The 115,343-nt window shown below is 64.7% G+C and carries 92 protein-coding genes and 3 tRNA genes (1 of these 95 only partly in view); 40 read left to right on the top strand and 55 right to left on the bottom strand.

The genetic code is table 11. The annotated features are described in order from the left end of the window. From AC1PQG_RS04085 to AC1PQG_RS04060, 6 genes are all read right to left on the bottom strand, one after another. A protein-coding gene (locus AC1PQG_RS04085) for a methyl-accepting chemotaxis protein (RefSeq protein ID WP_481121383.1) crosses the window boundary here: on the bottom strand, positions 1-1,136 show its 5' portion. 478 nt of this gene lie to the left of the window's left edge; only the first 1,136 of its 1,614 coding nucleotides appear in the window; the start codon lies at positions 1,134-1,136; its stop codon lies beyond the left edge, outside the window. Positions 1,137-1,237: 101 nt separating this feature from the next. Next, entirely contained in the window at positions 1,238-2,665 is a 1,428-nt protein-coding gene (locus AC1PQG_RS04080) for an MFS transporter (protein WP_481121382.1), read from the bottom strand. Between the two features lie 238 nt (positions 2,666-2,903). Then, positions 2,904-3,719: a sugar phosphate isomerase/epimerase family protein gene (locus AC1PQG_RS04075; protein ID WP_481121381.1), complete on the bottom strand. Its 816-nt coding sequence runs from the start codon at positions 3,717-3,719 to the stop codon at positions 2,904-2,906. An 8-nt stretch (positions 3,720-3,727) separates the two neighbouring features. Further along, positions 3,728-4,354: an NIPSNAP family protein gene (locus AC1PQG_RS04070; RefSeq protein ID WP_481121380.1), complete on the bottom strand. Its 627-nt coding sequence runs from the start codon at positions 4,352-4,354 to the stop codon at positions 3,728-3,730. Between the two features lie 20 nt (positions 4,355-4,374). Continuing rightward, positions 4,375-6,120, bottom strand: coding sequence for an FAD-dependent oxidoreductase (locus AC1PQG_RS04065; RefSeq protein ID WP_481121379.1), 1,746 nt, complete (start codon positions 6,118-6,120; stop codon positions 4,375-4,377). Beyond that, on the bottom strand, positions 6,117-6,929 hold the full coding sequence (locus AC1PQG_RS04060) for an IclR family transcriptional regulator (protein ID WP_481121378.1): 813 nt from the start codon (positions 6,927-6,929) through the stop codon (positions 6,117-6,119). The genes AC1PQG_RS04065 and AC1PQG_RS04060 overlap by 4 nt, the downstream gene beginning before the upstream one ends. Before the next feature lie 211 nt (positions 6,930-7,140). Here AC1PQG_RS04060 and AC1PQG_RS04055 point away from each other — a divergent pair, with 211 nt between their 5' ends. The 3 genes from AC1PQG_RS04055 to AC1PQG_RS04045 all read left to right on the top strand — a co-directional run bounded on the left by AC1PQG_RS04055 (position 7,141) and on the right by AC1PQG_RS04045 (position 11,185). After that, positions 7,141-7,935 carry a shikimate dehydrogenase family protein gene (locus AC1PQG_RS04055; RefSeq protein WP_481121377.1) on the top strand — a complete coding sequence of 265 codons (795 nt, stop codon included), beginning with the start codon at positions 7,141-7,143 and terminating at the stop codon, positions 7,933-7,935. Position 7,936: 1 nt separating this feature from the next. After that, positions 7,937-9,673 carry an FAD-dependent oxidoreductase gene (locus AC1PQG_RS04050; RefSeq protein WP_481121376.1) on the top strand — a complete coding sequence of 579 codons (1,737 nt, stop codon included), beginning with the start codon at positions 7,937-7,939 and terminating at the stop codon, positions 9,671-9,673. Between the two features lie 108 nt (positions 9,674-9,781). After that, the gene (locus AC1PQG_RS04045) at positions 9,782-11,185 is read left to right on the top strand and encodes a porin (RefSeq protein WP_481121375.1); all 1,404 of its coding nucleotides are present in this window, start codon (positions 9,782-9,784) and stop codon (positions 11,183-11,185) included. A gap of 121 nt (positions 11,186-11,306) precedes the next feature. On the opposite strand, the gene AC1PQG_RS04040 is transcribed toward AC1PQG_RS04045, so the two are convergent. The 28 genes from AC1PQG_RS04040 to AC1PQG_RS03905 form a co-directional block, all read right to left on the bottom strand. Next, a tRNA-Met gene (locus AC1PQG_RS04040) sits at positions 11,307-11,383 on the bottom strand. Positions 11,384-11,513: 130 nt separating this feature from the next. Next, positions 11,514-12,824, bottom strand: a complete 1,311-nt coding sequence (locus AC1PQG_RS04035) for a DUF1329 domain-containing protein (RefSeq protein ID WP_481121374.1) — start codon at positions 12,822-12,824, stop codon at positions 11,514-11,516. 22 nt (positions 12,825-12,846) lie between these two features. Continuing rightward, positions 12,847-14,397, bottom strand: a complete 1,551-nt coding sequence (locus tag AC1PQG_RS04030) for a DUF1302 family protein (RefSeq protein WP_481121373.1) — start codon at positions 14,395-14,397, stop codon at positions 12,847-12,849. Between the two features lie 91 nt (positions 14,398-14,488). Beyond that, positions 14,489-16,873: an efflux RND transporter permease subunit gene (locus tag AC1PQG_RS04025; protein WP_481121372.1), complete on the bottom strand. Its 2,385-nt coding sequence runs from the start codon at positions 16,871-16,873 to the stop codon at positions 14,489-14,491. A gap of 30 nt (positions 16,874-16,903) precedes the next feature. Then, a complete protein-coding gene (locus AC1PQG_RS04020; RefSeq protein WP_481121371.1) occupies positions 16,904-17,920 on the bottom strand; it encodes a WD40/YVTN/BNR-like repeat-containing protein in 1,017 nt (338 codons plus the stop codon). Between the two features lie 477 nt (positions 17,921-18,397). After that, positions 18,398-19,192 (bottom strand): ZIP family metal transporter, encoded by a 795-nt coding sequence (locus tag AC1PQG_RS04015; RefSeq protein ID WP_481121370.1) that lies wholly within the window; start codon positions 19,190-19,192, stop codon positions 18,398-18,400. Positions 19,193-19,262: 70 nt separating this feature from the next. Then, a complete protein-coding gene (locus AC1PQG_RS04010; RefSeq protein ID WP_481121369.1) occupies positions 19,263-20,126 on the bottom strand; it encodes a hypothetical protein in 864 nt (287 codons plus the stop codon). Continuing rightward, positions 20,123-22,399 (bottom strand): hydantoinase B/oxoprolinase family protein, encoded by a 2,277-nt coding sequence (locus AC1PQG_RS04005; protein ID WP_481121368.1) that lies wholly within the window; start codon positions 22,397-22,399, stop codon positions 20,123-20,125. Before AC1PQG_RS04005 ends, AC1PQG_RS04010 begins: the two co-directional genes overlap by 4 nt. Positions 22,400-22,445: 46 nt before the next feature. Next, on the bottom strand, positions 22,446-24,581 hold the full coding sequence (locus AC1PQG_RS04000; RefSeq protein ID WP_481121367.1) for a hydantoinase/oxoprolinase family protein: 2,136 nt from the start codon (positions 24,579-24,581) through the stop codon (positions 22,446-22,448). An 87-nt stretch (positions 24,582-24,668) separates the two neighbouring features. Beyond that, positions 24,669-25,055, bottom strand: coding sequence for an acetone carboxylase subunit gamma (locus AC1PQG_RS03995; RefSeq protein ID WP_079436260.1), 387 nt, complete (start codon positions 25,053-25,055; stop codon positions 24,669-24,671). Positions 25,056-25,072: 17 nt separating this feature from the next. Next, positions 25,073-27,010 carry a hydantoinase/oxoprolinase family protein gene (locus AC1PQG_RS03990; RefSeq protein ID WP_481121366.1) on the bottom strand — a complete coding sequence of 646 codons (1,938 nt, stop codon included), beginning with the start codon at positions 27,008-27,010 and terminating at the stop codon, positions 25,073-25,075. A 452-nt stretch (positions 27,011-27,462) separates the two neighbouring features. After that, the gene (locus AC1PQG_RS03985) at positions 27,463-30,072 is read right to left on the bottom strand and encodes an efflux RND transporter permease subunit (RefSeq protein ID WP_481121365.1); all 2,610 of its coding nucleotides are present in this window, start codon (positions 30,070-30,072) and stop codon (positions 27,463-27,465) included. Continuing rightward, the gene (locus AC1PQG_RS03980) at positions 30,047-30,874 is read right to left on the bottom strand and encodes an outer membrane lipoprotein-sorting protein (protein WP_481121364.1); all 828 of its coding nucleotides are present in this window, start codon (positions 30,872-30,874) and stop codon (positions 30,047-30,049) included. The genes AC1PQG_RS03985 and AC1PQG_RS03980 overlap by 26 nt, the downstream gene beginning before the upstream one ends. 36 nt (positions 30,875-30,910) lie before the next feature. Then, the gene (locus AC1PQG_RS03975; protein WP_481121363.1) at positions 30,911-32,164 is read right to left on the bottom strand and encodes a DUF1302 family protein; all 1,254 of its coding nucleotides are present in this window, start codon (positions 32,162-32,164) and stop codon (positions 30,911-30,913) included. Further along, complete coding sequence (locus AC1PQG_RS03970; RefSeq protein WP_481121362.1) at positions 32,152-32,919, bottom strand: SDR family NAD(P)-dependent oxidoreductase; 768 nt, start codon at positions 32,917-32,919, stop codon at positions 32,152-32,154. The genes AC1PQG_RS03975 and AC1PQG_RS03970 overlap by 13 nt, the downstream gene beginning before the upstream one ends. A gap of 3 nt (positions 32,920-32,922) precedes the next feature. Continuing rightward, on the bottom strand, positions 32,923-33,726 hold the full coding sequence (locus tag AC1PQG_RS03965) for an SDR family NAD(P)-dependent oxidoreductase (RefSeq protein ID WP_481121361.1): 804 nt from the start codon (positions 33,724-33,726) through the stop codon (positions 32,923-32,925). A gap of 29 nt (positions 33,727-33,755) precedes the next feature. Further along, positions 33,756-36,635, bottom strand: coding sequence for an aminotransferase class III-fold pyridoxal phosphate-dependent enzyme (locus AC1PQG_RS03960; RefSeq protein ID WP_481121360.1), 2,880 nt, complete (start codon positions 36,633-36,635; stop codon positions 33,756-33,758). 19 nt (positions 36,636-36,654) lie between these two features. Continuing rightward, a complete protein-coding gene (locus tag AC1PQG_RS03955; protein ID WP_481121359.1) occupies positions 36,655-37,941 on the bottom strand; it encodes a beta-ketoacyl synthase N-terminal-like domain-containing protein in 1,287 nt (428 codons plus the stop codon). Further along, a complete protein-coding gene (locus tag AC1PQG_RS03950; RefSeq protein WP_481121358.1) occupies positions 37,934-39,211 on the bottom strand; it encodes a beta-ketoacyl-[acyl-carrier-protein] synthase family protein in 1,278 nt (425 codons plus the stop codon). The genes AC1PQG_RS03955 and AC1PQG_RS03950 overlap by 8 nt, the downstream gene beginning before the upstream one ends. Further along, entirely contained in the window at positions 39,208-40,353 is a 1,146-nt protein-coding gene (locus AC1PQG_RS03945) for a beta-ketoacyl synthase N-terminal-like domain-containing protein (protein ID WP_481121357.1), read from the bottom strand. The genes AC1PQG_RS03950 and AC1PQG_RS03945 overlap by 4 nt, the downstream gene beginning before the upstream one ends. Continuing rightward, positions 40,350-41,630, bottom strand: a complete 1,281-nt coding sequence (locus AC1PQG_RS03940) for a beta-ketoacyl-[acyl-carrier-protein] synthase family protein (RefSeq protein WP_481122963.1) — start codon at positions 41,628-41,630, stop codon at positions 40,350-40,352. Before AC1PQG_RS03940 ends, AC1PQG_RS03945 begins: the two co-directional genes overlap by 4 nt. 2 nt (positions 41,631-41,632) lie before the next feature. Further along, entirely contained in the window at positions 41,633-42,208 is a 576-nt protein-coding gene (locus tag AC1PQG_RS03935; RefSeq protein WP_481121356.1) for an acyl carrier protein, read from the bottom strand. A gap of 232 nt (positions 42,209-42,440) precedes the next feature. Then, positions 42,441-42,884 (bottom strand): ArsR/SmtB family transcription factor, encoded by a 444-nt coding sequence (locus AC1PQG_RS03930; protein ID WP_481121355.1) that lies wholly within the window; start codon positions 42,882-42,884, stop codon positions 42,441-42,443. A gap of 204 nt (positions 42,885-43,088) precedes the next feature. Continuing rightward, positions 43,089-45,128: a sigma-54-dependent Fis family transcriptional regulator gene (locus AC1PQG_RS03925; RefSeq protein ID WP_481121354.1), complete on the bottom strand. Its 2,040-nt coding sequence runs from the start codon at positions 45,126-45,128 to the stop codon at positions 43,089-43,091. Between the two features lie 616 nt (positions 45,129-45,744). Then, positions 45,745-46,380, bottom strand: coding sequence for a CoA transferase subunit B (locus AC1PQG_RS03920; RefSeq protein ID WP_481121353.1), 636 nt, complete (start codon positions 46,378-46,380; stop codon positions 45,745-45,747). 3 nt (positions 46,381-46,383) lie between these two features. Further along, entirely contained in the window at positions 46,384-47,106 is a 723-nt protein-coding gene (locus AC1PQG_RS03915) for a CoA transferase subunit A (protein WP_481121352.1), read from the bottom strand. Positions 47,107-47,442: 336 nt separating this feature from the next. Then, positions 47,443-48,984: an AMP-binding protein gene (locus tag AC1PQG_RS03910; RefSeq protein ID WP_481121351.1), complete on the bottom strand. Its 1,542-nt coding sequence runs from the start codon at positions 48,982-48,984 to the stop codon at positions 47,443-47,445. Beyond that, a complete protein-coding gene (locus AC1PQG_RS03905) occupies positions 48,981-50,147 on the bottom strand; it encodes an acetyl-CoA acetyltransferase (RefSeq protein WP_481121350.1) in 1,167 nt (388 codons plus the stop codon). Before AC1PQG_RS03905 ends, AC1PQG_RS03910 begins: the two co-directional genes overlap by 4 nt. A 375-nt stretch (positions 50,148-50,522) precedes the next feature. Between AC1PQG_RS03905 and AC1PQG_RS03900 the strand changes: the two genes are divergently transcribed. From AC1PQG_RS03900 to AC1PQG_RS03890, 3 genes are all read left to right on the top strand, one after another. Then, positions 50,523-51,764, top strand: coding sequence for a CobW family GTP-binding protein (locus AC1PQG_RS03900; protein ID WP_481121349.1), 1,242 nt, complete (start codon positions 50,523-50,525; stop codon positions 51,762-51,764). 203 nt (positions 51,765-51,967) lie between these two features. After that, positions 51,968-53,005: a zinc-dependent alcohol dehydrogenase family protein gene (locus AC1PQG_RS03895; RefSeq protein ID WP_481121348.1), complete on the top strand. Its 1,038-nt coding sequence runs from the start codon at positions 51,968-51,970 to the stop codon at positions 53,003-53,005. Between the two features lie 96 nt (positions 53,006-53,101). Beyond that, positions 53,102-54,421 (top strand): methyl-accepting chemotaxis protein, encoded by a 1,320-nt coding sequence (locus tag AC1PQG_RS03890; protein WP_481121347.1) that lies wholly within the window; start codon positions 53,102-53,104, stop codon positions 54,419-54,421. Between the two features lie 46 nt (positions 54,422-54,467). Here the strand turns inward: AC1PQG_RS03890 and AC1PQG_RS03885 are convergent, their stop codons facing one another. The 3 genes from AC1PQG_RS03885 to leuA form a co-directional block, all read right to left on the bottom strand. Then, positions 54,468-55,649 carry a porin gene (locus tag AC1PQG_RS03885; protein WP_481121346.1) on the bottom strand — a complete coding sequence of 394 codons (1,182 nt, stop codon included), beginning with the start codon at positions 55,647-55,649 and terminating at the stop codon, positions 54,468-54,470. A gap of 61 nt (positions 55,650-55,710) precedes the next feature. Then, positions 55,711-56,775, bottom strand: coding sequence for an NAD(P)-dependent alcohol dehydrogenase (locus AC1PQG_RS03880; RefSeq protein WP_481121345.1), 1,065 nt, complete (start codon positions 56,773-56,775; stop codon positions 55,711-55,713). A gap of 321 nt (positions 56,776-57,096) precedes the next feature. Continuing rightward, positions 57,097-58,797 (bottom strand): 2-isopropylmalate synthase, encoded by a 1,701-nt coding sequence (gene leuA / locus AC1PQG_RS03875; RefSeq protein ID WP_481121344.1) that lies wholly within the window; start codon positions 58,795-58,797, stop codon positions 57,097-57,099. A gap of 134 nt (positions 58,798-58,931) precedes the next feature. Here leuA and AC1PQG_RS03870 point away from each other — a divergent pair, with 134 nt between their 5' ends. Both AC1PQG_RS03870 and AC1PQG_RS03865 read left to right on the top strand, forming a co-directional pair. Then, positions 58,932-59,408: an Lrp/AsnC family transcriptional regulator gene (locus AC1PQG_RS03870; RefSeq protein ID WP_481121343.1), complete on the top strand. Its 477-nt coding sequence runs from the start codon at positions 58,932-58,934 to the stop codon at positions 59,406-59,408. A gap of 96 nt (positions 59,409-59,504) precedes the next feature. After that, positions 59,505-60,203: a hypothetical protein gene (locus tag AC1PQG_RS03865; RefSeq protein ID WP_481121342.1), complete on the top strand. Its 699-nt coding sequence runs from the start codon at positions 59,505-59,507 to the stop codon at positions 60,201-60,203. Here the strand turns inward: AC1PQG_RS03865 and AC1PQG_RS03860 are convergent. Then, positions 60,130-60,819 carry a hypothetical protein gene (locus tag AC1PQG_RS03860; RefSeq protein ID WP_481123064.1) on the bottom strand — a complete coding sequence of 230 codons (690 nt, stop codon included), beginning with the start codon at positions 60,817-60,819 and terminating at the stop codon, positions 60,130-60,132. The genes AC1PQG_RS03865 and AC1PQG_RS03860 overlap by 74 nt on opposite strands. On the opposite strand from AC1PQG_RS03860, the gene AC1PQG_RS03855 reads away from it, so the two are divergent. Beyond that, the gene (locus AC1PQG_RS03855; RefSeq protein WP_481122962.1) at positions 60,712-61,395 is read left to right on the top strand and encodes a hypothetical protein; all 684 of its coding nucleotides are present in this window, start codon (positions 60,712-60,714) and stop codon (positions 61,393-61,395) included. The genes AC1PQG_RS03860 and AC1PQG_RS03855 overlap by 108 nt on opposite strands. 64 nt (positions 61,396-61,459) lie before the next feature. On the opposite strand, the gene AC1PQG_RS03850 is transcribed toward AC1PQG_RS03855, so the two are convergent. From AC1PQG_RS03850 to AC1PQG_RS03835, 4 genes are all read right to left on the bottom strand, one after another. Then, entirely contained in the window at positions 61,460-62,854 is a 1,395-nt protein-coding gene (locus AC1PQG_RS03850; protein ID WP_481121341.1) for a porin, read from the bottom strand. A gap of 172 nt (positions 62,855-63,026) precedes the next feature. Then, entirely contained in the window at positions 63,027-64,580 is a 1,554-nt protein-coding gene (locus tag AC1PQG_RS03845; RefSeq protein WP_481121340.1) for an acyl-CoA synthetase, read from the bottom strand. A 43-nt stretch (positions 64,581-64,623) separates the two neighbouring features. Continuing rightward, positions 64,624-65,814 (bottom strand): thiolase family protein, encoded by a 1,191-nt coding sequence (locus tag AC1PQG_RS03840; RefSeq protein ID WP_481121339.1) that lies wholly within the window; start codon positions 65,812-65,814, stop codon positions 64,624-64,626. A 33-nt stretch (positions 65,815-65,847) separates the two neighbouring features. Next, complete coding sequence (locus AC1PQG_RS03835; protein ID WP_481121338.1) at positions 65,848-66,987, bottom strand: acyl-CoA dehydrogenase family protein; 1,140 nt, start codon at positions 66,985-66,987, stop codon at positions 65,848-65,850. 370 nt (positions 66,988-67,357) lie between these two features. Between AC1PQG_RS03835 and AC1PQG_RS03830 the strand changes: the two genes are divergently transcribed. Next, positions 67,358-68,404: an AraC family transcriptional regulator gene (locus AC1PQG_RS03830; protein WP_481121337.1), complete on the top strand. Its 1,047-nt coding sequence runs from the start codon at positions 67,358-67,360 to the stop codon at positions 68,402-68,404. Between the two features lie 65 nt (positions 68,405-68,469). Here AC1PQG_RS03830 and AC1PQG_RS03825 read toward each other — a convergent pair whose 3' ends face one another. Both AC1PQG_RS03825 and AC1PQG_RS03820 read right to left on the bottom strand, forming a co-directional pair. After that, positions 68,470-71,817 (bottom strand): PAS domain S-box protein, encoded by a 3,348-nt coding sequence (locus AC1PQG_RS03825; RefSeq protein ID WP_481121336.1) that lies wholly within the window; start codon positions 71,815-71,817, stop codon positions 68,470-68,472. A 407-nt stretch (positions 71,818-72,224) separates the two neighbouring features. Beyond that, positions 72,225-72,301: transfer RNA gene (locus AC1PQG_RS03820), tRNA-Met, on the bottom strand. Between the two features lie 326 nt (positions 72,302-72,627). Here AC1PQG_RS03820 and AC1PQG_RS03815 point away from each other — a divergent pair. Beyond that, positions 72,628-73,419, top strand: a complete 792-nt coding sequence (locus tag AC1PQG_RS03815) for a hypothetical protein (RefSeq protein ID WP_481121335.1) — start codon at positions 72,628-72,630, stop codon at positions 73,417-73,419. Position 73,420: 1 nt separating this feature from the next. Here AC1PQG_RS03815 and AC1PQG_RS03810 read toward each other — a convergent pair whose 3' ends face one another. Next, a complete protein-coding gene (locus tag AC1PQG_RS03810) occupies positions 73,421-74,047 on the bottom strand; it encodes an SOS response-associated peptidase (RefSeq protein ID WP_481121334.1) in 627 nt (208 codons plus the stop codon). A 261-nt stretch (positions 74,048-74,308) separates the two neighbouring features. Next, a tRNA-Thr gene (locus AC1PQG_RS03805) sits at positions 74,309-74,384 on the bottom strand. A gap of 140 nt (positions 74,385-74,524) precedes the next feature. On the opposite strand from AC1PQG_RS03805, the gene AC1PQG_RS03800 reads away from it, so the two are divergent. The 7 genes from AC1PQG_RS03800 (at position 74,525) to AC1PQG_RS03770 (ending at position 81,758) form a co-directional block, all read left to right on the top strand. Beyond that, positions 74,525-76,087, top strand: a complete 1,563-nt coding sequence (locus AC1PQG_RS03800) for a PAS domain-containing sensor histidine kinase (protein WP_481121333.1) — start codon at positions 74,525-74,527, stop codon at positions 76,085-76,087. Next, complete coding sequence (locus AC1PQG_RS03795) at positions 76,084-76,725, top strand: response regulator (protein ID WP_481115581.1); 642 nt, start codon at positions 76,084-76,086, stop codon at positions 76,723-76,725. Before AC1PQG_RS03800 ends, AC1PQG_RS03795 begins: the two co-directional genes overlap by 4 nt. 190 nt (positions 76,726-76,915) lie before the next feature. Then, complete coding sequence (locus AC1PQG_RS03790) at positions 76,916-78,685, top strand: GGDEF domain-containing protein (protein ID WP_481121332.1); 1,770 nt, start codon at positions 76,916-76,918, stop codon at positions 78,683-78,685. A gap of 68 nt (positions 78,686-78,753) precedes the next feature. After that, on the top strand, positions 78,754-79,092 hold the full coding sequence (locus tag AC1PQG_RS03785; RefSeq protein ID WP_481121331.1) for a hypothetical protein: 339 nt from the start codon (positions 78,754-78,756) through the stop codon (positions 79,090-79,092). Next, positions 79,089-80,282 (top strand): hypothetical protein, encoded by a 1,194-nt coding sequence (locus tag AC1PQG_RS03780; protein ID WP_481121330.1) that lies wholly within the window; start codon positions 79,089-79,091, stop codon positions 80,280-80,282. Before AC1PQG_RS03785 ends, AC1PQG_RS03780 begins: the two co-directional genes overlap by 4 nt. Then, positions 80,279-80,992 carry a type II secretion system protein gene (locus AC1PQG_RS03775; RefSeq protein ID WP_481121329.1) on the top strand — a complete coding sequence of 238 codons (714 nt, stop codon included), beginning with the start codon at positions 80,279-80,281 and terminating at the stop codon, positions 80,990-80,992. The genes AC1PQG_RS03780 and AC1PQG_RS03775 overlap by 4 nt, the downstream gene beginning before the upstream one ends. A 109-nt stretch (positions 80,993-81,101) precedes the next feature. Then, entirely contained in the window at positions 81,102-81,758 is a 657-nt protein-coding gene (locus AC1PQG_RS03770) for a prepilin-type N-terminal cleavage/methylation domain-containing protein (RefSeq protein WP_481121328.1), read from the top strand. Positions 81,759-81,777: 19 nt separating this feature from the next. Here the strand turns inward: AC1PQG_RS03770 and AC1PQG_RS03765 are convergent, their stop codons facing one another. Next, complete coding sequence (locus AC1PQG_RS03765; RefSeq protein ID WP_481121327.1) at positions 81,778-83,754, bottom strand: monovalent cation:proton antiporter-2 (CPA2) family protein; 1,977 nt, start codon at positions 83,752-83,754, stop codon at positions 81,778-81,780. Positions 83,755-83,833: 79 nt separating this feature from the next. Here AC1PQG_RS03765 and AC1PQG_RS03760 point away from each other — a divergent pair, with 79 nt between their 5' ends. The 5 genes from AC1PQG_RS03760 (at position 83,834) to AC1PQG_RS03740 (ending at position 89,310) form a co-directional block, all read left to right on the top strand. After that, the gene (locus AC1PQG_RS03760; protein WP_481121326.1) at positions 83,834-84,826 is read left to right on the top strand and encodes a KpsF/GutQ family sugar-phosphate isomerase; all 993 of its coding nucleotides are present in this window, start codon (positions 83,834-83,836) and stop codon (positions 84,824-84,826) included. Between the two features lie 37 nt (positions 84,827-84,863). Continuing rightward, a complete protein-coding gene (gene lptC / locus AC1PQG_RS03755; RefSeq protein ID WP_481121325.1) occupies positions 84,864-85,448 on the top strand; it encodes an LPS export ABC transporter periplasmic protein LptC in 585 nt (194 codons plus the stop codon). Beyond that, entirely contained in the window at positions 85,445-85,993 is a 549-nt protein-coding gene (gene lptA, locus AC1PQG_RS03750) for a lipopolysaccharide transport periplasmic protein LptA (RefSeq protein ID WP_481121324.1), read from the top strand. The genes lptC and lptA overlap by 4 nt, the downstream gene beginning before the upstream one ends. Positions 85,994-86,254: 261 nt before the next feature. After that, positions 86,255-86,818, top strand: a complete 564-nt coding sequence (locus AC1PQG_RS03745) for a phasin family protein (RefSeq protein WP_481121323.1) — start codon at positions 86,255-86,257, stop codon at positions 86,816-86,818. 254 nt (positions 86,819-87,072) lie between these two features. Next, complete coding sequence (locus AC1PQG_RS03740; RefSeq protein WP_481121322.1) at positions 87,073-89,310, top strand: NADP-dependent isocitrate dehydrogenase; 2,238 nt, start codon at positions 87,073-87,075, stop codon at positions 89,308-89,310. Between the two features lie 115 nt (positions 89,311-89,425). On the opposite strand, the gene icd is transcribed toward AC1PQG_RS03740, so the two are convergent. Beyond that, complete coding sequence (gene icd / locus AC1PQG_RS03735; RefSeq protein WP_481121321.1) at positions 89,426-90,670, bottom strand: NADP-dependent isocitrate dehydrogenase; 1,245 nt, start codon at positions 90,668-90,670, stop codon at positions 89,426-89,428. Between the two features lie 358 nt (positions 90,671-91,028). On the opposite strand from icd, the gene aceK reads away from it, so the two are divergent. Continuing rightward, positions 91,029-92,804 carry a bifunctional isocitrate dehydrogenase kinase/phosphatase gene (aceK, locus tag AC1PQG_RS03730; protein ID WP_481121320.1) on the top strand — a complete coding sequence of 592 codons (1,776 nt, stop codon included), beginning with the start codon at positions 91,029-91,031 and terminating at the stop codon, positions 92,802-92,804. 119 nt (positions 92,805-92,923) lie between these two features. Then, positions 92,924-95,611 (top strand): D-(-)-3-hydroxybutyrate oligomer hydrolase, encoded by a 2,688-nt coding sequence (locus AC1PQG_RS03725; protein WP_481121319.1) that lies wholly within the window; start codon positions 92,924-92,926, stop codon positions 95,609-95,611. 51 nt (positions 95,612-95,662) lie between these two features. On the opposite strand, the gene AC1PQG_RS03720 is transcribed toward AC1PQG_RS03725, so the two are convergent. The 3 genes from AC1PQG_RS03720 to coaBC are packed head-to-tail and all read right to left on the bottom strand — an operon-like array spanning position 95,663 to position 97,763. Further along, positions 95,663-96,091 (bottom strand): NUDIX hydrolase, encoded by a 429-nt coding sequence (locus tag AC1PQG_RS03720; RefSeq protein ID WP_481121318.1) that lies wholly within the window; start codon positions 96,089-96,091, stop codon positions 95,663-95,665. Further along, positions 96,091-96,540, bottom strand: coding sequence for a dUTP diphosphatase (gene dut, locus AC1PQG_RS03715; RefSeq protein WP_481115596.1), 450 nt, complete (start codon positions 96,538-96,540; stop codon positions 96,091-96,093). Before dut ends, AC1PQG_RS03720 begins: the two co-directional genes overlap by 1 nt. A 32-nt stretch (positions 96,541-96,572) precedes the next feature. Further along, positions 96,573-97,763, bottom strand: a complete 1,191-nt coding sequence (gene coaBC / locus AC1PQG_RS03710; protein WP_481121317.1) for a bifunctional phosphopantothenoylcysteine decarboxylase/phosphopantothenate--cysteine ligase CoaBC — start codon at positions 97,761-97,763, stop codon at positions 96,573-96,575. 47 nt (positions 97,764-97,810) lie between these two features. Between coaBC and radC the strand changes: the two genes are divergently transcribed. From radC to rpmG, 3 genes are all read left to right on the top strand, one after another. Continuing rightward, positions 97,811-98,494, top strand: a complete 684-nt coding sequence (radC, locus tag AC1PQG_RS03705) for a RadC family protein (protein WP_481121316.1) — start codon at positions 97,811-97,813, stop codon at positions 98,492-98,494. Between the two features lie 110 nt (positions 98,495-98,604). Further along, entirely contained in the window at positions 98,605-98,841 is a 237-nt protein-coding gene (gene rpmB / locus AC1PQG_RS03700) for a 50S ribosomal protein L28 (protein WP_079433361.1), read from the top strand. A 27-nt stretch (positions 98,842-98,868) separates the two neighbouring features. Beyond that, positions 98,869-99,036: a 50S ribosomal protein L33 gene (rpmG, locus tag AC1PQG_RS03695; RefSeq protein ID WP_015434855.1), complete on the top strand. Its 168-nt coding sequence runs from the start codon at positions 98,869-98,871 to the stop codon at positions 99,034-99,036. A gap of 388 nt (positions 99,037-99,424) precedes the next feature. Here the strand turns inward: rpmG and AC1PQG_RS03690 are convergent, their stop codons facing one another. Then, complete coding sequence (locus AC1PQG_RS03690; RefSeq protein ID WP_079433360.1) at positions 99,425-99,628, bottom strand: cold-shock protein; 204 nt, start codon at positions 99,626-99,628, stop codon at positions 99,425-99,427. Positions 99,629-100,019: 391 nt separating this feature from the next. On the opposite strand from AC1PQG_RS03690, the gene clpS reads away from it, so the two are divergent. From clpS to AC1PQG_RS03640, 10 genes are all read left to right on the top strand, one after another. Beyond that, positions 100,020-100,328: an ATP-dependent Clp protease adapter ClpS gene (clpS, locus tag AC1PQG_RS03685; protein ID WP_374485506.1), complete on the top strand. Its 309-nt coding sequence runs from the start codon at positions 100,020-100,022 to the stop codon at positions 100,326-100,328. Between the two features lies 1 nt (position 100,329). Next, entirely contained in the window at positions 100,330-102,606 is a 2,277-nt protein-coding gene (clpA, locus tag AC1PQG_RS03680; RefSeq protein ID WP_481121315.1) for an ATP-dependent Clp protease ATP-binding subunit ClpA, read from the top strand. Positions 102,607-102,686: 80 nt separating this feature from the next. Continuing rightward, positions 102,687-103,166: a ribonuclease E activity regulator RraA gene (gene rraA, locus AC1PQG_RS03675; protein WP_374485502.1), complete on the top strand. Its 480-nt coding sequence runs from the start codon at positions 102,687-102,689 to the stop codon at positions 103,164-103,166. Between the two features lie 308 nt (positions 103,167-103,474). Continuing rightward, entirely contained in the window at positions 103,475-104,788 is a 1,314-nt protein-coding gene (gene aceA, locus AC1PQG_RS03670) for an isocitrate lyase (protein ID WP_481121314.1), read from the top strand. A 144-nt stretch (positions 104,789-104,932) separates the two neighbouring features. Continuing rightward, complete coding sequence (locus AC1PQG_RS03665) at positions 104,933-105,796, top strand: DMT family transporter (RefSeq protein ID WP_481121313.1); 864 nt, start codon at positions 104,933-104,935, stop codon at positions 105,794-105,796. 61 nt (positions 105,797-105,857) lie between these two features. Beyond that, positions 105,858-106,223, top strand: a complete 366-nt coding sequence (locus AC1PQG_RS03660; protein ID WP_481121312.1) for a SpoIIAA family protein — start codon at positions 105,858-105,860, stop codon at positions 106,221-106,223. Positions 106,224-106,245: 22 nt separating this feature from the next. Beyond that, the gene (locus tag AC1PQG_RS03655; protein WP_481121311.1) at positions 106,246-107,103 is read left to right on the top strand and encodes a sulfurtransferase; all 858 of its coding nucleotides are present in this window, start codon (positions 106,246-106,248) and stop codon (positions 107,101-107,103) included. A gap of 61 nt (positions 107,104-107,164) precedes the next feature. Further along, complete coding sequence (gene rpiA / locus AC1PQG_RS03650) at positions 107,165-107,827, top strand: ribose-5-phosphate isomerase RpiA (protein WP_481121310.1); 663 nt, start codon at positions 107,165-107,167, stop codon at positions 107,825-107,827. A 71-nt stretch (positions 107,828-107,898) separates the two neighbouring features. Next, a complete protein-coding gene (gene phoU, locus AC1PQG_RS03645) occupies positions 107,899-108,597 on the top strand; it encodes a phosphate signaling complex protein PhoU (protein ID WP_481115606.1) in 699 nt (232 codons plus the stop codon). Between the two features lie 141 nt (positions 108,598-108,738). Further along, entirely contained in the window at positions 108,739-109,506 is a 768-nt protein-coding gene (locus AC1PQG_RS03640; RefSeq protein WP_481121309.1) for a flagellar brake protein, read from the top strand. Positions 109,507-109,574: 68 nt separating this feature from the next. Here the strand turns inward: AC1PQG_RS03640 and fliE are convergent, their stop codons facing one another. From fliE to AC1PQG_RS03625, 3 genes are all read right to left on the bottom strand, one after another. After that, the gene (fliE, locus tag AC1PQG_RS03635; protein ID WP_481121308.1) at positions 109,575-109,895 is read right to left on the bottom strand and encodes a flagellar hook-basal body complex protein FliE; all 321 of its coding nucleotides are present in this window, start codon (positions 109,893-109,895) and stop codon (positions 109,575-109,577) included. Positions 109,896-109,958: 63 nt separating this feature from the next. Next, positions 109,959-111,356, bottom strand: coding sequence for a sigma-54-dependent transcriptional regulator (locus AC1PQG_RS03630; protein WP_481121307.1), 1,398 nt, complete (start codon positions 111,354-111,356; stop codon positions 109,959-109,961). Between the two features lie 35 nt (positions 111,357-111,391). Further along, complete coding sequence (locus AC1PQG_RS03625) at positions 111,392-112,495, bottom strand: sensor histidine kinase (RefSeq protein WP_481121306.1); 1,104 nt, start codon at positions 112,493-112,495, stop codon at positions 111,392-111,394. A 153-nt stretch (positions 112,496-112,648) separates the two neighbouring features. On the opposite strand from AC1PQG_RS03625, the gene fliF reads away from it, so the two are divergent. Together fliF and fliG are read left to right on the top strand one after the other, a co-directional pair. Beyond that, complete coding sequence (fliF, locus tag AC1PQG_RS03620; protein ID WP_481121305.1) at positions 112,649-114,358, top strand: flagellar basal-body MS-ring/collar protein FliF; 1,710 nt, start codon at positions 112,649-112,651, stop codon at positions 114,356-114,358. Then, positions 114,342-115,343, top strand: a complete 1,002-nt coding sequence (gene fliG / locus AC1PQG_RS03615) for a flagellar motor switch protein FliG (RefSeq protein ID WP_481115612.1) — start codon at positions 114,342-114,344, stop codon at positions 115,341-115,343. The genes fliF and fliG overlap by 17 nt, the downstream gene beginning before the upstream one ends.

Below are 115,343 nucleotides of genomic sequence, written 5' to 3'. Positions count from 1 at the left end.
TCGGCGATCTCCTTGATGACGCTGGCGATGCCGCCGATCTGCGAGGAGCGGTCGAGCAGGCCTTCGATGAGGCGGGCCGCCTGGCTGACCTGCTGGGACACGCCCTGGATGGTGTCGGCGGCGCGCTGGACCATCTGCTCGCCGTCCCTGGCCACCTGGCTGGAGTGCACGGAGTTGTCTTCGGTCTCCCGCGCGCTGCCGGAGATGTGATCGATGCTGACCGACAGCTCCTCGATGGCGGCGGCGGTGGATGAGGTGGCGTCGGACGACAGCTGGCTGGCTTCGTCGATGCGCGTCATCTGGCGGCTGAGGGTGGAGGAGATGTGGCCGAGCACGGTGGCGCCGCGCTGGATGCCGTCGATCATCTCGCGCAGGCTGGCCTGCATGTGGGCGACGGAGGCGAGCAGGCTGTCGCTGCCTTTGGGCACGTCGAGGTGCTGGCCGAGGTTGCCGGCGGCGATCTCCCGCGCGACCTGGGCGGCGTAGTCGGGTTCGCCGCCGATGCGCCGGTAGATGCTGCGTGCCATGAGGCCGGCGAGCACGGCGACGACGATCAGCACCACCACGCCGAGGCCGATGAAGCGCCAGGCGAGGCGCCAGAAGGCATTGTCGATGTCGTCCACCCAGGCGCCGTAGCCGAGGACCCAGTTCCAGCCCTGGACTTTGGTGACGCCGTTGATCTTGGGCAGTTCCACGTCGGTGCCGGGCTTCTTGACGAGGATTTCCGCGTAGCCGAACTCGTTGCCCTTGAGGGCGTCGAGGTAGCGCTCGAAGTCGTGGCGGCCGTCGGGCAGCATCTTGCCGAGGTCGATCCTGCCGGTGTCCTTCATGTTGGGCAGCACCAGGCCGAAGCCGTCGGTGGTGCGTGCCCACACGTACTTGGTCTTGCCGTCGCGCATGGCGGCCAAGGCCTCAATGGCGCGGGCCTGGGCGTCGGCGTGGCTCAACGTGCCGGCCTGCTCCAGCGCCTGATAGCGGGCCACGGTCTGGGTGGCGAGGATGAGGACGGTGCGCAGTTCGTTGCGCCGTTCGTCGAGCATGGTGGTGCGCAGCGTGGTCAGCGCCACGCCGGCCACCACGATCAGCCCCAGGATCGCGCTGGCGACAATGAGGCCGAGGCGTCGTGAAAGCTTCATGGTTGGGTTCCCTCCTACTGTTTTGCGGCTCTAATGGAAAACGGCCACCGGAGACATGTCCGGTGGCCGTTTTGCGGCCTTGCCTGGGTGATTCGCGCGGCTTAGTGCTTCATGGAGAACGCGGAGGCCCAGGAGGTCTTGCGGGCTTCGGCAAAGGCCTGCTCGCGCAGTGCGTCGTACTCGGCCTTCGGCACCGGGCTGGCATCCCGGTTGCCCAGGTCGTGCATGCGGACACGGTAGGTCTCACGGGCCGTCCAGACCGCGATGGCGGCGATGACGGTGACACCGAAGGCGATGGCGCCGACGGTCATCGGGATGTTGCTGGAGCCCGGGGGGGCCACGGTGGCGAACAGGGCCGGCAGCATGGCGGTGATCATGGTGCCGATGTTCTGGGAGATGGCCATCGCCGAGACGCGGGTGCGGGTCGGGAACATTTCCGGGTAGAAGCTCGGGAAGATCGCGTTGTAGCCCTGGTACACCAGGCCCCACATCAGCAGGGACATGACGATGGCGAGCGGCACGCTATGGATGCTGATGGCGTACAGGTAGCCGAAGGACAGCAGGCCGGCGCCAAGCGAGCCGCCGATGATCAGCGGACGGCGGCCGATCTTGTCGGACAGGTTGCCGACGATGGGGATGACCAGCACGGCAAGACAGTTGCCGAGGACCGGAATCCACAGGTAGACGTCCTTGCTGAAGCCGATGCCGTAGCCGGGCTGGACGGCGTAGGCGGCGCCGAAGATGGTGGCGACGACCGGGATGACATTCATCAGGGAGGCGCACATCACGCGCAGCATGTCGGGCCAGCATTCGCGGATGGCCTCGATGACGGGGGCCTTGGGCACGTCACCCTTCTTGTTCTCCTGGGCGAAGGCCGGGGTTTCTTCCACTTCGCGGCGGATGATGTAGCCGGCGATGATGACGACGAAGCTCATCAGGAAGGGAATGCGCCAGCCCCAGCTGTTGAAGGCTTCGGTCGGCATGAAGTAGGCGAGCGGCAGGAACACGGCGGCGGCGAGGATCTGGCCGGCCTGCACGCCCTGCAGCGTGAAGCTGGCGTAGAAGCCGCGACGGCCGAAGGGTGCGTGTTCGAGGATCATCGAGCTGGCGCCGGAGATTTCACCCGCCACTGCGAAGCCCTGGATCAGGCGCAGGACGACGAGGAGGATCGGAGCGAGCAGGCCGACCTGGTCATAGGTGGGCAGCAGGCCGACGGCCATGGTGGAGATACCCATCAGGAACATGCAGATCAGCAGCACCTGCTTGCGGCCGTGGGTATCGCCCCAGTGACCGAGGACGAAAGCACCGATGGGACGGGCCACGTAGCCGACGCCGTAGGTGGCGAGGGACGCGACGATGGCGATCTGGGGGTCGCCCTGGGGGAAGAAGACTTGCGGGAAGATCAGCGACGCGGCGGTCGCGTAGATGAAGAAGTCGTAATACTCCAGCACGGAACCGATCCAGCCACTGGCGGTGGCTTTCTTGGTCTGCTGGGTCCCGTGAGGCTTTTGTTCGCTAGGACTACGCATGGTTGTCTCCACTATTTTTTGTGTGTTGCAGCAATTCGGATCGTTCGGGCGGTGCTGCCTTTGCAGCCTTTGAAGTGAGGCTAGATTAACGATAGCGATGTCCGAATTAACTGGGTCGATGCGGGTGATGCGCGATTGCCGTCACAACTTGTTCGATAATCGCGCACCACGTTGGGCTCAATGAGCCTTTCCTCCTCTTCGTTCTCCGGCGTCCTCGGTGCTGCGCTGCAGCATCCGTTCAGGGCCGGGGATCGATCACCTGACGCGCCGCGGCGAGGGCCTGACGCGCCCAGTCCACCTGCCCGACCTCGGCCATCCGGAGCATGTGCGGCACCTCCACGCTGACCGGCAGATCGGCGGGCAAGGCCGCGAACATGCCGCGCAGATCGATGCCGCCCTCCCCCGGCAGCAGGCGTTCGCAGCGCGCCGCGTGGATCATTTCCTCCACCGTCAGCGTGAGCCCGGTGGGGGCGTCGCAGATCTGCGCGTAATGCAGCAACTCCCGCGGCAGCGCGCGCAGATCGTCTGCCGTGGTGTCCGAGCGGGCGAAGTGCAGCGCGTCGGCGAGGATGCCGGCGCCGGCCGGCCGTCCCGCCGCATCGACGACCCGCAGCGCGGCCTTTGCGTCGGGCACCGCCGTCCAGGGCATGAACTCCAGATCGGCGGTCATGCCGTGCTGGTGGGCCACTTCGCACAGCTGCGCGTAGTTGGCGGCGAGGCGGCCGGGCTCGGTATCGTCGCCGGCCACCAGCAGGGCTTTGGCCCCGAGTTCCGCCCCGATCTCGATCAAGGGTAGGCAACGCCCGAGCTCGAAGTCGTCCGTCAGGCGGATGATTTCCAGGTCGAACACGCCGACGCCGGTTTCCTTCGTCGCGGCGAGGGTTTCGCGCAGCACGTCGGGCAGGCCAATCATGAACTGCTGCGGCGCGCCGGCCATGTTGGGGAGCAGGCGCAGGCCGACGAAGCCGTAACCCAGCTCCGCGGCGAGGCGGATGGCCTCGGGCGGCGCCAGGGTGTTGGACGTCAGGTAGGCAAGGGAAAAGGGACGCTCCATGGCGGGCATCACTGCAGCGGCGAGACGGAGGTCGGCAGCGCGATGGTGGAGGTCATCGCGGTGGTCAGGTGCGCCGGGCCGCCCTTCGGCGGCCAGATGCCCTTGGCGACGGCGTCGGCGCGGGCCTTGCCGCGGGCGTCGACGGTCGGGTAGGCCCAGATGTTGGTGAAGCGCAGCGGGCCGTCGAGGGCCACCATCGCCACCACGCAGGGGGAGATTTCCTCGCGGGCCGGCACGGCCTGTTCCCACAGGTCGATGGTGGCCTGCACGCCGCCCGGCTTGATGCCGTAGGTGCGGATCTCATACACCGGGCCGCGGATGCCGGACTCGGCCGACGGGCGCACCGGCTTCATCCACGGGAAGCCCTGGTAGCTGTGCTGCTCGAGGCTCTGAAAGATCTCGCCGCAGCCGAAGGGGCTGGCGCTGAGCTGGGTGCGCGCACGCTCGGCCTGCAGCGTGGCGAGGTCGTCGAAGCCGCGCAGCACGATCATCTGGTTGAGTGTGCCGATGTCGGTGAACCAGCAGGCGAGCAGTTCGCCGCGGGCGTCGGGGGCGGTGGCGAAGGCCTGCACATTGGCGGACGCCTGGGCGGCGGTGCCAAACGGCAGGGTCATGGTGGACAGTTCGTAGAACATGGGGTCTTCCTTTGGGGGCTTCAAACGTAGCTGGGTTGAATCCGGGATGCCGGTGCGGGGTCGGTATCAGCAGACAGCAGGGGCTGGTCGGCGGCGTGGTGGGCGGCGAGGTAGCCGAAAGTCATGGCCGGGCCGAGGGTGATGCCGCCGCTCGGGTAGTGGCCGCCCATCATGCTGGCCATGTCGTTGCCGCCGGCGTAGAGGCCGGCAATCGGCTGGCCGTGGCCGTCGAGCACGCGCGCCTGGGCATCGACGCACAGGCCGTCGAAGGTGCCGAGGCTGCCGGGGACGATCTTCACCGCGTAGAACGGGCCCTGCTCCAGCGGCGCCATGCAGGGGTTGGGCAGGCCGGAGGCGGCGTCGCCCTGCACGCGGTTGTAGGGCGTCTCGCCTTTGGCGAAATCCTCGTCGCGGCCGGCGCGGGCCATCTGCCCGTAGCGCTGCAGCGTCTGCACCAGCGCGTCGGGGGCGATGCCGCACTGGCGAGCCAGCTCGGCCGGCGTGGCGCCGCGCTTCAGGTAGCCGGTGTCGAGCATGCGGCGGAGCGGCATCGGCGCCGGCTTGACGGCTCCCAGTCCATAGCGGCGGATGAAGGTGTGGTCGCAGACCAGCCAGGCTTCGACGGGTCGGCCGGCCGGCACGGCGGCGAGCATGCCGCGCACGAAGTCGTGATAGGAGTCGGCCTCGTTGGTGAAGCGCTTGCCCTCCGCCGTCACCGCGATGAGGCCCGGCTTGGCCCGCTCGATGAGGTGCGGGAAGTGCGCAACACTGCCGTCGGCGCGGGGCACTAGCGACACTGGCGCGAGGGCGGCGGCCTGGGCCAGCTGGCCGTTCAGCGCGGCGCCGATGGCCTCGCCCATGCGCAGGCCGTCGCCGGTGTTGCCACGGGAGGCCGCCGACCAGTGCTCGTGGCCGCTGGGTGCGTGGGGCAGCCAGGCTTTCTTGCGCTCCACATCGAAGGGGAAGCCGCCACAGGCCAGCACCACGCCACGGCTGGCGCGCACCTCCACGTCCCCGTCCGGTCCGCCGAGCACCGCGCCGACGACGCGCCCCTCCTCCACCAACAGGCGACGGGCCGGGCTGTCGGTGCGGATCTCCACACCGCGCTCGAAGGCCGACGCGGCGAGGCCGGCGACCAGCGCGTTGCCATTGACGAGGCGCATGCCGCGGCCGTGCTGCAGTTGGTCGCGCCAGTAGGCGAACACCTTGCCGGCCACGTAGCGGAAGGACGCCGCGCTGCGCATGGCGTTCATGAAATGCCGGAGTTCAGCCCCCGACGCGATGCCCATGCCCCATAGGGTGGTTTCGCGCAAAGGCGGTTTGAGTCGGTCGATCTGCCGGCCGAGGCGGCGGCCGTCGAAGGGCGCCGCGCACAGGGAACGTCCACCGAGCGCCGCATCGGGCGTGTTGCCGTGGAAGTCCGGGATGGCATTGCCGTCGATGAACTGCAGCGCGGTGTGGCGGCGGAAGAAGTCCACCATGCGCGGGCCGTGTTCCAGGTAGGTCCGCGCCCGCGCTTCGTCAAACTGGTCGCCCAGCTCGTGGCGCAGGTAGGACAGCGGCGTCTCGATGTCTTCGACGATGCCCGCCTCGACGGCCAGTGGATTGCGCGGAATCCACATCCAGCCGCCGGACCAGGCGGTGGTGCCGCCGTATTGGGCGTCCTTCTCGGCGACCAGCACACGCAGCCCCAGGTGGGCGGCGGTGACGGCAGCGGACAGGCCGCCGGCGCCGGAGCCTATGACCAGCAGATCGGTTTGGATCATGGTGCGTATATGGGTTGCGCACCGGATCGGCGCGCCATGTTGAAGAAAGGCGAGGCGCCGCTGGCGGCGGCCATCTGCTCGGTGGTGGCGATCAGCTCGCCGGCCAGCGCGTGCATCTTGTCCTCGCTGAAGCGCACCGTCGGCCCGGCGATGGAGATCACGCCGATCGCCGCCTGATCACGCAGGCGCACCGGCGCGGCCATCGAGTTGAGGCCAGGCGTGTAGGTTTCCAGCGTCACGCTGTAGCCACGCCGGCGCGTCTCGTTGATGCCGTCGAGCACCGCCTGCACGGTGGCCGGCGCGTTGGGGCCGAATTCGGTCGGCTGGCCGATGCCCTGCTGGGACACCAGCGCCAGCGCCTGCTCGTCGCTGAGCGTGGACAGCCACGCGAGGCCCGACGCGGAACAGCTCAGGCGCGCGTCACTGCCCATCTCCGGGTCATAGCGCAGGCCCTGGCGGGCGCCCTGGGCACGGGCCACCCAGGTCAGGCGGTCGCCGTCCACCACGGACAGGCGGACCAGCTCACCCGACACGCCGGCCAACTGATCGAGCAGCGGCTGAGCGATATCGACAATGCCGGAGTGGCCGAGATAGCTCAGACCAAGGGACACCAGCTTGGTGGTAAGGACGTAGTCGCCCTGCTCGCGCACCTGGCGCACATAGCCGCAGCGGGCGAGGTCGGTGAGCAGGCGGTGGGCGCCGCTGCGCGGAATGTTGAGCTGGTCGGCGATGGTGGCCAGTTCGAGGCCGTGTGCGTGACGGGCCAGCAGCTCAAGGATGCCCAGGGTTCGTTCGAGTACTCCGCTCATGATTGCTCCAGTTCTAGTAACAGCGCCGCACGACGCGGCGCGATGAGGTTGGGTTTGCCAGGCTCTTACCTGCCGGATTTATCCGGGACCTGCAACCCCATGGCGGGCGGACGATCGAATTATAGATAAAACGGAACTAGATTCAATAGTGGAATCTTGTTCCGTTTTTTGTAGAATGGAATCTCCTGACACCCACAACGGAGACAAAACCATGTCGCAGCCCCTCAACGGAGCCACCCGCGTTCACTTCATCGTCGGCGACCCGATCGCCCAGGTGAAGTCGCCAGCCGGCGTTACCCAGGCCTTCCACGCCCATGACCGCAACGCCTACGTGATGCCCGCCCACGTGGCGCCCGCCAAGCTGGCCGCCTGGCTGGACGGCGTGTCCCTGGCCCAGAACGTGGACGGGATCATCGTCACCGTGCCGCACAAGTTCGCCTGCTTCGATCTGTGCGCGACGACCTCCGAGCGGGCCGCCTTCCTGCACACGGTCAATGTGATGCGCCGCAACCCGGACGGCAGCTGGCATGGCGACATGTTCGACGGCCTCGGCTACGTGTCCGCGCTGCGCGACCGGGGCTGCGAGCCGAAGGGCAAGAAGGCGCTGCTGGTCGGCGCCGGCGGCGCAGGTTCGGCGATTGCCCACGCACTGGTGGTGGCCGGCGTCAGCGCGCTGGCGATCCATGACGAAGACACCGCCCGCCGCACCACGCTGGTGGACCGCCTAGCCAGCCTAGGCCAATGCCCGGTCAGCCACGGCAGCCCCGATCCCAGCGGCTTCGACATCGTGATCAACGCGACCCCGGTCGGCATGAAGGACGGCGACCCCTACCCCCTCGACGTCAGCAAGCTGACGCCGCAGACCTTCGTCGGCTGCGTGATCACCGCCCCGGCGATCACCCCGCTGATCGCCGCCGCCCGGGCCCTCGGCTGCGGCACCTCCACCGGCGCCGACATGTTCGGCCGGGTCTGCGACCTGATGGTCGACTTCCTGCTGGGTGAGTGACATGCAAGTCATCACACGGCTCGCCGACCTGGCCGAGCCGCAAAGTTACGACGTGGTGGTGATCGGCGCCGGCGGCGCTGGCCTGTCGGCGGCGCTGGTCGCCGCCATCGAGGGTGCCCGCGTGCTGCTGGTGGAACACACCGCCTACGTCGGCGGCACCACCGCGCTGTCCGCCGGCACCACCTGGGTGCCCGGCACCCACCATTCCGCCAAGGTCAATCCGACCGATACGCTGGCCGACGCCGCCCACTACCTGGACAACGCCGTCGGCGAACGCAGCCCCGCCGCACTGCGCCAGGCCTTCCTGGAAACCGGCCCGGAGGCGGTGCGCTATATAGAGACGCAGTCGGAGGTCAAATACCGCCCCTACGCCAAGCACCCGGACTACATCTCCGACCTGGCCGGCTCGACGCTGACCGGCCGGGCGCTGGAGCCGATGCCCTTCGACGGGCGCCTGCTCGGTGAACTGTTCGCGCTGATCCGCCCGCCGATCCCGGAATTCACGGTACTCGGCGGCATGATGGTGGACCGCAACGACATCAACCACCTGCTCGGCATGACCCAGTCGCTGGCGTCCTTCCGGCACTCGCTGAAGATCATCCTGCGCCACGCCCGCGACCGCCTCGGCCACTCCCGCGGCACGCGCCTGGTGATGGGCAACGCGCTGGTGGCCCGCCTGCTGTATTCCCTCGCGCAACACGACAAGGTGAGCCTGGCGCTCAATACCGCGGTGACCGACATCGAACGCGGTGCCGATGGCGTGGAGGCGATCACCCTGTCCCAACAGGGGCAGCAGCGCCGCGTGCAGGTGAAGGGCGGCGTGATCCTCGCCAGCGGCGGCTTCAACCGCAGCCCGGCACTGCGCAAGGCAATGCTCGGCGAGGTGGACATGAGCTGGTGCCCGGCCGCCCCCGGCCACACCGGCCAGGCCCAGGAACTGGCCCGCGGGCTCGGTGCCCACTACGGCCCGAGCCACGACACCAATGCCTTCTGGGCGCCGGTGTCGCTGCGCAAGCGGGCGGACGGCAGCACCGCGGCCTTCCCGCACTTCGTGATGGACCGGGCCAAGCCGGGCATGCTGACGGTCAACCAGGCCGGCGACCGCTTCGTCAATGAGAGCACGTCCTACCACCTGTTCGCGCTGCGCATGCAGCAGAGCCTGGCGGACGGCAACACGGCCGCCGACGTGCCGGCCTACCTGATCTGCGATGCCCGCGCGCTACGCAAGTACGGCCTCGGCATGGTGCGGCCCGGCGGCAGCGGGCTCGGTCCCTTCATTGCCGACGGCTACCTGACCGAGGCCGACAGCATCGCGGAACTTGCCCGCAAGCTGGACATCGATCCGGCACGGCTGCAGGCCAGCGTCGCCAAGATCAAGGCCTATGCGGAGAGCGGCGTCGATCCGGATTTCCGACGTGGCGAAACGGCCTACCAGCAGAACATCGGCGACGCCACCTGGCCCGGCCGCAACCCCAACCTGGGCGCACTGAGCGAAGCCCCGTTCTACGCGGTACGCCTCTACCCCGGCGACATCGGCGCCTCCACCGGCCTCGCGGCGGATGTGGACGCCCGCGTGCTGGACGGCACGGAGCAGCCCATCGGCGGGCTGTACGCGGTCGGCAACGACATGCACTCGATCATGGGCGGGGTGTATACGGCGCCGGGCATCACCATCGGCCCCGGCCTGGTGTTCGGCTACCGCGCCGCCAAGCATGCGGTGGCGCGAGCTCGTAGCTAAGCCGGAAAGGCCCGAGTACCCGCAGCCGGCCCGGGAGACAAGCGCCGGCAGCAATCCCACACAAGCCAGGCCCCGCGAGCTGGCACAACAAAGACAGAGGAGACATCCATGATCCGACAAAAGACCCTGCCCGCCCTGCTGGTGCTCGCCGGCATCACCACCCTTGCCGGCCCCCGCATCGCAGTCGCCGGTGAGCTCGAAGAGCTCAAGGCCCAGCTGCAGGCCCTGCAGTCCCGCATCGAGAAGATGGAGGACAACCAGAAGCAGGCCGCGACCGTGAAGGCGGTCGTCCCGGCGGGTGCGTCGGCGGCCTCCGGCGTCACCGTAGGCACCGCGCAAAGCCCGCTGAGCCTCAACGTCGGTGGTGGCACCGTCACGCTGTACGGCAACCTCGACGAATACCTCAACTACATGAAGAGCAGCTCGGGCGCCACCATCGCCTCCGCCCAGGACGGCGCGGCCCTGCGCAGCCGCATCGGCTTCAAGGGTGAGCGGGCGATCGCCCCCGACTACATCGCCAAGTTCCAGCTCGAGCAGGGCTTCAACCTCACCAACGGCAGCGCCGCCGACACCGCCAACGCCAGCAGCACCGGCCTCACCACCAGCGGCCGCCTGTTCGACCGCCAGGCCTGGGCCGGCGTGCAGACCCCCTACGGCGATTTCCGCCTCGGCCGCCAGAACACCGCGATCTTCGCCCGCGGCGACTACTTCGATCTGACCTCGCGCACCCTGGGCTCGATGGTCAACAACTTCGGCGTGCCGTCGCGCTACGACGGCGACCTGTCATGGATCTCGCCGCGCTGGAACGGCCTGCTGGCCGAGGCCCACTATGCCTTCGCCGGTGCCAATCCGGTGGCCGGCACGGCGACCACCACCAGCAACATCAGCCCCAGCAACATGGCGGTCTACCAGTTCGCGCTGGACTACCTCTACGGTCCGTTCCGCATCGGCTACGCCGGCATCGAGGGCCGCCCCGACTACAAGGGCACGGTGAAGAAGAACGCCGAGTACCACAGCTTTTACGCCAACTACGACTACGGCCGCGGCAAGCTCTACGCCGCCTTCGTGCGCTCCAACAACGGCGGCGCCAACGGCAACGGCAGCGGCGCGCTGAGCAACGTCGGCGGCAACATCGTCGGCAACAACCCGACCGGCAGCGCCAGCGGCTCCCTCAACGCGGGCCTGCCCGGCACCGGCCTGGACATCTTCTACGAGATCTACCAGCTCTCCGCCGACTACCGCGTCACGCCCCAGTGGCGCGTCGGCGGCCTGTGGGGCACCATCAAGGACACCACCGGCCAGTCCAAGGGTTCCAAGGGCTGGGCCTTGGCCAGCTACTACGACCTCAACAGCAACGTGATGCTCTACGCGCTGCTCGATTCCATCGACAACCAGCAGAACGGCAACTGGGGCCCGGCAGGCTCCGCCGGCCTGACCAAGACCTTCTCCGGCACCGACCGCACCGGACAGCGCATCGACGGCATCCAGACCGGGTTCGTCTTCAAGTTCTGAGCCTCATCCCGGCCCGCTGCGGCGGGCCGATCATTCATGGCGCACATGAATCCTCCACGACGGACAGGCACGCGCAAAAGCAAAAAGCCCAAGCACGAATGCTTGGGCTTTTTGTTGAATCTGGTTGCGGGGGCAGGATTTGAACCTGCGACCTTCGGGTTATGAGCCCGACGAGCTGCCAGACTGCTCCACCCCGCGTCTGGAGAGGCCGAATAATAGACAAGTAATCTAAGTACGTCAAACTTTATTTTGCAGTGCGCCAAAAAAAGCCCCCACAGAGCCGGACAAGAGGCCGGCTCTGTGGGGGCTGACGAGGGCGGATGGGTGCTTACTTGCCGCCGGTCGCCACTTCCTCGAGCTTGCTGAGGGAGACGTCGTTCTCCTTCACGCCCTTCGGGTTGGCCTTCATGTTGGAAGACCAGGTGGTGGAGTGGTTGCGCTTCACGTCGATGACGTGGCCGACCACCGGCATCACCGCCTTGTAGCCGTCATCGCCGATATCCGGGCGGTTCTGGAAGATCATGAACTTCCAGAACTCGCCCTTCTGGTCATACATCTCGCCGAGGTAGGGACGCGGGAAGTTCACTTCCATGTACACCACCTTCTTGCTGTAGGGGTGCTCCGGCGGCGGCGTGCCTTCCACCACATACACCTCGCGGGGCTCCCATTCGATGTGCTTGGCCGGGAAGTAGTACGGCGCCTCGGTCAGGCCGACGGACGGGAACTCCTCCGGCGTGTCACGCTTCTTGGCGTCCACGCTGACCAGCGGACTGTGGGCGACGGCCAGCACCCAGCGCTTGCCGATCAGCTTGTTGGCCCGGTACTTGGTCGGGAAGGCATCCCAGATGTCCCAGTCGTCGTAGAGCTGGTCCGTGCCGCCGATCGGGTCCATCCATGCCCCGCCGGACAGACGGCGGGTACGCCGCACCGACTTCAGGTAGGCCCAGGTGTCGTCGGGCTTGGCGGAGGTCGGGTCGTTGTAGCGGACCGAGAAGGTGCCGAGGCCACGGATGTCCTGCGGGCTGGTGGCGAACAGGTAGGTCTTCTGCGCGATGCTGCCGTCGCCTTCACTGACCGGGCCGCCGTCCAGGCGGCCTTCCATGTAGTAGCGGCGGGACTGCCAGCGCTGCACACGCTCGACGCCGGTGGCGCCGCTGATGAACACGAAGGAGATGTCGCGCAGGTCCATCGTCGCGCCGTAGGTCGCGGCACGCAGGTTCCAGATCACCTTGTCGCCGGCGGTCGGATCGTCGAGCTTGATGGTTTCCGGCGGGAAGGGCATGCCCGACTTCCAGCCGCTCATGGTGCGGGTGGCCGGGTCGAACTTGACGTTCTTCACGTTCTCCTTGGTGGCGCTGACGTATTTCGGGTCCATCTCGATCTTCTTCGAGTTGGCCAGCTTGATGGTCAGGCCGTGCTTCTTGATCATCGTTTCGAGCTTGTCGGGCACCATGCTGGCGATGGTCTTGCCTTCGAAGGTCTCGTTCTTGATCTTGTCGTAGTTGTCTTTGGTGATGACGAAGCCGGCCTGCAGCTCACCAGCCTGGGCCAGGCCGACGAAGCTGGCGCCGAGGCCGATGGCGAGGGCCTGACAGGCGAACCTGCGGCGGGCCGGATTAACTTTTGTTGTTGCGTTCATCGTGTTGTCTCCTCTGTGGAATTTAGAACTGACGGGTCAAACGGAAGGTGAGCTGGCTGTTGTTGGCGAAGTAACCGAACAACTGCACGCCGGGATTGGGGTCGAACAAAGCCTTGCTGGTGTGGCCGGACGTCCAGAAGATGTCGGCCTCGGCCTTGGCGCGCCATTTGTCGCCGAGGACCAGGTCGATGCTGGGAATCACGAAACCGCCGCCATGGCTGACGTCGACGCCGACCGCGATACCCGGATTGATGGTGTCGCCCTTGTAGTTGAGCACCGTGAAAGCGGTCAGGATGGTGTTGTGCTCGGTGAGCGGCGCACCGTAGGCGAACAGGCGGACCAGGTCTTCCGAAGACTTGTGGTCACGGATCCAGGTGTCGAAGACCTGCACGGACGAGAAGGACGGCCGGTTGGTACCGAGCAGGCTCTCGAAGTGCAGGTTCTTGTCGGCCCGCAGCATCGTCGTCACGGTGTCCTTCAGCTTGATCCCGCCCAGGCCCAGGCCCGCCGCCGCGCCGAGGGTCGGATCGGTGAGCCCGCCGGTCCCCACGTTGAAGGGCTGGTCCTTGGTGTAGGCGACTTCGGCACTGAAGACCGTGTCGAAGGTCGCCGAGTAGCCGCTGACGGTAGCGCCGAAGACGTCGATCTTGGGATGGATCAGGTCGAACAGCGGGCCGCTCGGCACCTTCTTCCACGGCGCATAGACGGAGTTGGCCACCGGGTCGGCGGCGAAGGTCTTCACGTAGGCCAGCGAGTAGTTGAGGGAACCCGCCTCGCCGGACCAGCGGATGCCGCCGGTCCAGTCGTCCTTGTTGCCTTCCGGGTGCTTGCAGTCGTTGGTGGTCACCGCCGACAGGTCGAAGCCCCGGTAGGGCTGGAAGAACCAGCGTCCGCCGCGGATATCGTAGGTGTTGCCGATGTCCTTGCAGCGGTCCAGACCCGGTCGCACGTAGGCGTGGATCTGGCCAGCGGCTTCCGGCACGTCGAGCTTCACGCTGGCCAGCCACAGGGGTTTGCGCCACTCCTCGTTCTCCCCTTCGAAGAACAGGCGCCAGCTCATGTCATAGCCGTGCACCACGTCCATCGCGTGGAAGAAGTCCGACTCGCCCCACACGATCTGCTGCTTGCCGATGCGGAAGGTGGCCCGCTCGCCGGCCTTGAACTCGCCCCAGAACTCGCGCAGGTCACCGTTGTTGTAGTTGTCGAGGATGCTCGAATGGTCGCCACCGGTGGTGCCGTTGATCTTGCGCAGTTCCTCCAGGTCGCGCAGGTAGGGCGTCATCGCTTCGCGATCCACGCGCGCCACCGCTTTCCATTTGATCGGGCCGGTGGCCGCGTCCGCGTCGAGCAGCAGCGAGCCGCGCAGCATCGACAGCTTGCCCTTGTCGTTGCCCTTGGTTTCCGGGATGTCCTGCAGGTTGAACGCCGCCCAGCCGCGCACATAACCGCCGATGTGGAAATAGTTGCCGTCCTGGTCGGCCGCCGCCGCGTCCTCGGCATGGGCCGGCAGATAGGCCGATCCCAGGCCGAGGGCCGCGCTGACGGCGAGCGCCAGCCTTCTGTTTGCCTTCATGTGTCACCTCCGCTTCTGTTGTTGTGGACAAGACTTGCCCCGCCCCCTGGCGCGGCTGCGCCGGGGGATGGAGACGGGTACGACGGGAAAATCAGACGGCCTGGATCGGTTCGGCCGCGACGGCCTGCTCGATGGGATGGCGCTTGGAGCCGACGATGAACTCCGGCCGGAAGACGTAAACCATCGCCGGCATCAGGAACAGCGCGGAGGCCGCCGAGATGAACAGCCAGATGGCGATCAGCACACCCATGTCGGCCTGCAGGCGCAGGGACGAGAAGCTCCACAGCACGACGCTGGTGACCAGGGTCAGCGCGGTGATCAGCACGCCCTTGCCGGAGGTGGCGATGGACTTGACGATGGCACGGCCCACGTCCTTGTGGTGGAGCAGCTCCTCGCGGATGCCATCGACGATGTAGAAGCTGTAATCGACGCCGAGGCCGATGCCCAGGGCCACCACCGGCAGGGTGTTGATGTTCATGCCGATGCCTTTCCAGGCCATGTAGCTGAAGGTCAGCGTGTTGGACAGCAGCACCGGCACCATGAAGAACATGCCGGCCACCGTGGAGCGGTAGGTGAACATGCAGCAGGCAACCAGCACCAGCAGGGCAAAAGCGATGGATTCAATCTGCCCGGCGAGGATCACCTCATTGACCGCCGCCAGCACCCCGACCAGGCCGCCGGCGAGCAGGAACTCCGCGTCCTGCAGCTTGTGGGCCGCCACGTACTCCTTCACGCGGGCGATGGCGGTACGGATCGTCTCGCCCTGGTGGTCGCGGAAGAACAGGGTCACCGCGCCGTTTTTGGCCTGCGGGTCGGCGAAGCGGTCCATGTCGCCGGGGTCGGCGCCGGAGACGAACATGTAGACCAGCTCGCCGTTCTCGTCGGCGCTGCCGCCGAGCTCCTGGTAGCGCGCATTGCCTTCACGCACGACCCGCTTCACCGCCGGCAGGATGTCGGCCAGCGAGATGCTGCCGCCGACCTCGGGCTGGGCCTCCATGTACTTCTGGAAGCGCTCCATGCCCTCCAGCACGCTCGGCTCCTTCAGCGCACCCTCCTTCTTGCCCTCCACTACCACAAACATGCGGTCGGAGCCCTGGAACTTCTGGTTGATCGCCGTCGCATCCTTGTTGTAGGTGGAATCCGGCCACAGGATCGGCGAGCCCGGATTGGCGTCGCCGACCTTCAGCTTGAAGGCGTACAGGCCGGACACCACGAAGGCCAGCGTCGCACCGATCACCACCGCGAAGCGCAGCTTCGAGGTGACGATGGCCGCACACAGGCCGAGGACCTTCTGCAGCAGCGGATAGACATTGATCGGATGGGCGTAGCGCTTGCGTACCCCGCACCAGGACAACAGCACCGGCGTCAGCACCATCGCGCTGAGCATGATGGACAGGATCCACACCGTGCCGATGTAGGAGATCTTCTCCAGCATCGGGATCGGCGTCAGCGCCACCACCAGCACGCAGCCGGCATCGGCGACGATGGCCAGCATGCCCGGCTTGAACAGGTTGAGCAGCGCGGCCCGCGCCGCCGCCCCCGCCGAGGTGGCACCGGCCGCGACTTCATCATCGAAGCGCGACACCAGCTGCACCGAGTTGGAGATGGCCTGCGCGGTGATCAGGAAAGCCACCACGATGACCAGCGGGTCCAGGTGGAAATGCATCAGCTTGGCCGCCCCCAACGCCCAGATCGCACTGACCAGGCCGGTGGTCAGCGGCAGGAAGGTGCCGTGCCAGGTGCGCGTGATGAGCAGCAGCAAGACCACCAGCGCGCCGACGGTGACCATGAAGATCTGCAGCGTCTCGCCCAGGTAGTGATTGACGAGGCCGTACAGGATCGGCTCGCCGACCACCCGCACCAGCACCCCGTCGCCGCGCGCCGCGTCGGCGATCTCCTCGATCTGCTTGTAGGCCTTCACATAATCCACCGCGCCATCGGTGAAATCGGCGGTGATCAGCGTGGCCCGCATGTCGATGGACACGTAGGGTCCATACACCAGCGGGTTGTTGAGCACCGCCTCGCGCAGCGTGGCGATCTCGCCGGCGTCCTTGGGCAGGCCGGGCCACATCAGCGGCCGCGACTCGATGCCCTCGGTGGAGGCGCGGACCTCCTTCATCTTCTTGGAGGCCAGCGAGGCGATCTGGTAGGTATCCACGCCCTCCACCTTCTGCAGCGCCTGGGTGATCTGCTGGACCTTCTTCAGCACGGTCATGTTGAACACATCGCCCTGCTCCACCTCCAGCATGATGCTGACCATGTTGGAGCCGCCGAAGGTCTGCTTGAAGCGGTTGTTCACCTCCACGTAGGGATGGTTGCGGGGCAGCAGGTCGCTGAAGACCGTCTTCACCTCGATCTGCGCGGCCAGGTAGGCCATCACGCAGGTGAAGCCGATGATGGCCGACACCACCATCACCCGGTACTGCAGGATCAGATCGATCAGGCGCGCCAGCGCCCTGAACGTCGCGTTTTTCATTCCTGTTTCCTTGTCTTGGGTTTGGAAGCGTCAGTCGCGGCCGAGGATGCGCAACTCGTCCTTGTGCAGCAGCGCCAGGTTGGCGCCCGCCAGCACGTAGTCGTCGGCGACCTTGACGATCTGGGTGTGCCAGGACAGGTCCTGGTCGGAGATGCGACCGGCCTTCCAGTTGTCGGCCTCGGAGCCGGCGCTCACGCGGATGCCCTTGTCACCCACCGCCACCCAGCCGGAACCATCCCAGATCACGCAGTTGAGGTGCTCGCGGGTCAGGGGTGGCACGTCCTTCCAGCTCTCGCCGCCGTCATTGCTGACCAACACCGTGCCGGCCAGCCCCACCGCGACGCCATGCAGGGCGTCGCGGAAGCTCACCGACATCAGGCTGGTCTTCACCGGGCTCTGCACCGACGCCCACGTCTGCCCGCCATCGGTAGTCCGCTGGATCTGGCCGAACTCGCCGACCAGCCAGCCCGCCTGACCGATGAAGGCGATATCGTTCCAGGCCTGGTCCTTCTCCTCCAACGCGCGGGTCCAGGTGGCGCCGTAATCAGCGGTCTTCAGCACCGCCCCCAGCTCACCGACCGCCCACGCCACCCCATCCGCGTAGGTGTGCACCTGCAGCAGCTTGTTGGCGACCTCCGAGTGAGGCACCTTGACCTCCTTCCAGGTCTTGCCGCCGTCCTCCGTCACCACCACCAGGCCGCGGTTGCCGACCGCCACCGCGCGCTGCGCATCCCACGCGGAGATCGACTGCAGGTGGGACACCACCGGGCTGTCCTGCACCCCCCAGGTCTTGCCGCCATCCTCGCTGCGCACGATCTTGCCGTTGGAGCCGGCCGCCCACAGGGTCGCCGCGCCGGGAGCCACCACACCGTAGAAGGCATCACGCCGCTCCAGCGGACGGACCTTCAGTTCGCCGGTGGTGGGCTCAGCCTTCACGAAGAAGGCCGCGTAGAGCAGACCACCGATGATCACCACCGGCAGGGACGAAGTCCCCACCGCCCCGACCATCCGCGCCCCCTTGCCGAGTTTGTTGATGGCCTTAAGCATGCCCGTCCCCCGAGCCCGGAAGCCCGCAAGCAACACGACAGGAAAAATATGTCTCCATGGTGTCTCCATTCCCATTCATTGGATTTGTGGATTTGAATTCGGAGAACGCCCCGCATGCCGCCGCGGAGGCGCGTTTATTGTCGGAATTGACTTCCTGCGATGGCCGCAAGCGCCGTCTTATATCCGTCCGATTGGTATCCAGATTTGACCAACCAATCGAACGCCTCCTTGGAATGGAATTAGCAACTAGGATGCCAATAAGAAAATTAATAATTAATTCATTAAATTCATTAGCTTAAAATCACAACCCAGCAACGACCCAATTTGCGGCGTAGCAGCAATCCGATTGACAGCGTCCGAGAATGCGTCGGACCATCGAACGACGTTCGGACGCTTCCGTCCGAAGGCAAATAAAAGAGGGGCCACAAAGGCCCCTGCTGCATGAAATACGACAAATGAGAACTGGCGATTTGCGAATCAGGAAATACCGGCGTATTCAACGAGGAAATGCGCACCACCAATGGACAGCGCCCCCGCCATGATCAGCACGCTCTGCTCCAGGGTCGCAGCCAGGCGGGTACGGCGGTGCAGACCGGGCATCAGCCCTGCGCCAGCCACATAGAGCATGCTGGCGCAGGCCAGTGCCAGCAGCACCGGCACGGCGCCACGCACCGCGGGCAAGGCGACGTGGGCGAGCAGTGCCCCAGCCGCCATCGCAAGGCTGGAGAACAGGTTGAAGGCCAGCGCCCGACGGCGGCTGAAACCCGCATGGAGCAGGACTACGAAATCGCCGAGTTCCTGCGGAATCTCGTGGGCGATGATGGCTGCGGCGGTGATCAGGCCGAGCGGCACACTTTCGGTGAAGGCCGCAGCGATCACCAGTCCATCGACAAAGTTGTGGAAGCTGTCGCCAAGCATCACCAGCATGCCACTGCGCTGATGTCCGCCCGCACCGTGACCGACCTCCCCGTGGGGCACGGTCTCGTGGGATCTGTAATGCCCTAGATGCCACAGGGTGGCGAACTTCTCCAGCAGGAAGAACAGCAGCACACCGGCGAGGATCAGGGCACTGGTTTGCCGCGGATCGCCGGACGCTTCCAGCGCATGGGGCAGGATCTCGAGGAAGGCCGCGCCGAGCAGCGCCCCCACCGCGTAGCTCACCAGGCGCGCCAGCTGCAGCGGGCCAAAGTGCGCCGCCACTGCGGCGGCGGCCAGCACGGACAACAGGCCGCCAACCGTGCAGGTCAGCATGCTCAGGGCAAAAGGCGTCATGGAGATCGGAAGGTGGAAACCCAAAAAAAAGCGGGGGATGGACCGCCGGACGCTCCATCCCCCGTCAAGGCTAGGCCCGGAGGCGGGCCAAGCTTTCCAGGACAAACTCGGGTCGCTGGCTCTCAGGGATCTCGACGAAGTAGAACTCACCCGCGCCCAGGGCCGGCAGCGCCGCCCCCTCCCACAGGGGCTGGCTGGCATCCACGCCGGTGGACACCGGCATAGCGGCCTGGAAGGCCGACGACAGCACCGCGTCGAACTCCGCCAGCACCGGCGATTCGGCCACCGCCGCCCCCTGCGGACGCAGGGCCAGGGACCAGCGGTAGTGGTGGGCGACGTTGATCAGCGGACGGTAGCGCTCCAGGTCCGTCTCGCCCAGCGTCGCGTCATCCGGGTGCTCTTCCAGCAGCACCCCGCCCACCGGGCTGGCCGACACGGCGCGCAGCAGATCCGCCATGTACATCGCGGCATCCTCGATCCCATCCGGGTCCAGCTCCACGTCGCTGCGCCCGGCCAGCTGGTTGGCATGCAGCAGCCAGTGCTTGGGCGATGGCATGGCCAGCACCAGCGGGGTCTGACCCCGCAGGTTGGCGATCACCGCCTCCACCACTTCGGCCAGCAGCTGACGCGGCGCCTCCTGCTCCAGCAGCTTGCGCAGCGGATAGGACAGGCGCCGCTTCGACCCCAGCTCGGCGCGCACCTCAGGGTGGCGCGCCAGCCAGGCATCGAAGAGCTCGCCGACTTCCACCACGGCCACGTCGGGACGCAACAGGCCCTGGGCCTGGGAAAAATAGGCCAGGAACTGGGCTGCGCCCTGCCACGGGTCGCCCCCTTCCCCCAGCAGCAGCCGGCGGGTGTAGGCCGAAGCCTTCAACCACACCTTGAGGCCGCTGCCACCGTTGCCGGGCAGGCTGTCGGCGAGACTCTGGCTCATTGCTTTTCACCTCCCATGGCGCCCAGGGCGACGAGACGGCTCTCCAGTTCGGCGATGCGCACGTCCTTCGGATGGGGCATGTAGTTGGGACGCGGGCTGTCGGCGTCGCGGAACTTGTCGGGGCTGCCCATGTAGAGCTTGCTCACGTCGTCGCCCCAGCAGCCGAAGTAGGCCAGGTGGGACGGCGGGGTCGGCTTGTTCCAGCTCTTGATGAACTCGGCGTACGGCACGCCACGGGCGATCCGCGCCTTGCGCTCGGCGTCGCGGGCGGCGGCGGTGGCCTCGTGGTTGATGGCCAGCGTCGTCGGGTCGAACTTGACCTTGTAGAGCCGCTCGGCGACGCCCGGGGACATCAGGCCTTCCTCGATGTCGCGGATCACGCCGGCCGGATCGCGCTCCAGCAGGTCGCCATAACCGGCGCCCGCGCCCTGGGAGATCATGAACAGCTCACCGCGCTTGGAGATCTCGAAGCCCATGCCCATGTGGTGGGTGGTGTAGCTGGCGCCCTCGAAGGGCTGCTCGTTCATGATCTCCTCGATGGAGTGCTTGAACTTCTCCGGCTCGTTCATCAGCACGTCGTACACATCCACGCCCTTGACCTTGCACAGCGGGTAGGAGCCGCAGGCGTAGCCGCCGAACAGGCCCTGCAACGGCGGGAACTTGGCGCCCTGGCAGACCGTCATGAAGCCCCACTGCTCGCTGTCCTTGGTGGCCACCATCATCGTGTAGCCCTGGCCGCCGCGGTACTTGCCCGGGGCGATGGCGTCGCGGGTCATCTTCTTGGAGACGAGCTGCAGGAAGGGCACTTCCTCCTCGTTGAGTTCCTGCTCGCCAATATCCGCCATCGTCGCGAAGATCGGCGCCAGCGCATGCTCGCCGTCCCGATCCACGGTGGCGCCGGCGCCCATGCCGTTCAAGTCCGCACACAGGTTGCCGAGCGTCTCGCCGTGCTGGCTGACCCCACCCCAGATGAAGGTGTTGATCATGTTGAAGGTCGGCGCATGGACCTTGGTGTACTTCTCCGGGCAGCTGTACAGGAACTTGGCGACCGCGTGCTGGCCGGCGGTGAAGCCGGTGAAGATCGACATCAGGCTCTGGGAGTTCGGCGCGTCGTAGGAGCAATTGACGATCGAGTGCGGATCGGTGATCACCTCGATCGGCGCAAACGCTGCCTGGCCGCGCGGCAGATCAGGCCACACGTAGCACAGGAAGACCTGCGCCAGCATGCCCTTGAGGCCGGCGACGATGGTATTGGTGGCGCGGTTGGTGAATTCCGGGCTGGAGCCGCGGAAGTCGAAGATCAGCCGGTCGCCGGTCTTGGTGAGCTGGCAGTTGATCTTCACCACGCAGTTCTCGCGCAGCGTCGAGTCCTGGATGATGTAGGTCCGCACGGTCATGTCGGGCCATTCGCTGACGCGGCGCTTCACCTCGGCACGCACGTTTTCCATGGTGGTGCGCAGCGTGGAGATCAGCGCCGCGGGGCCGTCGGTGTTCAGCGTCTCCTCGATGCGCTGCTTGATGCGCAGGCAGGCGAACAGCTTGACCTTCATGTCCTCGTACTGCAGCTTGGGCTCGCGCACCGAGTTCTGCAGGAAGGTCAGGATGTCGCGCTTGATCTGGTAGTTCTCGACCACCTTGAACGGGCACATCTTGAGGCCTTCGTCGCAGGGGCTCTCGGCCATCGACGGCATGCCGCCCGGCTCGATGGCGCCGTTCTCGCCCTCATGCACCGTGGAGGCCACCCAGCACACCAGCTTCCCGTCGTGGAAGATCGGCAGGATCATCGACTGGTCGGTGTTGTGCACGTTGCCGTAGCGGGAGTCGTTGTGGATGAAGCCGTCACCTTCCTTCACGCCCACCGTCGGATCATTCACCCAGTTCTTGATGATGAACTTGATCGGGTGGTGCACCAGCGCCGAGAAGATCAGCACGCCGCCGGCACTGGCGATGGCCAGGTCGCCCGAGGCGGAGTACACCCCGGTGATCACGTCGCCCCACTTGGCGCCTGGGGCGGCGCCCATCTGCTCGACCATCTCGTAGCCTTCGTCGCAACCGGCCTGGATGCGGTCGCGGATTTTGGCGATGGTATGGGCGTCGCCCACCTTGCGCATGCATTCGTCCTCGACCTCGGTGCGCGGCATCAGGTCGTGGTTCTGCATGATCTCCGGGTCGGGGCCCAGGAACAGGGTGGTGTCGTTGAGGAACTTCTTGATCAGCGCCACTTCCTCGGGGCTGGGCACCTTGGCCGCAACCGGCGTATTCATTTCGCTCATTTTCAATCCTGTCGTCTAGTTAGCTTGGTTCGGATCCACGTGGCGCTCAGGCACGCAGGAACCAGGAGGCGCCCTGCTTGGCGGCGACGAAGTTCCAGCCCGGGTTCACCAGGAAGGTGGTCACTTCCGAGGCGATGATCGCGGGGCCGGGGATCTGCACGCCCGGGTCGATGGCGGCACGGCTCCACACCGGGGTCTCGAAGGAACCTTCGTGGCCGACGAAGTAGCACTTGCGTGTGCCGCTCGGGGCCGGCGGACTCCGGCGCTGCTCGGCGGGCACCGGCTTGATGTCCTCGAACTGGACGGTCTCGTGGCGCACGTAGGCAGCCACGCGGATGGTGTTGATGCGGATGCCCGCCTCCGGCGCCTGGGAGCCTTCGCCGAAGCGCTTGCCGTAGTCGTTGGAGAACTGGGAGATCATCGCCAGCACATCGGTGGGGCCGTGCAGCTCGTGCTTGGGGATCACCGCGGTGGTCTGCACCAGCTGGTTGCCGTAGCGCATGTCCAGCTCCAGGTTGTGGCAGATGTCTTCCTTGGCGATGCCCTGGCGCAGCAGATCCTGGGTGCCCTGCTCCTTCAGCTCGGCGACGATGCGGTTGAAGCGCGCGTAGTCGTCGAAGATGTGCCGGGTGTTGGAGTCGTACAGCACCATGTACAGCGACTGCTCATGGATGTGCAGCTGGTGCATGTTGCCGGCACCGACCGCCGAGAACACCGAGCTGAGCGGGGGTGCCAGGATCTTGTCGATGGCCAGGTTCTGGGCGATACCGCAGCAGTGCAGCGGACCGTTGCCGCCGTAGGCCAGCATCGTGAAGTCCTTGGGGTCGTAGCCACGGGCCCGCAGTTCGGTGAACAGGCCGTTGGCCATGTTGTCGTCCACCTTCTCGCGGATCAGCAGCGCGGCCTCGACCACCGAGCAGTCCAGGTCGTCGCACAGGGCGTCCTCGATGGCCGCCGAGGCGCGCCGGGGGTTGAGCGGAATCGAGCCGCCGGCGTAGTTCTTCGGGTCCAGGTAGCCGAGGATCAGGTCGGCGTCGGTCACCGTCGGCTTCATGCCGCCGCGGTCGTAGCAGGCCGGGCCGGGGTCGGAGCCGGCGGATTCGGGACCGCACTTCACGGTGTCGTACATGCGGTCGTAGCTGGCCACCGAGCCGCCGCCGGCACCCAGCGTGACCAGGTGCACCATCGGCACGGAGACCAGCCAGCGGTCGATCACCGGGTTGAAGTCGTAGTGCTTGATGCCGCCTTCCACGACGATACCGATGTCGTAGCTGGTGCCGCCCATGTCGGTGGCCACCACGTTGCCGAGGCCGGCCTGCATGGCCAGATGCTCGGAGGCGCCGATGCCGGACACCGGGCCGGAGTGGATGGTCTGCAACGCGTCGGTGGAGTTGAGCTGGGCCATGCCGCCGGAGTTGTGGATGACCAGCATCGGCTTCTCGTAGCGGTGGGCGCGCAGGTTCTGCTCCAGCGCCGACAGGGCGTGGTACATGGTGGAGTGCAGGTAGCCGTTGACGATGGCCGAGGTGGCCCGCACGTACTCGCCCTTCCGCCCCGCCACCTGGTGGGACAGGATCACCGGGATCGCGCCGAGCAGGTGGGACGGGTATTCCTCGAGCAGGATCTCCTCGATGCGCTGCTCGTGGTCGGGATTGACCACCGCATTGACCAGCGCCACGACGATAATCTCGGCGCCCTTGTCCACCAGCGTGCGGATCTGGGTGCGCACGTCGTCCTCGTCCAGCGGCATCACCAGCTTGCCTTGGAAATCGACGCGCTCACGCACGCCGCAGATCATGTGCGGCAGCACCAGCGGATCGGGGCGCTGGGCGTTGGGCATGTCCTGCTGGCCCAGGTTGTCCAGGCCTTCGCCGTAGCCACGGGCCCGGCTGAGCGGCACGGTGGCCTCGAAACCGGCGGTGACCAGCATGCCGATCTTCGGCCCCTTGTGCTCGATCAGCGCATTGGTGCCGAGGGTGGTGGCGTAACGCACCGAGTCCACCGCCGACAGGATGCGCTCCAGGTCCAGGTCCAGGACGTGGCAGGCCTTGCCGAGGGCCTCGTTGAAGCCGAGCGCCAGGTTGTGATGGGTGGTCAGGGCCTTGGCTTCGATGTACTTGCCATCCCAGACCACGAAACAATCGGTGAAGGTGCCACCGATATCGACTGATACGCGCCTCATGCTATCTCCTCAATTTTGTCGTACTGGCGCCCAGGGCCTCGCTGCTCGTGCAGGGGCGGACGCCGGCAAATTCACAGGGGGTTCCGCTCAGTGCCCGTGGCCCTTGTCGGCGGTGACGGCGGGGCCGACCACGGCGTCCTTCAGCTCCTCGCGCTTGGCCCACTGGGCGCGCAGCGCGGGCAGGTCGGGCTGCATGTCGTGGAGGGGCGGATGGCCGGGCACGGCGTATTCGGTTTCCACCTGGGTGCCGCAATGGGGGCAGTAGTACTCGAGGATGCGCACCCAGTCCGGATCGGGGCTGAAGGTAAAGCGGTACTTCTCCGGGTCGATGATGGGCGGGTGGATTTCGCGCGGGTCGCGGTTGTGGACCAGCATCCCTTCCTTGTAGCTCTTGCTCGCCGTGCCGATCACGTGATCGCAGACGCGGCATTCCCACTGCTCGGCATCCAGGTCGAGGCGCAGGTATTCGGTCATCGGTACTTTCATTTCTTTCAGCCCTTTCTGTTGAGCAGGATGTCGCCCGCATCGCTGATGACGAAGCTCCAGCCATCGAGCACCCGGCAGGTGAAGTAGTCTTCTTCGAGGATCGCCGGACCAACGGCGTGGTCGCCCGGCTTGAGCTGGGAGAGGCGATAGACCGGCACGTCGATGCGCCCCTGGCCGCGGGTCAGCACGTTGCGGGTGCCGTCCGCCTGGGCGGGTTCGCCTTCGACGAAGCTGGCACGCTTGCCGGCTTCGCTGCGCAGCGGCTTGACGGCACGCAGCTCCAGCTCAACGGACTTGGCCTTGGCCAGTTCGGCCGGGAAGGCATTGCCATCGCCGAGCGGCACGATCAGATCGGCAGCGCCATCCACCTCGCCCACCAGCCAGGCTTCCACCTGGTACTGGCCAGCGCCGAAGCCTTCGGCGAACATGTCGCGGGAGGCCTTCACCTCGAGACTCTTGCGGGCCGCCGCAATGGCCTGCTCGCTGCGCTCCTCGAGCACCACCGCATAGCGCTGGGAGATGTCGCAGGCGCCGATGCCGAAGGCGCTGAAGACAGCCGCCAGCTTGGGTACCGCAACCCGGTCGATGCCGGCCTTCTCCGCCACGCCGCAGGCGTTGAGCGGGCCGGCGCCGCCGAAGGCGAGCATCACGGTGTCTTTGGAGATCTTGGTGAAGCGGTGCAGCTCGACCGCAATCTTGTCCTCGTAGGCGTGCTCCATCTGCAGCAGCGCGTCGTCGAGGCCGATACCCAGCGGCTGGGCGATGGACAGGCTGACTGCCGTCGCCGCGCGGTCCAGGTCGAGGCCCATGCCGCCGCCGAAGAAGGACTTGGGATCGAAAAGACCGGACAGCAGGCTGGCGTCGGTGATGGTGGCTTCCTTGCCACCGCGGCCGAAGCAGGCCGGGCCCGGCACCGCACCGACGCTCTCGGGGCCGATCACGATGCGCTTATTGACCACCTTGAAGATGGAGCTGCCGCCGGCACCGGCACTCATGATCTCGCACAGCGGGAAGGACACGCTGATGCCTTCCACGTGGCCGCGCTGCACCTCGGCGACCTTGCTGTCCAGGCATTGGCCGATGTCGGTGGTGGTGCCGCCGACGTCGATGGCCACCACGTCCGGCATGTTGTAGAGCTTGGCGAAGGACTTCATGCCTTCCATGCCGCCACGCGGGCCGGAGCTGTAGGTCTTGATCGCCACGGTCTTGGCGACGCGGGACGCGTCGCCGTCGTTGCGGAAGATCAGCAGCGGGTTCTTGGTGCGGTAGTCGCGCAGGCGGTTTTCCGCATTGAACAGGAAGGCCTCCATCGCCGGGTGCAGGAAGGAGTTGATCAACGCCGTCCAGCTGCGGCGGACCACGTCCCGATCGGTGGTCAGGTCGCTGCCGTAGAGCACCGGCACGGCGCCCAGCAGATGGCGCGGATACTTGCGCAGCACGACCTTCTTGAAGCGGGTTTCCAGGTCGAGGAAGTCGGCACCGCCGAAGCTCACCACCAGGCGGTTGGCACCGGCCGCAGTGAGCTGGTTGATCGCCTTGACGACCTCGATGTCAGCCTCTGCACCGGTCACCGCCGCGGTGTCGAGGAAGACCACCCGGTCACCCACCAGCGCCTCGAAAACCTCCGGATCGTGCTCGGCCAGGCGCACCGGCAGGTCGCGGGCCTTGGCGTCTATGATCAGGCCCAGGCGCGGCCCCTTGCGTTCGCAGATGGCGTTGGTGCCCTGGGTGGTGGAATAGCGGATCAGGTCCACTTCTTCCAGCAGGCGGGCGACGTTCTGCTCGCCGTAGATCACCGCCGACGCTTTCTGCAGCCCTTCGAAAAAGCACTTGCTCAGGTCATAAGGGGTGGTCAACACCTTCGTCTTCTTGACGGTGTCGTCCATCATGATGCAGATATCGGTGAGCGTCCCACCGTTATCGATATTGATTTGCAATGCCATACCGCATTACCTCCTGCCATCCTTTTGTGGATTGAAACCGTTCCCTATCAAGGAAAAGGAAACCGTGGTCGTGTGGACCCCAGGGCATTGATCACCGCAGCTCTGGAAGACTCGTTCCATTTCCGGCGGCAAACCTGGACTTTCCAACAAGGGATATGGCAAGGGGCATGCCAACACCAGGCAAAGCCACCAACCATTTGATTATAAAAGACAAATTAAAATGAAAGCGGAAACTCTTGAATTAGCCCCGTTTTCTTTGCGGATTACCCGTCCGTTTTCCGGTTGAATTAATGCAACGCAACATCGAACACCCCGGGCGTCCGGAAGGCGAACGGTTTCCAAATGCAAAAAACCCGGAGCCCCGCTGTTGAAAACGAGAACTCCGGGCCGGATCGCACCGCGATTCAGCGGTGCTCAGCGGCAGGCATGCCGCATTGCTTGAATGTGCTGCCTCAGCGCATGCTGACCGCCTCGTCCGCCGCCCCCCTAGCCCCGCGGAGGAATACCGGGGCCAACAGCGTGATGAGGAACAGTGACAGGCAGCCGCTGATCGACAGCGCGAGGGCCACCAGGGCGCCCAGGTGGACGATGGGGGTGAATTCCGACAGGAGCAGGGTCAAGAAACCCAGGGAAAACACCAGCACGTTGAAGATGATGGACCGCCCCGAATGGCGGATCGCGTGCAGCAGCGCCGCGTCCAGCTCCATGCCCTGGGCGCGCGCCGACTGGATGCGGTGCAGGTAGTGCACCGAATAATCCACGATCCCCACTACCAGGAAGGAAATGATGGCGGTGCCGATATTCAGGTCGATCCCCAGCGCCGTCATCAAGCCGTAATAGCACACCATGGTCGTGGCAAGTGGCAAGGCGGCCAGGATTCCCTGACTGATCGAGCGGAGCCACAGGACCAGAACCAGCGTAACCGCCGACAGCGCCAGCAGGAAGCTGGTCAGCTGCCCCTGAATGATCTCCTGCAGCACGCCGGTCCAGATCACAGGGCTGCCGCCGACCCTGACCTCCACGCCGGCCGGCGTATTGCTCGCCAGCCATGCATCCAGCGCCTTGAGCATTTGCTGGTACTCGGAGGCGCGCGTGGTGTTCATGGTGAACATCGAGATGGCCTTCGAGAAGTCGCTGTTCAGCACGTTGGTCAGATCCGAACCGCCGCCGTTCTCGTACATAAGGACCGACTGGGCCACCAGCTCGTCGCCGCTCACCTTGTCGACCACAACCTTTCCGGTTTCCGGATCGGTGCTGCGGATGTTCTCCCATTCGTTCGGCAGGCGATCATAGGCCGGGTCCATGTCGTTCAGCACGAGGTTCATCCGCTTCACGTACTTGGGCAAGGAGTAGGTATAGGTGACGTTGGGCTGGCTCTCCAAGAAATCGTCCAGTGCTTCGATGAAACGCACGGTTTCAAGCTTGAGCACGCCACCGGGCCGGCCGGTAGCTACCGAAACCCAGCCTGGACTGGTACCTGCCACATGGCTGTTCACGAAATCGTCGGCCTGCCGGAAGGGGTTGCTGGGCGCGAAATAACTGGAGCCTGCATCTTCCACATGGATCTGGCTGGCAGAATAGGCCGCCAGGACAAGAATCAACGCAAAGGCGCTGCCGAAGCCCACACGGTGGGCGATGACTTTCCGGAAGGCGGCGACGAGGCCGTTGCCCAACCATTCGTGATGGACGGTTTCCGGCGTACTGGCCCCCTGCGTTCCCTTGCGCCGCCCTTCACCGAAGAGATTGATCCAGGCCGGCACCAGCAGCAGTGCAATCAACTGGGCGAAGACGAGGCCGATGGCCATGTAGATGCCGAAAGACTGGATGCTGGAGATATTGGTTGCAGTCGAGAACAGGAAGCCCGCCATGGTGGTCAAGGTAGTGAGGATCACCGGCGACACCATCTCGCGCATCGCACGTCGTACCGCCTCCTTCACCGGGTGCCCCTCGGCACGCTGGGTGTAGTACTCGTTCATCATGTGAATTGCATCGGCACCGCAGATGGTGACGAGGAACACCGGCAAGGCGCTGGTGATGAGGTCCAGCGGCGCGCGGTTGATGGCCATCAGCCCAAGGGTCCAGATGGCGGCCAGCACTACGTTGGCGAGCGGCAGGAAGACACCCATAGTGCGCCGGAAGAACAGTACGAGAATCACCAGGACCACCAGGATCACGACGGGGAACAGCGTCTCCATGTCCCGGTCGATGAGCTTCTTCTGCTCCGCGATGAAGATTGGCACCCCGGCGATATAGGTCTGGTTGGCCTTGGTGAAGGCCGGATGCGCCTTTTCGTAGTCGGCCACGATGCTCCGGAAGGCCTCGTAAGCGCGCAGTTGCCCCTCCGCATCCTCCTGCTTCAGGTACAGCTCGACAGCGATCAGGGCGACCGTTTCGTCGCCGGACACGACGCCCTTGACCATCATGCGGTTGCCCATGACCTCCCGCCGGATGATCTCCGGATCGGTCCGCTTGTCGGGAATGGCGTTGCGCACTACCAGCACGCCGTCGCGCGCCACGATGTTCTCGGTGGCGGCCATGCCCGCCAGCTCCTTCACCGGATTGAGGCGGCTCGGCAGGAAGGCTATGAAGTCGCGCTCCGCCTGGGACAGCGGCAGGGACTCCGCGAGGGGGGCGAGCTTCTCGGCCTCGGCATAGTCGTTCTGGGTCAGACCGTCGGCAAGCACATCCTCCACCGCCCGCGCCCAGGCCGGCGACTGCTTGCCGAAACGCGCCCCGAGTTCTGCGAGGCGCTGGCGATCGTCGTCCGTCGCCAGGATGATGCGACGTGCCGCGGCCGTCATGTCATAGACCGCGTCCAACGTTTCCCTGTTGAAGACACCCGCCGGATTGTGGATACCGATCAGCGCCGCGTCGAAGGTGCCGGTGAACTCCTTGCGCATGTCGAGGATGGTCTTGCGCGCTGGATGGTTCTCGGGCAGCAGGTAGGGATTGCTGTCGGCGGTCAGCTCCGGCAGCCGGCTGACGAAAAAGAGCGTGATCGCCAGCAGGCCGACGAGGATAGGGAGCGCGAAGCGCTCAACGAAGCGCAGGTAGGTCTGCATTGCCCACTCCCGTCTTCATGATGGTTTGGCGGAACAGCTTGTCCGCCAGGCTCACGTTGTAGCGCACGTTGCTGAAGATCAGGCTGGAGGCCTTGCGGCTCACCAGATCCTGCATGTGGCTCTCCATCACGGTCCAGATGTCCTGGATCTTCTCCAGCTTCTTGACTGTCATGACCTTGAACTGGACGCCCTTGGCGTCGTAGTAGGTCTGCTTGAGGACAATGTCGTGGGCCTTGTCCACCCAAACCACCGTCTTGTGGTAGCCGGTCCGGTTGATCACCTCCTCACTCACCGGAATGCGCTCGATCACCCAGCAAGGCTGGCCCAGAACGACTTCTTCGCCGACCAGCTTCTGCCTGTAGTCCGCCACGCGCAGCTTCTCCATGTCGATGTAGGCGTACTCGCTGCCCATGAAGCTGCCTCGCTTGTCGGCGGAGGCGATACGCCGGATCTGCCGGAATGCGGGCAGGTAGATCCATTGGTCGTCGTCCTTTCCGAGCTTCTCGTCGTAGGTCACGCTCTGGAAAGCCACGCCCTTCACATCGGAGGGCTCCGTGAAATACAGCGTCAGCTTTTCATCCCTGCCGTAGTCGCGCTGCAGATAGAGCAGCTCGCGGACACGGGTGCCACCCTTTTCGTCGATGAGGACCAGCTTCAGGTCGGAATACACATCATCACCGTCGTTGCGGTCGCGCACCCGCCCGAGGATGCCGTCCGCGTCCGGGGGGGCGCCCATGGCCGGCGCCGCAGCCACCAGGCATGACATCCATATGGCGCTCAGCAACAGTCTCGCCAGCTTCATGCGTTCTCCTTCATTGGATTCGAGGTTGTGGAATATTCAGAACAGGCGGCGCAGCCCGAGCAGCAGACGATCCCGCTCGCGGAACTGGCCGAAATAGCCGTTCGTTCCACCATCGAGCAGATCGACCTCGGCCTCAGCCACCCACAGATCGGTCAGCTTGTAGCTCCCGCGCAGCTGAACCCAGCTGCCGTCGCCGTTCTGCGGCATCCACGACAGCGCGAAGCGGGTGGCCAGGCGGCCCGACAGGCTCGTCCCAGTGGCCGACAGGGTTGCGATGGCCGCCCGGCGGGGCGTTGTGAAATCGGCCTGCCATCCGGCGATGGCGCGATCCGAGAACTGGGCCGTGAACATCCAGTCACGCCAGCTGTAGTCGAGCCCCAACAGACCGGTCAGGGTCGCCGCCCGGGTCGTGCCGTCGCCGAGCAGACGGCTATAGGGGGCATCCGGCGACCAGGTGGCCTCGCCGCGCACGACCCAGCCGCCGTCCAGGGCGGCTGCCGCACTCCCGCCGAACAGGTGCTGGCGCCGAAACTCGGGGCGCACCGCTGGCGCACCGCTCGCGGTACTGTCCCAGCGATACACCGGGTCGTCGTTCCAGGTGGAAAAGGCCAGCAGGCTCAGGTCCACCGCACCGTGGGTGGTGGACAGCAGGGCGCCCAGTTCACCGTTGCCGAGCGACTGCGCCGGACGACGCTCAGCCAGCATGTCGATACCGGCAGCGACGAAACGCTGGCGGATTCCCATGTCGAAAGGCGAGCCGGCCGCCGCGTAACGGTTGGCCCTGAAGCCGGGCAGGTAGAGCGCCTCGAGGGTCCACTCCCCCACCGGCCCGAGCGCCCGCAGCATGGGGAGCGCGATGCGATAGTCGTTCAGATCGGGCAGGACGTAGTCCCGCAGGTCCAGCGGATTGACCAGGTCGAAGACCCTCAGTGCATCGGCCCGTCCCCATACCACCTGCTGCAGGCCGGCGGAGATCTGCCAGTCGCCGGCTCTCCTGGCGAGGTAGAGTTCGCGCCAGTCGAAGGTCTCCCGGTAAGCGTCGCAGCTGTCGGGTTCCAGGCGGCCGGAGCAGGCCGCCGCGTTGCGACGCAAGCGCCCTTCAGCCTTGACCTGGGTTGCATCGTCGAACTCGGCGCTATGGCGTAGCTGCAACTGCACACCCCGCTCGAAGTCGGGCCCCTGAGACAGCCCTCTCCCCCAGATCGCCGCCACGGAACCGTCCACCGCCAGGGCCGCGCAGGGACAGCCACTCACCGCGGCCACCAGCAAAGCCCCGGCTACATGCCGCATGTGTAGCCTCCGTCCACCACGAGCCCCTGGGCTGTGATGCCAGCGGCGGCTGGACTCGCGAGGTAATGAACCAGGTTGGCGACCTCTTCCGCCTGCACGAAGCGTTTCAGCGGGATCTGCCGACGCGCATTGCGCAGCACCTGTGCAACAGGGGTACCGACGGCGGCCGCCTGGGCACCGAGCTCCCGCTGCAACATCGGGGTGTCCACCCAGCCCGGCAGGACTGCATTGACTGTAATGCCCCGTGGAGCCAAATCCAATGCCAGCGCCTTGGTGTAGCCCAGCAAGCCGTGCTTGGAGGCGCAGTAGGCGGTATTGCGGATCTTGCCGGCCCGGGCCAGGACGGAAGCAACGTTGACGATCCGCCCCCCGTCCCGCAGATACAGCAGGCAAACGGCGCTGAGACGGAAGGGCGCGTCGAGATTGATAGCCATGACGCGCTGCCACGCCGCGACGTCGTCGGGCTCGTTCTCATCGGCCACACCGGCGTTATTGACCAGCAGATCCAGGTAGCCGAACGTTCCTAGAGCCGCTTTCAGCGGGGGCAACCAGTGTTCGCCCGGCCCCAGCTCGGCGCACAGGGCCGTGGCACGGGCGCCACGGGTCCGGCATTCATCGGCCAGCGCAGCGAGGGCATCGCCATTGCGGTCGAGGAGCAGCAGCGCCCAACCATCGTCCGCCAGCCGCCTTGCAACGGCCGCGCCAATCCCCAGGGCTGCGCCGGTGATCAGCGCATGACGTGTTTCGGCCGGCATGGCTCAGGCCATCTTCAAGCCGCCGTCGAGATGCAGGATCTCGCCGGTGACGTAGCGGTTGCGCGGACTGGCCAGGTAGAGCACCGCATCGGCCACTTCGACGGGCGTCGCGTAGCGCTTGAGGAGCAGGCGGGACAGAATTTCCCCCTCCCCCAACGCCCGGATCTGCGCCGACATCTCGGTTTCGATGACCCCCGGCGCGACCGCATTCACGAGGATGCCCTTCGGCGCCAGCTCTACGGCCATGGCTTTGGTGAAGGCTTCCAGGCCACCCTTGGCCGCCGCATAGTTGGACTGTCCGCGTCCCGGCTTGCTCGCCGCCGACGACGAGATATTGACGATGCGGCCGTAGCGCTGGCGCAGCATCAGCCCGGCAAACGCGCGCAGCATGCGCATCGGGGCCAGCAGGTTGGTGGCGACAACGTGCTGCAGATCCTCGTCGTCCATCATCAGGAGCAGCTTGTCGCGGGTGATGCCGGCGTTATTGACCAGGATGTGCAGGTGTTCGAAATCCCGGCCGAAAGCTTCCGCCAGCGCCTCGACGCCCTCCGGACCCGCCAGATCGGCCCGGTAAAGGCTGGCCTGGCCGCCGTCCGCGCGAATCTCGGCGGCCAGGCCCTCCGCCAATGCAGGATCGCGGCGGTAATGGAGTGCCACATGGGCGCCTTCGGCAGCCAGACGCAAGGCGATGGCGCGGCCGATGCCACGGCTGGCACCGGTCACCAGGGCGATCTGGCCAGCGAGCTGCCGGCTGGGCGCCAGGGTGTCGAGCGCATTGTCAGAGACATCGGGGCCGGAAACAGGCATGAAAGACCTTCCTCGTTGTGCAGGGATGTTCAAAGGGAATTGCCGCGCTTCAGATCGGCGAGGCGGAACCCGTGGAGTCTGGCCAGCGCGGCGATCTCCCGTACCTGCCGCGGGCTGACAGGACCGTGGGAATAGTGGCCACAGAGCCCGGCCAGCCCGAGCACTGCGGTCTCGGCCATACAGGCAAACAGCTGTCCTTCGCCGAGGAAGGCCCGCGCCCCCGGATGCAGGCTCGCGCCGTCGGGCGTGGCGACGATGCCGCCTTGCAGGTAGGTGATATCCGGCCTCTCGCGCACGGCGGAAGGCAGGACGTTGTGGGGCACGGCAACGTCGCACACCAGCGCGCCGCGGGCCAGATGTTCGCTGCCGATGAAGGGCTCCGGGGCGTTGGCGGCACATAACACGATGCGGGAGTCCCGAGCCGCTTGGAGGTCGGAATGGACCGCCAGGAACGGGTCTTGACCATAGCGGTCGAGCAGCGCCTGGTGGATCCGCTTCCCACACGCCTTGGCCGGAGCCCCCTCGCGCAGCCACTGCCCGATGAACGGCTCTTCGGCCAGGCGAGCATAGATGCCGTGCTGGCCGTACTGCCCGCTCTGCAGCGCCTGCCAGGCTGCGTCATAGATGTTGTACACGGTCTGCAGCACGCGGGCATGCGCACCGTCCCGGCCGCTGCCGATGAGCAGCAACCCCGGGGCATGCTCGGCGAGCATGGCCGCATAGGTGGAGGCGATGTTGCCGGCCGCACCGATGACGGCCGGTAACGCGTCCTTCCATGCCAGGCCCTGCTGCGCCATGCTGCACTGGATGGCCTCCAGGGACATGGCGATGGTCAGGGCATTGCCGGTGGTGAGGCCGATTTCCGGGATGGACAGCGCAGTGCCATTGTTGGTGACAATGGAGGTGTACATGCCAAGGCCGGCGATCTCGCAGCCATCGGCCCGCGCCGTACGGATACGCTCGTCGATGTCCTTGCGGATGTCCTTGAGTTGCCCTGTCTGCAACCAGCCCCCCATCTGCTCGGAATCCACGCACAGGGGATAGAGGATGAAATCCACCGCCCGTCCCAATGCCGAGACGATGCGCACCGGCGGATACGGAGCACTCTTGCGATTGGCAGACATTTTCTGCACAAAGCGGCGCAGTTCGCCGTCGGTCAGCCCGGCCAGTGACGGGTCCACCTGCCGCAGCCAGCCGGGACTGATCAGGTGATTGATGAATGCCACCTTGCGGACCGGGTGCAGCGGCGCATCGTCCCGAAAGGGCTGCGCCACCGCCGGGCGGCAGTCGCGGATATCGTCCCGAGGGGTGGGCCGGTCCGCATCCGTGAGGGGAAACACCAGGTGCAGCACGTCCTGCCGCTGGAGGATCAGGCACACACGCTCCAAGGCCGCCCGCAGCTGCTCGATGGATTCATCCTGGATATACAGGGACGGCTCCAGGCGCAACACATCCGGTGCACTCCCGGTCGGCGCCAGGCGAATGCCCTCCACGCGCAGCAGATAGCCCGCCAGGAAATAGCCGAGCGAATCGGAATGGGCCGTGGAGCGCAGGATCTGGGAGGCCGCGCTTCCCAGCCCGTGGAACTCCAGCCCGAGGAACAGCCCCTGGCCACGGACCTCGCGGATCACGTCGGGATAGCACTGCCACAGGCCGTCGAGCATTTCCCGCAGACGCGCACCGCGTTCGGCTGCCTGGCGGTAGAGTGCGCCCTCGTTCGCCTCCAGCAGGTCGAGGACGGCCAGCGCGATGCCGGACGAAAAATCGTCCTCGGCGAAGGTGGAACTGTGGATCAGGCCGAACACGTCCTGATAGCGATCCCGCCGGATCAGCGTCGCCGCGATCTTCGCCAGGCCGCCCCCCAGAGATTTGGAAAGCGTGTAGTAATCGCCGCGCAGGTTGATGTGGCTGCTGGCGAAGAACCGGCCGCAGCGCCCCGTGCCGCTCTGAATCTCGTCGAGGATCAGCGGGCAGTCCTGCTGGTTACAGAAACGGCGGACTGCACGCCCGAAATCCTGGGCGACCGGCCGAATGCCGCCTTCCCCCTGGATGGGCTCCAGCAGGAAAGCCGTAAAGATCGGCAGGGGCTGGCGGACCAGCCTGACCCGCCCGTCCTCGATGCACAGGTCGAACAGCTCCAGGTATTCGTCCCGCGCGATGCGTTCGAGGGCGCCCGCATCGTCCATGCCGACGAAACGCACCTTGAGCCCGAAATACTGGAAGGCACGGCGGAAACTCTTGTTGTAGGTGAGCTGGACCGTGCCCGCCAGCTTGCCGTGGAAGGACTTTTCCAGTGCGAGAAAGACCGGCCGCTTGCCCAGTTGGACACTGTTGTGATTGATCAGGGCGACGATCAGATCGTCGAAACTGCGCACATCGAAGACCTGCTCGCGCATGTCGGTGAATTCGTAGAGATCCGGATCCAGCCGGGCCTCACCGCGACGCAGGGCATCGCGAACGGCCTCAATGTTGACGGTGATCCTGTCCAGCAGGGCTTCCAGCTTCAACATGCGCTCGAGTTCGGCATGCTTGATGGCCAGTTCCACCGCTTCGGCACCGCTGTTGGCGAAGGTGGTGATGAAACCGGTGTCGTCACCGGTTTCGCGCCGGGCGATGTGGTCGAGGCGGCGGGCCAGCTCGCCGCTCCGCCCCCTCAGGGAGAACTGTGCATGGACCGGAACCTGGCGCTCGAGCATCTCCCTGGCTGCCGCAACGATGGCGGGATGGTTGTGCCCCAGCAGCAGGGCACCATACCCTCCCAGTACATCAAGGACGCGCCGCTCCCGGCCGTCGGCGTCACGGTGGTAAAGCCAGTCGCCCTCGGCTCGGGTGTAGTGCAGATCGAGGCCGACGGCCTCCAGGACACCGGCGAGCCGGGGTTTGACGAAACGGCCGTAGCTGTCGTGCATTGGGGGAGACATCCTGAGGTTAAGCGTGGCGGGTGACGAGGACGGCCGAATGGAAGCCGGAGAATCCCTGCTGGAGACAAAGCACCTGTCCGCAGTCCACCTGACGGGGCGCACCGGCGACCCAGTCGAGCTGCGGCGCCAGCGGTCCGGTCAGCCCGGAAACGGGAGGTAGCCTGCCGTCTGCCAGGATCCGCGTGGCCAGCGCCACATCGAGCAAGGCCCCGGCGGCCGGGATGGTGCCGAACAACGGACGTGGCGACGTGATCGGCACACCATCGGGCAGGGCCGCCGCCAACTGGCGACATTCCAGCCCATCGAGCACAGGAATCCCGCGCCCGTCGGCGACGACAGCCAGTTCCTGCGCATTGGCAAGCGTCCCGCCGAGCCGCCCCAGCGCCTGCCGGTATCCTTCCTCGAAGCCACTGCCGGCAAGATCTTCCAGGCAATTGCGGGGAGCCGCGAAACCACCGGGGGCATGTATCAGCACGCCGCCCTCGACACCACGGGCCCGCGCGCAGCCAGGGCGTTCCAGCAGCAGGGCCACCGCGCCCTCGGCCAGGACGGTACCGGCCGCCTGGCGATCGAAACTTCTCAACCCGCGCTCGCCATCCTCCAGCAACAGGCCACGCCGCCACAGTTCGGCCAGCGTGAAGGGCTCCATGTAACTGCCGCAAACCGCCACGAGGGCCGCATCGCACAGCCCCGTGTGCAAGGCCAGCAAGGCCTGTTGCAGCGCACCTATGCCAGCGCTCTCGTTCTGCACGAATGCAGCGCCCGGACCACGGAAACGATGGGTGAGGCTGATCAGGGCCAGTGCGTTGTTGGCGAGGCCCTTGATCGACATGAAGGGATCGGCGCCACGGCGGTACAGGGCTTCCGAGGTAAGGCTCGACAGGTTGACGCCCTCCCCCTGGTCGCTCGCGGTCAGGGCCCGCTGCAGGGACATGATGTTCGGGCTGGTGTAGTCCCCCTGCCCGGTGAACAGCCCTCGCCGCGTCTCCGGCAAAGCGTCCCACTCGATGCCACTGGCTGCCATGGCCTGCCCGGCGGCGTGCACCGCCCAGTAGCTGGGCTCCGTACCGAAGCGCCGCAGTTTGTGGGGCACCGCATCCCTACTGGCGTGCCGCGCCTCCTGGGGCACGGCCCCGTAACCCGCAATCCGGCGCGAATCGATCCAGTCGCTGCTGAAGGCCCCAAGCCTGCTCTGGCCGGTCTGCCAGCAGTCCCAGGCCGCGTCCAGGCCGAGGCCGCTGGGGAGTACCGCACCGATGCCGGTCACCAGCGCCGGGGGAAGAGCGTTAATCATAGGCCCTGACTGCAATGACGGCATTGAGACCACCGAAGCCGAAGGAGTTGGACAGGGCCGCCCGCAGGATCTGCCGCCGCGCCGTGCCGGGAACGTAATCCAGATGACAGGCGGGATCCGGGTTATCCAGGTTCAGAGTGGGCGGGACGATCCCGTCCGCCACGCTCAGCACCGTGGCGATGCACTCCGGCGCCCCGGCTGCGGCGATCAGGTGACCCAGCATGGATTTGTTGGCCGTCACGGTGAGTTGCCGATAGTGCTCGCCACCAGCGAAGGTGCTACTGATTGCCAGGGTTTCGGCAGGGTCATTAAGCGGCGTGGATGTCCCGTGCGCATTGATGTGCCCGACATCGATCGGATCCAGCTGCGCGTCGCGCAAGGCCCGCTGCATCGCGAGCCGGGCCCCCAGCCCTTCGGGATGCGGTGCGGAGATGCGGTAGGCATCCATCCCGCTGCCGAATCCGGCGATTTCGGCGTAAATCTGTGCCCCGCGACGGTGAGCATGGTCTTCCCGCTCCAGAATCAGCACGCCCGCCCCCTCTGCCGCGACAAAACCGCTGCGATCCCGATCGAACGGGCGGCACAGACGATCGCCGAAACGTTCGGCAGTAGACGGCGCCCCCAGCAGGTGAAGGCCGATCATGGTCGGTAGGTTGAGGACGGAGTCGGCGCCCCCCACGATCATCAGATCGCACTCTCCCCGGCGGATCATGCGCATGCCGTGTCCGATCGCATGGGCCGCTCCCGCACATGCCGTCGAGAAGTTGAGGCTCGGCCCGCAGATGCCCAGGCTCTGCGCCAGACTCATGCTCAAATGGTCATTGCTGTTCAGCAGACCACTGTTCGGATTGAGTTGGTCGGCACGCCGATGCAGCAGGCGCCAGTCAGGGCCATCCGGGCCCAGGGCGAGATGCATGTCTGCCGGATCCCGCTCGGGAACACCGGAGCCCATCGCGATACCGCTGCGCCGCGGCAGCTCGGCAGGTGCCAGGCCGGCATCGGCCAAGGCCTCGAATGCGGCGGCCAGCCCGAAACGCGTACGTCGCTCCATCGGGACATCCCACCACGCAGCCGACCCGTAGTGCTGCGCCAGGCCGGCCATGTCCACCGGGGCCGCGTACTTCACCGGGAAATCATCCATCCCTTCCGGCTGCCACCGGCGGATCGCGGAATGCCCGTTGCAGAGGCCGCTCCACAGGGATTTCCAGCCGACCCCGAGGCCCGTAACCGCACCGAGCCCGGTGACGACGACACGCTCCCCGCGCCTCACAGCCCGGCCCTTCCAATAAGGGCGACGGCGACCTGCCCCATCGGACTATGCATGACGAGCAATGAGCAGGGCGCATCCATTGGAAGCGCCTCCCAGCGCGTGCCCTGAGTCAGCCAGCGACGCTTGCGGCGCATTCCTTCCAGCACCAGACCGACCCCAAGGGTAGCGGCGGCTGGACCGACGTAGCCGAAGCGTGTCTCGATGGGAAGATGGAGCGGTGCAAAGGCAAAGAGCGCACGGCTCAAGCTTTCCTTGTGGGCGGCCTGCCAGGGTTGGTTGCTCAGGACCCAGCCGACGCTGGTACGGGCATAACCTCCCATCTCCAGCGTCTGTCCGATCAAGTCAGAGACCGTATCGCCGCGATCATCGTGCGTGGAGTGGCAGCCCCGGGCGTAGCCCAGCAGCACGGCGTCGTTCCGAGCCGCATCGGCGGACGCCAGCAGGAAGGCGGACGCCTCGCCCGGCAGGCGTTGCCTCTCCGCACCACCGCTCCCCCAATAGGCATGCTGGAGCGGCTGGAGTGGATCGAGCTTGGTACTCACGGCACCAATCACGGCATGGCGGCACTCCGCTTCGGCCACCGCATGGACACCGTCGATCAGGGCCGACAGCCCCGCATCGGCAAAGGGTGAGTACGCCGCGATCGGGCCGTTGAGACCGAATGTGGCCGCGATATGGGCGCAGGCCGAACTGTTCAGCAGGCTCAGCCCCGAGAACGGCGGTGTCTCGCGCATCAGCGTGGCGTTCCAGTCATCCCGTCCGCCGTAGGCATGCCAGGACTCCAGTACGGCAAGGCCCGGCAGCGGCTCGTCGATGGTCGGCAAGCCCATGAAAAGGCCCGTCTCGGCCCGTTCGGCGACGCTCCCCGCCCCTTGATGCCAGGCATCCAGAAGGCGACCGGCACCGGCCAGCGCCATGCGCGCCTGCTTCTCCATGGTGCGGACCAACTTGCGATCCACGCCGTACGGGGACAATTCCGGCTCCCGGGCAATATGGGCCGATGCCGACATCAGCTCATCCGGCCAAGGCGCCAGACCGGGAACAGTGGGACTACCGAGCCCCCTCCAGACATCTTCCCAGTCGCATCCCATCGCACAGTGCAGGTGAGGCAGATGCAGCTTGACTCTGGCGATCCCTGTCATGCGGCCTCCAGGACCAAGCATGCGTTGGCGCCACCGAAACCGAAAGAATTGCTGAGGACGCTCCGGATCGAGGCGGTTCGGGCGGAGGTGACGATGTCGAGGCCCGAGCACGGGCTGCAGGCATGTTGGTAGTTCAAGGTGGGCAAGAGCGTTTGTCTATACAAAGTAAGCGCGGACAGAACCGCCTCGACGGCACCACTGTTGGCAAGTGAGTGCCCGAGGGCTGACTTGTTGGCGGTAATGGGAATCTCGGCAATGCGCGCGCCGAAGATCTGCTTTACGGCGAGGGCCTCACAGGCGTCGTTGGTGGGCGTCGAAGTTCCGTGGGCATTGATATGGTCGATCGCATCGGGAGAAAGCCCGGCGTCCTGCAGCGCATCACGCATGCAGCGGGCGTACTCGCTGCCATCGTCTGCACTTGCGGTGATGCGACACGCCTCAAGCAGGCCGGCGAAGCCGCTCACCCGCGCCAGCGGATGGGCTCCACGCCGCGCCGCATGAGACGCAGACTCCAGGACCAGAAAGGCGCTGCCTTCTCCCATCACGAAACCACAACGTGCTTCATCAAACGGGCGGCTGATCTCCCCGCCTTGCAGGTGTTCCCCGTCGGCCAGCGCCCCCACGACGGAGAACGCCACCAGTGGCATGAAATTGCACATGGTCTCGGCCGCGCCGGCCAGGGCGACATCGATGAGCCCGGCACGGATGGACTGCATGGCGGCCCCGATGGCCATCGCACCGGCCGCGCAGGCTTCGCCATGCGCCCCATGGCTGGCCTGCAAGCCGAAGCGGTGAGCCAGGGCCAAGGCGGCCTGATCCTGTTGCTTGTGGAAATACGCCTCGGGACACGTCCCACCGGCCAGCAGAAAGTCGTCCAGTTGCAGTCGCTCCCGCTCCCAGTTCATGTGGCGGGCAAGCGCACACAACTGGATTTCATCGAATGTGTGCTTGTTGCTGGCCAGAAACACGCCCCCCCGTTCGACGCCTTGCGCACCCAGCCCCGCGTGCTGCCATGCCTCCGTTGCAGCGCACAGGGCCAGACGGGTCTGCGGGCCCCATTCAGGCTCCAGCCGGCCCAGCCGTGCGTCCACCGCCAGCCAGGTTTCGCTGTCGATGAAGACACAGCTTGGGTTACCGAACCCAAGTGCCGAAAGCCTGGACCACGGACGGATCAACGACTGCCCTTCGGCGAGACGCCGAAATAGGCAATCTGCCCCCACCGTGCCAGCGGAGACCGCTCCCACCCCCGTAATGACGACATCCTCCATGGCGGGCATGCTCACGCGGCGACGCGACTCTCCATCCAGCGGGAGACGATGCCCGGGATCGAGGCCGCCACGGCATCGTCGCCCGTACGGGGCTTCTGTGGCGCGCCGCACGCCGCACAAACCGGCTTGCCCGACGGGGATATCTCCGCTTGATCCTGGCCGCAGTCGGCGCAGCGCGCCGGAAGCCCGTTCAGAATGCCCTTGCACAGATTGGCCCAGTTGCGCACCGTGGCGCAGCCCATGACCTCGTGGGGCAGCATGCCTGCGGACACCTGATCGCTGCTGTAGGCAAAAAAACTCTCGCGCAGGGCGTGGGCGGCCAGCTCGGTCAAGCGCCCCCTGGCATAGACCTGAGATTCATCCCCAAGCACGACGACCAGATGATCGAGCACGCTCTTCTGGGGCAGGACGATGCCCAGCTGCTTTTCGAGATTGAAGCGCAACTCCACGAAATCCAGCGAATCGGCATCCAGTTCATTGGCAATGGCCACGTCGGCCGCCACTTCGTCGGGCGTACAACCTAGGACGCTAACGAGAGTACGTTGAACGACAGCGATCAAATCGGCTTCTGCGAATGGGTTGTTCACGGTCGGCTCCTGAAGGGTAAAATCTCAATTATCATATGCATATGTGCACACTCATGCACACTAAGTGTATAGAAATGCGGCTGCGACGACAATGACTTCGGTATATGATTTTGTTCTTTATTGGGCAACTGTGTGCACGGACCTCCCTGCTCGCCAACTGGCGGGACAGGGGAAACGCCGCGCGATGTCTGCCGCGATGGAGGAAATGGCAAGGGCCCGAAGGCCCTGTTGCTCAGGCGTGCTCGGGGGAGGAGCGTGATGTCGCCACGCAGCGGCTTGCGCTTTCAGCCTCGAATGCACGCATTGCATCCGGATAGCACGAACGCATGAGAACGCTCATCTGTTCGAGGATCCGCTGCAGCCGACGCATGATCTCGAAGCCATCGAGCTCGTAATAGGAAAAGCGCCCATCTTTCAGATGGGTGACGATCCCCTGCTCGCGCAGATGCTTCAGATGGCGCGACACAACCGAACGGTCCTGGGGACAATGGGCCGTGATTTCGGCAATGCTGAGCCGTCCATGCTTGACCAGAATGGAGACGATGCGCAGCCTGGTCGGATCGGACAGCGCCTTGAACAGTCCTGCATCCAGATCGTCCTGCAGGGACGCGACCGCCTCGGAAACACGCTCATCGGCGCACGGGAGCGTATTGATTTCTTCTTGTCGATGAGCCACGGGCGGTTCCATTCAATGCGTACGGCGGGGACTTCCTCCGGCCGCGCCAGCAGGGTACATGCCAGGCCGCTTCCGAAGGTTTGCCGCATTGAGTATCCGCCCGCCGTCTGAACATCGACAAGGCACTATTGCGCGGGTGAAGGGAGATGGAGCGCCAGGCATGCTGACGCAGGCCGGACGCCCCGGAACCTAGCCCAACCGCGCTCAGACGCGGTAGTTGCGCAGATCGTCCACCAGGCTTTCGAGCCCGAAGCGCTTCAATTTCACATACACGGTGCTCTTGGCGATGCCGAGCTCCCGCGCCACCGCCGTCATGTTGCCGCGGCAGCCCTTGATGGCGCGCAGGATCGCATCGCGCTCGGCGTTCTCGAGACAGGTCAGGTCGCGACTGTCGCCGCCGGGAAGTTCGACGCCGGCCGCGGGCGTGCCGTCCAGCGAGGCACGCAGGTCCGGCGGCAGGTCCGCTTCGGTGAGCACCGCCTCCTGGGAGGTCAGCAGCATGCTCTCCATCACGTTGCGGAATTCGCGGATGTTGCCCGGCCAGGCGTATTGCTGGAGCTGCTCGACAGCTCCCCGCGACAGGCGGCGCGGCGCCAGGCCGTGCTGACGGGCCAGCCGTTCCAGATAGTGCTCGCCGAGCAGCGGGATGTCGGCGGCCCGCTCACGCAGGGACGGGATGTTGATGCTGGTCACCGCCACCCGGTAGAACAGGTCCATGCGGAAGCGCCCGGCCTGGATCTCCTTGCGCAGGTCCCGGTTGGTTGCCGCGATGAGGCGGAAATTGACCTTGCGCGGCTTGTTCTCGCCGAGGCGATAGACCTCGCCCTCCTCCAGCACGCGCAGGAAGTGGGGTTGCAGGTCGATGGGCATCTCGCCGATCTCGTCGAGAAACAGAGTGCCGCCGTCGGCCGCCTCGATCTTGCCGATCATGCCGCCGCGGCGGGCGCCGGTGAAGGAGCCCTCCGTGTAGCCGAACAGCTCGCTGGTCAGCAGCTCACGGGAGAAGCCGCCGCAGTTGAGGGCCACGAAGGGCGCATCCTTGGTGGCGCCGAATTCGTGGATGCAGCGCGCGAAGACGTCCTTGCCGACGCCGGTCTCGCCGAGCAGCAGCACCGGCACGCGGGACTTGGCCAGCTGCTGGGCCCGCCCGACGGCCTGCATCAGCGCCGACGACTCACCGATCACGCGCTCGAAGGAGCCTTCCTTTTCGGAGGGCGACTCGCCGCCCATCACCGACGTCACGATCCGTCCGCCAGCCGGGCTGGCCGCGCGGCGGCTCGGCAAGGTCAGCACCGCGCCGATCTGCTCGCCGCCCTCGATCACCGGCTCCAGCCATTCCTGGCGCATCCAGTCGGGCATCTCGTCGGGCAGCCGCCGGCCCTTCTTCCAGGCCAGCGCCAGGGAGGCCAGCCCGTCCGGCGCCACCGCCGCCTCGCCGATGCCCATGTCGGCCATCACTGCCGATGCACGGCCGTTGGCCTTGATGGCGCGGCCGCGCCGATCGAAGACGATGATGCCATCCGCCGACATGCCCGACAGGCGCTCTACACACTGCTCCAGCAGACGGTAGCGGATACCCAGCTCGATCTTGGCGAGGCGGTTCTCGATGCGCCCGGCGGTCGCCACCACCAGGGCCAGGCTGTGGCGGCTGTAGGACGCGCTGAGCCCGGAGACGTCCACCACGCCGAGGATGGTGCCGTCGTACGGATCGCGGATCACCGTGGCCGAACAGGACCAACGCTTGATCCCCGCACAGTAATGCTCGGCCGAGTGGATCTGCACCGGCTGGCCGACTTCCAGCGCCGTACCGATGGCGTTGGTGCCACAGGCCAGCTCGCTCCAGTTGGCACCGGACAGCAGGTGCACGTTCTCCGCCGCGCCCCGTGTGCCCATGTCGCCCTCGAGGTTGAGGATGGTGCCCGACTGATCGGTAAGGACCATCACGGTGCCGGTCTCGGACAGGAAATCCCGCGCCGAGGCCATCACCGGCGCGCTGGCGGTGAGCAGTTCGCCACACTCGTCACGCAAGGAATGCAGGGATTGTTCGGCCAGCGGCTCCGGCGCCCGATGGCGCTCCGGGTCCACGCTGGCACCATGGCAGCGCCGCCAGGAATCGTCGATAAGGCGACGCAACGCGTCGGATCCGGTTTCGTCGCCGCTGAGGAAACGCTCCCAGGACGTCATGATGTGGCCGTCGTTTTCCGGAATGGAAAACATCTGGCCCGATGAAACTGTGGCAGCCATGCCCACCCTCCTTTGTCTGTGTCCGACCATGTCGCCGATGGAGTCCATCCTGGCGCACGATTCTGTGTATTTCCCCCCGGTAATGCGGCTCACTGTCCGCTTGTCCGACCCGGAGAGGTCTGCTTTTCAGCCGGCCCAACGGCAACGCGTGTCCCTGCGCATCGCCACGAGGCTCTGTCCCAGCAGCCGGCTCAAGCTCCTATTGTGGACCATGGACAGGCAGAGGCACGGCAGAACGCTCGATATCCGGACATAGCAGTCTTTGTGCCACAGCCCACAGGACAGCATATTGCCCGTATCGGGCATTTGGCGAACGCAAATGCGTCCGTTTTCCGGACACCCCGACCGTCCGGAAAACGGACGGGCAGATGAAAATATCCGCGGGCGAATGAATTCGCCTCCAGCGGATTACATGACCAATTCCGGGACCAAATCCTGCGTCCCGGAAAAACGTGCGTCCCCTAGAGGCGAATTCATTCGCCCACCACATGAAAGAAAAAAAGCGGGGGCTTCCAGACAAAGAGGATTCCGAGGAGAGGGAGAGAGAAGAGGATTCCTCGCTGGATACCGCGTTGCCCCCAAAAAAGCCCGGCGCCCGCCATTGCGGGCCTGCCGGTTACTGCAACGCCACCAGAAAATCTGCTTCGGTACTGGCCCGCACGTCGTCCAGCGTGGTGTCGGGCGCCAGGTCCACCAGGGTCAGGCCGTCCGGGCCCACCTCGAACACGCACAAATCAGTCACGATCATGTTCACCACGCCGGTGCCGGTCAGCGGCAGCGAGCATTCGCGGACGACCTTCGTCTCGCCCTTGGCGGTGTGCTCCATGATCACCACCACGCGACCGACGCCGGCCACCAGATCCATCGCCCCGCCGATGCCCTTGATCATCTTGCCGGGCACCGCCCAGTTGGCGAGGTCGCCCTTCTCCGACACCTGCAGCGCGCCGAGCATCGACAGCTGGATATGGCCGCCGCGGATCATCCCGAAGGACGCCGCACTATCGAAGAAACTGGTCGTCGGCAGGGTCGTGATGGTTTGCTTGCCGGCGTTGATCAGATCGGCGTCCTCCTCCCCTTCCCATGGGAAGGGGCCCATGCCGAGCATGCCGTTCTCGCTCTGCAGCTGGATCGACATGCCCGGCGGCACATGGTTGGCCACCAGGGTCGGAATGCCGATGCCGAGGTTGACGTAATAGCCGTCACGCAGCTCGCGGGCGGCCCGCGCCGCCATTTGGTCCCGAGTCCAGGGCATGGTTTATTCCTCCACCACGGCGGCACGACGACGAACCGTGCGCTGCTCGATCTGTTTGTCCACCTGCGCCAGCGGCACCAGGCGATCCACGAAGATGCCCGGCGTGACGATGTGGTCCGGATCGATCTCGCCGGGCTCCACCAGCTGCTCGATCTCGGCCACCGTCAGCCCAGCGGCGCTGGCCATCATCGGGTTGAAGTTGCGCGCGGTCATGCGATAGACCAGGTTGCCCTCGGTATCGCTCTTCCATGCGTGAACCAGCGCCAAGTCCGCCTTCAGGCCACGCTCCTGCACATACAGCTTGCCGTCGAACTCGGCCAGCGGCTTGCCCTCGGCAATCACCGTACCGACTCCAGTCCGCGTGTAGAAGGCCGGAATGCCCGCGCCGCCGGCGCGGATGCGCTCGGCCAACGTGCCTTGCGGGTTGAATTCCACCTCCACCTCGCCGGCCATGTACTGGCGCGCGAACTCGGCGTTCTCGCCGGCATAGGAACAGACCAGCTTGCGCACCTGGCGGGTCTTGAACAATTTACCGAGCCCCATGCTTTCGGTACCCGGGTTGTTGGAAATGATCGTCAGCCCACGCACGCCGGATTCCAGCACCGCATCGATCAAGGCCGCCGGAATGCCGCACAGCCCGAAACCACCTGACATGATCGTCATGTCGTCGCGCAATACATCAGCCAGGGCAGCCCTGGCCGACGAATGGATTTTTCTCACAGACACCTTGCATCCTCTCTATTCAAGAATTGCCCTGTCTTTCAAGCAGCCATTTCCCCGTGAATTGGAGCAACGGCCCTTCCGTGCAATCCTTATTCAGCAAGAGCGGTGCCAGCGACAATATCCATTTGATTAAAAAGGAAATAGAAAAACAACCTGGATTTTCTGGAGGAATTGTCGTCCTAATAGCGGTCGCCCCCTCCGAATGCTCGTACGAAATTCGGGCACCCGTCGGTCGATGATGCGCGGATAGAGCCTGAAGCCTCCTGCCACTCCTGGCCCGCGGGCTGCGGGAACGAATTCATTCGCTCCCGCAGCCTCTGGAAAGGCGCGACAGAGCCCCTAGCCGCCCGGCACCTCCGCGAGCAAGCGACGCAGGCTGGTCTTCAGCACCTTGCCGTAATTGTTCTTCGGCAAAGCGTCCACAAAGCGGTATTCCTTCGGACGCTTGAAGCGCGCCATGCGTTCCAGGCAGTGACGGTCAAGGACTTCCGCGCCAATACCCTTGCCCCCCTCTTCCAACACCACGAAGGCCACCACCGACTCACCCCATTCCGCATCGCGGCGGCCGATCACCGACACTTCGCGAACCCCCGGATGGGCGATCAGCACCTCCTCCACCTCCCGCGGGTAGATGTTGGAACCGCCGGAGATGATCAAGTCCTTGGAGCGGTCCTTAAGGGTCACGAAACCATAGGAATCCATGCTGCCCATGTCGCCGGTCCACAGCCAGCCGTCTCGCAGCGTCGCCTCGCTGGCCGCCGGGTTGCGCCAGTAGCCAGACATCACTGCGTCGCCGCGCACCACCACCTCGCCGACCTCGTCGCTGGCCAGGCTGCGCCCATCGGCATCGACGATACGTACCTCGGCCAGCGCCTGGGCAACGCCGACGGACGCCACGCGGGACGCCCAATTCGGATCCGCGTGGTCCGCCAGCACCTCCCGGGACAGCGCAGTGATCGTCATCGGCGACTCCCCCTGGCCGTAGATCTGCACGAAGCGCGGCCCCATCACATCGAGGGCGCTGCGGATGTCGTCGGCGTACATCGGGCCACCGCCGTAGACGATGGTCTGGAAGCCGGACGGGTCGGCGCCGCTGCGCTGCACCCCGTCCACCAGGCGGCGCACCATGGTCGGCGCGGCGAACAGGCACAGGCGGCCCACTGAGCGGGACAGGGCGATCAGCTCGTCCGGCTCAAAGCCGCCGGACTCCGGGATCACGTGGCGGCAACCGCGCAGCATGTAGGGGAAGCTGTAGAGGCCGGCCCCGTGGGACAGGGGCGCCGCGTACACCGAGGCATCGTCGCGGGAAACCGGGTCCACATCAGTGAAGAAACAGGCGGTCATCGTCTGCAGGTTGCGGTGGCTCAGCATCACCCCTTTCGGCTGGCCGGTGGTGCCGGAGGTGTAGAACAGCCAGGCCAGCGCGTCGGGCGCCCGTTCCTGCACGGGGATCGCCAATGCAGTCACCGCGCGCAGGTAATGACCATCGCCGGGCACCAGCAGCGGCACCACCTCGCCTTCGTCCTGCTGCACCGGGGCCAGCTCGCCAGCTAGGTCCGCCGACACGCAGGCCAGCCGCGCGCCGGCGTTGCCGATGATCCATGCCGCCTCACGGGGATGCAGCTTGGCGTTGATCGGCACCGCCACCAGGCCGGCCCACAGGGTGCCGTAGAGGCATTCCAGGTATTCGGCGCAGTTGCTCATGTAGATCGCCACCCGCTCGCCGGCCTCGAGCCCGAGGTTCTGGCGCAGGTAGCCGGCCAGGCGCGCCGAGCGTGCGGCCAGCGCCGCGTAGGTATGCAGCTGGCGCTCGCCGACGAGGAGCGCCGGGCGCTCGGGGCAGGTCCGCGCCGAGCGCGCGAGGATATGGGCCAGGTTCATTTCCGCCTCTCCAGGATGCTCACGTAGTTGGCGACCGCCGCGCCGCCCATGTTGAAGACGCCGCCGAGTCGCGCTCCTTCCACCTGCATGTCGCCGGCTTCCCCGGCCAGTTGCATCGCCGCCAGCACGTGCATCGACACGCCGGTGGCGCCTATCGGATGGCCCTTGGCCTTGAGGCCACCGGATACATTGACCGGCAGCGCGCCGCCCGGATGGACCGTACCGTCCGCCAGCCGGTCGGCGCCGCGCCCCGGACGGGCCAGGCCCATCGCCTCGTAGGTGAGCAGTTCGGCGATGGTGAAACAATCATGCACCTCGGCAAAGGACAGGTCGGTGACCCGACAGCCGGCGCCGGCCAGCGCCGTGCCCCAGGCCCGCCGCGGCCCGTCGAAGCTCAGCACGTCACGGCGGGAGATCGGCAGGAAGTCGTTCACCTGAGCCCGCGCCCGGAAGCGGATGGCCCGGTGTGCGTTGGAGAGCAGGGCATCGTCGGCGAGCACCAGCGCCGCCGCCCCGTCCGACACCAGCGAGCAGTCGGTCTTGCGCAGCGGCCCGGCGATGCGTGGGTTGCGCTCAGACTCCGTGTTGCAGAACTCGAAACCGAGATCCTTGCGAATCTGCGCCCACGGGTTGCGCACGCCATTGGCGTGGTTCTTGGCAGCGATCCGCGCCAGCGTCGCCGAGTGGTCGCCGTAATGCTGGAAGTAGGCGTCGGCCAGTTCGCCGAACAGGCCCGGGAAAGTCATGCCGTGGGCGGCCTCCTCCCGTACATAGGACGCCGAGCCGAGGATGCGCGTGACCTCCGGGCCGGACACCGCGGTCATCTTCTCCGCGCCGACCACCAGCGCAAAGCCGGCGCGCCCGGATTCGATCGCGTCGCAAGCCGCGAACACCGCGGCTGCGCCGGACGCGCAAGCATTCTCCACGCGGGTCGCCGGACACCAGCGCAGGCGCGGATCGGCCTGCAGGACCAGTGAAGAACAGAAGATATCCGGCACGAAGCCACCGTTGAGATGGCCGAGCCAGATGCCGTCCACGTCCGCCGGATCGACCCCGGCATGGGCCAGCGCGTCGCGGCTGACGCCACCGATCAGCGCCTCCAGGTCCATGTCGTCCAGCCGTCCAAAGGGCGAATGCGCCCAGCCGATGATGCTTACTCCCATGTCGTCTCCTTTTTTCATTCGATGTGGATGCGGCGGCAGCCGCGCCGCCGACACGACGAAATGGCAAGGGCCATGCCCGTCCGGGCGGTTTCTACGCCGGCCGCCAAGCCCTTGAATCGGCGGCGCAAATCACCATCGCCGGCAACCCTCCAGAGCAGCGGCCGGGCAGCGCGACCGGATTCCGGACGCTCTTGCGCCTTGTTGCGGCTGCTTCCCGGACGTCCCACCGCACTCACGCCCGCGCCGATTCCCCGCCAGCCGGCTTCCCGGGCGCCGTGCGGCGTCCATGGCCGCCGTGGCACAGCCCTTGCCACGTCCTCAGCGGGAGGACACCTCCGCGACCGAAAAAACGACCACAACACCAGGAGACATTCCATGACCCCCTCTTCCGTCGACCGCATCCCGGTCAGCCTGCTCACCGGCTTTCTCGGCGCCGGCAAAACGACCCTGCTCAACGCCCTCATGCGCAACCCGGCCCTGGCCGGCACGGCGCTGCTGATCAACGAATTCGGCGCGGTCGGCGTGGATCACCACCTGGTGGACCGGATCGACGACAGCACCGTGCTGCTCGATTCCGGCTGCCTGTGCTGCAGCGTGCAGGGCGACCTGGTGAAGGCACTGAAAACCCTGCACCAGCGCAGCTCCCGCCGCGAGATTCCACCGGTCGCACGGGTCCTCATCGAAACCACCGGCCTCGCCGACCCGGTGCCGGTGGTCTACACGCTGATGGAGGAGCGCTTCATCGCCGCCCGCTACGTGTGCGACAGCGTGCTGACAGTGGTGGACGCCACCCACGGCGAGGCCCAGCTCGATACCCACCCGGAAGCCGTGCGCCAGGTGACGCTGGCCGACCGCCTGCTGATCACCAAGGGCGACCTGGCGGGCTCCAGCCAGCTGGCCCGGCTCAACGCCCGCCTGGCCGAACTCAACCCCGGCGCGCCGCGCATCGAGGTGCGCCACGGCCAGGTGGAACCGGCCCGCCTGTTCGGTGGCGGCGTCTATGCGCCGGGTGACAAGCAACCCGACGTGGCGGCCTGGCTCGGCGCAGAACGCGCGCGTGACGCCGAGGCTCACCGCGCGCCACCGGCGATCAGCTGGACGCGCCAGAGCAGCACCCGCGCCCCGGTCCATACCCCGCGCCACGACGGCAGCGTATCCAGCTTTGTGGTGCGCCTGGAAGCGCCCGTGCCGTGGTTCGGCCTGGCGCTGGCGCTGGGGCGCATCCTGCAGCAGTACGGCCCCCAATTGCTGCGCGTGAAGGGTCTGGTCAACGTGGCCGGCGAATCCCGGCCGCGGGTCGTCCAGTGCGTGCAGAGCGTTGCCTACCCGCCGGTCACCCTGCCCGCCTGGCCGGAGGAAGGCGTCTTCGAAGACCGGCGTGGCCGGCTGGTCTTCATCACCCGCGATCTGCCGCCGGACGCCGCCGAGGCGATCCGGACCGCCCTCGCCCAGTTGCCCGGCGACGCGGCGGCCATCCGCGCCACTGCCGCCAATCCGCTGCTGCCGACCCGCTGCTGGTTCTCGGAACGGGTCGCCCTGACCGCCCCCGACAGCCTGCAGCTCGAAGGCTGGGTGGTCCAGCCGCGCCGCTTCGCGCGCAGGACGGTCAACGTCTGATCGTCGGTCGGCCGGCGTCCGGGGATCAGACGCCGGCCGACCGACCGCCTGCCGGCATCAACCAGAAATGCCTTTCAAAACAGCGCGCTCCGCTGCAGCTGGAATGCTCCTGCCCGAATGGCATGACCCCTGCTGTAAAGCCCCGCCCCGTGGCCGTCCCGGCGGCGGGAGCAGCAACCCATAACATGATCGGAGAAGAAACAATGAAAGCCCTCGTTTACGGCGGTCCCGGCAAGAAATCCCTGGAAGAACGTCCCATGCCGGTGCTCAAGGACGCCAGCGATGCCATCGTGCGCGTCACCAAGACCACCATCTGCGGCACCGACCTGCACATCCTCAAGGGGGACGTGCCCACCGTCGCCCCCGGCACCGTGCTCGGCCACGAAGGGGTCGGCGTGGTCGAATCGGTCGGCGCCGGTGTCACCACCTTCAAGCCCGGCGACCGGGTGCTGATCTCCTGCATCACCAGCTGCGGCAAATGCGAGTTCTGCCGCAAGGGCATGTATTCCCATTGCACCACCGGTGGCTGGCAGCTCGGCCACCTGATCGACGGCACCCAGGCCGAGTACGTGCGCGTGCCCCACGCCGACACCAGCCTCTACCCGATCCCCGCCGACGCCGATGAGGAAGCCCTGGTAATGCTCAGCGACATCCTGCCCACCGGCTTCGAATGTGGCGTACTCAACGGCAAGGTGCAGCCGGGCAGCACGGTGGCCATCGTCGGCGCCGGCCCGGTCGGCCTGGCGGCGCTGCTGACCGCCCAGTTCTACTCGCCTGCCCGCATCATCGTGGTGGACCTGGACGACAACCGCCTCGACGTGGCCAAACGCTTCGGCGCCACCGACGTGGTGAACAGCAGCGACGGCAAAGCCGCCGACGCGGTGAAAGCGCTCACCGAAGGCCGCGGCGTGGATACCGCCATCGAGGCGGTGGGCATCCCGGCCACCTTCGGCATCTGCGAGAACATCGTCGCCGCCGGCGGCGTGATCGCCAACGTCGGCGTGCACGGCACCAAGGTGGACCTGCACCTGGAAACCCTGTGGGCCCACAACATCTCCATCACCACCCGCCTGGTGGACACCGCCACCACCGGCATGCTGCTGAAGACGGTGCAGGCCAAGAAGCTCGATCCGTCCCTGCTGATCACCCACCGCTTCACGCTGGAGCAGGCCCTTGACGCCTATGCCACCTTCGCCAGCGCGGCCAGCAGCAAGGCCCTGAAGGTCGTCATCTCGGCCTGAGGCCCGCCACTCCGCAACACGTAGGCCGGGGATGCCCGCGACGGGCATCCCCGCGCCCGCCCCTATCTGCCCCTTTCTCCACGGAGATCGACCAACGTGTTTGCCAATCGCCAGTGGCTTGCCCACCTGGAGCACTTCGCCGATGCCCTCGCCGGCGAGACCCCGCTGCTTACCCCGTTCCGGGCCTCCCGCCGCCTCGCCCAGCTCGACATCCGTCTGCAGGAAGCCCACCAGGGCGCCCTCAGCCGGGCGGCGGAAAACCGTCGCCGCGTGGATGCCCTCGAAGAAGAAACCATCCGCCTTGAGACTGCCCTCGCCGACGCCCGCCGGGAAACCGCCGAACAGGCCGAGCGTTTCGAACTGATCAGCAGCGCCAGCGGCGAGGGGCTGTGGGACATCCACCTGGTGGCCGGCGACCCGGCCCATCCGGACAGCGTCGTCTGGTGGTCGCCCCAGTTGCGCCGCCTGCTCGGTTTCGACGATGAACGGGATTTCCCGGACCGGCTGGAGAGCTGGAGCAAGCGCCTGCACGCGGACGATGCGCGCCGGGTCGCCGCTGCCTTCGGTGCCCACCTGGCCGACCGGGGCGGCCACACGCCCTACGACATCCAGTACCGGCTGGCCCGCAAGGACGGCAGCTACCGCTGGTTCCGGGCCATCGGCACGACGCTGCGCGATGCGTCCGGCACGCCGCTGCGGGTGGCCGGCTCGCTGCTGGACATCCACGACACGTTGGAGCAGGACGCGCTGCTCAAGCGTAGCCTGGAGCGCTTCGAGCTGGTCCGCGAGCTACTCAGCGACGGCCTGTGGGACATCGAGATCGTAGGCGGCGACGCTCTCAACCCGGCCAACACCGTATGGTGGTCGCAGCAGCTGCGGCGCATGCTCGGCTTCAACGACGAGACCGACTTTCCGAACAGCCTGGAAGCGTGGTCCTCGCGCCTCCATCCGGACGACCGGGAGCGCGTGCTGAAGGCCTTCCTCAACCACCTGGCCGACCGCAGCGGCCGCACGCCCTACGACGAAGCCCACCGGCTGGCCCTGAAGAACGGCGAATACCGCTGGTTCCGCGCCTCCGCCCAAACCCGCCGAACGCAGGACGGCACGCCGCTGCGCGCCGTCGGTGCCCTCACCGATATCGACACCCGGCTGCGCGAGAACGAGCAGCGGGAGATCCGTGCGAAACAACAGGCCAAGCTGGAGGCCACGCTGCACCGCATCGGCGAGCTGGTCGGCACGATCAAGGAGATCGCCGACCAGACCAACCTGCTGGCCCTCAATGCGGCCATCGAGGCGGCCCGCGCCGGCGAAAGCGGCCGCGGCTTCGCGGTGGTGGCCGACGAAGTGCGCAAGCTCGCCGAACGCACCCGCGAGACCACCGCGCGCATCGGCAAGATGGCCACCGAAGAGCCCTGAGCGGCAGCGCCCGGCGCTACGCCGGGCCGGGCGCTGCCGCGACGGTTCAGAAGCTGTAGCTCAGCCCCAGGTCGAAACCGGTGGTGCCATATCCGCCCACCGGCGAGCCGACACCGCCCGAGTCCACCGCCGTGCGGGCCGGGTTGGGCTGGATCGAGCAGATGCCGTTGGCGCTGTTCCGGATCTTCGCCACATCCGCATACAAGTAGGCGCTGCGCTCGAACAGGTAATACACGCCACCGATACCCCACTTGCGGCAGCTCGCATCGAGGGAGGTCTTGTCGTCGAGCACCACGTAGGACGCCCGCACGCGGGCCTGCTCGCCCCACACCGGCGCCGATGCGCCGACCATCCAGCTGCGGTGGTTGAGCAGCGCGCTATAAGTGGCGAAGCTGCCGTCGAAGACATCCTTGTAGTTGTCGGTCTTGATGCTCTCCCAGTAGCCGTGCAGCTTGAGCGGGCCGAAGTCGTAGGACACGCCGCCGACCAGGATGTTGGTCTTGTGCTCCTCGCTGCCCTTGGGCGCCAACTGCTCGAAATCGAGGGTCAGGTTGAGCGGCCCCTTCGCGTAGGACGGAATCAAGGCCCACAGCCGGCCGTCACCCTTGTTGCCCGGGTTCTCCTGGCCCACCAGGCTGGTCGTGTAGGCGGCCAGGAAGGACAGACCGTTCCAGGCCGGCGAGATGTAGGCCACCGCGTTGTCGGCGCGGGTGCCATGCACCTGCACCGACGCCATGTTGGCCACCGTGCCGTTGGCGAAGGGATCGTACTTGCCGGCCACGCTGTAGCGGCCGCCGTCGATGCGCCCCATCACCACCGTGCCGTAGCTGCCGCTGAGTCCGACGAAGGACTTGCGGCGGAACAGGCTGTGGCCCTGGGCGTCGCTGAGGGTTGATTTGCCGTCGTCGATGGAGATGCCTGCTTCGAGCTGGAACAGCGCGGTGATGCCGTTGCGCAGGTCGCGGCTGCCCTTGAAACCGAGACGGCTCTCCGACTCGATGCCGCTGGTCAGCTCCGATTTGTGGCCCGAGAAGCTGCTGCCGGCCTGGGCCGCGTAGGCGCCGTTGCTGCCGCTGCGACTGAGCAGGCCACCATCGAGGGTGCCGTAGATGCTCAAGCGCCCCTTGTTCCCGTCGAGCAGGGTGAAACCTTCATCGGCCATCGCCGGCCCGAAAAGGGCGCACAGGGCCGCCCCTGCGCAGAGCTGCGCATGGAATTTTGCGTTCATGTCGTATTCCCGTTGCTGGATTCGCCGGGCTGCGCACAGCCCGGCAGATAGGCGTCCCGCCTCAGTCGAAATGGATGACCGGCTTGATGATGCCGTCGGCCTTGGTGGTCATCAGGTGGAGGGCCGTCTCGATTTCCGAGAACTTGAAGTGGTGCGTGGTGAGGCGGGTCGGATCGACGCGCTCGCTCTCGATCAGGCGCAGCAGGCGCCCCATGCGCTCGCGGCCACCCGGACAGAGCAACGTAGTGATGGTCTTCTCGCCCATCCCGACACCCCACTCGGCGCGGGGGATCTTGATGTAGTCGCCGTGACCGAAATAGCCGATGTTGGAGATCACGCCACCGGCCCGGGTCGCCTTCACGCAGTTCTCGAAGGTCGGCTGGGAGCCCAGCGCATCCATTGCCGCATCGGCGCCGTGGCCGCCGGTCAGGCGCAGGATCTCGGCGATCGGGTCCTGCTCCTTGAAGTTGATCACCACGTCGGCACCGTAGTAGCGGGCCAGCTCCAGCCGCGACGGCACACAGTCCACGGCGATCACCAGCCCGGCGCCGAGCAGGCGGGTGCCGGCCACGGCCATCAGGCCAACCGGCCCCATACCGAACACCACGCCCGAGCCGCCGAGCGGGATGCGGGCGTTTTCAGCGCCCTTGAAGCCGGTGGACATCATGTCGGTGGTGTAGCACGCGGCCTCGTCCGACACCCCGTCGGGAATCGGCGCCAGGTTGGCCTCCGCGTCATTGACGTGGAAGTACTCGGCCATGTTGCCGTCCTTCTGGGCAGTGAACTTGTAGCCGCCGAGCATCACCTGGCACTGGGAGGTGAAGCCGCGCTGGCAGTTCTCGCACTTGTAGCAGGGGGTGATCGCATTCACCGCGACCCGCTGGCCGAGCTCGAAGCCGCGCACCGCGCTGCCCAGCGCGTGGATCACACCGACCGCCTCATGGCCGAGGACCCGGTCCTTCAGCTCGCCGAGGCCGCCCTCGATGGTGTGGCAATCGGACGTGCACACCATCGCCACCGTCGTTTTGACGATCGCGTCGTTGGGACCGGCCAGCGGGATCGGCCGCTCCTGCACCGCCACGTCGTGCAGGCCCCGCATGACGAGGGCCTTCATCGTATTTGCCATTTCTGCTCCTCCAGATTTATTTGCCGCTCACGGCTGTCGTTTTCGGAATGACTTTTCCATTTCGGAAAAGCCGGGCCGAATCAGCAAACGATGTGCCAGACAAATAAACGGATGGATTAGAGTGGCGCGGAGCCTTTATTTCCGCGGCATGCAGATCAATTGACGGGCGATTCGTTGACAATTCCCGACGCACTGCAACAACCGCGTTCACAACGCCTCCGTCCGATGCCGTCCGCATTCAGGACGACACCGGACGGTAAATTGGCAAATTGGAGTTGCCGGCCGGAAGCCCCCGAGCGGGAGCCTCCTACGCCGCAGCGCTCAGGCCGACTGCGCCTCGGCCTTGGGCGCCACACGGCCTGCCGCCTGGGCCCGATTCACGCCGCTGATGAGGGCCTTGATCGACGCGGTGACGATGTTGGCGTCGATCCCGACCCCGTAGCAGTCGCTGCGGGTCTCGCCGGCCATTTCCATGAAGGCACAGGCCTGGGCGTTGCCATCGTCGCCGATCGGCACCATCGAGCGCTCCTCGTAGCTGCGCACCTGGACCCGGATGCCGGCGCTCTGAAGGGCATGCACGGCAGCGTTGATCGGGCCGTTGCCTTCGCCATTGAGGATGCGCGCCTGGCCGTCGATCTCCACGCTCAAGCGGATGCCCTGCACGGTGCCGTTCTCGACAAGGTGATGGCTGCAGTAGCGAACCGGGGCGGCGGTGTCGAGATAAGTCTCGGAGAACAAGCGCCAGATGTCATCGGCGCTCATCTCGCCGCCGTGGGCGTCGGTATAGCGCTGCACGACGCCGGAGAACTCCACCTGCAAGCGGCGCGGCATCACCACGCCGTATTCGTTCTCCATCAAGTAGGCGATGCCTCCCTTGCCGGATTGGCTATTCACCCGGATCACCGAATCGTAGCTGCGGCCGACGTCGGCGGGATCGATGGGCAAATAGGGGACGTTCCACGGCGCATCCGCCTTTTGAGCGGAGAAACCCTTCTTGATGGCGTCCTGGTGGGAGCCGGAGAAGGCCGTGAAGACGAGATCACCCACGTACGGATGACGCGGATGAACAGGCAACTGGGTGCAGTGCTCGTAGGTGCGGGCGACGGCGTTGATGTCCGAGAAGTCGAGCTGCGGATCGACGCCCTGGGTGTGCATGTTGAGGGCGAGGGTCACGAGGTCCACATTGCCGGTGCGCTCGCCGTTGCCGAAAAGGCAGCCCTCGACACGGTCGGCGCCGGCCATGAGGCCGAGCTCGGCGGCGGCCACGGCGGTGCCGCGGTCGTTGTGCGGGTGGAGGCTGATGATCACGCTGTCACGGCGGGCGAGGTTCTTGTGCATCCACTCGATCTGATCGGCATAGATGTTGGGCGTGGCGATCTCGACGGTGGTCGGGAGGTTGAGGATCACCTTGCGCTGCGGCGTGGCACCCCATGTCTCGGTCACCGCGTCGCAGACCTCCTTGGCGAAGTCGAGCTCGGTGGCGGTGAAGAGCTCCGGGCTGTATTCGAGGGTGATCTCGGTTTCCGGCATCTCGTCGGCGAGCGTGCGGATGAGGCGCACCGCATCGACGGCCATTGCCACCACCTCGGCCTTGCTCATGCCGAAGACGTTGTCGCGGAAGGTCTTGCAGGTGGCGTTGTAGACGTGAACGATGGCCTTCCTGGCGCCCTTGAGGGATTCGAAGGTGCGGCGGATGAGGTGCTCGCGGGCCTGGGTGAGCACTTCGATGCTCACGTCGGCGGGGATGTGACCACCGTCGATCAAGCCGCGCACGAAGTCGAACTCGGTCTGCGAGGCCGACGGAAAGGCGATCTCGATTTCCTTGAAGCCGATCGCGCAGAGGGTCTTGAACATCTGCATCTTCTTGTCGGCGTTCATCGGCTCGAAGAGGGCCTGATTGCCGTCGCGGAGATCGGTGCTCATCCAGATCGGCGCCTTGTCGATGACACGGCTGGGCCACTGGCGGTCGGTGAGTTGTACGGGCGGGAAGGCGCTGTACTTGGCGGGCGTCTGTTGCGGCATTTTCGTGCTCCGGAAGATTGAATTCGATGGAGTGAATCTTACGGAAAGAGGCGTGGCAGGTGCTTGCGTTCTACGCGTCAAAACACCATAAAATAGACACATAATTTCAACAAATAATTAATTTACGCAATTAAATGGAACTCGACCGCTACGACCGGCAAATTCTCGCCATCCTTCAGCAGGACGGGCGGATCAGCAACCAGGACCTGGCCGAGCGCATCGGCCTGTCGCCGTCTCCTTGCCTGCGCCGCGTACGGGCGCTGGAGGAGTCCGGCCTGATCACCGGCTACCGGGCCCTGCTAGACGCCAAAAAGCTCGGCCTCAGCCTGATGGCGCTGATCGGCATCTCCATGGACCAGCACACGCCGGAACGCTTCGCCAGCCTGGAGACCACCATCCGCGACATTCCGGAAGTGCTCGAATGCCTGCTGATCACCGGCCAGCAGTCGGACTACCAGCTCAAGGTGGTGATCCGCGACATGGACGCCTACCAGGACCTGCTGCTCAACCGCATCACCCGCATCCAGGGCGTCACGGGTGTGCACACCAGCTTCGTGCTGCGGCGAGTGGTGGATCGCACCGAGCTGCCCGTGGGACTGGATAGCCGCTGAGCGCAGGCGAAGCAGCGGTGCGGGCTTGAAGCAATTAGTGTTATTTTGTACAGTAAATACATCATTTGCTAGAAGTGTCCCCAGGACGCGATGCCCATGACCGCCCAGATGAGTTTTGACTTCCCCCACGACGCGGCACCGATTCCCGCCGCACTCGCCCCCCGCCGGCGGATGTCCCGCGCTGCGCTGGCCGCCGAGCAGGCCCCCACGCAGCTGGCTTTCGTCAATGCCAGCGGCAGCCTGGTGGCACCGTCCGCACCCGCCGCAACGGCCCGGCGCCCCTTCGCCGCTCCCGTACCCAAGATCGTCGAAGCCCCGGCCAACAAGGGCGACGCGATCCGCGAAAGCCGCCTGTGGCAGGAGGATGGCTGGACCGCGCGGGTGCTGCGCAACGACGGCGAATGGAGCGTCGAACTGCGCCGCGACGGCGACAGCGAAGCCGCGCTGCTGGCCCCGTGGGACCTGGACCGGGACCTGCGCAATCCCAAGCCCCTCAACTACGGCGAGTTCCTGACCCTCGTGAAATCGGCCGAGGAAGTCATGCAGCGCCAGCGCCAACAACTGCAGGCCCGCCTGCACAAGCGCCTGACCGTCTTCGCCCAGGACGCCGAGTGGCATGTGACGCTGGACATCGTGCCCGACGAATACGAACCCCACGCCCTGCTCAGCGCCTTCAGCGCCGACGGCGAGCTGATCGCCCAGCAGCGCGTGACGCCGGACTTCAAGCTCGGCACATCAACGGCCCAGGCCTGGATCGACGGCGATTTCCGTCAGGCCGGCAGCGACGGCTTCTGAAGCCGGCCTTGTCCGGCTGTCGCCGCAGCCAGTTGATCTTTGACAGGCTGCAGGCAGAATCGCGCAGCATCGGAACGGGCCCGCCCCGTCCGCCCGCCTCCACGAAAGGAAACCCGTGCGCTCCCTCCACCGCCTTCTGCTCCCCCTGCTCACGACCGCTTGGCTGGTCGCCCCCGCCCACGCCGACGACGCGCTGCGGCACTGGATCGACGGCCCCCAGCGCAGCGAGAAGAACCGCCAGCGCGATCCCGCCCGCCAGCCAGCGGCGACCCTCGAATTCTTCGATATCAAGCCCGGCCAGACGGTCGTCGAGATCTGGCCCAGCGTCGGTGCCTGGTGGTTCGAGATCCTCGCCCCCTACATGCGCGATCACGGCCATTACATCGCCGCCCTGCATGCCGGCGACCACAACCCCGCCGCCGCCCGCGCCGAGCACGACGCCATCGGCGGCCTGATCGCCAGTCAGGCTGCGCTGTACGGCAAGGTCGAGCTGGCCCTCAGCCCCGGCCTGACGACGACGCTCCAGCCAAACTCCGTCGACCTGCTGCTGACCTTCATGAACCTGCACAACTGGATCACCGACGGCAACGCCGACGCGGTGATCCGCGAATTCCACGCAGTGCTCAAGCCCGGTGGCGTGCTCGGCGTGGTCAGACCACCGCGCCCGCAACGACCGCCCGTCCGCCGAGCAACTGCAGGCCGGCTACCTGCGGGAAGACGAAGTCATCGCCCGCATCGAGAAGGCCGGCTTCAAGCTCGTCGCCCGCTCCGAAGTCGCCGCCAACCCGCTGGACACCAAGGACCACCCGGCCGGGGTATGGACGCTGCCACCCACGCTACGCCTCAAGGACCAGGACCGGGCGCGCTACCTGGCCATCGGCGAGAGCGACAAGTTCACGCTCAAGTTCGTCAAGCGCGCCGGGCAATGAGAATCGGCCGGCGCCCCAGGGTGCCGGCCCGCCCTCAGCCCCGGCCGGCTAGCGAGCGCCTCCCGCGGGCCCGGCCGCAAGGCTTTCTGGCTTGCGGGCAAGTTTTTTTCGCTTGCGACCAAGGCGCGCCCGCTCGCGCGCAAAGCGGAATGTGCCGGCGCCGACGCATCCAGCCTTGCCTGCAACGGTACGGCACTCGGGCGCAAACTCACGCGCCTCGGCGCCACACCGGTTTTGCTTGCACGCAAGCGCTGCCGGCGTGAAGGCAAACCGCTGCCCCTTGCCCCCACGCCGCCAGGCCTTGCCGGCAAGGGTTCAGAACACGTCTTAGAACACGTGATTGACGCCCATCATGTAGCCGCTCGGGTCATAGCCCGGCTTGGCCACCGTGCCGACCAGGTTGCCACCGTCAGTGAGGCTGTACGTGCCGTTGGTCTTGTTGAGGACCTTGCCCCAGGTGCCATACAGCGTCGTGCTGTCCTGCAGCTTGTACGTGTAGGCAAGCCCCAGCAGATTGGCATCGCGGTTCTTGATCGACTTGTCGTCGAGCTGGCTGTAGCTCACCAGGGCCTTGCCGCGCCACAGCGGGATGCCGGCACTGACGCTCCAGCCGTCGGCCTTGGACAGGGTACCCGTGACGTTCTCGTAGTTGCCGCCGCTGATGCGGCCAGCCACGTAGTTGCCGTACAGCGTCGCAAAACCCAGGTTGTAGCTGCCGCCGACCTGCCAGCCACGGCGCTTGGCGAGACCGGTTTCCTGCGGGCCGGTCGCCGGGGCGACGTAGCTGGCGTTGTCCACGTTCCACGCCGTCGCCGTGGCGTTGAGCGGGCCGGCGCTGTAGTACAGCGCCAGGTCGCCGCCGCGACCGGCCTTGTCGGTGGTCACGGTCGTCGAACCGGCCGCCACCGGCGTCACCATGTTCACGTTGTTCTCGCTGCCGCTGCTCAGCGTCAGCTGGCCAGAGAAGCCGGCGACCTTCGGCGAGGCATAGACGAGGGAATTGTTGAGGCGCGTCGGCATGCCGCCGATCACCGGCAGCAGGCCGGCGGAGGAGCCGAAGAAGCCGGCGCCCATCGCTGCCGACATCACCGACGAGGTGTAGGAGCCGGCGTACTGGCGGCCAGCGGTGACGGTGCCGAAGCGGGTCTGCAACCCCGCGTAGATCTGCCGCGAGAAGATCTGGCTGCCGTTGCTGGTCTGGCCGCCGCTGGACACCGCCGTGTTGTTGATGCCCGGCGTGATCGCGCCGGTACCGACCGAACCGGTGTCGAACAAAATCCCGGCTTCCATCAGGTAGACAGCCTTCACCTCGTCGCCGAGCTCCTTCTCGCCCTTGAAGCCCAAGCGGGAGGACGTCATGCCGCCCGAGCCGATCGTCGATTTCTGGCCGTAGCCGCTGTTCACCGTCGAGGCGCTGACATCCGCCACGCCGTAAATCGTCAGCGTGCCGGACGGCCCCGTCGGCACCCCCATCTGCAGGCCGGCGCCGCGGGCTGGGCCGCCGGTCTGGATCTCGGTCTTCTTCTGTTCTTCCTGGTTCTTCATGAGCTGCTGGATCAGCTGGCGCTGTTCGGCCAGTTCGCGCTTGAGCGCGTCGATCTCGCTCTCGGCGAAAGCCGGCGCGGCGGCGCCGGTGCCAAAGGCGGCCAGCAACAGCAGGCTCAGCGGGCGGCGAGCGATGGAGCAACGAATAGAACGAATCTCGGATTTTTTGTGATGCACGGACAATCTCCTCTCCTGAAACCGGCTTTAAGCCGGCAACGATGTGCCCCTCTGCAGGGGGCTGTGGCGTGCGACAGCCCGGCCGACCGGACCGTCGCGGGGCGGCGGGGCGCAAGACTCCCGCCGTGTTCTCTGAACAGACGCAAATGGGGAAATACGAAACCGGGAAGGACTAGGCGGAATAGACCCGCCGCAGCTCGCGCTTGAGCAGCTTTCCGGACGCATTGCGCGGCATGTCTTCGACGAAGAAGATCTTCTTCGGAACCTTGAAGGCCGCCAGGTGCTCGCGCGCGTGGGCCATCAGTTCGTCGGCGCTGGCCGTGGCGCCCTGCTTGAGGGCCACCACCGCGGCGACGATCTCGATCCAGCGCTCGTCGGGCAAGGCCACCACCGCCACTTCGGCCACCGCCGGATGGGTGTACAAGGCCTCCTCCACGTCCCGGCTCGACACCAGCACGCCGCCAGTCTTGATGACGTCCTTGATGCGGTCGGTGATGTACAGGTAGCCGGCCTCGTCTACGTAGCCCACGTCGCCGGAGCGGAACCAGCCGTCGGCGAAGGAGCCGGCGGTTTCCTCCGGCTTGTTCCAGTAGCCGCTCATCAGCTGCGGCGAACGATGGACGATCTCGCCCATCTCGCCGGGCGGCACGTCGTTCATGTCAGCATCGACGATGCGGGTTTCCACGTTAAAGATCGGCCGCCCCGCCGAAGCCGGCCGCTCGGCGTGTTCCTCGGGGCGCAGCACCGTTGCCAGCGGGGCGATCTCGCTCTGCCCGTAGCAGTTGTAGAGCTGCAGGGCCGGCAGGCGGGCCGCCAGCTCCTGCACCACCGCCACCGGCATGATGGAGGCACCGTAGTAGCCCTTCTCCAGCGAGGACAGGTCGCTGTTCCCGAAAGCCGGATGGCGCAGGAAGGAAATCCACACCGTCGGCGGCGCGAAGAAGGAGGTGATCTTCTCGGCGGCAATCAGCTCGAAGCACAGCTCGGCCTGGGGCGCCTGGAGAATGATGGTGGTCGCACCGACCAGCAGTTGTGGCATCAGGAAGACGTGCATCTGCGCCGAATGGTAGAGGGGCAGCGAGGCCAGGGAACGGTCGCCGGGCTTGATGTCGGTGGCCAGCAGCGTGCTGGAGTATTCCGCCAGCAGCGCCCGGTGGCTCATCATCGCGCCCTTCGGCGCCGCCGTCGTGCCGGAGGTGTAAAGCAGCTGGGCGATGCTCTCCTCGTCGATATCCAGCGCCGGCGCTTCATCGCGGCCTGGCGTGTCGGCCCAGGCCAGCACGTCGTGGCCGCCCTCGCCGCCATGCAGCGTGCCCTGCCATTCGCAGGCCAGCGTCGGGCCGAGGGCCTGCACGTGGCTGGCGATGTCGGTATCGCAGAACAGCGCACGGGCGCCGGACTGCTCGACGATGTAGCGCAGCTCGCTGTCGATCAGCGCGTAATTGATCGGCACGTGGATCAGGCCGGCGCGCACGCAGCCCAGCCACAGGATCACGTAGGCGTCGGAGTTGCGGCCGTAGGCGGCCACCCGGTCACCGCTCTGCAGGCCGAGGCCCAGCAGCTGGTTGGCCACCCGGTTGGCTGCCGCGTCGAGGCGCGCGTAAGTCCAGCTGCGCGTCTGGAAGCGCAGCGCTTCCTTGCCCGGATTGCGGCGCACCGAGCGGTGCAGCGCATCGCCGATCAGGTTGCGGCTGGCGCGGCGGACGTCGTTGCGGGTGTCGTTCATATGGGTCTCCTCCTTGGCTGCTTGTCGTTTTCTTATGGTCGTGTCACAGGCGCTCGACGATGGTCGCCGTCGCCATGCCGTGGCCGATGCACATCACCTGCAGGCCGAGCTGGCCATCCACATGGGCCAGGCCGGTGAGCATCTTGGCCAGCAGGCCGGCGCCGGTGGCGCCCAGCGGATGGCCGTGGGCGATGGCGCCGCCCCACGGGTTGAGCTTGCCCATATCCGGCTCGAACTCCCGCGCGAAGCACAGGGCCACGCTGGCGAAGGCCTCGTTCACCTCGATCCAGTCCAGGTCGCGGATCGACAGGCCGGCCCGTTGCAGCGCCAGCCGGGTGGCCGGGATGACGCCGGTGAGCTGCATGACCGGGTCGGAGCCGACCGCCACGCGAGCGCGGAAGCGGGCCACGGGCTTGAGCCCGAAATCGGCGCTGGCCCGCCGGCTGCCGATCAGCACCGCGGCGGCGCCGTCGGACATCTGGCTGGCGTTGGCGGCGGTCACCACGCCGGCGTCGGCGCTGCGGAAGACCGGCTGCATCGCGGCCATCTTGGCCGGGTCGATGACGGCCCGGATGCCCTCATCGTGGGCCAGGCGAATCGGTTGCCCGTCCTTGTCCACACCGGCCTGCGGCAGGATCTCGCGATGCACGCCGGCTGCCCGCGCAGCCTCGGCGCGGCGGTGGCTCTCGATGGCGAAAGCGTCGAGCTCGGCACGGCCGAGGGACCAATGCTCCGCCACCCGCTCGGCGCTCTCTACCTGATGGGGGATCGGGTAACGGGTCAGCAGGTCCGGATGCAGACCGTCGAAGCCGCGGAAGTCCCCCTGGCCCAACGTCAGATCGAGGAACATTGGCACCCGGCTCATGCTCTCCACGCCGCAGCCGATGGCGAAATCCAGGTCGCCAGCGGCTACCGCCTGAGCTGCCGCGTGGGTGGCGAACTGGCTGGAGCCGCACATGCGGTTCATCGAGACGCCCGGCACGTGGTCCGGCAGACCGGCCAGCAGCAGAGCCTGGCGGGCGATGTTGGCGCCCTGCTCGCCGGCCTGGCTGACGCAGCCGGCCAGTACGTCGCCGACCCGCTCGGCGGGCAGGCCGGCACGCTGCAGTACGCCGTCGATGGCGGCCGCCAGCAGGCTGTCCGGACGGGTGTCGCGGAAGGCGCCGCCACGGCGCCCGAAAGGCGTGCGCACGGCGGCGAGGATCAGGGGTTCGGAAGGCGAGGCGGAAGTCATTGGAACAGTCCTGTAAGACGGAGAAATCGTGGATCAGGCCGCCCGCAGCATTTCGCGGGCGATGATGTTGCGCTGGATCTCGCTGGTGCCCTCGTAGATCTGCAGCACCTTGGCGTCGCGGAAGAGCTTTTCGACGGGGTATTCGGTCGAGTAGCCCATGCCGCCGAAGATCTGGATGGCCTCGGTGGCGCCCCACATGGCCGCGTCGGCGGCGGTGGCCTTGGCGATGGAAGCCTGCAGCGTGTTAGGCCGGCCCTGGTCCACCAACCAGGCGGCCTGATAGGTGAGGAGACGCGCCGCCTCCAGGCGCATGCGCATCTCGGCCAGCTTGTGGGCGATGGCCTGGTGCTCGACGAGCGTGTGCCCCATCGAACGGCGCTCCCTGGCGTAGGCCAGCGATTCGTCGATGCAGCGTTCCAGCAGGCCGACGCCGAAGGCCGCCACCATCGGCCGCGAGTGGTCGAAGACCGCCATCGCCAGCGCGAAGCCGCTGCCCTCCTCGCCGAGCCGGTTGTCCTCCGGCACGAAGACGCGGTCGAGAAAGACCTCGGCGGTCGGCGCGGCGCGCTGGCCGAGCTTGCCGAGAGGCTCGCCGACGCGGAGCCCGGCGCTGTCCCGCGGGACGACGAAGGCGGTCATGCCCCTGTGGCCGGCGGCCGGGTCGGTCTTGGCGAAGACCACGAAGAACTCGGCCAGCGGCGCGTTGGAGATCCAGGTCTTGCTGCCCGACAGCAGATAGCCGCCGGCCACCCGCTCGGCACGGGTGCGGATGCCGGCCACGTCCGAGCCGGCGCCGGGCTCGGTCAGCGCGAAGCTGGCCAGCGCACCTTCGGCAATGCGTCCCAGGTAGCGCGCCTGCTGGTCCTTTGAGCCCGCCAGCACGATGGGCTGGGCCGCCAGCGCGTTGATGCACAAGGCGGTGCCGATGCCCAGGCAGCCGTAGCACAGGGCCTCGGTGACCAGCACCAGGTCCAGACAGCCCAGACCGGCGCCGCCGACCGCTGCGGGGAGATTGACGCTGGCCAGGCCGAGCTCGACCGCCAGCGCCTGCACTTCCAGCGGAAGGGCGCAGTCCCGGTCGGCCTGGACGGCCCGCGGCATGATTTCACGGTGGGCGAACTGACGGGCCAGTTCGCGGATCTGACGGCGCTCGCCGTCCAGTTCGAAGTGCATTGCACATCCTCACAACAGCAATCCGGGACGGTCGGCCAGGCGTGCCAACGCCCACCTCGGCACGCCACGGGGAGCGCACAAGGACCGTCTCGGGACAACAGGGGAAATTGACGAAGGGCGCCAGCTGGAAGCTGGGCCACAACCGGGCCAGGCGGCCCGTCAGGTCACGCGCGGGTGGTTCTCAGAAAATGCCATGATTGTCGTGTCTCCGTATTTATCGGTCCCCGGGCTGGGGCCGGCGGGCATCTTTGAAGCACCCGTTGATGGCGACATGGTAGGAGATCGCCCGACGGGCGGGGATGGCAGAGGCGGACGACAAATTGACATTTTCTGCCATCATTCCATCTTCCCAGGCCAGCCCCGCCCGTCCATGAATCCGCAGACCCAGACGATCCCCGCCCGCTTCGCCACCGAGCTGATCGCCCACCTGCGCGACACGCCCGGCTTCGACCCGGACTGTGCGCTACGCGCCGGCATCGCACCGGCTCAGCTGCAGCACGACGATGCCCGCGTGACGATCGAGCAGCTGTCATCCCTGTACCGGCTGCTGGCGGTCCAGTACGACGACGAGACGCCTGGGCTGTTCTCCCGGCCGCTGCGCAACGGCACGCTGAAGTTCCTGTGCCTGTCCATGCTGGACGCCCCCAGCCTTGGCGTCGCGCTGCACCGCTTTGCCGGCTTCTTCCGGCTGGTGCTGGACGACCTGCAGTTCACACTGGGTGAATCGGAATCCGGCACCTGTATCAGGCTGGTCGAAAAGGCCGAGCTGGGCGAACGCCGCATCCTGGCGCTGGAGTTCATGTTGTTACTGGTCCAGGGCGTTGCTTCGTGGATGATCGAGAGGCCGGTTCCCTTCCAGCGCATCGACCTGGCCTATCCGCCGCCGCCCCATGCCGACGAATACCCGCGCATGTATGCCGGTCCAGCCTGTTTCTCCCAGCCGGTGACGGCCCTGCATCTCGATCCGGCCTGCCTGTCCCTGCCGATCCGCCGCAACAAGGCGGCGCTGAGTGCCTTCCTGCGCAACGCACCGATGGACTGGTTCCATGTTTCGGCCGGCAGGCGCCCGGTCACCCACCGGGTCGGCGACCACCTGCGGGAGCGGCTGGCCCAGCCGCTGACCATCGAGGACGTGGCCCGCACGCTGCACACCTCGCCGCGCACGCTGGCGCGCCGCCTGGCCGTCGAGGGCAGCCGCTTCCAGTCCCTGAAGGACAGCCTGCGGCGGGATGCGGCCATCACGCTGCTGACCAAATCGGACGAACCGATCGCGCTGATTGGCGCACAGATAGGCTTCGACGACCCGTCGGCCTTCAACCGCGCCTTCAAGCAATGGACCGGCAGCCCGCCCGGCGCCTATCGCCGCCAGCCCCGCGCGGAACGGGCAAAAAAAGACGCGCCCGAAGGCGCGTCCTGAATGATCTCCTACCGTGCATCCGCGTGAGGGCGGCCTGTTTTTTCCAGGCGGCGGCACGGCCCCGCTCAACGCCAGGGCGCGCTGGCCTCGACGAAATCCGCGATCTCGCGCTCCAGCGCGTCGAAGCCCTCAGCGAGCTCCGTCTCCCCGCGGTCGATGGCCGCCTCCAGCGCCCGCGCCGAGGCCATCAGATCGAAGGCGCACAGGAAGCCGGCGTTGCTGCCCAGCGTATGCATGCGGCGCCCCGCCGACTCCCGGTCGCCACTGGCGAGCGCACTGCGCGCCTGCCCGGCGGCCGTAGCGTTGTCGTGGACGAAGAGTTCGAGCAAACCGAGGAACATTTCCCGGTCCCGCCCCAGGCGCTGGACAGCGCGCTCCCGGTCGATACCCGGGATTTCCGGGAAGTCGTCGGCCGCGGCCGTCCCGGCATCCTCCGGCACAGGCATTTGCGCGCCCGCTACAGCCTCCTCCACCGGCCCCCCGCAGGCCACCAGGGCACGCCCCCCGGTCCGGACCCAGCGCTCCAGCATCTGCGCCATCTGCTCCAGGTCCATCGGCTTGGCGAGCACATCGTTGGCACCCGCAGCCCGTGCCGCAGCCTGCTGCTCTTCGCGCACGCCGGCGGTGAAGGCGATGACGGGCAGGTCGATGAGGCCCAGTTCACCGCGGATCAGGCGCATCGCGGTGAGACCATCCATCACCGGCATCTGCACGTCCATCAGCACCGCATCGAAACGCTCCGGTCGGGTCTGCAGGATCTGGATCGCCTGCAAGCCGTCGGCGGCCTGCGTGGAACTGGCTCCTTCGAGGCGCAGCGCCCGCTCCACCAGGTCGCGGTTCATTGCGCTGTCATCCACCACCAGCAGGTGTGCCCCAACGAGGCGCGGGCCCGTCGGCTTGGGCGGTGCGGCGGCCACGACCATGGCCGCCATCTCGGCCTCGCTGGCCCGCTGCAGCGGCAGTTCGAACCAGAAGCAACTGCCGTTTCCGGGTCGGCTGTCGGCCCCGATCTCGCCACCCATCAGCTCCACGAGGCGCTTGCAGATCGACAGGCCAAGGCCGGTGCCGCCGAAGCGGCGGCCGATACCTGCATCGGCCTGTGCAAAGGGTGCGAACAAACGGCCCAGGGCTTCCGGGTCGATACCGATGCCGGTATCCCGGATCTCGAAGCGCAGCCTCAGGCGCGCCTCGTCCACCACCCTGGCGCGAACACGCACCGCCACCTCGCCCTGCTCGGTGAACTTGATGGCATTACCGGTCAGGTTGAACAGGATCTGCTCCAGACGAAGCCCATCGCCCAGCAGCGGACCGGGCAGCGGATCCGGCCCCTCGATGCGTAGCGCAAGGCCCTTGTTGCGGGCATTCTGGCCCATCAGGCTGTCGAGGTTGGCCAGTTGTACAGCGAGGTCAAAGGGACGCTGTTCGATGCGCAACTGCCCGGCCTCGATCTTGGACAGATCGAGCACGTCATTGAGGATGGCCAGCAGGGACTGCCCCGCCATCCGGATGCGCTGCACCATATCATGCTGATGTCCGGCCAGCGGTTCCCGCTCCAGCACCTGGGCGAGGCCAAGGACGGCATTCATCGGCGTGCGGATCTCGTGGCTCATGTGGGCCAGGAACTCGCTCTTCGCGGCATTGGCCGCCTCCGCCGCCTCGGAGGCCTGGCGCAGCTTGTATTCGTAGCGCTTGCGTTCGCTGACGTCGCGAATCACGCCGAGAATCTCGACGACCCCCCCATCGGCACTGAGCAACGGGCTGGCGCTGACATCGGTCCACACGGAAGTGCCGTCCTTGCGGCGCACCTCCAGTTCATCACGAAAATGCTCCAGCGCCCCACCCCTGGCCAGGCCGTCTTTCAGGCGGGCGAAATAGGCTTCGGCGATGCGCAGGGAGTCCGGCGTCAACACTTCGGTCAGGGGCTGACCGATCGCCTCGTCGACGGAGTAGCCGCGCAGGCGTTCGACGGACGGACTGATATAGGAGAAGTGCCCGTCGAGGTCCATCGTAACGATGACGTCGACGGCGTTGTCGGCCAGGAGACGGTGCCGCGTCTCGCTGATCTGCAGGCGCTCCTCCATCTCCTTGCGGGCGGTGATGTCCTCCACGATGGCCAGGTAACGGTGGCGATCCTCGTTGGCAACCTGGACCGGTGCGCAGCTCAGACTGACCCACACCACCGATCCATCGGGCCGCAGGTAACGCTTGATCAGGCGATACCCGTGAATTTCACCGGCATTGAGTTCGGCGATGTTCTTCTGGCTTTCCGCCACATCATCGGAGTGGGTCAGGCTCATCGGGTCGAGCCCGACCATCTCCTCCGGCGCCAGCCCGACGATCTCGGCAAAGCGCCGGTTGGCCTCGGTGATGCGCCCTCCCTGGGAGTCCAGCAGCGCCACCCCCAGCGGCGCCTGCTCGAAGATCACGCGGAAACGCGCCTCGGCGGCCTGCTGCGCCTGCAGGGTCGCCATTTCCTGACGCGCCCGGTCGCGGCGCCACAACAGGTAGCCCGCCGAATAAACGAACAGCAGACCCAGCCCGACGACCAGCCCGGTCGCCCAGGCCAGGTTGTGGATACCCGCATAGGCCTCGACCTCGTCGATCTCGGCCAGCATCAACCACGGCGTTCCGCCCACCGGCGAGGCATAGGCCAGCACCGGAACGTTGCGGTAATCCCGCCCGCCGGCAAGGATGCCGTGCTCCCCGGCAGCTGCCCGCCCCGCCGGCAGGAACGGCTGATCCAGGGGCTGGGCCAGGGACAAGGCCGGCACGGCCCGGTGACGTAACGGGGAGAGGAAGCGCACATTGTTGCCATCCCGTCGGACCAGATAGGTTTCGGCAGTGCGTGTCGGAACGGGCCAGGACTCCACCAGCGGATACAGGGCCTTCTCCGCCTTCCAGGTGAGATAGGCCACGCCCAGCGGCTTGTCGCCGGACGCCCCGATCGGCGCGAGGACGCCGTACAGCACCTCGCCGTCCGCCGTGCGGTGCAGGTCGACGAACTCGATGCGCGGTTCGCGCAGGATGTCCCTGGCCAGCGCGGCATGCTCTCGGATGTCGGCCTTGCCGACCACCACGACCGGGCGCGTATCGGTATCGACAATCGCCAGGCCACCCCATCCCCGCACGCGGGCCACCTCCTGCATGCGGTTGCGCATCTGCTCGACGAGCCCGGCATCCTTGCGGCCACTGTTCAGCCAGCCCCGGAACAACATCTCCAGTTGGGATCGGCTGGAGAAATAGAGTTCCGCATCGGTGCGCGTCTCGGCCAGCGAATCCTCGATCTGCTGCCGCTTTTGCTCGGCGATGACGGCCAACGTACGGTGAGTCTCCCGCCGCGTCTCCTCGCTCAGGTAACGGTAACCGACCACGCCGACCGAACCGATCAGAATGGAAACGGCGACCAGGGGCAAAGCCAGGCGAAGCCAACGCCGACGGGGAGAGTCGGTGCTTTTCGAAAAGGAGACTGAGAAAGGGACTGTGATCATCGTGGCAGGAACAACGCGCCGCAGACCTGCCACGGATGCACCGGGAGCTACGGGCGGAGGAGCGTCCGAGCACCATCGACCGGCCCCATATTGCGTTCTGGACGCAGATGGCGGCACACAGTGCCTGAAGCAATATAGGGCTTTGATTATGCACCAATGCTGTGCATATGTCGATCACACTCGCCGCGCACAGCAAGCCCATGCACCACAAACGATCGAAATCAGGACAATTGCACCGCACGAGGGCGCGCGGCATCCAGCAATGGCGCAGATTCAGCCCGTGAAGCAAAAAGGCCCAACCACCTGAGTGATTGGGCCTTGACGCTTGAAACTGGTTGCGGGGGCAGGATTTGAACCTGCGACCTTCGGGTTATGAGCCCGACGAGCTGCCAGACTGCTCCACCCCGCGTCTGAGAGGGGCGGATAATACCCACTTGTTCGCACTTTGCCAAGTTTTTTCGCGGACGCACTCACACCAGCCCCCTGCAGTGCCTAGCCATCAGCCTCGAGCCATCGGAGCAGATCATGAGAATCACCGAGGAAGCCGATCCTCACCGGCGACGCCGCCAACACGCCATTGCCATACAACCAGCACATTGAATTGGTAATACGACACATCTTTCATGTGCCTCGAATAACCCTCCGGAAACAGACGGCTCTAGGACAATTGGGAATTCAGGAAACCCCATCCTTTCTGGCAAGCCACGCCATCGGCCGATACTCAGGAATGTGCTCATGCCCCGACATGTTCAAACATCAACCACCCTGCTCCTGTCCTTGTCCGTGGCCGCCTGCGGGGGCGGAGGCGGGAACGCCGTAAGTACAGGCAACGGCAATAACAACAGTGGAGCCCCGGGTCCCTCGCTGATTGTCTCCGACACCGCGGAAGGCATGTGGCGGGGTACGAGCGACAGTTCGGCTGGCATCTACGGCGTGATCCTCAACGACGGCAGCTTCTATGCGGTCTATTCAGCCAAGGACAACAGAGACATGATTGCCGGCGTTGTCGCTGGCACAGGCCAGGCCAGCAACGGCAGCTTCACGGTGCAGGACGCGGTAGACATCAACTTCAACGGCTCCGGCGTTAATATGGTCAGTATTTCCGCCAGCTACTTCGCCAAGTCTTCGCTGAGCGGCGTACTGACCAACAAGAATCTGGAGTCGTTTGCCTTCTCGACCCAGTACAACCCGGTTTATGAGCAACCGGCCAATGCCGCACTGGCAACCGGCACTTATGCGGGCAACGCCCTTTCACCCACCGGAGCCCAGCCCGCATTCATGACCCTTCAGGCCAACGGCACCATCACGGGCGTTGTATCGAACTGCAGCTTTTCGGGAATTGCCACACCACGCGGGTCGGTCAATGTGTTCAACCTGTCCATCACCTTCCGCGGTGGCTCCTGTATGTTCGGTACAGACACGGTGACCGGGGTCGGTTTCTACGACATCCCCAACAAACAGTTCTACTTGGCAGCCCCTAACGCAACCCGCAGCAACGGCTTGTTCTTCCAGGGCACCCGCCCCTGACCTACTTGCCCTCGCGGGGCGCCGGACCAACAATCAGTCCAGTGGGCTCCGTGAGCGTCAATAGCGCCCTCGCCTCATCCTCCGAACGCGCCCTCAGCCACGCCCCCCAGGCACCATCAGGCAGGATCACGACGGCACGCTTCTCTTCGCCGGGCTTGTGGAACCGTTCGAAAAGAGCGTGCCCATCCGCATTGACCGTCAGCATGGTCATCGACCAGGCGGCCTGCCCGTCGCGCTGCACCACTCGCTCCCACAGCCCGGCGATCCCCATCGGCCGGGCATCCTGCCGTCGGATCTGCCAGCGCACGGAGCGCCCGGTCTCGTAACACGGTTCGTAGAGAGCCTCCGCCGGGATGATGCACAACTGGCCGCGAGTCCATGCATGGCGGAAGGATGGCTTTTCTGCAAGGGTTTCCGTGCGGGCGTTATAGGTGGAGCGAGCGATCTTCGCGTCCTTGGCCCAGGTGGGAATCAACCCGAAGCAGGCCGGCACCCAGATACGTGGCGCAAAGTTCGTAACGACGGGAACGACAGCCCCTGGATAAGCCTCGCCATATGCGAAATCCGGCTGAGGCAGCGGGAAGGCCGAAAGCGCCTCCGGGGAGGATGGGCGAAAATTGGCGCACATGAAAGCGGCCTGGAGCGCCAACGGCGCCAGCTACTTCGGTCGCAGGCGCGAAACGAGTTGCTGCCGGCGTTGCTCGGCCTTCTTGCTGTGCCTCATATCGCTGAAAAACAACGCGGCCGCCGCTATGGCAGCGAAGACACAGCCAAAGATGACGACGACTCCCAACAATCCATGCATGTCCATGATCGGGTGAGTTTGGCTGAACCGTAACCCCAGCGAAAAGGCCGACCCATCCGGACCGGCCTAAGCTCTTGATTCAATTGGTGCCGGTGAAAGGAATCGAACCCTCGACCTTCGCATTACAAGTGCGCTGCTCTACCAACTGAGCTACACCGGCATCATTCCGCTCGTTCCGGCCCGCCATAATCAACATGGACTGAAAAGGCATGCCTGCACTATCCTTGAAGATTACCAGGCCCCGAGCGAGGGGCGGATTATAAACAAACAGATCCATTCGCGCAGCACGCTGATCGCCCAATGTCCATTGCGCCCCGTCCGGAGGCACCGCCCATCGAAACAGGCAGCACCAGTAAACCCTCGATCCGGTTGCTATTCATCGAGGACTCAGAGAATGACACACTCTTGCTGCTCCAGCGCTTCCGGTCTGCCGGCTACGCGCCACGGCATCGACGCCTGGCATCAGAGGCCGAGCTTCGCGAGGCCCTCCTGCAAGAGCACTGGGACGTCGTCCTGTGTGACCGCAACCTGCCCGGCTGCAGCATGCAGACTGCCCTTGAGGTGCTACGGGAACTCGCCCTCGACCTGCCCTTCATTATCGTCTCCGACATCATGCAGGAAGACGAGGCGATCGCCGCCATGCGCGCCGGAGCCCACGACTATCTCAGCAAACGCAAACTCGACCGACTGATTCCCGCCGTCGAGCGAGAGTTGAGGGAGGTTGCCAACCGCCGGGAAAAACGCCTTGCCGAGCAGACACTGCGGCAGAGCGAAGCCCGTCTGCGCGCGCTCACCGACAACATCCCTGGCGTGGTCTTCCAGATGGGCTACACCCAGGACGGCACGCTCGGCTTCCAGTATCTCAGTGAAGCAGCCGCCATGCTCTTTGGCACGGTGGCAGACGAACTGGTCGGCGGCTCGGCGAGCTGGATGACCTGGCTCCTCGACGAGGACCTGCCAGGACTCGTGGCCGCAGCGGCCAGTTCCGCCGACCAGCTATGCACGCTCAACTGGGAAGGCCGCATCCAGTTACCTTCAGGGGAACAGAAATGGATCAACCTACGCAGCTCCCCGCGCCGATCCGAAAACGGCAACACGGTATGGGAAGGGGTCATGTGGAACATCACCCATAGCAAGCGCGTTGAAGCCGACCTGCGCGAGTCCCGCAGTCAACTGGCAGCGCTATCGAATCACCTGCAGCGAATCAAGGAAGAGGAGCGCGAGCGCATCGCCCGGGATGTCCACGACGTTCTCGGCGGCACGCTGGTAGCAATGAAGTTCGAAATGGCTCGGCTGGAAGCAAAGCTGCGCGCCAACCCTGCCGAGGCCACTGACGGGGTCCGCAATGTCATCCACATGCTGGACGACGCGATCGCCACGGCGGGCCGTGTTACCCGCGAGTTGCGCCCGGGCATCCTGAAGGACTTCGGCCTGGCGGCGGCCATCGAATCCCAGGGTGAAGACTTTGCCCAACGCACAGGTATCGCCTGTAACATTCTGTGCACCGATCACGACCTCGCACCGGCTTACGACACGGCGCTGGCCTTCTTCCGGATCTTCCAGGAGGCGCTGACCAACGTCAGCAAACACGCCATGGCCAGCCAGGTGAACGTACGCCTGCTGCAGGACGGGGACGAAGCCGTTCTTGAAATCGCCGATGACGGTTGCGGCATCGCCGCTGGAGACCTTTTGAAGCCACATTCGTTCGGTCTGCGCGGCATCCGTGAACGACTTTCAAGCCTGGGGGGACAACTCGAAATCAGGCCGGCTAAGCCGCAGGGCGCCCGCCTCGTCCTGAGGGCGCCGCTACACCCCGCAATATCTGAAGAAAAGCCGAACGACGACAGGAAACTCCGTCCATGAGCAAACCTATTCGTGTCCTGATTGCCGACGATCATGCGATCGTGCGCCAAGGCCTGCGCCAGATCCTTTCCGACACCCCCGACCTGACTGTCGCCGGCGAAGCCGACAACGGCGTGGAGGCCGTACAGATGGTCCGTGGCGGAGAATGGGACGTGGTCCTGATGGACGTCTCGATGCCCGACCGCAACGGCATCGATGCGCTCAAGTTGATCAAGAAGGAATTCCCGCGCCTGCCGGTACTTATCCTCAGCATGTATCCGGAAGAGCAGTATGCGATCCGCGCCCTCAAGGCCGGCGCAGCGGGCTACCTCACCAAACAGAGCGCCCCTGATCTGCTGGTCACAGCCATCCGGCAGGTGGCAAGCGGCAAGAAATATGTCAGCCCTTCCCTGGCCGAGGAGCTTGTCAACGCCATCGGAGAGGGCAGCGAGCGCCCCGCCCACGAGAAACTGTCCGACCGGGAGTACCAGACCCTGTGCCTGATCGCCTCCGGCAAGACCCCGGCCGAGATCGCCGAGGCCCTCAACCTGAGCGTTAAGACCGTCAGCGTTTACCGGGCCCGACTGCTCGAAAAAATGAACCTGCGCAACAACGCCGAACTCACCCATTACGGACTCAAACACGGTCTCGCCGAATAAGCATGGGCCGCCGTCACCATTTTTTGCATATTGGGCCACCATCCACCTCAAGACCATTTCCTGACGGCCGTTATCGGCGCAACCGTCATGGTTCCGATGCTTGTGGAGACCTGAGTCTGGACCAGTCCCATCACTCAGAGAACCAGTACGCCGGATGATCCAACGCCTTCCCCCGTTGCGCCGCCCGCAGATGACCGACACCAGCCAACCCTCTGAAGTTGCCCGAGAAACGCTGCGCCAGCTTGCGCTGCGACGTATCGCCCCGACCCCGGACAATTACCGGGCGCTCTACCACGAGATCGCCGGGTCGGTCGCCGAAGACATCTTCCCGGAGCGCGCCCTCAAGCAAATTGCGTCGGCTCTACCGCGCAACAATCAGGACGCCCTGCGTCTAGCGCTGGATTTCGAAGCGGCTGTCGCCGAGGGAGCATGGTCCGCACTGCGTGATCTCCTGGTTGACAAGCTCTCGATTTCGAGCAGGCCCGAACTTAATTGGGCCGTGTTGCTGCGCGACCTGCTTACCGAATGGGACCGCCGCCAGACGGGCCTGACCCAGGCGCGCAAGCGAGAGATGCTGGAGCGCGTTCTGACCGCGTCCAGCAGCAATCCGGCCAAACTATTTGAGCGCCTGCAGGGCTTGCTCAGAGCCTGGGGTCGCAGCGGCGATGACGAGGCCGTGCCAGGTGACCTTCCTCCTCCGGTCATAAGCAATACTTCGCCCAACGAAACCGAGGCCGCCTTCACCATTGGCGCCCCTCCCTGCCCCGCCTACGCGGATCTCCTGGCAGCGCTGCTTGACAGCCTTGCCGGCCAGCCTCAGCTGGCAAGCACTCAACTGCCTGCAGAGGCCCGTGAGCTCGCCGCCATACTGCGCCAGGGCCTGGACAGTACGCCTCCGGTAACGTTGCTCGAGCGCCTGGACAAGCTCCGTACCAGCCTCGAGTGGGTTGCCGAAGATCAGCACGCCATACGCGACGCCCTGCAAAGGGTGCTGCAACTGCTTCTCGCGAACATCAGCGAACTGGTCCTCGACGATCGCTGGCTACGCGGCCAAATCGTGTTGATGGGCGAAATGTTCGAGCGCCCGCTGGACGTCCGCACACTGGGCGAACTGGAAAACCGGTTGCGCGACGTGATCCACCGCCAGGGCGCCCTCAAGCTGGAACTGAGCGACGCCCAAAGTCGGCTCAAGCAGATGCTGGCCAGCTTTGTGGACCGCCTGGGCGCCTTTTCAGAGTCCACCGGCGAGTACCACAACAAGATCGAGCAATGCGCCAAACGCATCGAAGGTGCCGCCGACATCAGCGAACTCACCGACGTGATTGCCGAGGTCATGCGTGAAACCCGTACTGTCCAGGAGTCCACGCTGCGTTCCCGTAATGAGATCGAAGAGCTGCACTCACGTGTCAACGACGCCAATGCCGAGATCACGCGCCTGCAACTCGAACTGGAGCAGACCAGCGAGCTGATCCGTCACGACCCCCTCACCGGCGTCCTCAACCGCAAAGGACTGGACGAGGCCCTGGCTCGGGAAGCCGCCCTGGCACGACGTCGCGGCACAGCACTCTGCATCGGGCTACTTGATGTGGATAATTTCAAGCAGATCAATGATGTGCACGGACACCAGACTGGTGACGAAGCACTGCAGCACCTCGTCGACGTCGTGCGTGAAAACATGCGCCCGCAAGATTCCGTCGCCCGCTACGGCGGCGAAGAGTTCGTCATTCTTCTACCGGACACCGCGCTGGATAGCGCAGTCGCCACCCTGACGCGCCTGCAGCGCGCCCTCACCAAACGTTTCTTCCTGGCCCGCCAGCAGAAGTTGCTGATCACCTTCAGCGCCGGCGTCGCCGAACTCTACGAGCACGAATCCCCCGAAGACGCGATCGACCGCGCCGACAAGGCCATGTATATCGCCAAGCGCTCCGGCAAGAACCGGGTCATCGCAGCAGGAACCTGAGGAGCAGATGTAGCACGTCTGTCGGGGCGCTCTTCGTGGCGCCCTTTTTATGCTAAATTCATGTCGAAATGAATATTCAATCGACATGCATTTTGATAGGTGCCATCTGCCTCACCGCATCAGACAAGAGCTGCGGCGAATCGCTGGGGCGGCTGTTCTTTTCTCCCGCAGAGCGCCTGCAGATCGACCGTGAGCGCCGGGCGCCCGCACGCGTCGAAGCACCACCGCGGCTCGACGGCTTCATCACCCGTAGCGACGGCCCACCGACACTCTTCCTGGATGGCAAGGCAAGGCCCGCCTCGCCCCGGCAAATCCATCCACAAGACGCCACAGTCAGCATCACCACCAGTGACGGACGAACCCAGCGCCTGCAGGTCGGAAGCCCTTCTCTCACGTCCCGGCCATGATCCCCTCCCGCCGGCAGCGAGGCCTGATACTCCCTGTCCTGATTCTTCTGCTGTCGCTGGGGGGGCTCGGCTGGCTACTGGCACACACCGGCACCGGGGCGGATCTAGCCGCCCGCAATCTAAGACGGGAAGTCCGCACCACTCATGTCCTGGCGATGGCCAAAGACGCGCTGCTCGGCTTCGCCGCCAACTACCGCAACAACGGCCATCCCAGCGCCGACTTCGGCTACCTACCGTGCCCCGATCTGGACGGCGACGGCTCCGCTGAAACCTGTGGAGCCAAAGACCAGCCCAGCGTCGGCCGCCTGCCCTATCGGACGCTCAATCTTCCCGATTTGCGCGATGGTACTGGAGAGTGCCTGTGGTATGCCGTTGCCGGCAGCTTCAAGAACAACCCCAAGGCCGACAGCCTGAACTGGGACAGCATCGGCCAGTTCCGCCTACTCGACCGGGCAGGCCACCCCATCATGCTGGCCGGCGACCAGCAAGGCCTCGCGGCAGCGATCGTCTTCGCCCCCGGCCTGCCCCTTCCCCAGCAGCAGCGCACTGCCGGCCAGGGACGCTGCGGCGACGGCCAGATGGCGCAACTCGAGCATTATCTGGAAGTGCTTGGTAGCACAAACAGCAATATCGTCGAAGTACGCACTGATGCGGAGGCAGGCAATGACTTAATCATCAGCCTGACCGGCGGTGAGATCTTCAATCAGCTGAAAAAACGTAACGACTACGACCAACACCTGCAAGGCAGCCTGCAAGCCATGGCCGAATGCCTGGAGAGAGCCAACCTACCGCCGCCCTTAGCAGCGCAGTCTTTTGGCCCCATCCAGCTCGGCAGCCTTCCCGCCCTCAATACCCTGAACGGTCCCTGTACCACCCCCAACAACCGCGACATTGCGGGAAACTGGGGCGAACTGATGCGCTACGGCCGCTGTACCGACGGCAGCCCCTGCCTGGCTTCGCCCGAAGGCCCGTGCCGCGGCGCCCTGCTGTTCAGCGGAGAACGTCGCAGCGAAGCACCGACCCAACAACGGATCAGCCCGCAGGACAAGCAGATGACCGCCCAGTATCTCGAGGCGCCAACCCTGGCAGCCCTCTCCGCCGGCCAACTGCATGGATTGCCCAGGCAAATAGCCCTGACGCCCGGTAGCAACAACACGAACTCGGGCGACATCGCCTTCTGCCTACCATGACATCCACACGCCATCCTTTGCCTCCACGTGAAGCAAGCGGCTTCACCCTTGTCGAGATGGCGGTGGTCATGCTGATTCTGACCCTGCTGGCCGGCGGGCTGAGCGCCGGCCTCGGGGCACACCTTTCCCGCCGTGCCGAGGCGAATACGGACGAAGCCTTGGCCGAGGCTCGGGACGCACTTCTCGGCCACGCAATCCGCAAGGGCGCGTTTCCGTGCCCTGCAAAAAGCACTACGGACGGCAGCGAGAACCGCAATGCGGGCGTCTGCCAGACATATACGGGACTTCTCCCATGGGCAACACTGGGCATCAGCGGCACCGACGGCTGGGGACGACGCCTTCGCTATGCCGTGACCGATAGCTACACGACCAAGATCACAGCCCTGAACGAGGGCGATATCGACATTTTCACACGCAACGGCAATGGCGAAGTGCTCAAGCTGACCACCGAAGGCGGTCGAACACCGGTCATGATCCTGTCGCACGGAGCCAACGGACTGGGCGCCACCACCAGTGACGGCCAGACCTTCCCACTCCCCGCGAGCGGCTCGGACGAAGCCATCAATACCATGCTGAACAGCCGCCAGTTCTACAGCCGTGGCCTGTCTGAAAACGCCGCGGCAGCTGGCGGGGCCTTCGACGATCGAGTCACCTGGCTATCGCCCAATCTCATCGCCAACCGCCTGATCAGTAGTGGAAATTTCCCCTGAAACATGTGCTGGAAGACCCACCAAAAAATGACAAATAGATTACCATGGGATTTCCATATCACTTCAGCCGGAGCCTGACTGAAGTCTCCGGTTAACCAGAGGCACACTCATGAACAAGCGACAATACGGCTTCACCCTCGTCGAAATCGCGGTAGTCCTGGTCATCATCGGACTCTTGCTGGGCGGCATTCTGAAAGGACAAGAACTCATCAACGGCGCGAAGGTGAAGAACGTGATGAACGATTTCCGCACAACCTCGACCTATGCCTTCGGTTACCAGGACCGCTTCCGCTCACTGCCCGGCGATGATGCAAACGTAGCGACCCGTCTCGCGGGTGCAATCGCCGCCAGCACAGGGGGGACTCCCGGCAACGGACGCCTCGAGGGGTTCTGGAATTCCGTGACACCCACCGACGAAAGCGTGTTGTTCTGGCAACACATCCGGCTTGCCAATTTCGCAAGTGGAGATGGCCGCAATCCGGGCTCCGAAGGCGTAGTCCTGCAGGACTGGCTGCCTCACAACGCCGTCGGTGGCCGAATCGGAGTTACCGGCACCAGTCCGATCGCTGGCTGGAACGGGAGCTTCTTCGTCTGCCAGGACAGGCTGTCTGGCAGCTTTGGACGTCAGATAGACATTGCGCTGGACGATGGTCGCCCCGACAGTGGATCGGTCAGGCTACTGAGCGATGGCGCCAGCAGCGGCGCAGCCATCGCAACCGATGCCCTCGTCGACGCAACCCTGTACACCGTCTGCGCCAGCTATTGAGGAAAGCGCAGACCCGCCTTCACAAGCCCTTGAAGAGCCGCGTTTCGGCGTTGGCCAACTGCGACGGCGTGCCCAGCAGCACCAGCACGTCGTCGAGTTCCAGGCAGGTTTCCGGCGTCGGATCGTCCACCCGGACCCGCTGTCGCCGGAGCGCACTGACCTCCACGCCAAGTTCGTTCAGACGCAGATCCGCCAGACTGCGTCCGATGGCGTAAGTCCCGGCATCCATGACAATTGAATGCAAACGGGTCTGCTGACGCTCCTCGAGCGCCTCCTCGTGCAAGTGCTCACCGCCACGGTAGATGCCGCGCAACAAGTGATAGCGCTCGGCGCGGATCTCGCGGATCCGCTTGAGGATCCGCGGCAAGGGTACGCCGAGCAAAGCCAGCGCATGAGACGCCAACATCAGCGACGACTCGACAGCCTCCGGCACCACCTCCGCGGCTCCGGCCTGCTGCAGCTTTTCCAGATCGACCTCATCCGCAGTCCGCACCACCACCGGCACATCCGGACGACAGGCGCGCACCTGGCTCATTGCCCGCAGCGCAGCATTGGTGTCGGCATAGGTGATCACCACCACCGAAGCCCGGGAAATCCCGGCGGCCATCAACGTCTCGCGCTTTGCCGCATCGCCGAACACCACGGTCTCGCCAGCCGCGGCCGCTTCTCGCACCCGCTCGGGGTCGAGATCGAGGGCGATGTAGGTGATGCCCTCCTGCTCGAGCAGACGGCCGAGATACTGACCGTTGCGCCCGAAGCCGCACAGGATCGCATGCTTGTCCACGAACATCGACTGGGTCGCGATATTGGTCAGCTGCAGGGAACGGGTCATCCACTCAGAAGGGACCAGGCGCAACACAATTTTTTCGCTGTACTGCACGATCAGCGGAGCCAACAGCATCGATAACACCATCGCCGCCACCACCACCTGCGACAAGGCCGGCGGCAACAGATGTGCCTCATCGATCTGCGACAAGAGCACGAAACCGAACTCGCCCCCCGCGCACAGCCACAAGCCGGTCCGCGCCGCCGTACCCTGGCCGGCCCCCAGCATCCGCGACGCGGCGCCGACGATCAGGAATTTGCCGACCAGCAGCGCCGCCAGCATGGCCAGCACCATCGGCAGGCTGAGAATGATCTGCCCCACGTCGAGGAACATGCCGACCGTTACGAAGAACAAGCCAAGCAGTACGTCGCGAAAGGGCTTGATGTCCTCTTCCACGTGATAGCGGTATTCGGTCTCGGAGATCAGCATGCCGGCCAGGAAGGCGCCCAGCGCCATCGACAGGCCGGCCACCTCGGTCAGCCAGGCCAGGCCCAGGGTGATCAGCAACACGTTGAGCATGAACAGCTCGGCGGAACGCTGTCGCGCTACCAGAAAAAACCAGCGCCGCATCAGTTTCTGGCCGATGAACAGCACCAGTCCGAGCACCAGCACCGCCTTGCCGGCCGCCAGCGCCAGCGTACTGAACAACTCGTCGGCCGGGCGCGACAGCGCTGGAATCAGGATCAGCAAGGGCACCACGGCCAGATCCTGGAACAGCAGCACACCGATTGTTTCCCGCCCATGCTTGGAGTCCAGTTCCAGGCGATCCGACAGCAACTTCGACAGAATGGCCGTCGACGACATGGCCAACGTGCCCCCTAATGCGAAACTAGCCCCCCAGCTGAGCCCACCGATGGTACCGATCAGCATCGTCAATAGCGTGGTGCCCAGCACCTGGACCGATCCAAGACCGAACACGGTGCGCTTCATGCTGTACAGACGAGGCAGGGAGAACTCGAGCCCGATGGTGAACATCAGGAACACCACGCCGAACTCGGCCAGGTAACGGGCACCGTCGGAATCCTGCATCAGGCTCATCGCGTGCGGCCCTACGGCAGCACCGACCATCAGGTAGCCAAGCACCGGCGGCAGGTTGAGCGACCGGAGGATACCGACCACCAGCACGGCACCGGCAAGGAGGACGAGCACCAGCTCAAGCGTGTTGATCATAGACGTGCAAAAGTTCGCCCTGAATAGGCGAATTAATCGATCTGATATACTGCCGCACCCAATTATACGCGCCGTTCCCATGAGCCCAGCCCCGATTGCCGCTGCGCACGCCCGTGTTCTGGAGCTTGCGCGCCGCGTCCTCGACATCGAGGCGGAGGCGGTGCGCCAGCTCTCTGTTCGCCTGAATGGCAGCTTCGTCGAGGCCGTGGACCTGATTCTCTCGTCCCATGGACGGGTCATCGTTTCTGGCGTCGGCAAATCCGGTCATATTGGCCGCAAATTTGCCGCTACGCTGGCCAGCACCGGGACCCCTGCCTACTTCGTGCACGCTGCAGAAGCCGCCCATGGCGACCTCGGCATGATCACCGCTAACGACGTACTGATCGCGATCTCCTATTCGGGCACCGGCGAGGAACTCCTCAAGATCGTGCCGCTGGTCAAGCGCCAGGGCGCCCGCCTGATCGCACTGACCGGCAATCCCGACTCGCCGCTGGCGCAGGAGGCCGACGTACATCTGGATGGCGCGATCAAGGAAGAAGCCTGTCCGCTCAATCTTGCGCCCACCGCCAGCACCACCGCGGCGCTGGCGCTGTCGGATGCGCTGGCCGTCGCGCTGCTCGACGCCCGTGGCTTCGGGCCGGACGACTTCGCCCGCTCCCACCCTGGCGGAGCCCTGGGACGGCGCCTGCTGACCCGCGTGGAAGACATCATGCGCACCGGTGACGGGATCCCCCGTGTGGGCGAAGACGCACTGCTCAGCGACGCACTGATGGAAATCACCCGAGCCGGCCTCGGCATGACCGCCATCGTTGCCGACAACGACCGTATCGTCGGCATCTACACGGACGGCGACCTGCGTCGCTCGCTGGCCAGCGGCTGCGACTTCAATACTGCGCGTATCACCGACGTGATGAGCCGCAATCCGAAGACCATCCACGCCAGCGCGCTGGCCGTCGAAGCGGCGGAAATGATGGAACGTCTGCGCATCAGTGAACTTCTGGTCGCAACCCCTGATGGCCGCCTCGTCGGTGCGTTGAACCACCACGACCTCATGCGTGCCAAGGTGATCTGATGCTGCGACAGCATCGCCCCATTTCCGGGAGCCAGCCATGAATCGACGTGGCCACAGCTTCTTCCCGCTCGTCGTCCTGACCATCATGGCTGGCGTCAGCGTCTGGCTCGACCGGATCACCCAGCAGGAGCAGACCGTCAAGACTGACAAGAGCCGCCATGAAGCCGATTTCTCGGCGGAGAACCTGACCCTGCGACGCTTCGATCTGACCGGCAAGGTCCAGTACGTGCTGGTTGCCGACCGCATGGTCCATTACGGCGACGACGAGTCCACCGAACTCGTACGGCCGCGCCTGGATTACCTGAACCGCCCCGAGCCGGTGCGCATCGAATCCGAATTCGCGACGGTCAGCAAGGACGGTGAGACCGTCGTCCTGACCGACCAGGTCCTGCTACGCCGCGCAGCCTATAAAGGCAAACCCGAATCCACCCTGCGCACCGACCAGATGACGGTCTGGCCGGACGACGAGAAGATGCGCGCCGACAAACCCGTGAAGCTCACCCAGGGCCAGACGGTGATCACCGCCGAGCACATGGACAGCGACAACGTGGCCGGCGAAGTCCGGCTGCACGGCCAGGTCCGCGGCACTCTCTATCGCACCACCCCGACGCCGAAGCCATGAATAAGACACACCGGCAGTTTGTGCTGCTCGCCCTCCTTGCCTTCTCCACCTCCTTCGTCTTTGCCGAAAAGGCCGACCGCAGCAAGCCGGTCAACATCGAAGCCGACCGAGTCACGGTGGACGACAAGAACAAGATCCACATCTTCGAAGGCCACGTGGTGCTGACCCAAGGCACCCTGACCATCCGCAGCGACAAACTGGTCGTCAGCCAAGACATGGAAGGCTACCAGCGTGGTATCGCCACCGGCGGCGAAGGCGGCCTGGCCCGCTTCCGCCAGAAGCGGGAAGGCAAGAACGAGTGGGTCGACGGAGAAGGCGAGCGCATCGAACACGATGCCAGGAGCGAGCTCTCCCAGTTCTTCCAACGCGCCCACGTGAAGAACGGCGACGATGAAGTCCGCGGCCAGTACATCCAGTACAACGGGGTCACCGAGACCTACGTCGTGACCAACGGCCCCAACGCGACTACGATTCCCAGCCAGCAAGGTCGCGTGCAGGTCACGATCCAGCCCAAGAAAAAGGGCGAAGCCAGCCCTGCCCCGTAAGCGTTCTGGCGCAATGCCACAGGGCTGACAGCCGCACCAGCCCTGGCTCTCCAGCATTATTCACAACGCGTCCACTCTTTCAAATTTTTCTTTTCTTTCAATAAGATTAAAAGCAGATAAAGATTTTTGTGCGGCGCAACAAATAGATGTTGACAGCCCCTTCGACGTGAATATAATGACTCTCATGTTGCAACGCACCAACCTAGGGGCATTGCAAGACCGACGAGAATGCATTTCATCCATTCACTCAAGGAGATTGTCATGAGCACCCCCGAGCAAATCGTTGCCGCCAACAAGGCCAATGTCGAAACCCTGCTGACCCTGGCCAACACTGCCTTCGCCAGCGCCGAGCGCATTGCTGCCCTGAATCTGAACACCGCCCGCGCCGTGCTGGAAGACAGCGTGGCCTCCGCCAAGTCCCTGCTGGCCGCCAAGGACGTACAGGAACTGATCGCCCTGCAATCCGCCCTGGCCCAGCCCGTCGTGGAAAAGGCCGTCGCCTACTCCCGCAGCATCTACGAAATCGCTTCCCAGACCCAGGAAGAAGTTTCCAAGCTGTTCGAAGCCCAAGTTGCTGAAGCCAACAAGAGCTTTGCCGCAGCTCTCGACAAGGCTGCCAAGTCCGCTCCCGCCGGCTCCGACGTCGCCGTGGCTGCCGTCAAGTCCGCCATCGCCGCCGCCAACTCCGCCTACGACAGCGTGACCAAGGCTGCCAAGCAAGTCGCCGAGATCGCCGAAGCCAACGTTGCCGCTGCCACCAGCGCCACCGTGAAGGCCGTCAGCGCCTCCACTCCGGCGAAGGCTTCCTCCAAGAAGGCTGCCTAAGCTACGAATCAACTGAGAGGCTCAAGGCCTCTCCAGTTCGGTTAAAAAGCCCGCCCTGCCATGCAGGGCGGGCTTTTTTTCGCCTCCCGACTCGCCATTTCGGATGCCGGAAAGACATTCCGACCGGTGCAATGAATCGGGAAGCATGCTATTTTGGAAGGCGTGCCTGAAAGGACACATCGGGGGGGCTAAGCGGCCCGCACCGTCACTGTCGTGACGCTCAAAATCAAAATTCGCAAGAGGGAAGACACAGAATGAGCACTGGACAATCGAAGATCATCTACACGCTGACTGACGAGGCGCCGCTCCTCGCCACCTGCGCATTTCTCCCCATCATCCGGACTTTCACCAGCCCGGCGGGGATTGAAATCGAGAAGGCCGACATCTCCGTGTCCGCCCGTGTCCTTGCTGAATTCCCTGAAAACCTGACTCCCGAGCAGCGCGTCCCCAACACCCTTTCCGAGCTGGGCAAGAAGACCCTCGAGCCGGACGCCAACATCATCAAGCTGCCCAACATCAGCGCGTCCGTGGCTCAGCTCAAGGCCTGTATCAAGGAGCTGCAGTCCAAGGGCTACGCGATTCCCGATTACCCGGAAAACCCGGCCACCGAAGAAGAAAAAGCGGTCGCCGCCCGTTACGGCAAGTGCCTGGGCTCGGCAGTGAACCCGGTGCTGCGCGAAGGCAACTCCGACCGTCGCGCGCCCCTCGCCGTCAAGAACTACGCCCGCAAGAACCCCCACTCCATGGGCGAGTGGAAGCCTTGGTCGCGGACCCACGTGTCCCACATGCACCACGGCGACTTCTACCATGGCGAGAAGTCCCTGACCCTGGACAAGGCGCGCAACGTGCGCATGGAACTGATCGCCGCAGGCGGCAAGATCACCGTGCTGAAGCCGAAACTCGCTCTGCTGGAAGGCGAGATCATCGACTCCATGTTCATGAGCAAGAAGGCCCTGTGCGACTTCTACGAGAAGGAACTGGAAGACTGCCGCGAAGCCGGCATCCTGTTCTCCCTACACGTGAAGGCCACGATGATGAAGGTTTCGCACCCCATCGTGTTCGGCCACTGCGTCAAGATCTTCTACAAAGAAGCCTTCGAAAAGCATGAAGCCCTGTTCAACGAACTGGGCATCAACGTCAATAACGGCATGGTCGACCTCTACGAGAAGATCAAGACCCTGCCGGAATCCAAGCGCGACGAAATCATCCGCGACCTGCACGCCTGCCAGGAGCACCGTCCGAAGCTGGCCATGGTGGACTCCGCCAAGGGCATCACCAACTTCCACTCCCCGAACGACATCATCGTCGATGCCTCCATGCCGGCGATGATCCGCCAAGGCGGCAAGATGTGGGGCGCCGACGGCAAGCAATACGACAGCAAGTGCGTGATGCCGGAATCGACCTTCGCCCGCATCTACCAGGAGATGATCAACTTCTGCAAGACCAACGGCAACTTCGACCCGAAAACCATGGGTACTGTGCCGAACGTCGGTCTGATGGCCCAGAAGGCTGAGGAATACGGCTCCCACGACAAGACCTTCGAAATTCCCGAAGACGGCATCGCCAACATTGTCGATATCGACTCCGGCGAAGTGTTGCTGACCCAGAACGTGGAGGCAGGCGACATCTGGCGTATGTGCCAGGTCAAGGACGCTCCGATCCGTGACTGGGTCAAGCTCGCCGTTACCCGTGCCCGCAACTCCAACACCCCGGCGGTCTTCTGGCTCGACCCCTATCGTCCGCACGAAGCCGAACTGATCAAGAAGGTTCAGACCTACCTGAAGGATCATGACACCACCGGCCTCGAGATCCACATCATGTCCCAGGTCCGCGCCATGCGTTACACCCTGGAGCGCGTGATCCGTGGCCTCGACACCATCTCAGTGACCGGCAACATCCTGCGCGACTACCTCACCGACCTGTTCCCGATCATGGAACTGGGCACCTCCGCCAAGATGCTGTCCATCGTCCCGCTGATGGCCGGCGGCGGCATGTATGAAACCGGTGCCGGCGGCTCCGCGCCGAAGCACGTCCAGCAGCTCACCGAAGAAAACCACCTGCGCTGGGATTCTCTGGGTGAATTCCTGGCCCTCGCCGTGTCGCTGGAAGACCTCGGTATCAAGACCGGCAACAAGCGTGCAGTCCTGCTCGCCAAGACCCTTGACGCAGCCACCGGCAAGCTGCTCGACAACCGCAAGTCGCCGTCGCCGAAGACTGGCGAGCTCGACAACCGCGGCTCCCAGTTCTATCTGGCCACCTACTGGGCCCAGGAACTGGCTGCCCAGACCGAGGATGCCGAACTGGCTGCCCACTTCGCCCCGCTGGCCAAGACCTTGACCGACAACGAAGATCACATCGTTGCCGAGCTGAAGACCGTCCAAGGCAAGCCCGCAGACATCGGCGGTTACTACAAGGCCGATCCCGAGAAGTGCAAGGCCATCATGCGTCCCAGCCCCACGCTGAACGCCGCGCTGAAGGCCTTCGGCGCCTGAGACTGACAAGCCCCCGCTCCCAAGGCGGGCGGGCAAGGCAGCAAAAAAAGCCCTCTCGCATGCGAGAGGGCTTTTTTCTTCTGATCGCTGGTGGCATGGCGCCACCGCCCCGATACTACATCCGTTCGATCATCGCATCGCCAAAGGCCGAACAGGACACCTCCGTCGCACCATCCATCAAGCGCGCGAAATCGTAGGTCACGATCTTGTCGCAGATCGCCGCCTCCATGGACTTGATGACCAAGTCGGCCGCCTCGGTCCACCCCAGGTGACGCAGCATCATCTCGGCGGACAGGATGATGGAACCGGGATTGACCTTGTCGAGCCCCGCGTACTTGGGCGCAGTGCCATGGGTTGCCTCGAAACAGGCGTACTGGTCGGAAATGTTGGCCCCCGGCGCGATACCGATACCACCGACCTGGGCCGCCAGCGCATCCGAGATGTAATCGCCATTGAGGTTACAGGTGGCGATCACGTCGTACTCCGCCGGGCGCAGCAGGATCTGCTGCAGGAAGGCATCGGCGATCGCATCCTTGACGATGATCTCGCGGCCGGTCTTAGGGTTCTTGAACTTGCACCACGGGCCGCCATCGATCGGCTCGGCACCGAAATCCTGGCGGGCCACCTGGTAGCCGACGTCACGGAACAGGCCTTCCGTGAACTTCATGATGTTGCCCTTGTGAACGATGGTCACCGACTTGCGGTCGTTGTCGATCGCATACTTGATGGCTGCCCGCACCAGACGCGTCGTCCCTTCGATGGACACCGGTTTGATGCCGATCCCAGACGTCTCAGGGAAGCGGATCTTCCTGACGCCCATTTCCTCGAGCAGGAACTTGATGACCTTCTTCGCCCCTTCCGACTCGGCCGCCCACTCGACGCCGGCATAGATGTCCTCGGTGTTCTCGCGGAAGATCACCATGTTCACCAGTTCCGGATTCTTCAGCGGCGACGGCACGCCCTGGAAGTACTGGACCGGGCGCACGCACTGGTAAAGATCCAGTTCCTGGCGCAATGCGACGTTGAGAGAGCGGATGCCGCCACCAACCGGCGTGGTCATCGGCCCCTTGATGGACACCGAATACTCCCGTAGGGCCTCGAAGGTTTCCTTCGGGAACCACTCGTCCGGACCGTACAGCTGGGTGGACTTCTCGCCCGCGTAAACTTCCATCCAGTGGATCTTCTTCTTGCCACCGTAAGCCTTGTTCACCGCGGCGTCGATCACCTTGATCATCACTGGCGTGATGTCCACGCCAATGCCATCACCCTCGATGTAAGGGATGATGGGATTGTCGGGAATGGCCTGGCCAGGGACGATTTTTGCACCACCGGCCGGCACTTTGATCAGAGACGTACTCATTCCAACCCCCTCAACTCGAATTATGTTGCGGATGTGTGGGTGAATCGGCCGGATCACGGCTTTCGCCACGCGCGGCTTTCTGGTTCTCGGAGACGTGCAGCACGGAGCCCGTCCGTGGCCGCCGATCCACTGTCTACCCCACCCGGCCCTCCTCCAGGCCGCAGCAAAGTGCAGCGATTATGGCCGAAATACAGGTCCGCTAGAAGCGTCCGGCATTCCATTGAAGACCCTTGCTGCGCGCCCTTCTCCGCCGCTTTCACGATCACCGGACAGCGGTGCTAGACTCGGCAATCCGTCTAGTCCGGCACGCGCACACATGCGCTCACCGCCGGAATCCCTGCATGCCAGGAGAGGAAGAATGGAGACCCACAGCACCGAAAACCCGGTCGCCCAGGCCATCGCACAGGCGATGATCGAAGGCTTCAACAAGCACTACCGGATCTTTCGCGAAACCTCCCGGCGCGCCAAGGAAAGCTACGAAGCCGCCGACTGGCAAGGTCAGCTATCGGCCGTGCGTGAGCGCGTGCAGTTCTACGACGACCGCGTGAACGAAGCAGTGCTCCGACTGCACGAGGAATTCGACGCCGAATCCATCGACGACGCCACCTGGCAGGCGGTCAAGCTGTACTTCATCGGCCTGCTCATCAAACACAAACAACCCGAGCTGGCGGAGACCTTCTTCAACTCGGTGACCACCAAGATCCTGCACCGGGACTACTTCAACAACGACTACATTTTCGCCCGCCCGGCCATCTCGACGGACTACATCGAGTCCTTCCCGCCCACCTACTCCAGCTACTACCCACAGGACGAAGGCCTGCGCGCCACGATCTGCCGGATCGTCGAGGATTTCGACTGGCAGCGCCCCTTCGAAGACCTCGACCGCGACGTCGACTACGTGATGCGGACCGTCGAACAACACATCGGCGAATGGCCCCGGATGGAGGTGAACTGTCAAGTCCAGGTGCTGTACTCGGCCTTCTACCGCAACAAGACTGCCTACATCGTCGGCAAAGCAGTCAATGGCTACCAGGAATATCCCTTCGTGATCGCCGTACGCCACGGCCAGTCCGGCAAGCTGTACCTGGACACGATCCTCCTCGACACCTGGCGGATCTCGCTGCTGTTCTCGCTCTCCCGGGCCTACTTCCTGGTGGAGATGGAGGTCCCATCCGCCTACGTGCATTTTCTGCGCAGCATCATGCCCAACAAGCCGCGCTCCGAGCTCTACACCATGCTGGGCCTCGGCAAGCAGGGCAAGACGATCTTCTTTCGCGACCTCATCGCCCACCTGCGCCACTCCAACGACCAGTTCATCGAGGCGCCGGGCATCCGCGGCCTGGTCATGCTGGTGTTCACGCTGCCGTCCTACCCCTACGTCTTCAAGATCATCAAGGACGTGTTCGGCAGCTCCAAGAACATGGACCGGGCCACCGTGAAGCGCAAATACCTGCTGGTCCGCCAGGTGGACCGGGTCGGGCGGATGGCCGACACCCTCGAATTCTCCAACGTCGGCCTGCCGCGCAGCCGCTTCCATCCAGACCTGATCCAGCAGCTCAAGGCACTCGCCCCATCGGTCGTCGAGGAGGACGGCGACACCCTGGTCATCAAGCACCTCTACATCGAGCGCCGCATGACGCCGCTCAACATTCACCTGAGCAAAGCCACGGACGAGCAGATCGACGAGGCCGTGCGGGAATACGGCCAGGCCATCAGCGAACTGGCTATCGCCAACATATTCCCCGGCGACATGCTGTGGAAGAACTTCGGCGTCACGCGCTACGGACGCGTGGTCTTCTACGACTACGACGAGATCGAATACATGACGGACTGCAATTTCCGCAAGATCCCGCCCGCCCCCAACGAAGAGATGGAGATGTCCGGCGAGCCCTGGTACTCGGCGGCCCCGCGGGACATCTTCCCGGAGGAGTTCGCCACCTTTCTGCTCGGCCAGCCGAAGATCCGCAAGGCCTTCCTCAAGCACCACCGCAAGCTGCTCGACCCTGCCTTCTGGCAGGACGCCCAGGACAAAATCCGCAACGGCTACGTGGAGGACTTCTACCCCTATCCGCAAGAACTGCGCTTCTGCAACACCTTCGCAGCACCGGCCACCGGCTCCCATCCCGCGCCCTGAACACCCAATAGACGCCCACCGATTGGCGTAAACCCCAGTGTCATCTGCCGCCCCCGCAAACCAATATGAGTATGAAACCCCCTCCCGGGTTTTCATACAACATAACAAGGAGGAGACACATGACATACCCTTTACGTCAGTCAGCCCTTGCCCTCGCACTCAGCGGCGCCCTGGTACTGACCGCCTGCGGCGGTGGCAGTAGCGGCAGCAGCAGCGGCAGTACGACAAACCTCAGCGGCTTTGCCGCCGAAGGCCTGGCGATCGCCAATCAGACCGTAAGCCTCAAGGACGCCAGTGGCGCCGTCCGCCAGGCCAGCACCGACGCCAACGGCAATTTCAGCTTCAATATCACCGGCCTGAATTACCCCTTCATGCTGCAGATCACCGGCAGCAAGGGGGTCTGGTACGCCCTGGTCACCAGCGACGACGCCGGCAAACCCGCCAACATCAACAACGCCACCAACAGCATTGCACTTCTGGCACTCGGTGCCAGCTCGAGCAATGCCTTGCAGGCCGCGTTCACCTCGGGCAGCTTCAAGGACGTCAGCAGCAGTGCTGTCACCGACGCTGACAGCAAGCTCCTCGACGCACTGGAGGCGGAACTCGGCAGGCGTCCCGCAAGCCTGCGCAGCACCCGCTTCACGCCGGGCACCGCCGACACCGATGGCGACGAGACCGACCGCCTGCTGACGCTCACCGATCTCCAGCCGAGCGGTGGCGGCTTCATCACCTACAACGTACTGCCGGAGCGCGTGTGGGCCGACACCTATACAACCCACACTTACGACGGCGACACGGACGATCTGCTGACCGCGGGCCTCGGCAAGTCAGGGCTCGGCAGCGCGACCGCCCCGCTGTATGCCAACCCGGCCGCCCCTACCGTGGCGGAGTTGCGCCGCAACGCCATCTACAACAACTACCGGGCCCTGGTCGACGCCAACAAGAGCACCGGCGGCTACGGCACCCTGTTCGGGCCCAACATCGACATCCACGGCAACGACACCCTCGGCGAAGGCAAGATCAGCGGCCTGGAGGCCATCGCCTACGCTGGTGACATGAGCGGCAAGCGCAAGGTGACGCTGATGGTCCAGGTGCCGGACAGTTTCGACAGCGCCAATCCGTGCATCGTCACCGCGACGTCCTCCGGCTCCCGCGGCATCTATGGGGCCATCGGTACTGCCGGGGAATGGGGCCTGAAACATGGCTGCGCCGTGGCCTACACTGACAAAGGCAGCGGCAACGGCATGCACGACCTGACAGCGGATACCGTCAATCTCATCGACGGCGCCGTCGTCACCTCTTCCGCAGCCGGCAAGAAAGCCCTGTTCGCCGCCGACCTCAGCAAGAACGCCCTCGACGCCTTCAATCAGGTCTTCCCGAACCGCGTCGCATACAAACACGCCCACTCCCAGCAGAACCCGGAAAAGGACTGGGGCCGCAACACCCTCGATGCGATCGGCTTCGCCTTCTACGTACTCAACGAGAAATACGGAGTCGCAGACAGCAACGGCAAGAAGCGTCGCACCATCCGGCCAGCCAACACGCTGGTACTCGCCTCCTCCGTCTCCAACGGTGGCGGCGCAGCCCTGCTGGCCGCGGAACAGGACACGCTCGGCCTGATCGATGGCATCGCGGTCGGCGAACCGCAAATCCAGCCGAAGGACGTCAGCGGGCTGACCATCAGGCAAGGCAGCAACACCGTCGCCACCATTGGCAAGCCGCTGCTTGATTACTTCACCTACGCCAACCTCTACCAGCCCTGCGCAGCCCTCTCGCCGACCATGGCCAGTGGATCGCCAGGGGTCGCCTTCGTTGCTGCCTACGGCACCAACCGCTGCTCCGCACTCAAAGCCAAGGGGCTGCTCACCGGCGCGACACTACAGGAACAGGCCGACGAAGCGATGCAGAAGCTGCACGCCTATGGCTGGGGCAACGAGCACGACCTTTACCACGCGTCCCACCATGCATTCGCTACCACCTCGATCGTAGTCACCTACCTGAACGCCTACGGGCGTTTCAGCGTGGCCGACAATGTCTGCGGCTTCAGCTTCGCGACCACAGTGACTGCGGGCACGGACCTGGGCAAGGTGACGGCCACCAATCCTGTTGTCCAGGCCGGTATCTTTGCCAGTGGCAACGGCGTGCCGCCAACCGGTGGCATCAACCTGGTCTACAACGATGCCAGCGGTGGCGCGTTGCGTGACGTACTGGCGATTTCGCCATCCACAGGCCTCGCGGACGGTGCCCTGGACGGTGCGCTATGTGCCCGCGCGCTGGTCACCGGCGTCGATCCGGTCAGCGGCGCCAAACTCAGCGGCACGCAGCTCGCACAATCCGAACGCATCAAGCAGGGGATTGCCGAAGTCCAGGCCTCCGGCGCGCTGGGCGGCAAGCCGACGATCATCGTCGCCGGCCGCTCGGACACGCTGATCCCGGTCAATCACGCCGCCCGTGCTTATTTCGGAGTCAGCCAGAAAGCCGATGGCAGCAAGGGCCAGCTGCACTACTACGAGGTTACCAATGCGCAGCACTTCGACACCTTCATCGACAACGCGCTGCTGCCGGGCTACGACTCCCGCCTGGTACCGCTGCATGTGTATTTCAACCAAGCAATGGATCTGATGTACGCCCACCTGAAGACCGGCGCGCCGCTTCCTCCGTCCCAGCTCATCCGTACCACCCCGCGGGGCGGCACGCCCGGTGCGGCACCGGCACTGACGGGGAGCAACGTTCCGCCGATCGCCACCAGTCCGGCCGCGGCGGATGCGATCAGCTTCAGCAACGGTACCGTCAGCGTTCCCGAATAGGCCATCATCACGTCAACCTTGCCGGCGTCTTCGGGCGCCGGCAAGTCCGGATCATGACCAGCCGAGTTCCCGAACCCACGGTCCGGCGCCGGCAAGCAGGGCGTCACGCACGTAAGGAACCGTCGCCGCGGGCAAGCCGCCACGTTCAAACCAGTGCAGATCGTCGCACTTGTCCGGTTCGGCGATGCGCGGCGTTCCCGACCAGCGGAGCGCGCGCAGGAAGAAATCGATGCGGTTCGTATCCGAGTGCCGATGCACCACGCCGACGATCTCGAGATCCGCGGCATCGAGCTCGATACCCAGTTCCTCGTGCATCTCCCGGATGGCCGTCTGCCGTAAGGACTCGCCCTCCTCCACATGCCCGCCGGGCAGGCTGTACAGTCCGTCGAAAAAACCCGTTCCGGCGCGCCGCATCAGCAGCACACGCTCACCATCCTCCAGCAACACGTGCACGCCGGTCGGAATCCCCGCGTGACGCATCAATGCTTGCCCGTGCTACCGAAACCACCGGCGCCCCGATCGCTCTCCTCGAAATGCTCCACCACGTTGAAGGCCACCTGCAGCACCGGCACGATCACCAGCTGCGCAATGCGCTCCATCGGCTGGATCGTGAAGCTGTCATGGCCACGGTTCCAAGTCGATACGAAGATCTGCCCCTGGTAATCGGAATCGATCAATCCGACCAGATTGCCCAGCACGATGCCGTGCTTGTGCCCCAGGCCCGAGCGCGGGAGGATCATCGCCGCCAAACCCGGATCGGCCAGGTGAATGGCGATGCCTGTCGGGATCAGCGTGGTATGCCCAGGCGTGAGAACTACCGGCGCATCCAGGCATGCGCGCAGGTCGAGCCCGGCCGAACCGCTTGTGGCATAGGCCGGAGGTTGCGCCTTCAGGCGTTCGTCGAGAATGCGGATGTCAATACTGTGCATGGCGTCGCCTCACGAGTCGTCAGTCAATTTAATCAGGAAGCCGGCAGCAAGGCCGCCAGATGAGCCACGATGGCGCGCGCCACGTCGGGCTTCGACGCCCTCGGCAGCGGATGACGTCCCTGTTCGTCGAAGAGCACGACCTGGTTGTCGTCTCCGCCCAGGCCGTCCTGCACCAGGTTGCCGACGACCAGCGGCAGCTTCTTGGCCTTGCGCTTGCCTTCGGCATATTCATCGAGATTGCGGCTTTCAGCAGCAAAACCAACGCAGAACGGCGCCTGCGGCAGGGCCGCCACCTCCGCAAGAATGTCCGGATTGGGCGTCAAAGTCAGGCTCAACTCGGCACCGGACTTCTTGATCTTGTGTTCGGCCGACGTCGCCGGACGGTAGTCAGCAACCGCCGCCACGCCGATAAAGACATCAGCCCCTGGCAACGCGGCAAAGACGGCGTCGCGCATCTCGAGCGCGCTACGCACACCAACCTTTTCAACGCCAGCCGGAACCGGCAAGGCAACCGGACCGCTGACCAGTGTCACCTCGGCGCCAGCCTGCGCACAGGCCCGGGCCAGCCCGTAGGCCATCTTGCCCGAGCTGGAATTAGTGATGCCACGCACCGGATCGATGGCTTCGAAAGTCGGCCCGGCCGTCATCACGATGCGCCGCCCGGCCAGCAGCTTGGGCTGAAAGAAAGCGATCACCGCCTCGCACAGTTCCTCCGGCTCGAGCATGCGGCCAAGCCCGACCTCGCCGCAGGCCTGCTCGCCGGCGCCCGGCCCCAACAGGCCTACGCCGTCGGCCACGAGCTGCGCGGCATTGCGCCGGGTTGCCGGGTTCTCCCACATCTGGCGGTTCATCGCTGGCGCCACCAGCAACGGGCACTCGCGGGCCAGACAGAGGGTTGTCAGCAGATCGTCGGCCAGGCCATGGACCAGCTTGGCCATCACATCGGCGGTCGCCGGCGCGATGAGGACCGCATCCGCATCACGGGTCAGGTCGATGTGGGCCATGTTGTTGTCCATGCGCGGATCCCACAAGTCGGTCCACACCGGATTGCCCGACAGGGCCTGGAACGTCACGGCCGTGACAAAGCGCGCGCCGCCCTCGGTCAACACCACATGGACATCCGCCCCCACCTTGCCGAGCAGCCGCACCAGTTCGGCAGCCTTGTACGCCGCCACGCCGCCGGTCACGCCCAGCACCAGTTTCCTGCCCTTCAGCTCACTCATGCCAATGGTATTATCGGTTACCTACGGAAGAATGGATTGTACACCCCATGGCGATCACTGATTGGCCAGCCGACGAACGCCCGCGGGAACGCCTGCTGGCCCATGGCGCAACCGCCTTATCCGACGCGGAACTGCTGGCCCTGTTCCTGCGGGTCGGCATTCGCGGCAAAAGCGCCGTCGATCTGGCCCGTGAGTTGTTGAAGCACTTCGGCGGCCTGTCGGCCCTATGCAGCGCGTCGGCCTCCGCCTTCTCGGCCATACCCGGCATGGGCCCCGCCAAGTATGCGCAGCTGCAAGCCGTCCTCGAACTCTCGCGACGGGCCCTGGGCGAAGAAATGGCCCACCGCGACGTCCTCGATTCCCCCACCGCGGTACGGGACTGGCTGCGCCTGAAACTCGGGCAGCTACCCCACGAGGTCTTCATGATCCTACTCCTCGACGCCCAGAACCGCGTGATGGGTTCCGAAGAGCTGTTCCGCGGCACACTCACACAGACCTCGGTCTATCCCCGCGAAGTGGTCAAACTGGTTCTGCAGCGCAACGCGGCGGCTGTCATCCTCGCCCACAACCATCCATCGGGTGTCAGCGAGCCCAGCCAGGCCGACCAAGCCCTGACCCGCAGCCTCAGCCGGGCTCTATCCCTTGTGGACGTGCGGGTGCTCGACCATTTCATCGTCGCCGGCAACACCCCACCGCTATCCTTCGCTGAGCGCGGTCTGCCCCTCGGTTGATCAGGTCGATCAGGCTGCGCTCACCGCAACGACACCAAGGTATTGATTTGAGTACACATAGTTGTCTATAATCGACGGTCTTATCGAATCAAACCAGTTTGGAGCAACAAATGGCTCGCGTTTGCCAAGTGACCGGAAAAGCACCGATGGTGGGCAACAACGTTTCCCACGCGAACAACAAGACCAAGCGCCGCTTCCTGCCGAACCTGCAAAACCGCAAGTTCTGGAGCGAGGCTGAAAACCGCTGGGTGCGCCTGCGCGTATCCAACGCAGCCCTGCGCACCATTGACAAGAAGGGCATCGACGCCGTCGTCGCCGAGCTGCGCGCTCGCGGCGAAAAGGTCTAAGCCTTTTTAACCAGGAGATAAATCGAAATGGCAAAAGGCGGCCGCGAAAAGATCAAGCTCGAGTCCACTGCTGGCACCGGGCACTTCTACACCACGTCCAAGAACAAGCGTACCACCCCGAACAAGCTGGAATTCAACAAGTACGATCCCGTTGCCCGCAAGCACGTGCCGTACAAGGAAGTGAAACTCAAGTAATTGCTTCCGGCACGCGATTACCGCTTGTTGCACAGTAATAAAAAAACCCGCTCCCGAGCGGGTTTTTTTATTACTGTGCACTCAATCCCCTCCCCACCTGCAGCACTAACCATATAAGCAACTGTCACATTTCCGACAACGCGCATCAAAAATGTGCGGAACCCTGCTGCCGACGCACCACCCAATGGCATGAGGCATGCCTGCCAAGCATTCCACGCACATCCATAGCTCCTCCCCAAAGCCTGACTGAAGAGCCATATGCGGTCTTTCCAAACACCACCGCCCGATAGGGAATTCGGCCCAGAAAATGAAAACCGCCAATGCACTTTCGCGCATCGGCGGCCTTGGTCACGACACCAGGGTGATCAACCCTGGCAGGTCGGGAGCATCAAGCGCGCTGGATGTTCGACGCTTGCTTGCCCTTCGGGCCCTGGGTGACTTCGAACTGGACTTTCTCCCCTTCCTTCAGCGACTTGAAGCCGTTCATGTTGATCGCAGAGAAGTGGGCGAACAAGTCTTCGCTACCGTCATCCGGCGTAATGAAGCCGAAACCTTTGGCGTCGTTGAACCACTTAACAGTACCAGTTGCCATATTGCAAATTCCTTCTTGATTTCAGTAATACGATCCGGACATCCAGCGTGCTATCGAGTCAAGACAAGCGAGAACTTCCGACGGCATATCTTGCAATACGCGACGCAAAGCCCCGTCGCTTCTAACTTGGCGCGAACACAGTTTTGCTTTTACGTGACTTGATTGAGGCCGTCAACGCATTTATGAACCGGCACGGTTGTTGCAACACAGCATGCGAGCGGGCTCCATTTGTCGCGTTTAATCCCATTTCGGATTAAAGCGTCTGTTTTTTCGCGACTTAATTCCCTCTTGCAGCGCAGCATCAAAAGGCCAATGCGCTGTCCCAGGTTCCCCTGGATGGGCGTGCGGGGTGGCTCTTGCACAATCATCGGGGTTGTTTAGAATGGTTCGCATGGTCATCAAAAAGCAGGAAGAGTCGGTTCTCGATACAGAGGTCACGCGGGTCAAGCCGCCACCGCTGTTCAAGGTCATGCTCCTTAACGACGATTTCACCCCGATGGATTTCGTGGTGACCGTGATACAGAAATTCTTTGGGATGGACCGCGAACAAGCCACGCGGATCATGCTCAAAGTGCACAGAGAGGGCGTTGGTGTATGCGGAGTCTTCCCGCGGGACATCGCAGCCACCAAGGTCGAGCAGGTCATCGCGTACGCACGCCAGAACCAGCACCCCTTGGCTTGCGTCATGGAGGAAAACTGAAATGATCGCGCAAGAGCTTGAAGTCAGTCTGCACATGGCCTTTGTCGAAGCCCGGCAGAAGCGCCATGAGTTCATCACCGTGGAGCACCTCCTGCTTGCGCTCCTCGACAATCCTTCCGCCGCCGAAGTGCTGCGCGCCTGCGCCGCCAAGACCGACGAGCTGCGCAAGGAATTGACGAACTTCGTCAATGAGCACACGCCGAAGGTGGAAGGCACCGAAGATATCGACACTCAGCCGACCCTCGGCTTCCAGCGTGTCATCCAGCGAGCCATCCTGCACGTGCAGTCGTCCGGCAAGAAGGAAGTCACCGGCGCCAACGTGCTGGTGGCAATCTTCGGCGAGAAGGACTCCCACGCTGTGTACTTCCTCCAGCGGCAGAACATCTCCCGCCTGGATGTGGTGAATTTCATTTCCCACGGCATCACCAAGACGCCGCAGCAGGGTGCGAACCCGGCGCGTCCGTCGGGTGACTCCGAGCAGGGCGAGCAGGAACAGGAAGGCGCAAGCCCCGGCGGCGCCCTCGACAACTACACGCAGAACCTCAATCAGCAGGCCTTCCTCGGCAAGATCGACCCGCTGATCGGCCGCGAGAAGGAAGTCGAACGCGTCATCCAGACCCTGTGCCGCCGCCGCAAGAACAATCCGCTGCTGGTCGGCGAAGCCGGGGTCGGCAAGACCGCGATCGCCGAAGGCCTGGCACGCCGCATCGTCGAAGGGCGCATCCCGGACATACTGGCCGACGCCCAGGTCTACGCCCTGGACATGGGCGCCCTGCTCGCCGGCACCAAGTACCGCGGCGACTTCGAGCAGCGCCTGAAGGCGGTGCTGAAGCAGCTGGTCGAACACCCGAACGCGATTCTCTTCATCGACGAGATCCATACGCTGATCGGCGCCGGTGCAGCCTCGGGTGGCACCCTCGATGCATCCAACCTGCTGAAGCCGGCCCTGTCGTCCGGACAGCTCAAGTGCATCGGCGCCACCACCTACACCGAGTTCCGCCAGATCTTCGAAAAAGACCACGCGTTGTCCCGTCGCTTCCAGAAAGTGGACGTCGTCGAGCCATCGGTCCCCGAAACGGTCGAGATCCTCAAGGGCCTCAAGTCGCGCTTCGAGCAGCACCATGGCATCAAGTATTCCGCCTCTGCGCTGTCCAGCGCGGCAGAGCTGTCGGCCCGCTACATCAATGACCGTCACCTGCCCGACAAGGCCATCGACGTCATCGACGAAGCCGGTGCCGCCCAGCGCATCCTGCCCAAGTCGCGCCAGAAAAAACTCATCGGCAAGGCCGAGATCGAGGAGATCGTCGCCAAGATCGCCCGGATCCCGCCGCGCAGCGTCTCCAACGACGACCGCGCCTCGCTGAAGACGCTCGAGCGCGACCTGAAGAACGTCGTGTTCGGTCAGGATGCGGCCATCGAGGCCCTCGGCAAGGCCATCAAGATGTCCCGCTCGGGCCTCGGCAATCCGCAGAAGCCGATCGGCTCCTTCCTGTTCAGCGGCCCGACCGGCGTCGGCAAGACCGAAGTCGCCCGGCAACTCGCCTACACGCTGGGCATCGAGTTGGTGCGCTTCGACATGTCCGAGTACATGGAGCGCCATGCGGTGTCCCGCCTGATCGGCGCCCCGCCGGGCTATGTCGGTTTCGATCAGGGCGGCCTGCTCACCGAGCAGGTCAACAAGAAACCGCACTGCGTGCTGCTGCTGGACGAAATCGAAAAGGCCCACCCGGATATCTACAACATCCTGCTGCAGGTGATGGATCACGGCACCCTGACCGACAACAACGGGCGCCAGGCGGACTTCCGCAACACCATCATCATCATGACCACCAATGCCGGTGCGGAAACCATGCAGAAGGCGGTCATCGGCTTCTCCGCGAAGCGCGAGCAGGGTGACGAGATGTCCGACATCAAGCGCCTCTTCACGCCGGAGTTCCGCAACCGTCTGGACGCGATCATCTCCTTCAAGAACCTGGATCACGACATCATCACCCGCGTGGTCGAGAAGTTCCTGATGCAGCTGGAAGCTCAACTGCACGAGAAGAAGGTCGATGCCCACTTCACCGACAAGCTGCGCGACTGGCTCGGCGAGAAGGGTTTCGATCCGCTGATGGGCGCCCGCCCGATGGCTCGCCTGATTCAGGACACCATCCGTTCGGCGCTGGCCGACGAGCTGCTGTTCGGCCGCCTGGCCAACGGCGGCACGGTCACCATCGACCTGGACGAGGACGGCAAGGTGAAACTCGTGTTCGAGGAATTGGTGGAAGCTACGGTATAGTTTTTCCAACTAGGCTTTGCACCCTTGACGGGCGGCTGAAAAGCCGCCCGTTTTCATTTCACCGCTCTGATGGAGTCAACATGGAATTCCAGACCACCGACCTCTGCGACGCCAACGAAGGCAAGGTCCGCGCTGTAGCCCCGATGTTCCGCAGCTTTGGCGGCAAAACCCGTTTCGCCGGCCCGATCCGCACCCTGAAGGTCTTCGAGGACAACGCCCTCGTGCGCTCGACCCTCGACACCCCGGGCAACGGCAACGTACTCGTCGTGGACGCCGGTGGCTCCCTGCGCTGTGCGATGCTTGGTGACCAGCTCGCCCTGCTGGGCGTCAAGAACGGCTGGGCCGGCGTGATCATGTATGGCTGCATCCGCGATTCGGGCCCCATCGCCGGCATGGACATCGGCGTCTTCGCCCTCGCCACCCACCCGATGAAGAGCGTCAAGAAGGGCGCTGGCGACGTGGACATTCCCGTCACTTTCGGCGGCGTCACCTTCGTTCCCGGACAATGGTTATACGCTGACGAGGACGGGGTGATTCTGTCGGAAACCCCATTGCTGTAAACCCGTAGAAGGGACCGCAGCGCAGCGAGGCTTCATTTCATAATCGCCGACACTATTTCACGATACAAAAACAGGAGCTTAAACTCCTGTTTTTTTTGAAAAATTTATTTCTTATATCTTATATAAGACCTATTGCTGCCATGCACGATCATCCCTATACTTTCTCCCACTGATCGACGTTTCCGAAGCGCTCCAAAGCCTACGGCAGCAGGATCAAGCGGCTCAGGAGTGAGCGCGAAGCACAGCCCGCAAGAGCAGACTTCCGCACCCCGGCTTCCCCTCCCCACTTGGTTAGAAAAGGATTACGTATGTCTCTGACTCGCGAACAGCAAATCGCCGCTCTGGAAAAAGACTGGGCCGAAAACCCCCGTTGGAAGGGCGTCAAGCGTGGTTACTCCGCCGCTGACGTCGTGCGCCTGCGTGGCAGCCTGCAACCCGAGTACACCCTGGCCCAGCGCGGCGCCAAGGTCCTGTGGGACAAGGTGAACGGCGGCGCCAAGAAGGGCTACGTCAATGCTTTCGGCGCCATCACTGCCGGTCAAGCCATGCAACAGGCCAAGGCTGGCCTGGAAGCCGTGTATCTGTCCGGCTGGCAAGTCGCCGCCGACGGCAACACCTCCGAAACCATGTACCCGGACCAGTCGCTGTACGCCTACGACTCCGTGCCGACCATGGTTCGCCGCATCAACAACACCTTCAAGCGCGCTGACGAAATCCAGTGGTCCCGTGGCATCAACCCGGGCGACGAAGGCTTCATCGACTACTTCCTGCCGATCGTTGCTGACGCGGAAGCCGGTTTCGGCGGCGTGCTGAACGCCTTCGAACTGATGAAGAACATGATCGCCTCCGGCGCTGCCGGTGTGCACTTCGAAGACCAGCTGGCTGCCGCCAAGAAGTGTGGCCACATGGGTGGCAAGGTGCTCGTGCCGACCCGTGAAGCATGCGAAAAGCTGATCTCCGCACGTTTCGCCGCCGACGTGATGGGTGTCCCCACCCTGATCCTGGCCCGTACCGATGCCGAAGCCGCCAACCTGATCACCTCCGACTACGACGAGAACGACAAGCCGTTCCTCACCGGCGAGCGCACCCAGGAAGGCTTCTTCCGCGTCAAGAACGGTCTGGAACAGTCCATCTCCCGTGGCGTGGCTTACGCTCCGTATGCTGATCTGGTCTGGTGTGAAACCGGCGTGCCCGATATCGGCTTCGCCCGTGAATTCGCCCAAGCCGTGCTGGCCGCCTGCCCGGGCAAGCTGCTGTCCTACAACTGCTCGCCGTCCTTCAACTGGAAGAAGAACCTCAACGACTCGCAGATCGCCTCCTTCCAGGAAGAACTGTCCGCACTGGGCTACAAGTACCAGTTCATCACCCTGGCCGGCATCCACGTCAACTGGTACAACACCTTCAAGTTCGCCCAGGCCTATGCCGGCGGCGAAGGCATGAAGCACTACGTCGAAATGGTTCAGGAGCCGGAATTCGCTGCTCGCGAACAGGGTTACACCTTCGTCTCCCACCAGCAAGAAGTGGGTACCGGTTACTTCGACGACGTGACCACCGTGATCCAGGGCGGCTCTTCCTCCGTGAAGGCCCTGACCGGCTCCACCGAAGAAGAACAGTTCCACTAAGAAATCCGGTTGCCGGCATCCCTCGCCGGCACGCTTGGTTGAAGACCCCCGCGGGCGCAAGCCCCGGGGGTTTTTCACGTTTGCGCCGGGCCAGGGCGAGTTCATTCAGTAAAATGGGGAGGTTTCCTTCCACCGAAGCTCCCCATGCAATCCCTCTGGATGATCGTCGCCAGCCTGTTGTTCGCCTGCATGGGGGTGTGCGTCAAACTCGGCTCCGCGCTCTTCTCCACCGGCGAACTGGTCTTCTATCGAGGGCTTGTGGGCTTACTGATGATGATCGTCCTGCTGCGCCTGCAGGACACGTCCCCCGCCACTCCGCACTGGCGTCTGCAGTTGTCTCGTGGCCTGTCTGGCTCCATCGCGCTGATGTGCTACTTTTTCTCCCTCGGTATCCTGCCGCTCGCCACCGCGGTCACGCTCAATTACACCTCTCCGCTGTTCGTCGCCCTACTGCTTGCCCTTTGGTTCAAGGAACGTGTCAGCCCCGTGCTCTTCGGTGCCGTTGGCCTGGGTTTTTTCGGTGTGATCCTGCTGCTCAAGCCAACCTTGCAACCCAGCCAGTGGCTCGGAGGGCTGAGCGGCCTGGGGGCTGGCCTGATCGCCAGCATCGCGTACGTTAACGTCCGTGAGCTGGGGCGAGTCGGAGAACCGGAGGCCCGCACGGTGTTGTGGTTCTCGCTGATCACCAGCCTCTTCGGCCTACCCTGGGCATTGTTTGCCGGCGAACTGCATTCCATCTCACTAGAAGGGGCGGCCATCCTGCTCGGCGTCGGTGGTTTTGGTGGCTGCGCCCAACTCGCCATGACTCGGGCCTACCGCTACGGTAAGACGCTGGTTTCTGCCAACCTAGCCTACAGCACGGTCGTCTTCTCGAGCCTATTCGGTGTCATGCTCTGGCAAGAGCACCTGCCCTGGACGTCCATGTTCGCCATCGTGATCATCATCTCCAGCGGCATTCTGGTCTCCCTGGCCTCCCGCAAACCCACACCAGCCCTGGAGGCCGATTGAAGCCGGGCGCCGTCCGGCGCTACACTGCAAACATATAGTCAGCCCAGAAAGGAAGCAGGCGATGATCACCACCGATAACAAGGACAGCCGCATCAACGTGACCGTCTTTGGCGAGTTCACCCTGGCCGACTACAAGGAATTCGAAGAACTCGTCAATTACAAGGTGCAGTTTGAAGGGCCCGTCAGCCTGTTCTTCGATCTGCGGGAAATGACCGGCTTCACCGTGGACATGGCCCTTGAGGAAATCCGCTTTGCGCGTGCTCACGCCCACGATTTTGCCCGTATCGCAATCGTCACTGACGACCAATGGGTGACCTGGAGTGCATGGTTGTCGCAGATCTTCGTCGATGCCAACACCCGTGTATTCGAGGATGCCGACGACGCCGAAGCCTGGATCAGCGGCATTCCGTCGCCGGTTGCAGACTAAGGCCGCTGAGGACGCTACCGCCGTGCTACCGCTTTTCACGACGCTCATCACCCCACAGGAACTGGCTGAGTCAGCGACGCCTTCCTGGCGCATCTTCGACTGCCGTTTCGACCTTCGCGATCCAGACTTCGGACAGCACGCTTACTCTGACGGACACCTGCCCAACGCCTTCTTCCTCGACCTGAAAGAAGACCTTTCGGGGCCCTGTAACGGGCTCAACGGACGCCATCCGCTGCCCGACCCACAGCTTCTCGCCGACAAGCTGGGCGCCCTCGGGGTTTCCGATAAAACCCAGGTCGTCGCCTATGACGACGTCGGCGGCATGTTCGCCGCCCGCCTGTGGTGGCTGCTGCGCTGGCTCGGCCATGATCGCGTCGCAGTGCTGAACGGCGGCCTGCAGGCCTGGACTGCGGGAGGCTACCCACTGAGCACCACCAAGCCAATCGAAGAGACCGCTCAGACATTCCCCCTGAAGCTTCAGCACACCATGAAAGTAGATGTCGACTACATTCTCGGCCATCTACATAGCCCGGACATGCTTCTGATCGATGCGCGCGCTCCCGATCGTTTCCGAGGCGAGAACGAAACCCTCGACCCAGTTGGCGGGCACATCCCTGGCGCCATCAACCGCTTCTTCAAGGACAACCTCAGCGCTGACGGTAGCTTCAAGCAGCTGTCGGAGCTTCAGGAAGAGTTCGGCGCGCTGATCAAGGGTGGCGACGCACATAACGTGGTCCTTCAATGTGGCTCTGGCGTGACCGCCTGCCACAATCTGCTGGCCATGGAGGCTGTCGGCCTCGACGGGGCCAAGCTCTACGCCGGCTCCTGGAGCGAGTGGTGTGCCGATCCGGCCCGTCCTGTCGCCAGCGGCCTCACCTGATAGCGGCATCGGATCGGCGCCGCCCGGTTAAAATCACGCTTTTGCCTTCCGGCTGCACATCATGACCCAGGACGAACTCAAGCAACAGGCGGCGCTACGCGCACTCGACTACGTGATCGAAGGCGAAGTGGTCGGCGTCGGTACCGGCTCGACGGCCAATTTCTTCATCGATGGCCTGGCCGCCCTCAAGGACCGCATCGCCGGCGCGGTCCCCTCCTCCGAGGCGTCGGCGCGCCGTCTGGCCGCCCACGGCATCCGCCTGCTCGACCTGAACGACGTCACCTCCCTGCCGGTCTATATCGACGGCGCGGACGAGATCGACCACTCCCTGGCGATGATCAAGGGGGGCGGTGGTGCCCAGACCCGCGAGAAGATCGTCGCCGCCGTGGCCGACAAGTTCATCTGCATCTGCGACGCCTCCAAGCGGGTCGCCCAGCTCGGGCGCTTCCCGCTCCCGGTGGAAGTCATCCCGATGGCGCGCGCCCAGGTGGCCCGTGAGTTCACCCGTCTCGGCGGCCAACCGATCGTCCGCGAAGGCTTCGTCACCGACAACGGCAACCTGATCCTCGACGTTCATGGCCTCGCCATCAGCGACCCGGTCGCCCTCGAAACTGCCATCGACGGCATCGTCGGTGTCGTGACCAGCGGCCTCTTCGCCAAACGCGGCGCCGATGTCTTGCTGCTGGCAAGCACAGAGGGCGTGCAGACCTTCGAACGGGCCTGACTGACACAAAAGGATCATCTTTCCCTGCTAGCCTTCGGCAGTTTTCATTGCCTTCAATCACAGGACTTGCCATGACCGAGCACACCTCCAAGAAGTTTGATTCCGAGCTGGAAGGAATCCGCAACCGGGTTCTCCAGATGGGGGGCATGGTCGAACTGCAGATCGTGAAGGCGATGGAAGGCCTTGGCGAAGGCGATCTGCTACTGATCGACCAAGTCATCGAAAACGACAACCGGGTCAACATCCTGGAAATCGAACTCGACGAAGCCTGCAACCAGGTCATCGCCAAGCGCCAACCCACGGCGGTCGATCTGCGCATGATCAGCACCGTGCAGAAGACCATCACCGACTTGGAGCGCATCGGCGACGAAGCCAAGAAGATCGCCAAGACGGCCAAGCAGCTGCATACCGGCGGCTCCTCCTTCATGCCGCAAATCCGCCTCGGCCACATCGCCGACGCGGTAGTGGACATGCTACGCACCGCACTGGATGCCTATGCGCGCCTCGACACCATCTCCGCTGCCCAGGTCGTTCGCCAGGACAAGGAGGTGGATGCCGAGTTCAAGGGCATCATGCGCCAGCTGATCACCTACATGATGGAAGACCCGCGCACCATCTCCCAGTCCATCGAGCTGATGTTCGTGGCCAAGTCGGTGGAGCGCATCGGCGACCACGCCAAGAACATCGCCGAATACGTGGTGTATCTGGTCAAGGGTCGCGACGTCCGCCACACCAGCCTCGAGGAGATCGAACGCGAAGCCACCCGCTGAACGGCTCTCCCACCGTTTTTCACGGGCCCGGGGCTGCTGCCCGCGGGCTCGTTTTCCATTTGATGATGCATGGCCGTTCGGAGCACGAAGTGGACTGCTAAAATCCGTCCACTTCCTGATCGCGGATCGACCATCCATATCATGCCGCTCAAGTTCGAACTCCTGCAGGCCGACGACTATTCCCGCTACCTTCTGCGCGGGAAGACCGACATTCTCTACAACCTGCGCGGACTTCTGCACAAACGTTCCATGCTGAGCGCCTTCATCGACGCGAGCGCGGACTCCTTCCTGACGGCCATCCTGGCGATCACCCCCGACGAGAACCACCTGATCCTGGACTCGACCAACGACGAAGCCATCAACCGCCGCGTGGAGTCGGCCGAGCAGCTCATCTGCGTCACCCAACTCGACAAGGTCAAGATTCAATTCGCCGCGCGCCAGATCGAGCGCCTCCCCTTCGAGGGGCATGAGGCGTTCCGCATCCCAGTACCGAACGTCATGCTGCGCCTGCAGCGACGGGAGTATTTCCGTCTGACCATGCAGAGCAACTATGGTTTGTCATGCCTGATTCCGGTGGGCGAGGCCACAGGCGACAAAGTGGTTTCACTGGAAGCCAATGTGCTGGATATCAGTGGTGGCGGCCTGGCAATCGTGATTCCGCCGAACGGCGTGGAGTTTGCCGCCGATATGGAATTCCACGACTGCCGCCTGATGTTGCCGGAAACTGGTCCGGTGGCCGCCTCCCTGCGGGTACGCAACGTTTTCCGCATCACCAACCGGGACGGCAGCGTCACCGTACGTGCTGGCTGCGAATTCATCAATCTGCCAAGCAACATGGCATCCACGATTCAGCGCTACATACTGAAGGCCGAGCGCGAACGTAACGCCCGAGAACGCCAACACCTCTGACAAGATCGGCCCCCCAGGAATGACAAAAGCCGGCAATGCCGGCTTTTGTCATTCAATTCCTTCCGCCCTCAAACCGACATGTTCATCATGTCCTGATAGGCGGTAACCAGTTTGTTGCGAACCTGCACCATCTGCTGGAAGGACAGGTTGGCCTTCTGCAGATTGACCATGACGTCCTGCAGATTGACGTTCGGATCACCGGACGAAAAGCCCTTGGCCATTTCCTGCGCCTGCATCTGGGCCGAGCTGACCTGATCGATGGCGCTCTGCAGAACCTGGCCGAAGTCCGTCTCCCCAGCCGCTTTTGCGGCCTGGGCAGGCTTGCCCGTCGCCACCTGCGAGGTGGCGCGCAGTTCCGACAACATCTGATCGATCCCGCGGGTATCCATGGTTCGGCTCCTTTTTCTCCACTATAGCAGAGCAAAGCACGTGCCAAGCAACGGGCGCCAGGCTCAATCGCTGAAAAGCCCTTCCTCGCGGTACTGCTGGAGCTTGTAGCGCAAGGTCCGTTCGGAGATCCCGAGCTGCGCTACGGCGCGCTTGCGCGATCCACCGACCTCCTTGAGCACCTGCAGGATGTGCTCTCGCTCAAGATCCTTCATGCTGGCCGGACGGACCATCTCCTTGTTCGCCTGCGGCACCTCAACGGCAGAATTTGCCATCTCGCCGGCAAATGCCGCCGGCAAAACAGGAGGGGGCGGCACCAGACGCACAGGCTCACCATTCCAGTGTGGCAGGCACAAACGGATCGTATCCGCAGAAACGGCGTCGCCTCCACTGAGGATCAAGGCGCGTTGCACCGTGTTTTCCAGTTCCCGCACGTTGCCCGGCCAATGGTAAGTCACCAGCACGGACTCCGCCTCAGGCGACAGGCGTGCGGAACGCTTCAGACGCTCGCCGTGCATTGCGGCGAAATGATGGGCCAGCGGAATGATGTCTCCGGGACGCTCACGCAGGGACGGAATCTGCAGCGGAAAAACATTCAAGCGATAGAACAGATCCTCGCGAAAACGCCCGGCTGCAACTTCCTTGGTCATGTCCCGGTTGGTAGTGGCCAGCACACGGATGTCGAGGGCGATGGCCTTCTTGCCGCCGACCCGCTCCACCTCCCGCTCCTGCAGCACCCGCAGCAGCTTGGCCTGCAGCCCCAGCGGCATCTCGGAGATCTCATCGAGCAGCAGCGTGCCCCCTTCCGCCTGCTCGAACTTGCCGGCCTGGGACGCGGCTGCGCCAGTGAAGGCGCCCTTCTCGTGGCCAAACAGCGTGGCCTCCAGCAGGGAGTCGGGAATCGCCGCACAATTGATCGCCACAAAGGGGCCATTGCGGCGCGGCGAATGCTCGTGCAGATAGCGGGCGAAGACCTCCTTGCCGGTCCCCGACTCGCCATTCAGCAGCACCGTCGCATCGGTTTCCGCCACCTTGTCGGCCAGTGCGAGGAGCTTGCGGGTGTGCGGATCGGCCGCCACCATGCCCTCCTCCTGGCGGGTCCGGGCATAACGCTGCACATGTTCCAGCAGCACTTTGGGCTCGAAAGGCTTCATCAGGAAATCGCAGGCGCCACCGCGCATCGCATCCACCGCTTTTTCCACATCGCCGAACGCTGTCATCAGTAACACCGGAAGCTGCGGCAGGCGCTGACGCAGTTCGGCCAGCAGTTGCAGGCCATCCATCGGCTGCATCTTCAGATCGGAAAGAACCAGGTTGAAGGCCTGCTTCTCCACCTCGAGCAGCGCGGCAGGCCCATCGCCGACGCCGGTAACGTCATGACCAGCAACTTCAAGCGTCAGGCACACAGCGTCACGCAGCGGGGCATCATCTTCGACAACCAGGATGTTCAAGGTATCGGGCATTGGACTTCTCTCTAAAACTGGGGAACGACCGAGCGTCAGCCGCCCGTAGCGAGGGTCAGGGTGAAGGTGGTGCCACGGCCCGGCTCGGACTGAATGCCGATATCGCCACCATGGGCACGCGCCACCCCCCGCGCGATCGCCAGACCCAACCCAGTACCATCGGGTCGAGTTGTAAAAAACGGCTCAAAGAGTCGTGACTGAAGCGCCGGATCGATACCTTTACCGGTATCGGTCACGCTGAAACGTACGAGCCCTGCGCCCAGCGCAGCGTCGAAGCGGATGCTGCCGCCGGCCTCGGTCGCCTGTACGGCGTTCTCCAGCAGGTTGGTCAGTGCGCCGACGATGGCCTTGCGCTCACCCACCACCTGCGAAACGCCACAGTGACAGTCCGGCTCGAAAGCCAGCCCTTTGGCACGAGCCACCGGCTCCAACGTCTGAGCCAGTTCAGCCACCAGATCGCAGATGGCGAAGGGCTCTCGCCCCAGCGTCTCACCGCGTGCAAACAGCAGCATGTCGCGAATCAGCTTTTCCAGATGCCGGAGGCGCTCGATGGCCCGGTTGCCGATCCGCTCCCGATCAGCCGGCCCCATCTCTTGCTGGACAAGGGTTGCGGTATAAAGGAGCGCCGCTGACAACGGCGTACGCAGCTGGTGGGCCAGGCCCGCCACCATTTCGCCCATTGCCGCCAGCCGCTCCTGGCGTTCCGCCGCCAGGCGCATACGATGCGCCTCGGTCACATCGGTCAACAGCACGATGTGACCGTCGCCGGATTCGAGGGGGGCATCGACGCGGGTGACGCGCAGGGTGTCGCCGTCGCTGCTGAGCTGCCACTCGCCCGGCGTCTCGGTCGGTTGCAGATGCGCCGCGCAGAACACCTCCCATGGCACGCCGGCCAGCGAGGTCGCGAACATCGCCTCGACGGCCCGATTCGCCTGCACCACCTGCCCTTCGCGGTCGAGGACCACCACCCCGGCCGGCAATGCGCCCATCAACACGCTGAGGCGTTCGGTCAATTGGCCGACCTGGGTCTGCAGACCGGCATAGGCACCGGTCAGCGCCTCCGAAGCCTCGCTGAACTGGCGAAAGGCTTCGGCCAGCTGGCGGGCGTCGAGACGGTCATCGGTGGCAGGCAAGGTCATGGGCAATCCGGGGCGTTATTCACCGCTTCGCAGCTTAGGCCTGCCCGGCACATGGCAAGGCGGCAAATAGGCGGCAAAAAGCGCCGCTTATCCCTGACTCAAAATTCTCCTGGTGAAGGACAATGCGGGCATCCGATAAGAGGAAGTGTGTCCATGGCAGCAGAAGACGCCGCCGCCGCTCCAGTTCCGCCGCCCGCTTCGCCGCTGGCGCAGGTGCTGGAGAACATCCGCAATCTGTCCCAACGCCAGAAGATCGCCGCCGGCGCGGCGTTGGCGTTCGGCATTGCGTTGATCGTCGGCGTGCTTCTGTGGAGCCGGCAGCCGGAGTATTCCGTGCTGTTTTCCAATCTCGAGGAAAAGGATGGCGGCGCCGTCGTAACCAGCCTCCAGCAGCAGAACATCCCCTACAAGTTCTCCGAGAATGGCAATGCCATTCTCGTCCCGGCCCCCCAGGTCCATGACCTGCGTCTGCGCCTTGCCGCCCAGGGTATTCCCAAGGGCGGGCTGGTGGGTTTCGAACTGATGGAGAACCAGAAGCTGGGGCTGTCCCAGTTTCATGAGCAGATCAATTACCAACGCGCCCTCGAAGGCGAACTATCGCGCACCATCTCGTCCATCGCCAGCGTCGCCGGGGCCCGTGTGCACCTGGCGATTCCGAAACAGACCGCCTTCCTGCGCGACGAGCAGAAGCCGACCGCGTCGGTGATGGTCAACCTGCGCACCGGCCGCGCCCTCGACCCCTCGCAGATCGCCGGCATCGTGCACCTGATCGCCTCCAGCGTCCCCAACCTGACCAATGACAACGTCAGCGTGATCGACCAGGACGGCGCATTGCTTACCAAGAAGCCCGATCCCCTGCGCGGCAACCTCGACGCCAGCCAGCTGAAATATACCCACGAACTCGAAGAAGGCTACATCGAGCGGGTAAATTCCATCCTCACCCCGCTGTACGGCAAGGGAAACTTCCGCGCCCAGGTATCCGCCGACGTGGATTTCAACCAGACGGAACAGACCGCCGAGACCTACCGCCCGAACCCCTCGCCGGAACAGGCAATCCGCAGCCAGCAGAGCAGCGAGAGCCAGACCCGCGACCAGGGGCCGCAGGGCGTGCCGGGCGCGCTGACCAATCAGCCGCCAGTCCCCGCCACGGCACCGGTCACCACGCCGGCAGTGCCGCCGACCACGGGCAGCGGCCAAGCGCCACTCACGTCAACCAAAAGCGCCACGATCAACTATGAAGTAGACAAGACCATCCAGCACACGCGCAAGGCCCTCGGCCAGATCAAGCGTCTGTCGGTGGCGGTGGTGGTCAATAACAAGGAAGAAAAGGACAAGAACGGCAACGTCAAGTCCGTGCCGATCCCCGAAGAAGAACGCCAGCGCGTCGAAAACCTGGTCCGCGAGGCCGTCGGCTACAGCAAGGACCGGGGCGACACCATCAGCGTGGCCAGCAGCGCCTTCGTCGCCTCCGACAAGGATCAGCTCGAGATGCCGTTCTGGAAGGATCCGGACAACATCCCCCTCTTCAAGGAACTCGCCAAATACCTGGTCATCGCCGGCGTAATTGCCTTCGTGGCTTTCGGCGTCATCCGTCCGTTGATGAAGCAGGTGCTGCCGCAACCGGAGGTGAAGGAAGAGGAAGAAGGCGGAGGCGCCGAGCCTGGAGAAGGCGGAGAAGGCGCCGAGGGTGAAGAAGGTGAGGAAGGCGAGGAAGGAGCCCATGTTGCCCTGTCGCCGGAAGCCGCCGCCCGCCTCGCCTACGACGAAAAGCTCGCCAAGGCGCTGGCCCTTGCCAAGGAGAATCCGCGGATGGTGGCCAATCTGATCAAGGAATGGATGGGAGCCAATGAGCAGCAACGATGAAGGGCTGGAAAAGGGAGCCTTGCTTCTGCTGACCCTGGGCGCCGACGAGGCCGCCGAGGTGCTCAAGCAACTCGGCCCCCGGGAAGTGCAGAAACTCGGTGCCGCCATGGCCTCCATGCAGGCCCAACCACGCGAGCGGGTCGAGGGCATTCTCGACGAACTGATCGCCTATGCAGACAAGGGCTCGCCGATCGAGGCCGACCACGAGCACATCAAGGCGATGCTCACCAAGGCCCTCGGCGACGAGCGCGCCACCCACCTGATCAGCCGCGTGCTGCAAGGCTCCGATACCGCCGGTATCGAGAGCCTCAAGTGGATGGATGCCCCTACCGCGGCCGACATGATCAAGAACGAGCACCCGCAGATCATTGCCACGATCCTCGTGCACCTGGAGTTCGACCAGGCTGGCGACATCCTCAAACATTTCACCGACCGTCTACGCAACGACGTCCTGCTGCGGATCGCCACCCTCGACGGCGTCCAGCCGGTGGCCCTGAAGGAACTGAACGAAGCCCTCACGCGCATGCTGTCGGGCGCGTCGGCAGTCAAGAAAACCGCCATGGGCGGCGTCCGCCATGCGGCGGAAATCCTCAACTTCGTCGGCTCGGCGGCGGAGACCGCCATTCTCGACAATGTGCGCGAGTACGACCCGGACCTGGCCCAGAAGATCCTCGACGAGATGTTCGTCTTCGAGAACCTGCTCGACCTGGACGACCGCGGCATCCAGACCCTGCTGCGGGAAGTCCAGAGCGATTCGCTGGTGGTCGCGCTGAAGGGGGCCCCGCCCGAACTGCGCGAGAAAATCTTCAAGAACATGTCCCAGCGGGCTGCCGAAATGCTGCGGGAAGACCTGGACTCCCGCGGCCCTGTGCGCCTGTCGGAAGTCGAGGCCGAGCAGAAGGAAATTCTGAAGACCGCCCGCCGCCTGGCGGAAGAAGGCCAGATCGCCCTGTCCAGCGGTGGAGGCGACGATGCCTTCGTCTAA

This window comes from Zoogloea sp. GDB6, assembly GCF_056724105.1.
The sequence above is the reverse complement of the archived record's forward strand: the minus strand, read 5'-3'. Positions and strand labels throughout refer to the sequence as shown.

Coding starts and splice junctions, on each gene's coding strand:
- clpA (WP_481121315.1), top strand. CDS start 100,330: ATGATCGCGCAAGAGCTTGAAGTCAGTCTGCACATGGCCTTTGTCGAA.
- clpS (WP_374485506.1), top strand. CDS start 100,020: ATGGTCATCAAAAAGCAGGAAGAGTCGGTTCTCGATACAGAGGTCACG.
- AC1PQG_RS04020 (WP_481121371.1), bottom strand. CDS start 17,920: ATGCTTAAGGCCATCAACAAACTCGGCAAGGGGGCGCGGATGGTCGGG.
- AC1PQG_RS03830 (WP_481121337.1), top strand. CDS start 67,358: ATGAATCCGCAGACCCAGACGATCCCCGCCCGCTTCGCCACCGAGCTG.
- AC1PQG_RS03945 (WP_481121357.1), bottom strand. CDS start 40,353: ATGACAGGGATCGCCAGAGTCAAGCTGCATCTGCCTCACCTGCACTGT.
- AC1PQG_RS03920 (WP_481121353.1), bottom strand. CDS start 46,380: ATGCCCTGGACTCGGGACCAAATGGCGGCGCGGGCCGCCCGCGAGCTG.
- AC1PQG_RS03970 (WP_481121362.1), bottom strand. CDS start 32,919: ATGCCGGCCGAAACACGTCATGCGCTGATCACCGGCGCAGCCCTGGGG.
- icd (WP_481121321.1), bottom strand. CDS start 90,670: ATGAGTACGTCTCTGATCAAAGTGCCGGCCGGTGGTGCAAAAATCGTC.
- AC1PQG_RS03625 (WP_481121306.1), bottom strand. CDS start 112,495: ATGACCTTGCCTGCCACCGATGACCGTCTCGACGCCCGCCAGCTGGCC.
- rpiA (WP_481121310.1), top strand. CDS start 107,165: ATGACCCAGGACGAACTCAAGCAACAGGCGGCGCTACGCGCACTCGAC.
- AC1PQG_RS04050 (WP_481121376.1), top strand. CDS start 7,937: ATGCAAGTCATCACACGGCTCGCCGACCTGGCCGAGCCGCAAAGTTAC.
- AC1PQG_RS03965 (WP_481121361.1), bottom strand. CDS start 33,726: ATGCCTGTTTCCGGCCCCGATGTCTCTGACAATGCGCTCGACACCCTG.
- AC1PQG_RS03910 (WP_481121351.1), bottom strand. CDS start 48,984: ATGAACCTGGCCCATATCCTCGCGCGCTCGGCGCGGACCTGCCCCGAG.
- AC1PQG_RS03810 (WP_481121334.1), bottom strand. CDS start 74,047: ATGTGCGCCAATTTTCGCCCATCCTCCCCGGAGGCGCTTTCGGCCTTC.
- rraA (WP_374485502.1), top strand. CDS start 102,687: ATGGAATTCCAGACCACCGACCTCTGCGACGCCAACGAAGGCAAGGTC.
- AC1PQG_RS03725 (WP_481121319.1), top strand. CDS start 92,924: ATGACATACCCTTTACGTCAGTCAGCCCTTGCCCTCGCACTCAGCGGC.
- AC1PQG_RS03795 (WP_481115581.1), top strand. CDS start 76,084: ATGAGCAAACCTATTCGTGTCCTGATTGCCGACGATCATGCGATCGTG.
- AC1PQG_RS04015 (WP_481121370.1), bottom strand. CDS start 19,192: ATGACGCCTTTTGCCCTGAGCATGCTGACCTGCACGGTTGGCGGCCTG.
- AC1PQG_RS03895 (WP_481121348.1), top strand. CDS start 51,968: ATGAAAGCCCTCGTTTACGGCGGTCCCGGCAAGAAATCCCTGGAAGAA.
- AC1PQG_RS04065 (WP_481121379.1), bottom strand. CDS start 6,120: ATGATCCAAACCGATCTGCTGGTCATAGGCTCCGGCGCCGGCGGCCTG.
- AC1PQG_RS03765 (WP_481121327.1), bottom strand. CDS start 83,754: ATGATCAACACGCTTGAGCTGGTGCTCGTCCTCCTTGCCGGTGCCGTG.
- AC1PQG_RS03770 (WP_481121328.1), top strand. CDS start 81,102: ATGAACAAGCGACAATACGGCTTCACCCTCGTCGAAATCGCGGTAGTC.
- AC1PQG_RS03835 (WP_481121338.1), bottom strand. CDS start 66,987: ATGCACTTCGAACTGGACGGCGAGCGCCGTCAGATCCGCGAACTGGCC.
- AC1PQG_RS03815 (WP_481121335.1), top strand. CDS start 72,628: ATGCCCCGACATGTTCAAACATCAACCACCCTGCTCCTGTCCTTGTCC.
- radC (WP_481121316.1), top strand. CDS start 97,811: ATGGCGATCACTGATTGGCCAGCCGACGAACGCCCGCGGGAACGCCTG.
- fliE (WP_481121308.1), bottom strand. CDS start 109,895: ATGGATACCCGCGGGATCGATCAGATGTTGTCGGAACTGCGCGCCACC.
- fliF (WP_481121305.1), top strand. CDS start 112,649: ATGGCAGCAGAAGACGCCGCCGCCGCTCCAGTTCCGCCGCCCGCTTCG.
- AC1PQG_RS03870 (WP_481121343.1), top strand. CDS start 58,932: ATGGAACTCGACCGCTACGACCGGCAAATTCTCGCCATCCTTCAGCAG.
- AC1PQG_RS03845 (WP_481121340.1), bottom strand. CDS start 64,580: ATGAACGACACCCGCAACGACGTCCGCCGCGCCAGCCGCAACCTGATC.
- AC1PQG_RS03865 (WP_481121342.1), top strand. CDS start 59,505: ATGACCGCCCAGATGAGTTTTGACTTCCCCCACGACGCGGCACCGATT.
- AC1PQG_RS04025 (WP_481121372.1), bottom strand. CDS start 16,873: ATGAAAAACGCGACGTTCAGGGCGCTGGCGCGCCTGATCGATCTGATC.
- AC1PQG_RS04055 (WP_481121377.1), top strand. CDS start 7,141: ATGTCGCAGCCCCTCAACGGAGCCACCCGCGTTCACTTCATCGTCGGC.
- AC1PQG_RS03785 (WP_481121331.1), top strand. CDS start 78,754: ATGAATATTCAATCGACATGCATTTTGATAGGTGCCATCTGCCTCACC.
- AC1PQG_RS03840 (WP_481121339.1), bottom strand. CDS start 65,814: ATGACTTCCGCCTCGCCTTCCGAACCCCTGATCCTCGCCGCCGTGCGC.
- AC1PQG_RS03660 (WP_481121312.1), top strand. CDS start 105,858: ATGATCACCACCGATAACAAGGACAGCCGCATCAACGTGACCGTCTTT.
- AC1PQG_RS04035 (WP_481121374.1), bottom strand. CDS start 12,824: ATGAACGCAACAACAAAAGTTAATCCGGCCCGCCGCAGGTTCGCCTGT.
- aceK (WP_481121320.1), top strand. CDS start 91,029: ATGGAGACCCACAGCACCGAAAACCCGGTCGCCCAGGCCATCGCACAG.
- AC1PQG_RS03975 (WP_481121363.1), bottom strand. CDS start 32,164: ATGCGGCATGTAGCCGGGGCTTTGCTGGTGGCCGCGGTGAGTGGCTGT.
- AC1PQG_RS03900 (WP_481121349.1), top strand. CDS start 50,523: ATGACCCCCTCTTCCGTCGACCGCATCCCGGTCAGCCTGCTCACCGGC.
- AC1PQG_RS03980 (WP_481121364.1), bottom strand. CDS start 30,874: ATGAAGCTGGCGAGACTGTTGCTGAGCGCCATATGGATGTCATGCCTG.
- AC1PQG_RS03905 (WP_481121350.1), bottom strand. CDS start 50,147: ATGGGAGTAAGCATCATCGGCTGGGCGCATTCGCCCTTTGGACGGCTG.
- AC1PQG_RS03960 (WP_481121360.1), bottom strand. CDS start 36,635: ATGCACGACAGCTACGGCCGTTTCGTCAAACCCCGGCTCGCCGGTGTC.
- AC1PQG_RS04045 (WP_481121375.1), top strand. CDS start 9,782: ATGATCCGACAAAAGACCCTGCCCGCCCTGCTGGTGCTCGCCGGCATC.
- AC1PQG_RS04010 (WP_481121369.1), bottom strand. CDS start 20,126: ATGAGCCAGAGTCTCGCCGACAGCCTGCCCGGCAACGGTGGCAGCGGC.
- AC1PQG_RS03775 (WP_481121329.1), top strand. CDS start 80,279: ATGACATCCACACGCCATCCTTTGCCTCCACGTGAAGCAAGCGGCTTC.
- AC1PQG_RS03665 (WP_481121313.1), top strand. CDS start 104,933: ATGCAATCCCTCTGGATGATCGTCGCCAGCCTGTTGTTCGCCTGCATG.
- AC1PQG_RS03990 (WP_481121366.1), bottom strand. CDS start 27,010: ATGGCATTGCAAATCAATATCGATAACGGTGGGACGCTCACCGATATC.
- AC1PQG_RS03760 (WP_481121326.1), top strand. CDS start 83,834: ATGAGCCCAGCCCCGATTGCCGCTGCGCACGCCCGTGTTCTGGAGCTT.
- AC1PQG_RS03985 (WP_481121365.1), bottom strand. CDS start 30,072: ATGCAGACCTACCTGCGCTTCGTTGAGCGCTTCGCGCTCCCTATCCTC.
- AC1PQG_RS04060 (WP_481121378.1), bottom strand. CDS start 6,929: ATGAGCGGAGTACTCGAACGAACCCTGGGCATCCTTGAGCTGCTGGCC.
- AC1PQG_RS03800 (WP_481121333.1), top strand. CDS start 74,525: ATGTCCATTGCGCCCCGTCCGGAGGCACCGCCCATCGAAACAGGCAGC.
- aceA (WP_481121314.1), top strand. CDS start 103,475: ATGTCTCTGACTCGCGAACAGCAAATCGCCGCTCTGGAAAAAGACTGG.
- AC1PQG_RS03690 (WP_079433360.1), bottom strand. CDS start 99,628: ATGGCAACTGGTACTGTTAAGTGGTTCAACGACGCCAAAGGTTTCGGC.
- AC1PQG_RS03995 (WP_079436260.1), bottom strand. CDS start 25,055: ATGACCGAATACCTGCGCCTCGACCTGGATGCCGAGCAGTGGGAATGC.
- lptC (WP_481121325.1), top strand. CDS start 84,864: ATGAATCGACGTGGCCACAGCTTCTTCCCGCTCGTCGTCCTGACCATC.
- AC1PQG_RS03720 (WP_481121318.1), bottom strand. CDS start 96,091: ATGCGTCACGCGGGGATTCCGACCGGCGTGCACGTGTTGCTGGAGGAT.
- AC1PQG_RS03955 (WP_481121359.1), bottom strand. CDS start 37,941: ATGATTAACGCTCTTCCCCCGGCGCTGGTGACCGGCATCGGTGCGGTA.
- AC1PQG_RS04075 (WP_481121381.1), bottom strand. CDS start 3,719: ATGGAGCGTCCCTTTTCCCTTGCCTACCTGACGTCCAACACCCTGGCG.
- AC1PQG_RS04000 (WP_481121367.1), bottom strand. CDS start 24,581: ATGAGGCGCGTATCAGTCGATATCGGTGGCACCTTCACCGATTGTTTC.
- AC1PQG_RS03640 (WP_481121309.1), top strand. CDS start 108,739: ATGCCGCTCAAGTTCGAACTCCTGCAGGCCGACGACTATTCCCGCTAC.
- AC1PQG_RS03925 (WP_481121354.1), bottom strand. CDS start 45,128: ATGGCTGCCACAGTTTCATCGGGCCAGATGTTTTCCATTCCGGAAAAC.
- dut (WP_481115596.1), bottom strand. CDS start 96,540: ATGCACAGTATTGACATCCGCATTCTCGACGAACGCCTGAAGGCGCAA.
- AC1PQG_RS03630 (WP_481121307.1), bottom strand. CDS start 111,356: ATGCCCGATACCTTGAACATCCTGGTTGTCGAAGATGATGCCCCGCTG.
- AC1PQG_RS03745 (WP_481121323.1), top strand. CDS start 86,255: ATGAGCACCCCCGAGCAAATCGTTGCCGCCAACAAGGCCAATGTCGAA.
- AC1PQG_RS04005 (WP_481121368.1), bottom strand. CDS start 22,399: ATGAGCGAAATGAATACGCCGGTTGCGGCCAAGGTGCCCAGCCCCGAG.
- AC1PQG_RS03885 (WP_481121346.1), bottom strand. CDS start 55,649: ATGAACGCAAAATTCCATGCGCAGCTCTGCGCAGGGGCGGCCCTGTGC.
- AC1PQG_RS04080 (WP_481121382.1), bottom strand. CDS start 2,665: ATGCGTAGTCCTAGCGAACAAAAGCCTCACGGGACCCAGCAGACCAAG.
- AC1PQG_RS03880 (WP_481121345.1), bottom strand. CDS start 56,775: ATGGCAAATACGATGAAGGCCCTCGTCATGCGGGGCCTGCACGACGTG.
- rpmG (WP_015434855.1), top strand. CDS start 98,869: ATGGCAAAAGGCGGCCGCGAAAAGATCAAGCTCGAGTCCACTGCTGGC.
- AC1PQG_RS03790 (WP_481121332.1), top strand. CDS start 76,916: ATGACCGACACCAGCCAACCCTCTGAAGTTGCCCGAGAAACGCTGCGC.
- leuA (WP_481121344.1), bottom strand. CDS start 58,797: ATGCCGCAACAGACGCCCGCCAAGTACAGCGCCTTCCCGCCCGTACAA.
- AC1PQG_RS03740 (WP_481121322.1), top strand. CDS start 87,073: ATGAGCACTGGACAATCGAAGATCATCTACACGCTGACTGACGAGGCG.
- AC1PQG_RS04030 (WP_481121373.1), bottom strand. CDS start 14,397: ATGAAGGCAAACAGAAGGCTGGCGCTCGCCGTCAGCGCGGCCCTCGGC.
- AC1PQG_RS03940 (WP_481122963.1), bottom strand. CDS start 41,630: ATGCCCGCCATGGAGGATGTCGTCATTACGGGGGTGGGAGCGGTCTCC.
- AC1PQG_RS04070 (WP_481121380.1), bottom strand. CDS start 4,354: ATGTTCTACGAACTGTCCACCATGACCCTGCCGTTTGGCACCGCCGCC.
- rpmB (WP_079433361.1), top strand. CDS start 98,605: ATGGCTCGCGTTTGCCAAGTGACCGGAAAAGCACCGATGGTGGGCAAC.
- coaBC (WP_481121317.1), bottom strand. CDS start 97,763: ATGAGTGAGCTGAAGGGCAGGAAACTGGTGCTGGGCGTGACCGGCGGC.
- AC1PQG_RS03780 (WP_481121330.1), top strand. CDS start 79,089: ATGATCCCCTCCCGCCGGCAGCGAGGCCTGATACTCCCTGTCCTGATT.
- lptA (WP_481121324.1), top strand. CDS start 85,445: ATGAATAAGACACACCGGCAGTTTGTGCTGCTCGCCCTCCTTGCCTTC.
- phoU (WP_481115606.1), top strand. CDS start 107,899: ATGACCGAGCACACCTCCAAGAAGTTTGATTCCGAGCTGGAAGGAATC.
- fliG (WP_481115612.1), top strand. CDS start 114,342: ATGAGCAGCAACGATGAAGGGCTGGAAAAGGGAGCCTTGCTTCTGCTG.